Here is a 94,653-nt window from a genome sequence, read left to right as displayed (position 1 = left end):
TCGCCGGCCGCGCGGCGCTGGCGGCCACCGCCGGCGCCGGGGCCGGCGCGGCGCCATCCTTGCCATTGTCCGGGCGCTGCAGTTCCGCCAGGTTGGCGTCGGTGTACGGTTTCTTCTCGCCTTTCGGGCCGGTTTTCTTCACCACCGGCGCCGGCGGCGGCGTCTTGTCGGACGGCGGCATGACGATGGCGGCGGTTTCCACGCCCGCGCTATTGGGCGCGCTGTCCGGCGGCAGCACGCGCAGCACCTGGTCGACCTTGATGTCGTTCGGGTTGGACAGGTTGTTCCACACCACCAGATCGCGGTAGTTCTGGCCGAATTCCAGCGCGATGCGGATCAGCGTGTCGCCTTTTTTGACGGTGTACAGGCCGCGCTCCTCGCGGGCGATCTGCGCCGTTTCGCTCGGCGTGGCGGGTTTGACTGCGGGCGTAATCGGACGGTCGATGACCGGAGCCTGGTGGGGGGTGGTCTGGCAGGCGCTCAATACAAGGAGCGCCAAGCCCATGGCGAGCACATTGCTTTTATTCGTCATTCTCATCTTCGTTTTAGTGGGGTGGACGCTACCTAGATAACGCCCGGACGCAAGGGCACGAAGTGGCAATCTTCCAGCGTTTCGCTGGTCCACTCCTGTCTGCCGATGCGCGTAATCAGTTCCAAATGCTGCGTGTGGACGCCGACCGGCGCGACCAGTCGGCCGCCGATGGCCAGTTGGTCCAGCAGCGCTTGCGGCACCGCCATGCCGGCCGCGGCCAGAATGATACCGTCAAATGGCGCCGCTTGCGGCAGCCCTAGCATACCATCTCCGTAGTGCAGGCGCAGATTCGGCACACGCAAGGGGCGCAAATTGGCCTTCGCCAGCTCGTGCAAAGGCTTGATGCGCTCGATCGAATACACCTCCTGCGCCACGCGCGCCAGCACCGCCGCCTGGTAGCCGCAGCCGGTGCCGATCTCCAGCACGCGTTGCAGCGCGCCGCCGTTGCGCATCACCTCGATCATGCGGGCGACGATGTAGGGCTGGGAAATCGTCTGCTGGTGGCCGATCGGCAGCGAGGCGTCGATATACGCTTGCGGCGCCAGGCCCTCGTCCATGAACCGGTGGCGCGGCACGCTGTCCATCGCCGCCAGCACGAGCTGGTCCTGGACGCCCTGCTTGGCGATCCGCTGCACCATGGCGCGGCGCACGCCGTCCGACACCAGCGCGCTCTGGCGCGGCGCCGTCTGCGGCGCGGCCTGTGCCCGCTCCAGCGCCGAACTGTGCGACTTGGACGGCGCGGCGACCGGACGCGGCGCGGAATACGCCGGCGGCGCATAACGCGCCGCGTTCTGGGTGGCGGTTTGCGGTGTCGCCACCGGCTTGAATACCGTTGCCTTCCTGGCCCCCTGATCGACTACCGAGGACAGCGGCAAAGGAAAGGTACGGTTTTTTTCGGTCATGCCAAGGCCCTTGCCAATGCATTCAGTTGGGTGGTGTGGGTCAGATCGATCTGCAGCGGCGTGATCGACGTTTGGCCCTGCGCGCAGGCGTGAAAGTCGGTACCGTCGCCGGCGTCCTTGCAGGCGCCCGGCGGGCCGATCCAGTAAATCTCCTTGCCGCGCGGGTCGCTGGCCTTGATCACCGGCTCGGAATGGTGGCGCCGGCCCAGCCGGGTGGCCACCACGGTATTAAGCTGGTCATAAGGACGGTTGGGTATATTCACGTTCAGCAGGTAGGGGCGCGGCAACGTTTGATAATAGCGCTGCACGATGTCACGCGCATGACGCGCGGCGTCGTCGATGTGCTCCCAGCCATAGGCGCCCTGCGAAAAAGCGATGGCCGGAATGCCAAACAGATAACCCTCGGTCGCGGCCGCCACTGTGCCGGAGTACAGCGTGTCGTCGCCCATATTCGGGCCGTTGTTGATGCCGGACACCACCAGGTCGGGCCGCTCATCGAGCAGCGCAGTCAGCGCCACGTGCACGCAATCGCTCGGAGTGCCGTTGACAAAATAAAAACCATTGCTCGCCCGCTGCACCGACAAGGGCCGGTCCAGCGACAGGGAGTTCGACGCGCCCGAGCGGTTGCTGTCCGGCGCCACCACGACGATCTCGGCGATCGGGGCGAGCGCATCGGCCAGCGCATTGATGCCGGGCGCCAGGTAGCCGTCGTCATTGCTTATCAGGATTCTCATTCAGATGATTTTACCCGAAGCAATGGCCGGACTGCGCATGCCTGCCACCCGATGACGTATTAATTTTTGTCAACGCGGTGGGTTGCGGGGGGCGGACGGATGACCATCGAGCGCCAGCAAATCATCGGTCTTGCGCGACCACGGACTGTTGGCCGACGCGCCATGGCGGCGGGACGACCGCGGCAGCGCGTCGCCGTAGTCGTCCATGGCCGCGTCCTGATGCAGTTCCGGCACCAGCGGCGCCTCGTCGGCCGGCACGCCCAGCTGCAACTGGACGTCGATCAGTTGTTCGCGCGCCTCGCGGGTGTGCGCGTGATCCGGCCCCAGCCGGCGCAGATTGGCTTTCAGCACCGCGTCCAGCAGATTGCGGGCCAAGCCCAATTCTTGCATTTGAAGCAAGGTATGCGCCAGCGCCGTCTTGGCGTGTAGCGTATCGACGTGCTCCGCGCCCAGCAGCCGCTTGCGCGCGGCCAGCACCTGCTCCTGCGCGGCGCGGGCCAGCTCGGCCTCGCGGCGTTGCAGCAGCAGGTGGGCGCGCGCCGCCCTGGCCGACAGCGTCAGCGGATGGTCCGCCCCCAGCACGCGCAAACAGGTATCCAGCACGCTGTCCTGCAGCGGCAGCGCCTCCGACAGCCGGCCCTGCAAGCCCAGCGTCGCGGCCAGGTCGGCGCGGGCGCGCAGCGTGTCGATATGTTCGGCGCCCAGCATGCGCTGGCGGGCCTCGACGATGGCTTCGTCAAGGAACTGGGCCTCGTCCAGCCGCCCCTGCCAGCGTAACGTGTCGGCCAGATTGATTTTGCTGACCAGCGTATCCGGATGATCCTCGCCAAGGCCGCGCTGACGCAGCGACAGGCTTTCCTCGAAACAGGTCAGCGCCTGCCGCAGCCGCCCCTCGCCACGGTACAACGCGCCCAGCGCGTTGAGGTCGCGCGCCAGCGGCGGCGAGACGGCGCGCGCCGCCGCCCCGCCCTCTTCCAGCGCCCGACGCGCCTTGCCGATCGACGCCTGCAGCCGGATTTCACCGAGCGATTGCCATGGGAAATAGCCGGGTGCGAGCCACGCCAGCAGGGCCTCGAAGGTGCGGGTCAGCGAGAAACGGTCGCCATCGCCTTGATCCTGCCGCACCGCCACCTGTTCGCCGTAGGCCAACGCGCGGGTTTGCTGCAGTTGCACCTCGTCGAAATAGCTTTCCAGCGAAATCTGCTGCATGCCATAGCTTTCACGCAGCACGTCCTCGAAGCCGGACTGGTAGCCGGCGATCTGCTGCGCCGGGTCGCCGCGGCGCCACTGCGCGCGCTGAACGCTGTCATCCATCTCCATGCGCGAGGGCAAGGGATAGACCATCAGCGGACGCTGCTCGTCCTCATGACTGCGGCGATAGGTGGTGGCGCGCTGGATCACGGCCTGCACTCCTTCCAGGCTCTGCCGATTGGGCGTGAACACCAGCACCAGCTTGCGCGGCAACAAGGTGGTGCAGATGCCGGCAACGTCGGTGCGGCCGGTGCGCGAATCGACCAGCACATAGCGGAAGTGGCGCGCCATGCGTTCGGCGAAGCAGCGGAACAGCGCCGGGCAACTGTGGAACAGCGATTCCCACTGCAGCGCCGCCAGCCGCTCGGGGAAGGTCTCGTCCAGCCGGCCGGCGCGCATCAGGTACAGCTGGCTGGCCTCGTCGACGCGGCTGACATACTGCTCCCAGCCGACCGCCGCCAGCACCTCGTGCGCCAGCGCCTCGTCGTCCAGCGCCACGGCGCCGTCGCGGCGCCGGCGCAACTGCTCGTGGCAGGCCTCGAAAAACTCCAGCACCCCCGGCTGGTGCTCATGCGCATGGTCGAAGTAATGATGCAGCCCCGGCGCCTCCAGATCCCAATCTATCATCAGCACCGGGACCGAGGCATTCTGCTGGCGCGCCAACAACACCGCGATATTCGACAGCGCCATGGTGCGACCGCTGCCGCCCTTGTAAGAATAGAAAGTGATGACCTCGCCGCCGCTGCTCAGCGGCGGTAGTGGCAGGGAAGTAAGTTCCATGACTAACCTTTAGCGTGGGAAATGTGGAGGAGGAATGGCGCGCCACTCGGGCGGGATGTCCGGCAAGACGAAACGACTGCAGTCGTGCTCCGGCGGCGTGCTCTGTTTTAGACAGTGGTAATGCTCGGCAATGCGGTGGACGATTTTTTCAATGTCCGGGATGAAATCGGGATTGGCCTTGAGGTCGCCGCTGGCCAGCGTGTAGCGGGAAAAGTCGACGTACATGCCGGGACCGGCGATTTGCGGCGGCAGGCTGACCGGGTGGCGCGTCATGATGACCGGGATGATCAGGTGGCTGGGCAGCGTGTACCACTGTTGGCGCTCGGCCTCGATAAGTTGCATTGCTGCAAACTCGCGCCGGGTGTAGCCGTGCGCCTCGTATTTGGGGGTATAGATGACAATCATGCAAACGCTCTCGCACAGCGCGCGTGCGATTTTGCTGTCGAGGTCGTCTCCGCCCCCGAGTTGTTCACTATCAACAAAGAGTTCGTTCTCGTTGTCGAAGTGAGGTTCCAGATAGCATTTCAAGGCGTCGACCAGGTCGTTCTTGAATTTGCTCATGTACGCATGCTGGCCATGTGCATAACTGAAAAAGCAGCCGTGACGGATAGTCATGATATCCCCCTTCGTTTAACCAACTCTAACAATCATTTATACAAACACTTTGCGCCAGCACAAACGCGCGGCAGTCCGAACCTTGCGCAAACGGGTGGCGTTTTCCGGTAAGATAAAAAATATAACGAGCGTTCTTTTTTATAACCAAGGAGACCAGAATGAAAGCAATCGTATGTGACGCATGGGGCCCGCCGGGCATGCTGAAACTCCTGGAATTGCCGGATCTCGTCCCCGGTCCGGGGCAGGTGGTGATCGACGTGCACGCCGCCGGCGTCAACTTTCCGGACGTGCTGATCGTGCAAGGAAAATACCAATTCAAGCCCGAACTGCCGTTCGTTCCGGGCAGCGAAGTGGCCGGTGTGATCCGCGCGGTGGCGGCCGACGTCAACACTTTCCGGACCGGCGACCGGGTCATCGCCTTCGTCCCGACCGGTGGCTTTGGACAACAATTATTAGCGACAGCACAATCGCTGATCCCCATGCCGCCCGATATGGATTTCGACACCGCCGCCGCCATCACGCTCACCTACGGCACCTCGTATCACGCGATTGTCGACCGCGCCAAGCTGGAAGCTGGCGAGAACATGCTAATTCTTGGCGCGGCCGGTGGTGTCGGGCTGGCGGCGATCGAGATCGGCAAAGCGCTGGGAGCCCGCATTATTGCTTGTGCATCGACCGATGAGAAGCTGGCGGCATGCCGCCAGCACGGCGCCGACGTGCTGATCAATTACAACAAGGAAGATTTACGCGCCGCGATCAAAGCAGCGACCGACGGCAAGGGGCCGGACGTGATTTACGACCCGGTGGGCGGCGACTATACGGAAGCGGCGTTCCGCTCGATCGCCTGGGGCGGCCGCCATCTGGTGGTGGGATTCGCCAACGGCGCCATCCCCCAACTCCCGCTCAACCTGGCGCTGCTGAAAGGCGCCTCGCTGGTCGGCGTGTTCTGGGGAGCGTTCACCAAACGCGATCCCCAAGGCAACATGGCCAATATGCGCCAGCTGCTGCGATGGCTACAGGAAGGCAAGATTCGGCCCCACATCTCAAAACGCTACCGACTGGACGAAGCGGCGCAGGCGCTGAACGACATGGCCGCCCGCAAGGTCACCGGCAAGATCGTGGTGCTGCCACAATAAACTCCGGTGTCAGGTCTGACATTCGCACACGGGCTCAACTGCTACGCAGTTGAGCCCGTGTGCGAATGTCAGACCTGACACCGGTTTTGATACTAAAAGTTACTGATCGGAATTCTTGTTTCGGAAGAATTCGAGCACGACGTCCAGCTCGCGGGTGCGTTTGAAGGATGGCAGGCTTTGCCAGATGCGCTTGCCGTAAGGCTTGGAAATCACCCGCGGATCACACAGCATCAGCACGCCACGGTCGTTTTCGTCGCGGATCAGCCGGCCCGCGCCCTGCTTCAGGTTGATGATGGCTTCGGGCAAAGTGTGGTGCATGAAGCCGTTTTTGCCCTGCTTTTCCATCACTTCGATGCGGGCCGCCAGCACCGGGTCGTCCGGCGGCGCGAACGGCAGTTTGTCGATGATCACCAGCGACAGCGCGTCGCCGCGCACGTCGACCCCTTCCCAGAAACTCTGCGATCCGATCAGCACGCCATTGCCGGCCTTGCGGAACTGGTCCAGCAGCTCGGTCCGGCCTTTGTCGCCCTGGACGAACAGGGGGAACGGCAGGCCGCGCTGTTCGAATTCGTCGCGCAGACGCTCGGCGGCGCGTTTCACCGCCCGTAAAGTCGTGCATAACAGGAAAGTTTTACCGCCGGCCGCTTCGATCACCGGCAGCGCCAGGTCCAGCACGGCGTCGGTGTAGCCGAAGGAATTCGGGTCCGGCAGGCCGGTCGGCACATACAAAATGCCCTGCTCTTCGTAGTTGAACGGACTCGGCCAGGACATCGAGGGCTCGTCCGTCAGCCCCATCTGTTCGGAGAAATGGCTGAAGTCTTTTTTCACCGCCAGCGTCGCCGAGGTGAAAATCCAGCTGCGCGGCACGCCTTCGCGCTGGCCGGTGAAGATCGGCGCGATCGACAGCGGCGTCTTGTGCAGCTGCAGCGACGAAGCGTAGGCTTCGACCCAGAATACCGCCTCCTCGCCCTTGGCGACCTTGGCTTTCGGGTCAAATTTCCAGGCGGCCAGGCGGGCGGCCAGGTCGAGGCCGCGCTGGCGGCACTGTTCCAGCGTTTCGGCACGCTCGGCCTGGGTTTCCAGCACCGCGATCATGCCGTCCAGCTGGTCCTTGAGGGTGGCCAGCGCCGGGAAGAAGTCGCTCGACGGGGCGATCTGCGGCAGCGACAGGCGCACGATGTCCTGCGGGAACGTCAAGCGCAGATCGCGCGCGGCCTTTTCCACCACCGTGACCACTTTGCCCCAGTCGGCGCCGTCGCGCGCGTTCGACAAGCCTTCGGCCAGCACATCGCGGCACAGCTCCAGCACTTGCGAGGTCGAGAACGTGTCGCCAAAGAACAGCGTGGCGGTGTCGGGCAGCTGGTGCGCCTCGTCAAAGATGATCGTGTTGGCCGACGGCAGCAGCTCGGCCACGCCAGAATCCTTCAGCGCGACGTCGGCGAAGAACAGGTGGTGGTTGACCACCACCACATCGGCCTGCTGCGCCTCCTTGCGCGCCTTCATGATGAAGCAGTCCTGGTAATACTGGCATTCGGCGCCCATGCAGTTGTCGCGGGTCGAGGTCACCAGGTTCCAGATCAGCGCGTTTTCCGGCACCCGCGCCAGCTCGGCCTTGTCGCCGGTCTTGGTCATTTTCAGGAAGCGCGAGATTTCGCGCAGGTGACCGACGTCGTCGCGCGAGGTCATGCGGCCGTTCTGCAGCGTGCGCTCCAGATGGTAGTGGCACAGATAGTTGGAACGCCCCTTCAGCAGCGCCACCGAGACCGGCGCCTGCAACGCCGCGCGCACGGTCGGGATGTCGCGCAGGAACAGCTGGTCCTGCAGGTTCTTGGTACCGGTCGAGACGATGGTCTTGCCGCCCCACAGCAGCGCCGGCACCAGATAGGCGAAGGTCTTGCCCGTGCCCGTCCCGGCCTCGGCGATCAGCGTGGTCTGGCCGGCGATGGCCGACGCCACCGCCTTGGCCATTTCGGTTTGCGAACGGCGTGGGCGGAAGTCGCCGACGGCCGGCCCCAGCGGGCCGCCGGCGCCGAACAGGCGTTCGACCTCGGAGTCGTACTTGCCGGGAGGCTGTTCAGGCGTGGCGCCGATGACGGCGGGCGTGGCGTCGGTGGACGGTGGCAGGGGTTCGGTCAAAATAAACTTCGTTGTGGCGTTTCGGCTCAGGCCGGCACGTCCGGCACCAATTGCATTTTCAGCAGAGTGATATGGTCCTTCAGTTGCAGTTTGCGCTTTTTGAGGCGGCGCAATTGCAGTTGATCGTGGTGTCCGTCCAGCGTCAGCATGGTGATGACCGCGTCCAGATCGCGGTGCTCGACGTCGAGTTCAATCAAACGACGCTGGATATCTTGCACATCAGTCATATTTCTCAACCAAATAGTTTCAGCGGAACAACAGGTAGTTGCATACAAACTGCGACACGGTGCGTAGTTTAATCTACCCCGCGCCGGACGCCAACCAGTCATCCGCCGACGCCGCCCTGGCGGCGCGGATTACTGGGCCGGCGCCTGCTGCTTCGCCGCCGCTTTTTTGGCGGCGGCCGCTTCTTTCTCGGCGGCCAGGCGGGCTTTCTCCGCGTTCTCAGCCTTCTTGCGGGCGACGATTTCCTGACGGCGCCGCGACTCTTCCTGCTTGCGCGCAAACGCCTCGACGTTGGCGGCGCGCTGGGCGGCGCCGGCGGCATCCTGTTGCGCCTGGCGTGACTGCTTGGCGGCGAACTCGGCTTCGCGGTCGGCCACGCGCGGGCCGGTCGGCGGCTTCGGCGCCGCGTGCTCTTCCTTCGGCGCGCGCGGCGCCTGGGCGGCGCGCGTCGCGGCGTCCTCCTGCTCCTTGCGCGCGCGCTCGGCCAAGTCGGCATCGCGCTTGGCGACCGAGGCCACCCGCTTGAAGTGCTCGGCGTCGACTTCGCGCGCACGAATGGCGGCCAGCGCCACGCGGCGTTTTTCCTTGGCCTTGTCCAGGCAGTTGTTGACGAAGAATTTGTTATTGCACACGCGCTCGCTTTCAGCGAACGCCGCGTTCACGGCCTCACGGTCCTGGGCCACCTTGACCAGGGCGGCGTCGGCCTGCTCGACCGAAGTGACCTGCTGGGCTTGCGCCGCTGCGCTCAGCACAGCCAGCGCGATCATGACTAAACGGGCTTTCATACGCTTTCCTTCACGACAGCGAGGCGGCGGCGCCCCGCTGCTGGCGGTTCATATATTCCTGCGACTGCATCTCGACGATGCGCGACACGGTCCGGTGGAATTCGTTGGCCATGGCGCCGGTCGTGTACAGCTCCTCCGGCTCGACCTCCGCCGACATCAGCAGCTTGACGCCCTGGTCGTAGAACACGTCGATCAGCCAAGTGAAGCGGCGCGCCTCGGACGACATCGACGCCGACATCGCCGGCACCCCGGACAATATCACGGTATGGAAACGGCTGGCGATTTCCAGATAATCGTTCTGCGAGCGCGGCCCGCCGCACAGCGTGTTGAAGTCGAACCAGATGATGGTGCCGGCGCGGCGCAGCGCGCGAATCTCGCGCGCCTCGATGCGGATCATCGGGTCTTCGTCGGCGGTCTCGGCAATGCTGGCGTAGGCCTCGCGCAGCGCCTCGTCGGTCTTGGCGTTGAGCGGCGTGTAGTAGGCCTCGACCTGCTCCAGCGCGCGGCCGCGGTAGTCGATGCCGGCGTCGATGTTCATCACGTCGAGCTTTTCGTACAGCAGCGCGATGGTCGGCAGGATGCGGTCGCGGTGCAGACCGTCCGGGTACAGCAGATTCGGATCGTAGTTCGAGGTCATGATGAAGGACACGCCGTTGTCAAACAGCGCCTTCAGCAGGTTGTACATGATCATGGCGTCGGCCACGTCCGAGATGTGGAACTCGTCGAAGCAGATCAGCCGGTATTTTTTGGCGACGCGCTTGGCCACCTCGTCCAGCGGGTCGGCCACGCCGCGCAGCTCGTCGAGTTGACGGTGCACGTCGCGCATGAATTCATGGAAGTGCAGGCGCGTCTTGCGCACCAGCGGCACCACCGAGAAGAAACTGTCCATCAGGAAGGACTTGCCACGGCCCACGCCGCCCCACATGTACACGCCTTTCGGCACGGACGGGCGATTGATCAGGCGCCGGAAGGTGCTGGAGCGCTGCGACTTGTAGTCGACCCATTCGTCATAGCATTGCTGCAAACGGGTGATCGCGCGCTGCTGCGCCTCATCGGCCTTGTAGCCGCGCTGCGCCAGCGCGTTGTGGTAGTACTCTTGGACGTTCATAGCTTCAATCTGCACAAACAAAAACGGCGGGCCATGACGGCCCGCCCTATAACAGCGACTACATCAACTTAGAAGTTGAGGGTACGCTTGTCGATGGCCAACGCGGCCTCCTTGGTCGCTTCCGACAGCGACGGGTGGGCGTGGCAGATACGCGCGATGTCTTCGGCCGAAGCCTTGAACTCCATCGCCACCACCGCTTCGGAAATCAGCTCCGACGCCATTGGGCCGATGATGTGCACGCCCAGGATTTCGTCGGTGGTCGCGTCCGCCAGGAACTTGACCATGCCCGAGGTGTCGCCCAGCGCGCGCGCGCGGCCGTTGGCCAGGAACGGGAAGGTGCCGGCCTTGTAAGCGACGCCGTCGGCCTTCAGTTGCTGCTCGGTGCGGCCGACCCACGCGATTTCCGGCGAGGTGTAGATCACCCAAGGAATGGTGGCGAAGTTGGTGTGGCCGTGCTGGCCGGCGATACGCTCGGCCACCGCGACACCCTCTTCTTCCGCCTTGTGCGCCAGCATCGGGCCGCGCACCACGTCGCCGATCGCCCAGACGCCTGGCAGATTGGTTTTGCAGTCGTCGTCGACCGCCACGAAACCGCGCTCGTCCAGCGACAGGCCGACCTTGTCAGCGGCCAGACCGTTGGTGTTCGGGGTACGGCCGATCGAGACGATCAGCTTGTCGAACACGGCGGTGTTGGCTTCGCCCTTGGCGTTGTCGTATTCCACGGTGACGTTGTTGGCGCCCTTGGTGATCTTGCCGATCTTGCAGCCGAGGTTGATGTTCAGGCCTTGCTTGGTGAACAGCTTGTTGGCTTCCTTGGCGATCTGCTCGTCGACGGCGCCGAGGAAGGTCGGCAGACCTTCCAGCACGGTCACTTCCGAACCCAGACGACGCCATACCGAACCCATTTCCAGGCCGATCACGCCGGCGCCGATCACGCCCAGCCTCTTCGGCACGTCGCCGATGGCCAGCGCGCCGGTGTTCGACAGGATCAGTTGCTCGTCGAACTCCGCGCCTGGCAGCGCGCGCGCGTTCGAGCCGGTGGCGATGATCACTTGCTTGCCGACGATGGTTTCGTTGGCCGGCGCCGACACGGTCAGCGGGTAGCCTTCAGCGGTGGCGGCGCCGGCGAAGGCGGCGCGACCGTGGAAGAAGGTCACCTTGTTTTTCTTGAACAGGAACAGGATGCCGTCGTTGTTTTGCTTCACAACGGTGTCCTTGCGCTTGATCATTTGCGGCAGGTTCAGCGACAGGCCGGCGACGTCGATGCCGTGTTCCTTGAACGCGTGACCGGCGTGCTCGTAGTGTTCCGACGATTGCAGCAGCGCCTTCGACGGGATGCAGCCGACGTTGGTGCAGGTGCCGCCCGGTGCCGGGCCGCCTTTTTCGTTTTCCCACGCGTCCACGCAGGCCACCGAGAAGCCCAGCTGTGCGGCGCGGATGGCGGCGATGTAACCGCCGGGACCGGCGCCGATAACTACTACGTCAAATTGTTTACTCATTTTTAATGTCCAATCAGTTCGTCTTCAGGCACGAAGATCCATAACAGAATGTAGATGGCGAGACCGAAACCGAAGGTGCACACAAACAGCACGAACAGCAGCCGCCAGATCCACGACTCGACTCCGCTGATGCGCCCCAGTCCGCCACACACGCCGCCCAGCCAGCGGTCGCCGCGCGAACGGCGCAGGGTGCTGAAGTCGCCGCCGGCGCCGCTGTTCTGGCGGTCCAGCAAACGGGCTTTGGCGGCGGCGAACTCGTCGTCCGACAGCGCACCGGCCTGATGCAGTTCGTGCAAACGCTTGATTTCTTCAGCAACGCTCATCATTCATGACCTTCCCGAGAATCCCCCGGCGCCACGCGGCGCCGGGGTCACGCGATGAATTACAGGTCCAGCAGCAGACGGGCTGGATCTTCCAGCGCTTCCTTCATGGCCACCAGGCCCAGCACGGCTTCGCGGCCGTCGATGATGCGGTGGTCGTAGGACATCGCCAGGTAGTTCATCGGACGCACAACGATCTGGCCATTTTCCACCACGGCGCGGTCCTTGGTCGCGTGCACGCCCAGGATCGCCGATTGTGGCGGGTTGATGATCGGGGTCGACAGCATCGAGCCGAAGGTGCCGCCGTTCGAGATCGAGAAGGTGCCGCCGGTAAGGTCGTCCAGGGTCAGCTTGCCTTCTTTGGCTTTCTGGCCGAATTCACCGATTTTCTTCTCGATTTCAGCGATCGACATCTGGTCGGCGTTGCGCAGGATCGGCACCACCAGGCCGCGTGGCGAACCAACCGCGATACCGATGTCGAAGTAGCCGTGGTACAGGATGTCGTTGCCGTCCACCGACGCGTTCAGGATCGGGTATTTCTTCAGCGCGGCGACAGCGGCTTTGACGAAGAACGACATGAAGCCCAGCTTGACGCCGTGTTCTTTCTCGAACTTGTCCTTGTACTTGGCGCGCAGGTCCATCACTGGCGCCATGTTCACTTCATTGAAGGTGGTCAGGATGGCGTTGGTCGATTGCGATTGCAGCAGACGCTCGGCGATACGGGCGCGCAGACGGCTCATCGGCACGCGCTCTTCCGGACGGTCGCCCAGGTTGGCGGCGGCCGGCGCGGCCACTTGTGCCAGCGCTGGTTTCGCGGCTGGCGCGGCCAGTGGCGCGACAGCCGGGGTCGACGATGCCGAAGCGGCCAGGGCGTCGCCCTTGGTCACGCGGCCATCTTTGCCCGAACCGGCGACGTCGCCAGCCGACAAGCCTTTTTCCGACAGAATCTTGGCGGCGGCCGGCATGGCCACGTCGCCTTTCGCGCCACCGGTGGCGGCGGCTGGAGCGGCGGCTGGCGCTGCGGCGGCTGGCGCTGGCGCGGCGGCGGCGGCGGCTGGCGCGGCAACGGCGCCGGCATCGGTGTCGATGATGGCGATGACTTCGTCGGCCACCACGGTGCTGCCGTCGCCCTTGATGATTTTCACCAGGACGCCAGCTGCCGGTGCTGGCAGTTCCAGAACCACTTTATCGGTCTCGATGTCGATCAGGTTTTCGTCGCGAGCAACGGCTTCGCCGACTTTTTTATGCCAGGTCAGCATGGTCGCTTCTGCGACGGATTCCGACAGTTGAGGAACTTTGACTTCGATTTGTGCCATTGTAAAACTCCGTATATTTTGTTGTTGCGGCGCCCCGCCGCGTCGCAGCGAGGCGCTCCGTTCATAAAGTGGTGCGGCTTATTTGGTCAGGATGAAACCCTTGAGCTTCGAGAATGCGGTTTCCAGCAGCTCTTTTTGCTGAGCGTAGTGCTTGTCGTAGTAACCGACCGCTGGCGACGCCGACGCTGGGCGACCGGCGTAAGCCAGACGCTGGCCCGATTCCAGGCTCTCGAAGATGTTGTGCTGAATCTGGAACCATGGGCCCTGATTCTGTGGCTCATCCTGTGCCCACACCACTTCGGTCGCGGCCGGGAACTTTTTCAGTTCGGCAGCGAAGGCCTTGTGCGGGAACGGATACAGCTGCTCGATACGCACGATGGCGGTATCGGTCTGGCCGCGCGTTTTGCGTGCGTTGACCAGGTCGTAGTAGACCTTGCCCGAGCAGGCGATCACGCGTTTGACTTTCTTGGCGTCGATGCTCTCGTCCACTTCACCGATCACGGTCTGGAACGCGCCCTTGGCCAGTTCGCTCAGCGGCGAACCCGCGTCCTTGTTACGCAACAGCGATTTCGGGGTCATGATGACCAGCGGCTTGCGGAACTGACGCACCATCTGGCGACGCAGCACGTGGAAGATCTGCGAGGCGGTGGTTGGCTGCACCACTTGCATATTGTTGTCCGCGCACAGCTGCAGGAAGCGTTCAGGGCGCGCCGACGAGTGCTCCGGACCCTGGCCTTCGTAGCCGTGTGGCAGCATCATCACCAGGCCGGACGCGCGGCCCCACTTCACTTCGCCGGAGCTGATGAACTGGTCGATAACCACCTGGGCGCCATTGACGAAGTCGCCGAACTGGGCTTCCCAGATGGTCAGCGTGTTCGGCTCGGCGGTCGAGTAACCGTATTCGAAGCCCAGCACCGCCTCTTCCGACAGCACCGAGTCGATCACGGTGAACGGCGCCTGGCCGTCGGCGACGTTTTGCAGCGGCACGTAGGTGCCGGCGTCCCAACGCTCGCGGTTCTGATCGTGCAGCACGGCGTGACGGTGCACGAAGGTGCCGCGGCCGGCGTCCTGGCCGGTCAGGCGGATCGCGTAGCCCGACGACACCAGCGACGCGAAGCCCAGGTGTTCGCCCATGCCCCAGTCCAGGTTGATTTCACCACGGCCCATGGCGGCGCGGTCAGCCAGCACTTTTTCCACCAGCGAGTGGACTTTGAAACCTTCCGGCACGGTGGTGATGCGCGCGGCCAGACGTTTCAGTTCGGTCAGCGGCACGGCGGTGTCGGCGGCGTCGGTCCACTTCTTGTTCAGGAACGGCAGCCAGTCGACCGCGAACTTGTTCTTGAAGTTGGAGATGACCGGATCGACGGTGTGCTTGCCGGCGTCCATGGCGTCGCGGAAGGCGGCTTGCAGCTGCTCGCCGCCGTCGGCCGGGATCACGTTCTGGGTCGCCAGTTTGTCCGCGTACAGCTTGCGGGTGCCTGGGTGCTTGCCGATTTTCTTGTACATCAGCGGCTGGGTCAGCGCTGGCGTGTCTTGCTCGTTGTGGCCCAGTTTGCGGTAGCAGATGATGTCGACCACGATGTCCTTGCCGAACTCGGCGCGGTAGTCCATGGCGATCTGCGAGGCCAGCACGGTCGCTTCCGGATCATCGGCGTTGACGTGCAGCACGGGCGCTTCGATCATCTTGACCACGTCCGAGCAGTAGATGGTCGAACGGGCGTCGCGCGGGTCGGAGGTGGTGAAACCGATCTGGTTGTTGATGACGATGTGCACGGTGCCGCCGGTGCCGTAGCCACGGGTTTGCGCCAGATTCAGCGTTTCCATGACGACGCCCTGGCCGGCGAACGCGGCGTCGCCGTGCACCAGGATCGGCAGCACTTGCTTGCCGCCGTGGTCGCCGCGGCGATCCATACGGGCCTTGACCGAACCTTCCACCACCGGGTTGACGATTTCCAGGTGCGATGGGTTGAACGCCAGCGACAGGTGGACCGGACCACCAGCGGTCGAGATGTCCGACGAGAAGCCTTGGTGGTATTTAACGTCGCCGGCCGGCAGGTCGTCGCCGTGCTTGCCTTCGAATTCTTCGAACAGGTCTTTAGGCGCCTTGCCCAGGGTGTTGACCAGCACGTTCAGACGGCCGCGGTGGGCCATGCCGATCACGATCTCTTGCACGCCTTTTTCACCGGCGCGCTGGATGATCTCGTCGATCGAGGCGATGAAGGTCTCGCCGCCTTCCAGCGAGAAGCGTTTTTGCCCCACATACTTGGTGTGCAGGTAGCGTTCCAGGCCTTCGGCGGCGGTCAGACGCTCCAGAATGTGCTTTTTCTTTTCCGGCGTGAAGTTCGGGGTCGAGCGGATCGACTCCAGGCGCTCTTGCAGCCAGCGCTTCTCGGTCGGATCGGAGATGTACATGTATTCCGCGCCGATCGAGCGGGTGTAGGTGTCGCGCAGGAAGTTCAGCAGATCGCGCAGGGTCGCGGTCTCGCCACCGAAATAGGTGTTGCTGATGTTGAATACGGTGTCCAGGTCGGCATCGGTGAAGCCGTAGAAGCTCGGTTCCAGCTCAGGAATGTTGGGACGTTCCTGGCGTTGCAGCGGGTCCAGATTGGCCCAGCGAGAGCCCAGATAACGGTAGGCTGCGATCAGCTGGGTAACGGCGACGCGCTTGCGGCCCATTTCAGCGTCGGCGGAGGCGACCACGGTGCGGATCGGGCCGGATTTGGCGCGTTCGGCAAACGAGGCGATCACGGAGGCGTGGGCGACGTCCGGTTTGTTGGAGCCATCGACCGCCGGTACGTGTTGCATGGCGTCGAAGTAGGCACGCCAGTTGTCTGGAACGGAACCTGGGTTGTTCAGATACGCTTCGTACAGTTCTTCAACGTACGGAGCATTCCCACCAAACAGGTAGGAGTTGGACGTATATTGTTGCATCATTCTTGCTCACCTTTCTTCGCGCTTCGCGAGGAATTAGCGGGTTGGTCTAACCTTCCGCGACACGGCCTGACCGGTTAGCGGATTGCACATCAAGTTGTGGGGGAAGGGCTATTGTGTTCGGGTGTTACCTAAAACGGGCCTTCAGCATAGCACCGGTATTGTATCCCAACAATCATTTGTGCGGAAAAATACCAAGCGGTCCTATCCCGTTAATTCTAACTTAAGCCGCGCCGATGCTGGCTTTCGAACCACGTTAGCAATAAGTCCAGCATGGCGCGCAAGGCCGGCGGCATCTGCTGGCGCGAGCTGTAAATGCCGTAAATTCCCATACTTAAGGGAGTGTAGCCAGGAAGCAACGCCACCAGCTTGCCCTCCCGAATCAGCGGCGCGGCGCTGTACAGCGGTTGCAGCGCGATGCCGGCGCCCTGCTCCACCGCTTTCAGCAGAATGAAGTCTTCGTTGGCCGACAGGTTGCCGCTGACCGGCACCGACTGTTTTTCGCCGCTGGCGTCGGTGAACTGCCACAGGCTTTTGCCGAAGTAGGTGTAGGTCAGGCAGTTATGGCCGGCCAGGTCCTGCGGCAGCGTCGGCGTGCCTTGCCGCGCCAAATACGATGGTGCGGCGCACACCACCGACGCGCAGACGCCCAGCTGGCGGGCGATCAGGTTCGGCTCCAGCGTGTTGGTGACGCGCAGCGCGAGGTCGATGCGCTCCTCGATCAGGTTGACGGCGCGGTTGCTCATCTGCAGGTCGACCGAGGTGCGCGGGTAGCGCTGCAGGAACGCGCCGACGGCGCCCAGCAGCTCCGCCTGCGCCAGCGCTTGCGAGCAGGTGATGCGCAGCAGGCCGTGCGGCGTGTCGGCGTCGGCGCCGGCCGCCACCGCCATGTCGTCGGCCACTTCCAGCATGCGGCGGCAACGCGCCAGCGTAACGTCACCGGCATCGGTCAGGCTTAAACGGCGGGTGCTGCGATGCAGCAGGCGGGCCCCGGCCCACGCCTCCATTGCGGCCAGATAGCGCGTGACCATGGCGCGCGACATGTCCAGCGCGTCGGCGGCGGCGATCATGCTGCCGCGTTCGGCAATGCTGACAAACACCCGCGCGGCGGTGATGCGATCCATATATTCATCCGATTCATGCAATTAACAACGCCAGATTAGCGTATTTTTCTATCGGATTGAGCAATTTAAGATGACGTCATTCTTACTTATCTGGAGTGATCATGTTGAAACAAGCCCTGCTGACCACCACCCTCGCCACCGCCGTTGCCGCCCAAGCCGCACCGTTGCAGCTGGAGGTGTTCAATCCCGGCGAGGCCGCCATCTTCCCGGTGGCCTCGGTCATCGTCAGCGGCGACAAGGACGCCGTGCTGATCGACGCCCAGTTCTCGCGCGGCGAGGCGGTGAAGCTGGCCGAGCGCATCCGCGCCAGCGGTAAACACCTGACCACCATCTACATCAGCCACGACGACCCGGACTACTATTTCGGCCTGGACGTGATTCACGCCGCCTTCCCGGAGGCGAAGATCGTCGCCACGCCGGCCGTGATCGCCGGCATCGAGAAGAAGAAGGCCGCCAAGGTTGCCTACTGGGGCCCGATTCTGAAGGAGAACGCGCCACATGAAGTGATCGTGCCGCAACCGCTACAGGGCGACCGCATCACGCTCGAAGGCAAGGCGCTGGACATCAAGGCCGCGCCGCGTGGCTACGTGTGGATTCCGTCGATCAAGGCGGTGGTGGGCGGCGTCACCGTCTTCAACCAGTTGCATGTGTGGACTGCCGACACGCAAACGCCGGCATCGCGCAAGCAGTGGCTGGCCACGCTGGACGGCATCGCGGCGCTGAAGCCTGCCACCGTCGTGCCGGGCCACTTCAAGCCCGGCGCGCCGCTGACGCCGGAAGTGGTCGGCTACACCCGCGACTATCTGGTCAAGTTTGACGCCGAAGCCGCCAAAGCAGCCGACGCGGCCGCGCTGATCAATCGCATGAAACAGCTGTACCCGAACGCCGGCCTGGAAAGCGCGCTGGATATCAGCGCCAAGGTCGCCAAGGGGGAAATGAAGTGGTGAAGTGGTGAAGTGGTAAGGTGAGCCCGGCGGCGCGGTGAAGTGATACACTGCGCCGTCGTTTTCAACCGTCATCTCACATGCATACCCTGGAGCAGTTGCGCGGCGGCGCGCTGGCGGGCATTCAACGCCTGACCTTGCGCTGCGGCCTCACCGAATTCCCGCGCGAAATCTACACGCTGGCCGACAGCCTGGAAATCCTCGATCTGAGCGGCAATGCGCTGTCCTCGCTGCCGGACGATCTGCACCGGCTGCACCAGCTCCGCATCATTTTTTGCTCGGACAATCAGTTTACCGAACTGCCGGCGGTGCTGGGCGCCTGCCCGGCGCTGACCATGATCGGCTTTAAAGCCAACCAGATCCGCCACGTCCCGGCGGCCGCGCTGCCGGCGCAACTGCGCTGGCTGGTGCTGACCGACAACGGGATTGAAGACCTGCCGCCGGCGCTGGGCGAACGCCCACAGCTGCAAAAGCTGATGCTGGCCGGGAACCGTCTGCGCGCCCTGCCCGCTTCGATGGCCGGCCTGCACAAGCTGGAACTGCTGCGCATCGCCAGCAACCAGCTCACCGCGCTGCCGGACTGGCTGCTGTCGCTGCCGCGCCTGACGTGGCTGGCCTACGCCGGCAATCCGTTCTGCGACCAGCGCGAAGACGCCCTCGCCCACACGCCATCGGCCGCCATCCGCTGGACCGCGCTGACGCTGCGCGAAAAACTCGGCGAAGGCGCCTCCGGCGTCATCCACCGCGCCGACTGGCATGCGGAGGCGGGCCTCGCCGCGCCCGGCGCCGGCCAGCCGGTCGCCGTCAAGCTGTTCAAGGGCGCGATGACCAGCGACGGCTCGCCGCTGAGCGAAATGGCCGCCTGCCTCGGCGCCGGCGCGCATCCCAACCTGATCCCGATCCTGGGCCACATCGAAGGGCATCCGGACGACGCCCACGGCTTGGTCATGGCGCTGATCGCGCCCGAATTCGGCAATCTGGCCGGCCCGCCGAGCCTGGAAAGCTGCACCCGCGACATCTACGCCGACGCCAAGCGCTTCTCCCTGGCCGCCGCCTTGAAAATCGCCGGCGGCATCGCCGCCGCCGCCGCGCAACTGCACGCCAACGGCATCCTGCACGGCGACCTCTACGGCCACAACATCCTGTACGACGAGCACGGCCACACGCTGCTGGGCGACTTCGGCGCGGCCTCCTTCTACGACCCGGCCGGTCCGCAAGCCGACGCCTTGCAAACGCTGGAAGTCCGCGCCTTCGGCAACCTGCTGGAAGAACTGCTCGACCGCAGCGACCGGGCGCCGCAAGCATTGCGCGCGCTGCAGGCCGCCTGCCAGCAAGGCGCGCCACGCTTCACCGTCATCAAAGAACAGCTAGACAAGCCATTCTAGATATTTTATTCTACATTCATGAGCACCAAGAACCTGCCCAAACCGACCGCCGCCGAACTGGAGATGCTGCGCCTGCTGTTCGCGCTTGGCCCCGCCACGGCGCGCCAGGCCCACGAAGCCGCGCTGGAAACGCGTCCGGACACCAACTACGCCACCGTCCTGCGCGTACTGCAGATCATGCACACCAAGGGTCTGCTCAACCGCGACGAAAGCCAGCGCGCCCACATCTACTCGCCGGCGCAGGAACAAGGCTCGGTGCAAACCAATCTGCTGAAAGACCTGATCCAGAAAGCCTTCGCCGGCTCCGGCAAGGCGCTGGTCCTGGCCGCGCTGCGCGGCGGCCACGTCAGCAAAAAAGAACGCGAGGAAATCCAGGCCCTGCTCGACCAGGAAAAATAATCAGGCCTGGTCAACGTCGTCGGCGCGTCGGTGGAAATCCCGATTGAAAGGCGCGAGCTGGACAACACGCCGGTCTTTAAAACCGGCAAGCGATACCTCCCCTTGTCCAGGCCTGAGCTTTCCTGCTATTAACACTTTTCCTCCTCGATCAACGCAAAATATCAAAGCCGTCGATACCAAAGGGCCGGAACAGCATGCAGCTTCGCCATGGAGGTTATCGTCCTGCGAAGAGAAAATAGCCAAGATCAATCCATGATCCGACTCGCTCATGGCACCTTTCGTTAGTTGGCGTCAGTCGCGCGCACTCCTGCCTGAGCAAGCGCGCCACCTTCTCGCGACTGATCTTGTTCAGCAAGTGGTCGATGTCGGGCAAGCGCGAAAGTTCAGGCACGTCAGCCTCGCCCAGCGCGGCACCAAAGGCCGCCGCCACACGTTCCAGCATGCGAATAAGCAAAAGTTCACTCTCGGCGGGAGTCAGGCCCGCTATGGCCGGCGCCGCACTCCAACTATCCAAGATGCCTTGAGGCGGCAGCGCCATGGTGGACGCGCTCATTTTCTTAATGACGCCGCGCGAAATGCCTCGTTATTGCATCAAATCTTCTAAAGATGCGATGTCCATGATCGCCCCCTCGCTGTTGGTGAACAAGGATTCGACCGGCACCTCAGCGGTAAGTTCCATCGACGCGTGAAAATGGCCAAGGTTACAATAGTGCCCTTTCTACTGCGTACCGAATCATGAATATCCGTTTCGACTCCTGGCCCAAGCGCGCCCATCCGGTCATCGCCGTCATGCTGGCGGTGGCGATCTGCGCGGTGCCGGTCGTGCTGCCGCACTTTAATCTGGCCAACCTGCCGGCCAATCTATTTGCCTACGTGTTCTGCTGCGTGCTGGCCTACCCGTTCGCCGCGCTGCTGCGTCACCGCATCACCAGCCTGCCGGCGGTGTGGGGCATCGCCGCGCTGCTGTTGCTGGCGGCCTGCTTCTACCACACCAACATCATCGCCGAGACCGCGAATAGCGCCTGGCTGCGGCGGCGCGACGTCACACTCGACAAATTCCTGTTCAATTTGCCGCAATTGACGGTCGGAGTGTTGTGTTGGTGGCTACTTGTGCTGCGTCCAGACCGTCGGCACCGTGGATTGTGATAACCTTTCCACAATCAAACTTCCGCTAGCCTCATGAGTCACAAAACCCGCACAGCCCGCCGCCAAACCGTCCGCCAGCCGGCCGTGCTGACCATGACCGACGAAAGCCGCCACGAAGTCCAGACAGTGGACCTGTCGCACGGCGGCATCAGCCTGCAAACCGACAGCCAGATCCGCCTGGCGCAATACTGCGCCGTTTCCTTCAAAGTCCGGTTGGGCGAGACCGACCACAATGTCCTGGCCATGGGCCAAGTCGTCTACAGCGATCCCGACGCCGAGCTGGGCTTCAAAACCGGCGTCCAGTTCATCCGCATCGACGACAGCAGCCGCGCCGTCTTCCATCAGCTACTGCAAGAAAATCCATAAGCAGCGACCGGTTGCGCAGCGAACAAATTTCCGTTATATTGAACGCAGTTTCGCTATAGCGGATTTTCGCGATAGCGTATCAGCATCAAGAGTCGGTTTAACCGACGCCAACCTGCCTACCCGGGCAAGGTGGAAGCCTTACGGCGATGCGGCCTTTTAACGGCAACGAAGCGGGGTGTGACATGGTTACTCCAAATCGGGCCAAGCTTTCCGGAGAAATCATGACCACGCCTACCTTCCCTACCCAAGACTCCTGCCCGCTGGACCGCCAGTTCCGCATGACGCACACTTTCCATCTGTTGCTGTGTGCAGATGAACCGGCCGCCGCCGAACTGGAATCAACGCTGAAAAATGCCAGCGCGCGCATCGAAAAATGGCTGATCCTGCGCTGCGGTGGCAGCTATTCGCACAGCATCACGGTCGACGGCATCGGCGAAGCGTCCGCCCGCGCCCTGCGCAAAGCGCTGGCCAACCTTGGCAACGGAGTCAGAGTCCACGTCGAACACATGCTGCACTTCGACCGGGCGGCAAAAGCCGCGTAACACCTGCTCATGCTTCACGGAGATTCAGACGCCGTAGCGAGTTCCGGTGACAGGCGAAAAAAAACGGGCCGAAGCCCGTTTTTTTGTTACTGCATGAAACTGCGGATTAACGCTTGTCCAGCGGCGGCACGTCGCGCACGGTCGAGCCGATGAACAGCTGACGTGGACGGCCGATTTTTTGTTCCGGATCGGCGATCATTTCGTTCCACTGGGCGATCCAGCCGATGGTACGCGCCATCGCGAAGATACCGGTGAACAGCGACACCGGAATGCCCAGCGCCGATTGCACGATGCCCGAGTAGAAGTCGACGTTCGGGTACAGTTTGCGCGAGACGAAGTAGTCGTCGTTCAGCGCGATCTTTTCCAGTTCCATCGCCAGCTTGAACAGCGGGTCGTCTTGCAGACCCAGCTCGTCCAGCACTTCGTAGCAGGTTTCGCGCATCAGCTTGGCGCGCGGGTCGAAGTTTTTGTAGACGCGGTGACCGAAGCCCATCAGCTTGACGCCGGAGTTCTTGTCTTTGACCTGGGCGATGAAGGCAGGAATGTTCTCGACCGAGCCGATTTCTTTCAGCATGGTCAGGGCCGCTTCGTTGGCGCCGCCGTGGGCAGGACCCCACAGGCAGGCGATACCGGCGGCGATACAGGCGAACGGGTTGGCGCCCGACGAACCGGCCAGACGCACGGTCGAGGTCGAAGCATTCTGTTCGTGGTCGGCGTGCAGGATCAGGATGCGGTCCAGCGCGCGCACCAGCACGTCGTTGACTTTGTATTCTTCGCACGGATTGCCGAACATCATGCGCATGAAGTTGGCCGAGTACGACAGGTCGTTGCGCGGGTACATGAACGGCTGGCCGATCGAGTACTTGTAGGCCATGGCGACCAGGGTCGGCATCTTGGCGATCAGGCGGATCGCCGAAATCTCACGCTGCTTGGCGTCGTTGATGTCCAGCGAATCGTGGTAGAACGAGGCCAGCGCGCCGACCGTGCCCACCAGCACCGACATCGGGTGCGCGTCGCGGCGGAAGCCGCGGAAGAAGAATTGCATCTGCTCGTGCACCATGGTGTGCTTGCTGACGGTGTCCACGAATTCTTTTTTCTGCGCCGCGTTCGGCAGTTCGCCGTTCAGCAGCAGGTAGCACGATTCCATGAAGTCGGCGTTCACCGCCAGCTGCTCGATCGGGTAGCCGCGATATTGCAGTTCGCCCTTGTCGCCGTCGATGTAGGTGATCGACGAGTTGCACGCCGCGGTCGACATGAAGCCCGGGTCGTAGGTGAACTTGCCGGTCGCGCCGTACAGTTTGCGGATATCGATCACGTCAGGACCGACGCTGCCTTTGTAGATCGGGAATTCGACCGATGCGCTGCCATCGGAGAACGATAGAGTGGCTTTGTTATCAGAGATATTCATGGACTCGTCCTTCTTGGAGAGATGATGCAAGTAAAAAGAAACTGGGTGTGCAGCTTACGCCAGACGCAACTGCTGCAACAACGCGCGAACGTGCGGCAGGTCAATTTCGCCTTCCGGCTCTTTGCGGGCCAGTACCAGATCCATCAGGGCATTGTCCGACAAGTCGAGGAGCCGCGTGAGTGCGTCCACTTCGTCGTCGGTCAATTCAGTTTCACGCGCATCCAGAAAACGGGTGAGGATGATGTCGTTTTCCAGCAGACCCCGGCGGGCGCGCCAGCGCAGGCGGGCGCGATTGGCTGGGTCGGACTGATGCGCGGCGTGATTCGTTTCAGTCATAAGTTTGTTACTTTACACTGTGCGCGCCGTTCTTGCTGGAGCGCGGATTCTAAAACGGTGAAACAAAAACGGGCGGCGCTGATGCCGCCGCCCGCGGGGTGCGCGCGTTAGATTGCGCGGCGGACCATCAACTCTTTGATTTTGCCGATCGCCTTGTTCGGGTTCAGACCTTTCGGGCAGACATCGACGCAGTTCATGATCGAGTGGCAGCGGAACAGGCGGTACGGGTCTTCCAGGTTGTCCAGACGCTGGCCGGTGGCTTCGTCGCGCGAGTCGGCGATGAAGCGGTAGGCTTGCAGCAGGCCGGCCGGGCCGACGAACTTGTCCGGGTTCCACCAGAACGACGGGCACGAGGTCGAGCAGCAGGCGCACAGGATGCACTCGTACAGGCCGTCGAGCTCTTCGCGCTGCTCCGGGGTTTGCAGGCGTTCTTTTTCAGGGCGGATCGATTCGTTGATCAGGTACGGCTTGATCGAATCGTACTGCTTGAAGAACTGGGTCATGTCGACGATCAGGTCGCGGATCACCGGCAGGCCTGGCAGCGGACGCAGCACGATCGGCTCGGTCAGCTCGTTCAGGTTGGTGGTGCAGGCCAGGCCGTTCTTGCCGTTGATGTTCATCGCGTCCGAACCGCACACGCCTTCGCGGCACGAGCGGCGCAGGGCCAGCGAGTCATCGACGTCGGACTTGATGCGTTGCAGCGCGTCCAGCAGCATCTTGTCGGTGTCTTTCAGCTCGACGGTGACGTCCTGCATGTACGGCTTGGCGTCACGGTCCGGATCGTAACGGTAGATTTTCAGTTTGAGAGTGCGTGCCATGTTGTATAGCCTTAGAAAGTACGTGGTTTCGGTTTGAAGGTATCAACCGTCAGCGGCTTGGTCACCACCGCCTTGTAATCGAGGCGGTTGCCTTCCGAGTACCACAGGGTATGCTTCATCCAGTTGTCGTCGTCGCGGTGCGGGTAGTCATCCTGCGCGTGGGCGCCGCGCGATTCCTTGCGGGCAGCGGCCGAGACGATGGTGGCTTTCGCGGTCTCGATCAGGTTGTCCAGTTCCAGCGCTTCCACGCGGGCGGTGTTGAACACCTTGGACTTGTCCTGGAACGACACGTGTTTGCGGCGCTCGTCCAGCTTCATGATCTCTTCGACGCCCTTGTTCAGCATCTCGTCGGTGCGGAACACGCCGCAGTATTTCTGCATCGCGGCGCGGATGTCGTTGGCCACGCCCTGCACTTTTTCGCCGCCGGTCGAGGTTTCCAGCTGGTTCAGGCGGTTCATCGCGAAGTCGGCCGCGTCTTTCGGCAGCGGCTTGTTTTCCTTCTGCTTCAGGTTCGACGCCACCACGTGGTTGCCGGCCGCGCGGCCGAACACCACCAGATCCAGCAGCGAGTTGGTGCCCAGGCGGTTGGCGCCGTGCACCGACACGCAGGCGCATTCGCCGATCGCGTACAGGCCGTTGACCACTTTCTGCGTGCCGTCGCCGTTCGGCGTGACAACCTGACCGTGGATGTTGGTCGGGATACCGCCCATCTGGTAGTGGATGGTTGGCACGACCGGAATCGGTTCCTTGGTGGCGTCGACGTTGGCGAACTTGTGGCCGATTTCCAGAATCGACGGCAGACGCTTCTCGATGGTGTCCTTGCCGATGTGGCGCAGGTCCAGCATGACGTGGTCCTTGTTCGGACCGCAGCCGCGGCCTTCCTTGATCTCCTGGTCCATCGAACGGGACACGAAGTCGCGCGGCGCCAGATCCTTCAGCGTCGGCGCATAGCGCTCCATGAAGCGTTCGCCTTCCGAGTTGATCAGGATACCGCCCTCGCCGCGCACCCCTTCGGTGATCAGCACGCCGGCGCCGGCCACGCCGGTCGGGTGGAACTGCCAGAACTCCATGTCCTGCAGCGGCAGGCCGGCGCGTGCCGCCATGCCCATGCCGTCGCCGGTGTTGATGAAGGCGTTTGTCGAGGCGGCGAAGATACGGCCGGCGCCACCGGTGGCGAAGATCGTGGTCTTGGCTTCCAGGATCATGGTCTCGCCGGTTTCCATTTCCAGCGCGACCACGCCGACCACGTCGCCTTCGGCGTCGCGGATCAGGTCCAGCGCCATCCACTCGACGAAGAAGTGGGTGCGGGCCTTGACGTTGCGCTGATACAGCGTGTGCAGCAGCGCGTGGCCGGTACGGTCGGCCGCGGCGCAGGCGCGCTGCACGGCTTTTTCACCGAAGTTGGCGGTGTGGCCGCCGAACGGACGCTGATAGATGGTGCCGTCCGGATTGCGGTCGAACGGCATGCCGAAGTGTTCCAGCTCGTAGACGACCTTCGGTGCTTCGCGGCACATGAATTCGATCGCATCCTGGTCGCCCAGGTAGTCGCCACCTTTGACGGTGTCGAACATGTGCCAGAACCAGTTGTCTTCGGCCATATTGCCCAGCGAAGCGCCGATGCCGCCCTGCGCGGCGACGGTGTGCGAGCGGGTTGGGAAGACTTTCGACAGCACGGCGACGTTCAGGCCGGCTTCGGCCAGTTGCAGCGATGCGCGCATGCCGGAGCCGCCGGCGCCGACGATGACCGCGTCAAAGCGGCGGGTTGGAATACCAGTTTTAATAGCTGCCACGATTACACACTCCAGATAATTTGAATCGACCACACGGCGCAGCCGATCAGCCAGGCGATGGTGGCGATTTGCAGGAACAGGCGCAGACCGACGGCGCGCACATAGTCCATCCACACGTCGCGCATGCCGACCCAGGCGTGGTAGAACAGGCCGATCAGCGTCACGGCGGTGATCAGTTTGAACCACTGCTGGGCGAACAGGCCGGCCCAGCCTTCATAGCTGAAGTTCTGGCCGGTGAGGAAGGACAGCAGCAGGATGGCGGTGTACAACACCATGATGACTGCGGTGACGCGCTGCACCAGCCAGTCCTTGACGCCATAGTGGGCGCCGACCACGCGGCGCTTAGGGCCGATACCGTTATCGTTGATGGACATCTCAGAATACTCCAAACAGTTTCAGGGCGATCAGGGCGGTCAGCACCAGGCTGATGACCAGGACAGTGATCGACGATTTACGCGCGGAATGCTTGTCCAGGCCAATGTGCAGGTCCATCACCAGGTGACGGATGCCGGCGCACATGTGGTGCAGGAAGCTCCAGGTCAGGCCGACAATGATCAGCTTGACCAGCGGGTAGGTCACGAAACCTTCGTAGTAAGCGAAAGAGATCTCGGAGCGCAGGGAATTCTGCAAGAGATACAGCACGAAGGGCAGCAGCAGGAACATGCCGACACCGGAAATACGGTGCAGAATCGACACATAAGCGGCTGGCGTCATGCGGTAGTTGGACAGTTCGGTAACATGAATGTTACGGAACTCTGGCCGTTCTTTTTTAGGGGCTTCCCTTACGGCTTCTGACATAACAAGACCTCCTCAGGCTAATACAAAATTTTGGTAAGACTGCGATTTTCGCCGATTTCCACTCTCACAACCAATATCTATTGTTACATAGAATAAAAATAGTGGTTGGCGGCACAACGGGGGTGACTACTTCTGTAGTTCAACGTATTATCAGCGCAACATTACAGGCGTATGACCGGCGCCCGCCGCGCTGTGTCTCCTTCAATTCAACTCGTTGTGATAGTGATGGCGCTCGGTCAGGTACAGGCCGCGGCGCAGCTCGACCGGCTTGTCGCCATACGTAAACGACACCCGCTCCGACGCCAGCAATGGCGTGTTCGCGGCAACTTTCAACAGCGCGGCGTCGCCCTCGGCGGCGCAGACGGCGCGGATTTTTTCGGTGGCACGGATCATGCGCGTGCCGAATTCGGATTCAAACAGGCCGTACATCGGCCCCTTATACTCTTCCAGGCGCTCCGCCGTCAGCCCCTTGAAGGCCAGACCCGGCAGCCACAGCTCCTCGACGATGGTCGGCACGCCGTCGAAATGCTGCACGCGTTTAATGAAAATGACGGCATCGCCGGACTTCAGGTCCAGCAGGCGCGCCACGTCGGCGGGCGCGCGCATGCGCTTGACTTCGATGAACTGGCTGACGCCGGGATGCGGCACGCCCTCGTCGGGCATCAGCCGCAGGAAGCGGAACTGCGCGCGCTCCTCGTGGTGGGTGGCGACGAACGTGCCCTTGCCCTGCTTGCGCATCACCAGGTTTTCGGCGGCCAGCTCGTCGATCGCCTTGCGCACGGTGCCCTGGCTGACCTTGAAGCGGTTGGCCAGTTCGACTTCGCTGGGGATCAGTTCACCCGGCTTCCATTCGCCGGACTGCAGGCTTTTGGTGATCAGCGCCTTGATTTGCTGGTACAGCGGGGAAAAAGTAGGCGACACCGCCGCAGCACTACCGCCGCTGACAGCGGTAGTATTGTGGTTCGGATTAGGTGGCGCGGAACTCATAGACCGAGATTTCACCACAAATGAACAGTGCCGTCCAGAAAAAACGGCAATAAGTTATCTGTCTTATATAAGACATAAGATAGGATTGACAGATAAGTACAGCAAGCCTACACTCGCCGCCAACGCTTATCGATACATAATATAAGCGTTGAATTTTGCAGTATGATTACGGTTTCCCGGACCAGCCAACGGTCCAGCTTCAAGAACGTTTTACTTACACACTTTGGAGATTCATCATGGCTAAAACCCCATTGCGCGTTGCTGTCACCGGTGCCGCCGGTCAAATTGGTTACGCACTGCTGTTCCGCATCGCCAACGGCGACATGCTCGGCAAGGACCAACCAGTTATTCTGCAACTGCTGGAAATTCCTGACGAGAAAGCCCAGAAGGCACTGAAGGGCGTCATGATGGAAATCGACGATTGCGCCTTCCCGCTGCTGGCCGAGATGACCGCGCACTCCGATCCGCTGACCGCGTTCAAGGATGTGGACTACGCCGTGCTGGTCGGCGCCCGTCCACGCGGCCCAGGCATGGAGCGTAAAGACTTGCTGGAAGCCAACGCGCAGATCTTCACCGCCCAAGGCAAGGCACTGGACGCCGTCGCCTCGCGCAACGTCAAAGTGCTGGTGGTCGGCAACCCGGCCAACACCAACGCCTACATCGCCATGAAATCGGCGCCGTCGCTGCCGGCCAAGAACTTCACCGCCATGCTGCGTCTGGACCACAACCGCGCGTTGTCGCAGGTCGCCGCCAAAACCGGCACCCAGGTGAAAGACATCGAGAAGCTGACCGTGTGGGGCAATCACTCGCCAACCATGTACGCCGACTACCGCTTCGCCACCGTGAACGGCAAAAACGTCAAGGACCTGATCAACGATCAGGAGTGGAACGCCAACACCTTCCTGCCAACCGTGGGCAAGCGCGGCGCCGCCATCATCGAAGCGCGTGGCCTGTCGTCGGCGGCGTCGGCCGCCAACGCCGCCATCGACCACGTGCATGACTGGCACGTCGGCACCAACGGCAAGTGGGCCACCATGGGCGTGCCATCGGATGGTTCCTACGGCATCCCGGAAGGCATCGTGTTCGGCTTCCCGGTGACCACCGAAAACGGCGAATACAAAATCGTTCAAGGCCTGGAAATCGACGCGTTCTCGCAAGAGCGCATCAACCTGACGCTGAAAGAACTGACCGAAGAGCGCGAAGGCGTCAAGCACCTGCTGCCGTAATTCACTTGCTCTCCCGTGGAACCGGTTAAACCACCGCTCCGCCGTACCCGCCGCGCCGCCGAGAGCAGCGCGGCGGTTATTCCTTCTCCCCCCCCATCACGCATGCACCCATCCGAGGTTTTATTCCAGGGTAACCGCCAGCCGCACCTGCTGCCCGCCTGCGATCACTATGCCGGCTCCGAGAAGCTGATGCGCAAGTCGATCGCCCTGCAACAAGAACTTGGTCCGCTGTTCGACATCACCCTCGATTGCGAAGACGGCGCCAGCGCCGGCAACGAAGAAGCCCACGCCCGCCTGGTGGCGCAGCTGGTCAACGCCGACGACAACCAATTCAACCGCATCGGCGCCCGCGTGCACGATGTCGCCAGCCCGTATTTCGCCCGGGATGTCGAGCTCATTTGCGCCGCCGCCCAGCGCCTGGCCTATCTGGTCATTCCCAAGGTCAACAGCGTCGACGAACTGGCGCGCGCGATCAAGCTGGTCAACACGCACGCCGTCAAGGCCGGCCGCAAGGACTTGCCGATCCACGTGCTGATCGAAACCCACGGCGCGCTGCACGACGTCTACGCCATCGCCGCCCTGCCCCAGGTGCAGTGCCTGTCGTTCGGCATCATGGACTTCGTGTCGTCGCACTACGGCGCCATTCCCGGCAGCGCGATGCGCACGCCCGGCCAGTTCACGCATCCGCTGGTGGTGCGCGCCAAGCTGGAAATCGCCGCCGCCTGCCACGCGCATGGCAAGGTGCCGTCGCACAACGTCACCACCGACATCAAGGACACGGCGGTGGCCGCCAACGATGCCCAGCGCGCCGCCGCCGAATTCGGCTACACGCGCATGTGGAGCATCCACCCGAACCAGATCAAGCCGATCATCAAGACCTTCACGCCGCGCCTGTCGGAAGTGAGCGAAGCGGCCGCCATTCTGCACGAGGCCGCGGCCGTGCAATGGGGGCCCATCTCCCAAAATGGGCGCTTGCACGACCGTGCCAGCTATAGATATTATTGGACTGTTTTGCAGCGCGCCAAAATGGCGGGCCTGAGCCTGCCGGAATCGGTGGCGCCGCTGTTCAACGGTCCCTCCACCGACCTGCCACAGGAAGCAAACTAAATGTCGATCTCCAAATTATTCATGGCCTGCAGCCTCGCGCTGGCCTCGCTGACCCTCGCCGCCGGCGCGCACGCCGATGACGCGGTGAAAAAACCGGTCAAGAAGGAAGCCGTCAAAAAGACCACCAAGGCGAAGAAGGCCGCCAAGCCGGCCGAGCCCAAGGCGCCGAACGAGGAAGAGGACGAGCCGGTCATCACCGACACCGCCGCCACCGAGTTCGACTGCGAGCTGGGCAACAAGATCACCATCTACCAGAACGCCGGCGACGACAGCCATATCGCGCTGCGCTGGAAGAAGCGCCTGCACCGCCTGACCCGCGTCGGCACCACCACCGGCGCCAACCGCTTCGAGAACAAGCTGTACGGTCTGATCTGGATCGGCATCCCGGCCAAGAGCATGCTGCTGGACTCCAAGCAGAACCGCCAGCTGGCCAACGAGTGCCGTGACGCCGAACAACTCAAGCCGACCACCGCCGCCGCCGAGACGCCGGTCAACACGCTTCAGTAAGCATCACAAACGCCGCCCCACGCTGTTAAACAAATAGACGATACCCAATACGAAGGAGAGCTCATGTCTCACAACACTCTGAACACGCTTAAGGAATTCGACATTTCGGGCAAAAAAGCGAAGTTCTATTCGCTGCCGGCCCTGGAAAAGAGCCTGGGCGCCAATATCTCCCGTCTGCCGGTGTCGATCCGCGTGGTGCTGGAGTCGGTGCTGCGTAACGTCGACGGCAAGAAAGTCACCGAGGAACACGTCAAGCAGGTCGCCAACTGGTCGGCCACCGGCGAGCGCACCGACGAGATCCCGTTCGTGGTCGCCCGCGTGGTGCTGCAAGACTTCACCGGCGTGCCACTGCTGGCCGACCTGGCCGCGATGCGCAACGTCGCCTACAAGATGGGCGTCAACGCCAAGAAAATCGAACCGCTGGTACCGGTCGACCTGGTGGTCGACCACTCGGTCACCATCGACCACTTCCGCGAGCCGAAGGCGCTGGACCTGAACATGAAACTGGAATTCCAGCGCAACAACGAGCGCTACCAGTTCATGAAATGGGGCATGCAAGCCTTCGACACCTTCGGCGTGGTGCCGCCGGGCTTCGGCATCGTCCACCAGGTCAACCTGGAATACCTGGCGCGCGGCGTGCACAAGGACAGCCACGGCGTCTACTACCCGGACTCGCTGGTCGGCACCGACTCGCACACCACCATGATCAACGGCATCGGCGTGGTCGGCTGGGGCGTGGGCGGCATCGAGGCCGAAGCCGGCATGCTGGGCCAGCCGGTCTACTTCCTGACCCCGGACGTGATCGGCGTCAACCTGACCGGCGTGCTGCGCGAAGGCTGCACCGCGACCGACCTGGTGCTGACCATCACCGAGATGCTGCGCAAGGCCAAGGTGGTCGGCAAGTTCGTTGAGTTCTTCGGCGAAGGCACCGAGACGCTGTCGGTCACCGACCGCGCCACCATCGCCAACATGGCGCCGGAATACGGCGCCACCATGGGCTTCTTCCCGGTCGACGACGCCACCATCGAATACTTCGAGGGCACCGGCCGCACCAAGGCGGAAATCGACGCCTTCGCCGCCTACTTCAAGGCGCAGGGCATGTACGGCGTGCCGAAGGCCGGCGACATCGACTACACCCGCGTGCTGGAACTGAACCTGACCGACGTGACGCCGTCGCTGGCCGGTCCGAAGCGTCCGCAGGACCGTATCGAAATCGGCAACGTGAAAAACAACTTCACCGAGCTGTTCTCGAAACCGACCTCGGAAAACGGCTTCAACAAGAAACCGGACGACCTCAACGCCACCTACACCACCAGCAACGGCGTCCACGTCAAAAACGGCGACGTGCTGATCGCCGCGATCACCTCGTGCACCAACACCTCCAACCCGAGCGTGATGCTGGCCGCCGGCCTGCTGGCCAAGAAGGCCGTGGAAGCCGGCCTGACCGTGGCGCCGCACATCAAGACCTCGCTGGCGCCCGGCTCGCGCGTGGTGACCGAGTACCTGACCGCCGCCGGCCTGCTGCCCTACCTGGAAAAGCTGGGCTTCGGCCTGACCGCCTACGGCTGCACCACCTGCATCGGCAACGCCGGCGACCTGACGGCGGAACTGAACGCCGCCATCACCGCGAACGATCTGGTCGCCTCGGCTGTGCTGTCGGGCAACCGCAACTTCGAGGCGCGCATCCACCCGAACATCCGCTCCAACTTCCTGGCCTCGCCACCGCTGGTGGTGGCTTACGCCATCGCCGGCAACATGACCGTCGACCTGATGACCCAACCGGTCGGCAAGGGCAAGAACGGCAAGGACGTGTACCTGGGCGATATCTGGCCGACCTCGCATGAAATCGCCAAGCTGATGAAGTTCGCGATGAATGCGAAAGTGTTCAAGACCAACTACGCCGACGTCAAGGGTAATCCGGGCAAGCTGTGGGAGCACGTGTCGACCACCGAGGGCCAGGTCTACAACTGGCCGGCCTCGACCTACATCGCCGAGCCGCCGTTCTTCGACGGCTTCGAGATGACGCCGAAGCAGACCGATCCCAACATCACCGGCGCGCGCGCGCTGGGCGTGTTCGGCGACTCGATCACCACCGACCACATCTCCCCCGCCGGCTCGATCAAGGAAGACGGCCCGGCCGGTAAATGGCTGAAGGAAAACGGCGTGCAGAAGGCTGACTTCAACTCCTACGGCTCGCGCCGCGGCAACCACGAGATCATGATGCGCGGTACCTTCGCCAACGTGCGCATCAAGAACAAGATGATCCCGCCGAAAGCCGACGGTTCGGCGGTCGAGGGCGGCATCACGATTCATCAGCCATCGGGCGAACAGCTGTCGATCTACGACGCGGCCATGAAGTACGTGGCGGCGGGCACCCCGACCATGGTGTTCGGCGGCGAAGAGTACGGCACCGGCTCGTCGCGCGACTGGGCGGCCAAGGGCACCCAGCTGCTGGGCGTGAAGGCGGTGATCGTGCGTTCGTTCGAGCGCATCCACCGCTCCAACCTGGTCGGCATGGGCGTGCTGCCGCTGCAGTTCATCGGCAACGATTCGGTCGAGTCGCTGGGCATCACCGGCAAGGAAACCTACGACCTGAAGGGCCTGGACGGCGACATCAAGCCGCAACAGCTGGCGACGCTGGTGATCCACCGTGAAGACGGTACCAGCCAGGACGTCAAGGTGCTGCTGCGTATCGACACCCCGATCGAAGTCGACTACTACAAGCACGGCGGCATTCTGCCGTTCGTTCTGCGTCAGCTGCTGGCCGCTTAATTTTTAAGCGCCGCACTGAACAAAGCCGGGTTCGCCCGGCTTTTTTTATGCACGTTTGCCGAATGATCTACAATACGGCTCATAGGGGTTATCATCCGCATGACTGATCCGTTTATTCACTTTTAATGAGACTCTTATTGCGCTATGCGTCGTTCATCTAAAGCTTCATCCCAAAAATTGTCTGCCGAAAGTCAGCGTCTCGCCACCTATGCCCAGGCTGTCGGGCAGGCGGCCAGCCGCATCGAAGAGCGGGCCTGGGAGCACTCTCTCGATGCACAGCTCCAGAAACTGCTGAAGACCGGTCACCAGGACACCATCGACACCACCCTCAACGCGCTGTTCAAGGAAGACCTGAACGCCTACGACGTGCTGATGGATAGCGTCGAAGCGGTCAGCGAATCGAGCCACCTCGGCATTGAGACCGCCGACGGCGTCTCCAGGCAATTCGACGTGCTGCTGGTGGCCGCGCCGATTCTGGCATGGACCCGTTTCGCCATCGCTTCCGGCGCCATCCCGGCCGACATCCTGCAGACGCTGACGGCGCACTTCGCCGCGCACCTGCTGGCCGATGGCACGCAGCTGGCCATGTCGCCGACGCTGTTCTCGATCGACCAGCTGCCGCGCAGCCACGTCGAAACCTACGGCAAGGTACAAAAGCTGGCGCAGGCCGCGCTCAAAGGCACGGTGCTGAAGGCCGACACCAAGGTGCCGGAAACCGCGCCCTTCCTGGCCGACACGCGCTATCTGCTGGTGGCCGTGGTGGCGCCGGCCGGCGCGCCGCTGTTCCGCTGGCAGATGCCGGCGTTCCAGGCCAACTTCGCCGCCGAGCGCGCCGCTGCGCTGGAAGCCTGGCGCGCGCAGGCCACGCCGACCGTGAACCGCTTGCTGCCGGGTTGCGGCGTTGAGCTGCTGCTGCCGGAGGCCTACTACATGGCCTGCCGCGAGGCGGACAAGCTGATTCGTCCGGTATCGATCCGCGCCGCCGTGCACTATCTGACGCACACGCTGGGCGTGGAGGCGTCCGACCTGCGCGCGGTGATCGCCGGCTTCGGCGAGGAAAGCGCCGACGGCCAGGTCGATGAATACCGCGTGGCCTTCACGCAGCGCTCGTCGACGGAGGTGATCTATGGCGTGGTGTGGCCGCTGTACGGCCAGGAGGATGAGGATGGCACGCCGCCGGAAGGTCCGGGCGCGCTGACGGCGCCGCAAAAGCCGCTGACGCCGGTGGACGACATCATCGCCCACCTGAACGCGGCCGGCATCACGCAGATCAAGAAGCATAACGACCGTTATGTGGTCGAGTTCTGCGACGACTGCGGCGCCCCGCTGTTCGCCGACCCGCAAGGCGAACTGGCCCACGCCGAAATGCCCGAAGACGCCCCCGCCGGCAGCGAGCACTTCCACTAAGCCAACAAGCAAGCCCCTCACGCGGCTTTTTCATGGCAGCGGCGACGCGCGCATGTCGCGGCGTGAGGTGGCATCCGCTACCAGGTGGAGAACGGCTTCTTGATCAGGTTGGAGTTCAGATAGCGCAGATCGGCGGTGACTTCCTCGCCGATCCAGTCCGGCTTGTCGAACTGCTGCGCTTCCGATTGCAATTCGATTTCCGCCACGACCAGCCCGGCATTCGCGCCAAGGAACTCATCGACTTCCCACACATTGCCGGCGAACTCGATACGGCGGCGATACTTCTCGATCAACGGCTGCTCGCACAAACCTTCCAGCAGCTCGGCCGCGTCGGCGACGGGAATCTCATACTCCCATTCGCCGCGCACGGCGCCCTGGTTGGCGCCCTTGATCGTCATCACCGCCCGCTCGCCCTCAATGCGCACCCGCACCACACGCTCCTTGTGCGACGACAGGTAGCCCTGCTTGAAGAACACCGGCTCGCCCAGCGTCATCCAGCCGTCGCCCGACAGCAGGAACTTGCGCTCGATCTCGACGCCCACGATCAGTAGTCGTCCAGCGACAGCAGAATCGGCTGCAGAATCGCCGCGCCCAGCGCCGCGCTGCGCGCGCCGTTCCAGCCGACGTGCGGATCAGGCAGATCGGCGTTGTCCTTGAACGGCATTTCCAGCGTCAGCGCCAGGCAGCCGAAGTGGTGGCCGACATACTTCGACGCCAGCGTCAGCATGTCTTCCTTGTACTTGCTGGCCGCATAGCCCACCTTGTCCTGGAAGTCCGGCGAGGCGTTCTTGTAACGATCAATGAAAGCCTGCTGCTTGGCGCGGCGCTCATCGCTGAAGTTCTCCAGCATCTCGTTACCGGCCACGAAGTTGTAAGGCAGCGCCTCGTCACCGTGGATATCGAAGAACATGTCGATGCCGGTTTCGTGCATCTTCTGCTTCACATACAGCACTTCCGGGCTGCGCTCGACGGTAGGCGTCATCCACTCGCGGTTCAAATTTGCGCCGGCGGCATTGGTGCGCAGGTTGCCGCGTACCGAGCCGTCCGGATTCATGTTGGGCACGATGTAGAACACGCAGCGCTGCAGCAGCTTGCGGGCGATCGGATTCGCATCGTCCAGCAGCGAATCGATCAGGCCTTCGATGAACCACTCGGCCATCGACTCGCCAGGGTGCTGGCGCGCGATGAACCAGATTTTCTTTTCCGCTTCCGGCTTGCCGATCACCACCAGATTCATGTCGCGGCCATCGACCGTCGAACCCAGATCCTGCACGCGCGCCAGCGGATGCTCGCCCACCTCGCCCAGCAAGCGCAAATGGCGCTCGAACGAATACGGCTCGAAGTAAGCGTAGTAGATGCTGTCGGTATCCGGCGTATGGTCGATCGTCATGACCGCGCCATCGAACCGGGTCGGCACCCGGAACCAGTTTTCGGTGTCGTAGCTGGCCACCGCCTGATAGTCCTCGTAGCCCTTGGCGTAGGTGGCCTGGCCGGCGTTCAGGAAGCGCATCGTCAGCTTCTGGCCACGCGCGCCCTGCACACGGAAGTGGAACCATTGATGAATGTCCGCGTGCGAATCCTTGCGCAGGTTCAGTTCAATGGTGGCGGCACTGTCGGCGCGCAGCACTTCAATGGCGCCGGAGTCGAAGTTCTGGCTGATTTTGATGGTCATGTCGATCCAATACTAGGTGAATGCGGATGACCGTTATTTTACCAGCATGCTCCCCTCGCGTTGATAGCGGGCGTGCCACGACAAAGCCTGCTCCAGCACATGCGGCGTCTGGCCGCCACCCAGCTTCGCCGCCTCGAAATAGGCGAGCAGCTGCGGGCGATAGTCCGGGTGCGCGCAGTGTTCGATAATCAGCGGCGCGCGCTCGCGCGGGGCCAGGCCGCGCAGGTCGGCCAGTCCCCATTCGGACACCAGCACATCGACATCATGTTCGGTATGGTCGACGTGGGCCGCGAACGGCACCACGCTGGAAATCGCGCCATCCTTGGCCACCGACTTGCTGACGAAAATCGACAGCTGGCCGTTGCGGGCAAAGTCGCCCGAGCCGCCGATACCGTTCATCATGTGCGTGCCGCCGACGTGGGTCGAATTGACGTTGCCGTAGATGTCGAACTCCAGCGCCGTGTTCAGCGCGATGATGCCGAGCCGGCGCACGATCTCCGGATGGTTGCTGATCTCCTGCGGCCGCAGCACGATGCGCTCGCGGTACCGCTCGATGTTACGGATGAATTTCTCATGCATGGTCGCCGACAGCGTGATCGACGACGCCGACGCCATCTTCAACTGGCCGGAGTCCAGCAGCTCGATGGCGCTGTCCTGCAACACCTCCGAGTACATGGTCATGTTATGGAACGGCGAATCGATCAGGCCATGCAGCACCGCGTTGGCAATGGTGCCGATACCTGCTTGCAGCGGCCGCAGCGAGGCGTCCATGCGCCCCGCCCTCACCTCACCTTCGAGGAAAGTGATGACGTGGCGGGCGATGGCGTCGGTTTCGTCGTCCGGGGGCAGCGCGTTGGACGGGCTGTCCGGACTGTCGGTGATGACGATGGCGGCGATGCGCTCGGGCGGCACGGCAATCGCCGCCGTGCCGATACGCTGCAATGGCGTCAGCAGCGGAATCGCCTCGCGGTGCGGGCGCGCGCCGGGCACGTAGATATCGTGAAAGCCTTCCAGCGCCAGCGGCGCGCTCAGATTGATCTCGACGATCACCTTGGCCGCCTGCTGCACGAAGTTGGCCGTGTTCCCGACCGACATGGTGGGGATGATGCCGCCATCGGCCGTAATCGCCACCGCCTCGATCACCGCGATATCGACCGCTTTCAGGTCGCCGGAACGCAGCTGCTCGGCGGTCTCCGACAGATGCTGGTCGATGAACATCACTTCGCCGCTGTTGATCTTGCGGCGCAACGCGGCGTCGGCCTGGAACGGCATGCGGCGCGCGACCACACCGGCGTTGGCCATCAGGCCGTCGCTGTCGTTGCCGAGCGAGGCGCCGGTCAGCAGTGTCAGGTGCAGCGGGGTCGAGCGCGCACGCTCGACCAACGCCGCGGGCAGCGCCTTGGCATCACCGGCCCGGGTAAAGCCGCTCATGCCAACTGTCATGCCGTCCTTGAATAACAGGGTGGCCTGCTCCGCGCTCATCAGCTTGTTCATCAGCGCCGGACGGCGGATGCGATCTTCATACATGATTGGGTTCTCCTCATTCTTTTGTTTCAGTATAGAATCAGAAAAACTGTAGTTTTATGACTTAAATTCCCACTTTGCATTCGTTTTATTCATGGATCTGCGCTCACTCCGCTACTTCGTCGAAACCGTCCGCCTGAGCAGCTTCACGCAGGCGGCGGAATCGCTGCACGTCACGCAATCGACCATCAGCAAGATGGTGAAACAGCTGGAACAAGAAGTCGGCGCGCAGCTGCTGATCCGCGAGGGCCGCAAGCTGACGCTGACCGACACCGGCCAGGTGGTCCACGCGCGCGGCGTGGAGATGCTGGCGACCATGCGCCAGTTGGCGGTGGAAGTGCGCGACACGCAAACGGTGGAACGCGGCCAGCTGACGGTCGGCATTCCGCCGATGATCAACCTGCTGTTCACACCCGTGCTGAAAGCCTTCCGTCAGCGCCATCCCAACATCACGCTGACGCTGCGGGAAGACGCCGGCCAGGCGATCGAACGCCAGGTGGCGCAAGGCGATCTGGAAATCGGCATGACGGTGCTGCCGGCCGCTCCCGGACTGGGACTGCGATCGGCGCCGATCGCCAGCTACCCGGTGTGGGCGCTGGCCGCGCAAGGCACCTTCCAGAAGAACCGCAGCACGATCAAACTGAAGTCGCTGGCCAACACGCCGCTGGTGTTGCTGCAAGACGATTTCGCCATGACGCGCACGCTGCGCGCCGCCTTCGCCGCCGCCGGCTTCGAACCGCGGATCGCCGCGCAAAGCGGCCAGTGGGACTGGCTGGTGGCGATGGCCTCGGCCGGCATGGGCGTGGCCCTGCTGCCCGAACCCTTCATCCACCGCCTGGCGATCGGCGCGCTGGACGCGGTGAAAGTCGTCGATCCCGAACTGCCGTGGCAACCGGCCCACGTCTGGCGCGCCAGCTACCTGTCCCACGCCGCCCGCGCATGGCTGGAGGTGTGCGATGAGGTCCTCAGTGCTCCGGCAGTTCGTGGATAGCGATGCCTTCGATCAGGTCGACCGGCTGATCCCATGGGCGTAGTTTAAGGAAGCGCTGGGTGTCGTCGTAGCCGGCCTGCCAGCGCGCGCCGATGCCGGCGGGACTGAAGTCGATGTCCTTGGTGTGGTCTTCGTTGCCGAGCCGCGGCGCGCGCAGCGACACCACATGCATGTCGGTGCCGCAGCCCCATGACGCCAGCTCGCGCACCTCCGGCAACGCCAGCGTGTCGGCGTCGAGATAATCGGTCAGCTCGCGGATCACATGGCGCAGCCGGTGCAGCTTGCGCTGCTGTTCGATGTTGCTGGCGCGGCTGGCGTACTGGATTTCCTTCTGCTTATCCAGCACATCGAGCACGCTTTCCGGCTCGCTGCCGTCCGGATTCCACACCTGCACCGAAAAGATCACCGACTTGCGGCGCGGCTCATCGTCCAGCACCGCCTCGATCGGCGTGTTGGAATAGATGCCGCCATCCCAGTAGGGCTCACCGTCAATGCGGATCGCCGGAAACGCCGGCGGCAGCGCGCCGGACGCCATCACATGCTCAACGCACAGCGGCTCGTTGCGGCTGTCGAAATAGCGCATGGCGCCGTTGCGGGCGTTGACCGCGCCGACCGTCAGCCGCATGCGTTTATCGTTCAGGACATCGAAATCGACCAGCTCTTCGAGCGTGTTGCGCAAAGGTGTGGTCAGGTAGAACGACGCGTGCTCGACGCCCACGTGCGCGTCCGGATTCCACCACGACGCCAGGTTGGGTTCGAAGAAAGCGGGAATGCCTTGCCCCAGCGTGATCGCGTTCGCCAGCACGCGCGGCATGGCGGTAAAGCCGAACGAATTGCGTTCCATGCGCTGCCAGAATTCGCGCAGTTGATCCAGCCGCCGCTCGGGCGGATTGCCGGCGATGATGGCGCCGTTGATGGCGCCGATGGACGTGCCGATCACCCAGTCCGGCTCGACGCCGGCCTCGTGCAACGCCTGGTACACGCCCAGCTGATAGGCGCCTAAAGCGCCGCCGCCCTGCAGGACCAGAACAATCTGGCCCGGCAAGGCTGGCGACGGCGGACAAGCAGGATTAATGCTCAAGCTAACCTCCACGATGCACTGCAACATGGAGATTGTAAGCCATCTTAGGCCACGCTGACGCCGCGCGCTTCCAATGCGGCGCGCACGCCGGCGCCGTAGGCTGGATCGGCCAGGTCGAAGTGCGCCAGCTGGCGGGCGATGATCTCGGCGCTCACCTGGCTCAGCGGACCGGCGATGTTGTTGAACAGGTTTTGCTGTTCGTCGGCCGGCATCAGGCGGAACAAGTCACCGGCCTGGGTGTAATCATCCTCCTTGCCGCGACCATCGTAGCGGCCGGCAGCGCCGTCCAGCGCCAGCGCTGGCTCGCCGTGTCCCATGCCGTGCGGATTGCTGCCGCCGCCCTGCACCGGATCATAGTTCAGCGCCGCGCCGCCATTGGCGCCGGCCATGGCGCCGTCGCGCTGGTGGTTGTGGAACGGGCAGCGCGGCGCGTTCACCGGCAGGTGCTGGTGGTTGGTGCCGACGCGGTACAGCTGGGCATCGTGGTAAGCGAACAGGCGCGCCTGCAGCATCTTGTCCGGCGAGTAGCCCATGCCCGGCACCACGTTCGATGGCGACAGCGCGGCCTGCTCCACTTCCGCGTGGTAGTTGACCGGGTTGCGGTTCAGCTCCAGCACGCCGACTTGCAGCAGCGGGAAGTCCGCGTGCGGCCATACCTTGGTCAGGTCGAACGGATTCCAGCCGGTGCGCGCTTCCCATGCCGCCAGTTCGGCCTCCGTGGCCACTTGCACCTTGACGTCCCAGCGCGGGAAGTCGCCGCCGGCGATGGCGTTGAACAGATCGCGCTGCGCATAATCCGGATCGGTGCCGGCGATGCGCGTGGCTTCGTCGGCGCTGAGGTTCTTGATGCCCTGCTGCGTCAGGAAGTGCCACTTGACGTAGACACGTTCGCCGGCGGCGTTAATCAGGCTGTAGGTGTGGCTGCCGAAACCGTGCATGTGGCGGTAGCCGTCCGGCGTGCCGCGGCTGGAGAACAGCGTGGTCACCTGATGCAGGCTTTCCGGCGTGCGGCTCCAGAAATCGAACATCGCGGTGGGCGATTTCAGATTGGTTTGCGGATCGCGCTTTTGCGTGTGGATGAAGTCCGGGAATTTGATGCCGTCCTTGAGGAAGAACACCGGCGTGTTGTTGCCCACCAGGTCCCAGTTGCCTTCCTCGGTGTAGAAACGCACCGCGAAGCCGCGTGGATCGCGTTCGGTGTCGGCGCTGCCCTTTTCGCCGCCCACGGTGGAGAAGCGCAGGAAGGTTTCGGTCTGCTTGCCGACTTCGGCGAACAGCTTGGCCTTGGTGTATTGGGAGATGTCGTGGGTGACGGTGAAAGTGCCATAGGCGCCAGAGCCTTTGGCATGCACCACACGCTCGGGAATGCGCTCGCGGTTGAAATGCTGAAGCTTCTCGATCAGGTGGAAGTCTTGCAGCAGGACGGGGCCACGTGGGCCGGCGGTGAGGGAATTCTGATTGTCGGCGACGGGAATGCCGGAGGCGGTGGTGATTTTCATACTATGACTCCTCGTTGTTTGATAGCGTTTGGCTATTCTAAACAACGAGAGTCATAAATAAAAACTATATATATCTATTAAGCCTATAGATATATTTAATCAAGCTTCTTGGATGCGCTTGGCGATGTGGGCCAGCGCGTCTTCCACCTGGTCGATCAAGATCAGACACAGGTCGCCGTCCCGCAGGCGCGCCATCGCGGTGTCGATGGCTTTGAACTCACCATAGATCTCTTCGATGTGCGTGGTGCGCGGCGCGCCGTTCAGGCCGGAACGCAACAGCGCCACCACTTCGCCATCGACGCGGCCACGCTGGCAGGCGTCCTCGTACAGCAGCACGTCGTCGAAGGCGCGGCCGAGAATCTCGGTCTGCTGCGTGATGTCCTGGTCGCGGCGGTCGCCGGCGCCCGAGATCACCACCACGCGGCGCTTGGCCGGCATGGTCTCCACCGCTTTCACCAGCGCCAGAATGGCGTCCGGATTGTGACCGTAGTCGGCGATCAGCGTCGCGCCCTTGTAGTCGAACACATTGAAACGGCCCGGCGCGTTGTCCGAATCGTTGGCGAAGGTTTTCAGGCCCAGACGGATCGCATCCCAGCTGATGCCCACGCCCCACGCCGCGGCCACCGACGCCATGACGTTCTCCACCTGGAAGCCGATCGCGCCGTTGCGCGTGATCGGCACCTGCGACAGCGGGACGCGATGTTGCGTGCGGCCTTCCGCCGCGACGATGTCGCCATCTTCCACGTACACGGTGCGGCTGCCCTGCGCCAGATGCGTGGCGATGACCGGATGCGTGCGGTCAGCGCCGAAGAAGATCACCTTGCCGCGGCAGTTGGCCGCCATGCCGGCGACGATAGGATCGACCGCGTTCAGCACCGCGTAACCGCTGGCCGACACGTTCTGCACGATGACGCGCTTCAGCACCGCCAGGTCTTCCACGGTGGTGATGTAGTTCAGGCCCAGATGGTCGCCCATGCCGATGTTGGTGACCACCGCCACCTGGCAGCGGTCGAAGGCCAGGCCTTCGCGCAGGATGCCGCCACGCGCGGTCTCGAACACCGCCGCGTCCACGTCCGGATGCAGCAGCACGTTGCGCGCGCTGCGTGGACCGCTGCAATCGCCGCTGTCGGTCTGGCGGCCTTCGATATAGACGCCGTCGGTATTGGTCATGCCGGTACGCAGGCCGCTGGCGGTCAGCAGGTGCGCGATCAGACGCACGGTGGTGGTCTTGCCGTTGGTGCCGGTCACCGCCACCACGGGAATCCGGCCATTCTCGCCCGGCGCGAACATGGTGTTGACGATGGCCTCGCCCACAGCGCGGCCTTTACCGAACGATGGCGCGATGTGCATGCGCAGGCCCGGCGCGGCGTTCACTTCCACCACGCCGCCGCGTTGATTCTCGATCGGCTCCAGCACGTTGTCGCACACCACGTCCACGCCGCACAGATCGAGGCCGATCATTTGCGCCGCTTCGACCGCGCGCGCCGCCACCTCGGGGTGCACGTCGTCGGTGACGTCGGTGGCGGTGCCGCCGGTCGACAGGTTAGCGTTGTTGCGCAGGATGACGCGCTGGCCCTTGGCCGGCACCGAGTCCGCGTTCAGGTCTTGCAGCGCCAGGCGCGCCAGCGCGATATCGTCGAAGCGGATCTTGGTCAGCGAGGTCGAATGACCCGAACCGCGGCGCGGATCGGCGTTGACGATCTCCACCAGCTCGCGCACCGTGTGCACGCCGTCGCCCACCACCAGCGGCGGATCGCGGCGCGCCGCCGCCACCAGCTTGTTGCCGATGACCAGCAGGCGATAGTCGTGACCCGGCAGGTAGCGTTCGACCATAACGTCGTCACGGAATTCCTTGGCGGTGCGGAAGGCGCTCTTCAGGTGTGCCTCGGTCATGATGTTGACCGTGACACCCTTGCCCTGATTGCCGTCCTTCGGTTTGACCACCACCGGCAAGCCGATCTCCTGCGCGGCTTTCCAGGCGTCTTCCTCGTCTTGAACCGAGCGGCCGATAGGCACCGGTACGCCGGCCGCGTGCAGCAGCTTCTTGGTCAGTTCCTTATCCTGCGCGATGGTCTCGCCGATGGCGCCGGTGGTATCCATTTCAGCGGCCTGGATGCGGCGCTGTTTCGAGCCCCAGCCAAACATCACCATCGAGCCTTCGGTCAGGCGACGGAATGGAATATCGCGCACCACGGCGGCGTTGACGATGGCGCCGGTGCTCGGGCCCAGGCGCACGTCTTCATCCAGATCGCGCAACTCGGTCAGCGCGGCTTCCAGGTCGAAGGCGGTATCGGCCAGCGCGGAGACGATCAGCGCCTCGGCCAGTTCCACGGCGCGGCGGCCGACCGCTTCCTCGGTGTATTCAACCACGATTTGATAGATGCCCTCTTCCAGCGTGGCGTGCGTGCGGCTGAAGGTGACCGGGCAACCGGCTTGCGCCTGCAGGCTCAGGATCACGACTTCCAGCACGTGGGCCAGCGGCACGACATCGTCCTTGCCGACGGCATGCAAAGCGCCAACGGCCGGGAAACGCGCGTGCAGCCGCTGCTCAAAGTTCGCCAGCCTGGCGATCGATTGCTCTTGCGGCGAGCACGAGACGACGACTTCCACCGCCGTGTGGTGGCTCCAAAGATTCGGGCCGCGAAGGGCGCGGGTGCGGATAACTTCCATAACTATTTTTGTTCTTTCAGTGATGTGTTTTTTTCGGCGACGCTTCCCAGGTGCGCAAGCCGGCGCCGATCAGTTCCGGCGTCAGGCCCAGCGCCCAACCGGCGGCGATCGCGGCCAGCACGGCTTCCGGCGGCACCAGCGGCGACAGCGGCAAGGTGCCCACCTCGGTCTGACCTTGCGCCATCACGATGCAATGGGAGCGCTGGAACACCACGCGCTGATCGTCCTGACGGTGGGCGGCGATGGCGGCCAGATGCTCGTCCACGCCGTAGAAAATCACTTCGCCGTCGCACAGGTCGGCCATGTCCACCACTTTCGGATCGGCGGCGTTCAGCACCGCCGCGCCGCTTGGCAGCACCACGTCGATCTGGGTGCGCAGCACGTTGTACAGGCGTTCTTCGCTATCGATGTGGAATTCGCTCACCGCTTCCAGGCCGCCGACATCGGTCACCACGCCGACGGCGCATTTGTCGTAAGCCAGGCCCTCAGCCAGGATCATGCGCGCGCTGTTCTCGAACACGCCGGCTTCGACACTTTTGTTCAGCAGCAGACGCTCGCCGGTCTCCCAGTCGGAGAAGCCGTCACGCGGCAGCAGGCGGCCGTTGACGAACAGGCCGTCGGCGCAAGTGAGGCCGGTTTTCTTGCCGCTGATCTGCAGCAGCCAGGCGACCAGGCGCGCGATCAGCGTGGTGCCGTGGGTGCCGGTGATGCCGACGATCGGCATGCGGCCGGTGGCCTCGCCAAACAGGTGCTCGACGATCGCCTCGCCGACGTTGCGCGGCTCGCCCTCGGCCGGCTTCAGGTGGGCCAGCAGGCCGGGACTGGCGTTGACTTCGATGATGGCGCCACCGGTTTCCGTCAGCGGACGGGTGATATCCGAAGTCACCAGGTCGATGCCGGCGATGTCCAGGCCGACCACGCGTGCCGCCAGCGCGGCCATCGCGGCCACTTGCGGGTGCACCTTGTCGGTGACGTCGATGGCGACATTGCCGTTCAATTGAATCAGCACTTTCTGGCCGTCGGCCGGCACCGAGGCGTGGGTCATGCCCTGGCGCTTCAGTTCCAGCACGATCTCGCCCGATTCGTGCGGTTTGACCAGGCCCAGAGGGAATTCCTCCGTCTCGCCACGGCGCGGGTCGGTATTGATTTGCGTGTTGCACAGTTCCAGCACGGTCGATTTGCCGTCGCCGGTGACCCACAGCGATTCGCCGGCGGCGGCGGCCACCACGCGGCGGCCCACCACCAGCAAGCGGTGCTCGTCGCCGACGATGAAGCGTTCGACGATCACGCTGCTGCTGTCGCCCTCCTCCGCGGCCAGCGCGTAGGCGGCGGCGACATCGGCTTCGTTGGTCAGGTTCAGCGAGACGCCGCGGCCATGGTTGCCGTCATAGGGCTTGAGCACCACCGGCAGGCCGATGTCCTGCGCCGCTTCCCAGGCCTGCGCGGCGCTGGTGACCAGTTCACCTTCCGGCACCGGCACGCCGCACGACGACACCAGCGTCTTGGTCAGGTCCTTGTCCGAGGCGATGCCTTCGGCGATGGCCGAGGTGTGTTCGGTTTCGGCGGTCCAGATACGGCGCTGCGCGGCGCCGTGGCCCAGCTGCACCAGGTTGCCGTCGGTCAGACGGATAAAGGGAATCTTGCGCACACCGGCGGCGTCGACGATGTTGCCGGTGCTCGGGCCCAGGCACAGGCTTTCGACCATGTCGGTCAGCATGGCAACGGTGGCGTCCAGATCATACGGTTGGTCTTCGATCACCGCCATCAGCAGATCGCGGCCGGCGGCCAGCGCGGCGCGGCCGACTTCTTCCTGGCGGGTGCGGAAGGCCATTTTATACAGGCCGCTGTCGGGCTGGATTTCGCGGGTTTTGCCAAAGCCGGTTTTCATGCCTGCCAGGTTTTGCAGCTCCAGCACCACATGTTCCAGGATGTGGCCGGCATACGTGCCGTCGCGCAGGCGCTCCAGGAAGCCGCCGTGCTCGCCCACGCCGCAGCGGTGCACGATCAGGCCCGGCAACAGGGTCGTCAGGCGTTCGTACAAACCGGGCAACCGATTCGATGGGAAGTTCTCCAACTCGCCGATGTCCAGCCACGCCTCGACCACCGGGCGATAGGTCCAGATATTAGGTCCGCGCAAGTAACTTACTCGGAGAACGTCAATGTCTTTCTTCTTAGTCATGGATTGATTCTTATAACTTTGTTATCGGCCTGGCAAACCCGCGCCGTATTGTAAACCCTGTATCCGTGCCATGCTGCTGTGCGGTATACTTGCCGCCAGCACAAAAGATCCGGTTTTATTGTTTTCTGACACATGTTTGATTCATGACAGAATACCGTAAATAAGCCGCAACAACAGCCCTTTTCCCCTCCGGAGCACGCCTCACGATGACGACAGAACAACTTTCCAACGTATCCAGCCAAAGCGAGCTTCCCGAACGCTGGCGTTCCGAGATACAGGCACAACTTTCCCAAGGGGAAAACGTTGTAAGTGCCCTGGAGGTTGACTTGGATCAGCAACTTCGTTTTTCGAAGGGGATCGTGCTGGTCACGCCGGGCCGGGTGCTGGCGCGCGCGCCGGGCGCGGACGCGTGGCAGGCGTGGCCGTTCGGGCCGGATATGGTGCTAAAACACCACGATCACGCCGGCGTCGGCCACCTCGAACTGGTTAACAGTCAAGGCCGGCTGGGCGCGTGGCGCTTCACGCTGGGCCAGAATCTGGCGGCGATCCGCCTGGTCGAACAGTTCGACGCGCACCGCGACAGCCACGCCAGCGGCGAGCCGGTTGTGGTTGACGACAACAACGTCTGCCCCAGCTGCAAGGCGCCAATGGAGCCGGAGCAGGAAGAATGCCCGGTGTGCACCAAGGTGGTCTACACGCCACCGTCGACGTGGACGCTGTTCCGTCTGTGGCGCTTCGCCAAGCCCTACAAATGGCAGTTGGCGCTCGGCTTCACGCTGATGCTGCTGTCGACCGGCGCCCACATGATTCCGCCGTACCTGACCATCCCGCTGATGGATAATGTGCTGATCCCCTACCAGAACGGCAAGCAGGTCGATTCCTCGCTGGTGGTGCTGTACATGTCCGGCCTGGTGGGCGCGGCGGTGCTGGCCTGGATTTTCGGCTGGGGCAAAACCTATGTGCTGGCGCTGGCCTCGGAGCGCATCGGCGCCGACCTGCGCACTTCCACCTACGAGCACCTGCTGCAGCTGTCGCTGGAATACTTCAGCGGCAAGCGCACCGGCGATCTGATGTCACGCATCGGCTCCGAGAGTGACCGCATCTGCGTGTTCCTGTCGCTGCACCTGCTGGACTTCCTGTCCGACTGCCTGATGATCATCATGACCGGCGTGATCCTGTTCAATCTCGATCCGTGGCTGGCCGTGTGCACGCTGGCGCCGCTGCCGTTCATCGCCTGGATGATCCACCTGGTGCGCGACCGCCTGCGCACCGGCTTTGAAAAAATCGACCGCGTGTGGGGCGAAGTGACCAACGTGCTGGCCGATACGATTCCCGGCATCCGCGTGGTGAAAGCCTTCGCGCAGGAGGCGCGCGAGGCAAACCGCTTCCGCACCGCCAACAAGCACAATCTGGCCGTCAACGACAAGTTGAACAAGGTGTGGTCGCTGTTCTCGCCCACCGTCTCGTTCCTGACCGAGCTGGGATTGCTGGTGATCTGGGTGTTCGGCATCTACCAGGTCTCCAAGGGCAACATCACCGTCGGCGTGCTGACCTCCTTCATCGCCTACGCCAGCCGCTTCTACGGCCGCCTGGATTCGATGAGCCGCATCGTCTCGGTGACGCAGAAATCGGCCTCCGCCGCCAAGCGCATCTTCGACATTCTGGACCACGTGTCCTCGGTGCCCGAGCCAACCAATCCGGTCAGGCTGGATAAGGTCGAGGGCAATATCTCGCTGCGCGAGGTGGGCTTCCGTTACGGCAACCGCGCCGTCAACCGCGGCATCAACCTGGATATCAAGGCAGGCCAGATGGTCGGTCTGGTGGGTCATTCGGGCTCTGGCAAATCCACGCTGGTCAACCTGATCTGCCGCTTCTACGACGTGGCCGAAGGCGCGATTCTGCTGGACGGCAAAGACATCCGCTCGTTCAGGGTGGCCGACTACCGCCGCAACATCGGCCTGGTGCTGCAGGAGCCGTTCCTGTTCTTCGGCACCATCGCCGAAAATCTGGCCTACGGTAAACCGGATGCGACGCGCGCCGAAATCATCGCCGCCGCGCGCGCCGCGCACGCGCACGAATTCATCCTGCGCCTGCCGCAGGGTTACGACTCGATGGTCGGTGAGCGCGGCCAGGGCTTGTCGGGCGGCGAGCGTCAGCGCATCTCGATCGCGCGCGCGCTGCTGATCGATCCGAAGATCCTGATCCTCGACGAAGCCACCGCCTCGGTGGACTCGGAGACCGAAAAAGAAATCCAGAAGGCGCTGGACAACCTGGTGCAAGGCCGCACCACCATCGCCATCGCCCATCGCCTGTCCACGCTGCAGAAGGCCGACCGCCTGGTGGTGCTGGATCGCGGCGTGGTGGTGGAGGACGGCCCGCACGACGAACTGATGGCGCGCGAAGGCGCGTACTACCGCCTGTATCAGGCGCAGGCCCGCAATGTGGATGTGGACCTGGACGACGCCAGCAAGGAGTAACAACATGACGACGACATTTGAACTGACCCGCAATCCCTTCGGCCGTCTGGTGCTGACCACCACGGAAGGCGTGGTGCACGAAGGCGTCTCGCCGGTGCGCGCGTTCCCGGTGCAGGCGCCGGAGGATGGCATCTCGCTGCTCAACACGGACGGCAAGGAAGTGGCGTGGATCGACATGATCAGCGATCTGCCGCCGGCCATCGGCGCGCTGGTGGCCGAGGAACTGGGCGGCCGCGAATTCATGCCCGAGATATCGCGCATCAACAGCGTGACCAGCTACGCCACGCCGTGCACCTGGTCGGTGGCGACCGATCGCGGCGACACCGAATTCGTGCTGCGCGGCGAAGAAGACATCCGCCGCCTGACGGTCGACACGCTGCTGATCTCCGACATCCACGGCATCCACTACCTGGTCCGCGACCTGCGCGAACTGGATAAACACAGCAAGAAAATCCTCGACCGCTTCCTGTAACGTATTACAGGCGCTGGCGCAGCGCGTCGATAAAGGCGTCGGGATGGTCCAGGCTCAGGTAGATCCTGGACACGGACTGCTCGCCGCCAAAGGGCGTCGCCAGCTTGCTGTTTTCACGCAGCCGGATCTCGACGTTCAGACGGCCGGACTGACGGAAGCGTAGAATGCCGCGTTGACGACGAATGCCATCTTCGCAGCGAACCACCGCCTCGATCAAGCCGTAAGCGACTTCGCGGTCTCCCGTCAGCACACCGTTGCGTATCAGCAGCGCATTGTAGTCGAGCGAGATCGGGCGCCATAGGCTGGCACGGTATTCCGCCAGCAGGTACAGCATCGACATCAGACTGAGAATATCGAGCGTCCACGCCAGCCTCGGCTTCGACAGCGCCAGATGCAGGAACATGTGCATCAGCGGCATCTCGAACAGCATCACCATGAGGAAGGCAAACTGGTTGGACACGTTGCCATCGTTCTTGTCGTAGCTGAAGTGCTGCTCGCCGCGAAAGCGCAACCGCTCGCCCCTGCGCATGAACAGGCCGTAGTACCACACCCGCATCTCAAACACCGCGAACGGCACGAAGCGGCTAGCGCCAAGCTGGCCACGAATGGTGCGTTCCATCGCTTCATCCGCATTGCCGCTCAAGCGCATCGCCGCCTGCACGCGGTGCAGCACCAGCATCAGCACATAGAGTTCCAGCGCCACCTCAAGCACCACCACCAGCAGCCAATAACCCTCGATCGCGCGCCACAACTGCTTATCCTCGGCCGGAATCAGCAGCCGCCCCACCAGCACGCCCGCCGCGGCAATCCCCAGCCAGGCCTTGAGAAACTCGCGCAGCGTGGGCCGGAACATGAAGTAGTACAGCAGTGGCAGCGATATCAGCATATCCACCAGCAAAGGCCACTCCGCCTTGTAGCTACCATAGTCGTTGGCGACGAAAGGCACCCGGAAGTAAAAATAGTGCGCCGCGATCATCAGCACCGCGATCAATCCAAAGCACTGCTTCCTGCTTAAGCCGCCAACAGTCATAAAAGCTCTCCAAAGAGAGCTTGATGGTAACTCATTTAAAGGACTTTATCAGCGCGTCAAATTTCACCTTCAGCGACTCGTCGTGCGGTGTGATCGGAGGCACCGCACGCTCGACGCCGAGCAGCTGATAAACCGCCATCTGCGCCGCCCGCACCGAATATTCAACCGTGAACACCACGTCCTCCGGCACCTCGACAAACTGGCTGACAAAGGCCAGGTTGCGCGATCCCGCCGGCACCGGCAGCGGACGGTCGCTGTGCTGGCGCGGCATGAACATGCTGGTGATGTAGGGCATGCGGCAGGGGATGCAATTCGCCTTCGCCATCACCTCGGCGTAATCGAAATTCAGATGGCCGCACAACTCGCGCAGAATCTCTTCACCGCTGCACTCGGCCATCGGCTTGGCGACGAAGTTGCCGATGCGGTCCGGATGCAGGCCGTAGCCCCAAAACACCTGCACGCCCTGCGGCTGTCCGGCAAAGTGCGGCTGATGCGCCAGCACCACCGACATGAACCAGTTGGAGTCCTGGAACGTCACCAGCCCGCCGGTGCCGGCGACGTTGCCGGTGAACTTCTCCATGCGGTCGAAGAAAACGGTATCCTTCAGCGTGACCGTGAAAGACGCCCACCACGATTCAGGAATGCTGGCGTTGAAGGCCGCCGGGTTGCCGAACTGCGGCCGCCCCGCCGCCAGTTTCTCCCACAAGACCCAGCCCTGGCTATCGCGCTTATCCAGCTTGGGCGGTGCGCTGTGCATGCCGCCATGGCTGGAGGCGTCGGTCATTGAGCCGTTCTGGAAGAACACCAGGTCCTCGGGGCGCACCGGGACAGTCTGCGTTTCGCCGTTGCGAAGGTAGCGAATAGCGGTGACCGTTGAGGCGTCGTCGGTCAGCGACAGATCCTCGACCGTGGCGCCGAACAGCACCTGCACGCCCTGCTGCCGCAACCAATGCTGCAAAGGCCGCACCAGCGAATCGTACTGGTTGTAGACGGTGCGCTTGACGCCGGCCAGCGTCTCGATGCGCGAGAACTCCTTCATGAAGCGGCGCAGGTAGCGCTTGAACTCCACCGCGCTATGCCAAGGCTGGAAGGCGAAGGTGGTCGCCCACATGTACCAGAATTTGGTCTCGAAGAACGCCGGCGACAGCCAGTCGGTAATGGCGCTGTCGCCCATGTCCTTCTCGTCGGCCTCCTCCAGCTTCACCAGTTCCAAGCGGTCCTGCATGGAGAACCCCATCGAGCTGACATCAACCTTGAAGCGGTTGCGGTCCACCAGCCGCGCACGCGAATGGGTTTTATACAGTTCGTTGAAGGCGATGGTTTCTTCATACACCGTCTGCCCCGGGTGCTCCAGTGACGGGATGCTCTTGAACAGGTCCCACACACACTCATAATTATCGGTGGTGAGCATGCGGCCGCCGCGCAGCGTGTAGCCGCCGTCCGGATCGCCGCCGCCGTCAAGACTGCCGCCTGCCAGCGGCGTTGCCTCGAAGATGGTGATATCGCCGCCGGCGATGCCGCCGTCGCGAATCATGAACGCGGCGGCGGCCAGCGAGCCAATACCGCCACCAATCAAATATGCTTTAACAGAATCACGCATGATGCCCACTCCCTCGGTTGAGATGAGCCCATTCTAGGCAGTCAAGTCAACCGGGGTCTGCGCGCCAGATTCAGAAAAGCCGTGATTAGAAGCGCTTACCTAAAAGGCGCGGCGATCGAGCAAAAAGCGCTTACTTTTCGGTGTACATATCGGCGTATTTCAGGCCGAAGTACAGAATGAACAGGTAGCACGCGGCAGGCACCAGGAACGACAGTTGCAGGCTTACGGTGTCGGCCAGATAGCCCTGCGCGAACGGCACCAGCGCGCCGCCGACAATCGCCATGCACAACACGCCCGAACCCTGGCCGGTCAGCGGTCCCAGTTTGTTCAGAGCCATCGAGAAGATGGTCGGGAACATGATGGAGTTGAACAGACCAACCGCCAGGATCGACCACATCGCCAGCGAACCGCCGCTGAAGATGGCCAGCAGCACCAGCACAATCACCGCCGCCGCGTTGAAGGCCAGCGCCTTGCCCGGACTGACGGTGCGCATCACCGCGAAGCCGATGAAGCGGCCGATCATCGCGCCGCCCCAGTAGAAGCTGACGTAGTGCGCAGCCCGTTCCGCCGTCAGTCCGGCCACATGCGGCTCGCCGAGGAAGTTGATCAGGAAGCTGCCGATCGACACCTCGCCGCCGACGTACAGGAAGATCGCCACCGCGCCCAGCGCCAGGTGACGGTGCTGCAAGGCGTCGGCAAAGCCGGCTTGCGCCCCGCCCTGCTCCGCGTCGACGATCTTCGGCAGGCGCGCCAGCGCGAATAGCACCGCCAGCACCAGCAGCGCCGCGGCCAGCGCCAGATACGGACCTTGCACGCTGGCCGCTTCCTTGGCGTGATAGGCCGCCAGCTCCGCCGCCGGCAGCTTGGCCAGATCGGCCGAACTCAGAACGCCGCCGCCCAGAATCAGCATGCCGCCCAGCGCCGGCGCCACCGTGGTGCCCAGCGAATTGAAGGCCTGCGTCAGCGTCAGACGGCTGGACGCGGTGCGCGCATCACCCAGCACCGCCACATAGGGATTGGCCGCCACCTGCAGAATGGTGATGCCGGCAGCCAGCACGAAGAAGGCGATCAGGAACAAAGTGTAGCCGCTGGTCGCCGCCGGATAGAACAGCGCGCAGCCGGCGGCCGCGATCGTCAGGCCGGCCACGGCGCCGTTCTGGTAGCCTAGTTTTTTGATCAGCATCCCCGCCGGCAGCGAGACGATGAAATAGGCGCCGAAGAAGCAGAACTGCACCAGCATCGCCTGCACATAGGTCAGCGTGTACACCGCCTTCAAATGCGGAATCAGCACGTCGTTCAAGGACGTCAGCAAACCCCACATGAAGAACAGGATGGTGACGATGACCAGTGGCCCGGTATTGCCGCCCGAGGTCTGCGACCGCCCCGGCGCCACAACAGTTTGCGAATAATGCTCCATGCTTTATTTTCCCCTTTTTATTATTTAAGATCCGCGCACGCCAACGCATCTTTGTCCTTGGCGGCGCCGCCAACGATCTGAATGTTGGCGAACGTCGCGGTGAACGGCGCATCGGCGGCTACGCTGAATGGTGTGCTGAAAGCGGCCAGCGGCAAGCCTTTGGCGGCAAAGCAGGCCAGCGGTATCTTCACCGTTTGCTTGCCCTTGCCGCTCATCTGCTTCAATACCGGGCCGGCATCCAGCTCCACCGTCTCCATGCCAATCAACACCTTGCCCTGCGGCGCGGCGGTGACAATGGCGTCAAACTGCAATGCACCGTCGGTGCCGGCAAACGCCGGCAACTTGTGCGCCTTGCTGGCCTGTGCTTCCAGTTTTGCCGGGCCGGTCCAGGTCAGACGCTTGGCGTCCTGCTGGGTGTTGATCTGCGCGGTTTCCACTTTTACAGTCGGCAGATTGAACACCGCGTTCAGGTCCGCCCCCAGCGCCACGCGCTGACCACCGCTGCTGACGTACAGGCCATACGTCGCGCGGTCGGTCGGATTGTACACCGGCACCGCCAGCGACTTGCCGCAGCCGCCTTCCGGATAGCTCGTATCCAGTTGCGGCACCGAGACTTTGCTGTGGTAATTCAGGCCGTAGCCATATTTAAACAACGGCGCGTAATCCGCATCGCCGACGTTCAACGGCGTCTGGCAGGCCGACTTCGGCCAGGAGAACGACAGCTTGCCGCGGAAGTCCGCATTGACCTTGCCGTCCGCCTTGCGGAACAAAACATCGATCACGCCCTTGCCCTCGGTGCCCGGCAGCCACGCCGCCACCACGCTGTCCGACAGATTGATGATGTCATTGGTGTACAGCGGACGGCCGGTGATCAGCACCGTCACCACCGGCTTGCCTTTGCCGGACACCGCCCGCAGCACCGCCAGGTCTTCCGGATGGCGGCCCGACAGACGCAGCGTACCGGCCGGGCCAATGTCGCCATCGCCCTCGGCGTATGGCGTCTCGCCGATGACCGCGATCACCGCGTCATACTTGCCCACGTCAACGCCAGCGGCGTTCTCGCTGTAGGTAAGGTTGTCCTTGCCGACGACTTCCTGAACACCCGCCAGGATGGTGTCGCTGAACGGATAGTCGCTGTTCTTGTTGTCGGTGCCCTGCCAGGTCAGCGACCAGCCGCCGGACTGATTGGACATATTGTCGGCGCTCTTGCCAACCACCAGAATCTTTTTGCCGCGCGCCAGCGGCAGCACGTTGCCGTTATTTTTGAGCAGCACCAGCGACTCGCGTACCGCCTTGCGTGCCAGTGCGCGGTCCTGCATGGCTTCCTGCTTGCCGGCGTAGATGTTCTGCGAAGGCTTCTTGCCGTCGAACAGGCCGGCGCGCAGCTTCACGCGCAGGATGCGGGTCACCGCGTCATCGATGCGCGACATCGGAATCTCGCCCTTCTCCACCTGCGCAATGGTGTTGGCGATGAAGCTCTTCCACTTCTCCGGCACCATGATCAGATCAACGCCGGCATTGATCGAGGCTGCGCAGCTGTCTTCCTCGCAGCCGGTTACTTCGCCGATGCCGTTCCAGTCGCTGACCACCAGACCGTCAAAGCCCATCTTCTCCTTCAACGCGACGGTCAGCAACTCGCGGCTGCCATGCAGCTTGCCGTAGTCGTTCCAGCTGTTGAAGGACGCCATCACCGTCTGCACGCCGGCGGCCAAGGCCGGGTAGTAGCCCTGGGCATGGATGTTGATCATCTCTTCAGGAGTGGATTTGTTCAGCCCCCGGTCCTTGCCCTCAAACGTGCCGCCATCGCCGACAAAGTGCTTGGCCGTGGCCACCACCGTGTTGTCGGATTTCAGATCGCCTTGCAGGCCTTTGACGTATTCGCCGGCGTACTCCTTGACGATGGCAGGGTCTTCGGAAAAGCTCTCGTAAGTGCGTCCCCAGCGGTCATCGCGCACCACCGCCAGCGTTGGCGCAAACACCCAGTCGATGCCGGTGGCGCGCACCGCGCGCGCGACCGACCTGGCCATGTCGCCCACCAGCTTCGGATCGCGCGCGGCGCCGAGGCCGATGTTATGCGGGAACAGCGTGGCGCCGTACATATTCGAGTTGCCGTGCATCGCGTCGATGCCCCAGATGACTGGAATCTGTACCTTCATGTCGGTGCGCATCGAGGCGTCGTAATAGGCGTCGGCCAGCTTGACCCAGTCGGCCGCGCTGGCGTGCTTGTTCCCGTTCGCCCAGCTGCCACCGCCGTTCAGCACGGAGCCGATGTAGTACTTGCGGATGTCGTCCGGCGTGATGTATTTGATTTCCGGCTGCGTCATCTGGCCGATTTTCTGCGCCAGCGTCATGCCGGCGACGATCTGCTTGATGCGCGCCTCCATGGCCTTGTCCTGCTTGACGGCGCTGGTGATGTGCGGCCAGTCGGTCAGCGGTTTGGCGGCGGGTGCGGCGATGACGTTGGCGCCCAGCGCCAGCGTGGCTGCAACGACGGCGCGACGCAGGATGTGGTTGTGTGAATTCATTGTGTATGTCTCCCTTATTAAAGTTTTCGCCATTCCCTAGCAGACGGAATGACGGCTTAGGCGCCGCGTAAAAAGGCGCTGTACCACTCGCCGCTTTGCTTGACGATGCGGCGCTGCGTTTCATAGTCGATATAGGTCAGGCCGAAGCGGCGCAGATAGCCCTCCGCCCACTCGAAGTTATCCAGCAAACTCCAGGCGAAATAGCCTTTGATCCTGCCGCCGCCGGCAATCGCGTCACGCACCGCCGCCAGGTGGCGGATCAGGTAATCGCGGCGCGCCGTGTCGCGCACCAAGCCATCTTCAAGATGATCGTCGTAGGAGGAGCCGTTCTCGGTCACATACAAATCACCGGTCGGATAATCGCGCGCCACGCGCTCCAGCAGCGTCACCATGCCGTCCGGCGCAACCTCCCAGCCAAAATCCGTGCGCTGGCGATCCGGCGGAAAAACGATCTGCGCACGCAGCGGATATTCGTCCGGCGCGTCCCGGACCACTTCCGGAAAGTAGTAATTCACGCCGAGGAAATCGCACGGCACGGCGATGGCTTCCAGATCGCCGGGTTCCACCACAGGAGCATCGGCGCCGACCAGCGCCAGCGCTTGCGCCGGATAGCCGCGGCCATACAGCACATCGAGGAACCAGCGATTGCGCAGCGCGTCGTGACGCGATACGGCGGCGCGATCAGTCGCGCTGTCGCTGGCCGGCATCACCGGATGCAGGCTCAAAGCGATACCGACCTTCGCATCCGGCACATTGGCGCGGATCAGCGGCACCGCGCGACCGTGCGACAGCAGCACGTTGTGGCACACCTGCAGCGCCAGCGGCAGCGACTTGTTGCCTGGCGCATGCATGCCGTCCCAGTTACCGTGCATGGCGGTGCACCAAGGCTCGTTGTGGGTGATCCAGTGCTTCACGCGGTCACCCAGATGCCTGGTCATCACATCCGCATACCGCAGATACAGATCGACGGTGGCGCGGTTGTTCCATCCGCCCTGGTCCTGGATGTACTGCGGCAGGTCCCAGTGATACAGCGTGCACCATGGCTGCAGGCCGCGCGCCAGCATGCCGTCCACCAGCCTGGAATAGAAGGCCAGACCTTTCGCATTCGGCTCGGCGTCCACACCGTTGAAGATGCGTGGCCAGGCGATCGAGAAGCGGTAGGCATTCAGCCCCATGGACTGCGCCAGATCCAGATCCTCTTCCCAGCGATGATAGTGGTCGCAGGCCACTGCGCCGGTGGAACCGTCGCGGACCTTGCCGGGCGTGGCGGCAAAGGTGTCCCAGATCGACGGCACGCGTCCATCAACAGCGGCCGCGCCTTCAATCTGGTAGGACGAGGTGGACACGCCCCATACAAAATCGCCGGCAAAGTCGGAACGTTGAATCGCCATCGGCAGATCGGTAAGCATCATGGTCATGGTTTGAATGGAGTAGGCGATGTTGGAGAATTCATCCACCTGATGGCGGATTGCTGCGGCTCATACGGCACGCTGCCAAAGCGGCGGAACAGGTTTTCGATATCGGCCAGCGAGGCCTTGTTGAAATCCAGTTTCGGAATTCTTGCGCCGGGCGCGTTGGTGACCAGGCCCCAGGTGCCCTTGCCCTGGCCGCCCTTGTTGGTCACCAGCTTGTAGGCCCACGCGGTCGAGGCCCAGCCGTTGGCGACGTAGGTGTCGTAGGTCACGCGCAGCAGTTGGCCGCCAAGTTCGGGGCCGGTGAAAGCCCATGGCTGGAACTCGCCGACAAAGAAGGCGGTATCGAGCGCCTCCAGCTTGGCCTTCCACTTGCAGACGTTATCGCCGTCACCTTCGCATCGCAGCCAGCCCCGATGCACGGCCAGTCCCGGCTTGCCCCAGCCGAAGTGGCCGGGATACGGATGCATTTCAAAGGCGACGTTGCTCATGCCATGGTCGGAAGGCTTGCCATAGGCGTCGATGCCTTTGACATGGCCGGGCAGGATGATCACGTGATTGCGGTCGATCTCGCGGATCGCCTTGTACAGCGTGCCCATGACCGCCGCCATGTTCTCCGGCGTGGTGCCCCAAGGTTCATTGAGGATGCTGTAACCGGCCACCGCGCCGCGGTCCTTGTAACGGGCGGCGATCTGCTGCCACAGCCAGATGGTGCGCGCCTGATACTCCGGCGTGTCCCAGTATTGGTTCTTCCCCGCGCAGCCGCTGTGATGCTCCCAGCCCTGGCTGCCGACGGCGCCATGCAGATCAAGGATCACGTAGATGCCGCGCTTCTCGGCCTGTTCGATGACGTTGTCCAGATACTTCCACGCGTCGGCGCGCAGGTGGCGCGGATTCTTCTCGTCCTCCACCACGCTGTAGATGAATGGCAGCCGCACCAGGTTCAGATTCAGCGTGCGCAGCATGTCCCAGTCGCGCTCCTTGATCCAGTTATCGCGGAACAGCGTGTACAAACGCTGACGCTCCTCATAGCCGAAGCGCTTATCGAGCACCGCCTCCAGCTTGCACTGGTCGTCGACGGCTTTGGTCTCCTGGCCCATCATCCAGAATTCCTGGATCAGGTAATTGCCCAGATTGACGCCGCGCAGCGCCGGCTGCGTGCCATCGGCGGCCAGCCACTTCGTCCCTTCCGTGTGCAGCATGGGCAGAGCGCCCTGCGCCTGCGCGGCGCCGGCCAGCAGCCACGCGGCCATCACTACCAGTCGTTTTATCAGCATGGCATCCTCGCTATTGGAATCGTTTCCATTATCGTCTAAAAAAAGAGCATGCGGCTGGCGCGCGCTCCCGGTCTTTACCTCTTTTTACCCGCGGCCGGCGCCAATGACGCCCGCTGCGTGACATGCAGCCGGTAATCGCGCGTCACCGGCCGCGTCAAACCGTAGCAACGGTTCAGCAGATAATTCAGGCCGCTCATCGTCATCTCGCTCCACGGGATATGCACGCTGGTCAGCTGCGGCGCGGTGAACTCCGCGCTGTGCGTATCGTCGTAGCCGAGCACCGACACCTGCCGCGGCACCTGCACGCCGGCTTTCTGAAAAGCCGACAGCGCGCCCACCGCCATTTCATCGTTGGCGCAAAACAGCGCGGTCAATTCCTCGCCCGACCGCAGCAACCGCTCGGCACAGGCACGCCCACCTTCCGGCGTGAACTCGCCATCGGCCACCCACATGGTGCGGGTGTCGATGCCGGCGGCCGCCAGCTCCGCCATGAAACCGGCGATACGCTGCTGGTTGTCGGTCGCCGCCGCGCGACCGGCGATCACCGCGATCCGACGGTGTCCCGCGTCCAGCAGGGTGCGCGCCGCCAGCCGGCCGCCAGCCTCGTGATCGACCGTGAAGCACTGCTCGGCGATGCTGGGGAAGGCCTGGTTAATCACCACCACGCGCGACTGGAATGGTCCCAGCGCCGCCACATCCTCGTCCATCAGATCACTGCTCATCACGATCAGGCCATCGCTACCTCGTTCGATCAGAAAATTCAGGCCATCGATCGCCTGATTGCGCGCGTCGCCCTCGCCGACGCCGAACGCCACCACCATGTTCAGTCCCGCCTCACGCAGCGCGGTGTATATCGACTGCAGTATCGGCGTGTAGAACGTGCCGCTCAGGCACGGGATGTACACACCGATCATCTGCGTGGTTCCCGACAACAGCGAGCGCGCCGCGTGCGACGGACGGAACTCCAGTTCCTCGATCGCCTTGAGCACTTTCTCCTGCGTGGTCTTCGATACCGCGCCCTTGCCGCTGATGACGCGGGAAGCGGTCCCTAAACCCACGCCCGCCAGCCGCGCTACGTCTTTGATGGTTGCCACGAATTCCCTTATCGGTTCTGTCTATGCGGCGGAAAGGATAACCCGGACCGCTCAATCCATCAAGGCGGCGACTATGCCCTTCTGCGCCTTTTCCACCGGCATGCGCGTATTCCAGTAAGTCGTCAGCACATCCTGCAGCGCGCCGTTCTGGTCCGGCGTCAGATACACCTCGATCATGCCGACCACGCGCGACTTGTCCTTCAGGATCGCCATGCCGGTGCGTGCGCAGGCATCCATGCCGGACGTCTCGGCATTGCTCAGTATCGGCAGCGAACCCTTGATCTTGTTGAACGCCAGCTGCACGTCCGGCGCCAGCATGGTGGTGGCCAGCAGCTTTTGCGCGCGCACCGTGTCCGGATTTTTCGTCTTCGGGAAAACGAAGGCGTCGCCCTGGATCAGGTATGGCACGTTCGGCCCCAGGCCGGCGATGCAGCCGAAGTCCTTGCCGGCGGTTTGCTTCGCGGCGGCGAATTCGCCCTTGGCCCAGTCGCCCGTGATCTGCACCCCGGCCTTGCCGCCGATGAGCATCGCGGTGGCGTCGTTCCAGTTGCGGTTGGGCGAGCCGGGGTCCACGTAACGCTGCAGGCGCTTGAAGGCCAGCAGCACGTTCTTGAACGCTTCCGAGTTGATCGCCTTCGGATCGCGGTCGCGCAGCACCCGCAGGTATAGCTCCTTGCCGCCGACGTTGGCCAGCATCGCCTGGAACAGGATGTTCTCCTGCCACGGCTGGCCGCCGTGCGCCAGGCCAATCAGACCGGCGGCTTTCAGCTTGTCCAGCGCGGCGAACAGCTGGTCCGGCGTGGCCGGCTCGGTGGCGATGCCGGCTTTTTGAAACGCCGCCTTGGAATACCAGATCCAGGTCGACATATGGATGTCCACCGGTGCCGCGTAGTAGTGGCCCTTGACCTTGATGACGTCGAGCACCGGCTGCGGCATCAGTTGATCCCAGCGGTCGCGGAGCGCGATGTCATCGACGGTGTTGAGCGAGCCGTGGTCGATCAGGTCACGGAACTGCTTGGTCGTGTTGAACTGCGCCGCGGTCGGCGCGTTGCCGCCGACGATGCGGTTGAGGGCCACCGCCTTGGCCTGGTCGGCGCCGGCGATCGCGGTGTCGGCCCAGACGCCACCGGCGGCGCGGTAGGCCTCGGCGAACTTGCGCACGGCGGCGGACTCGCTGCTGGAGGTCCACCAGTGCATCACTTCGGCCGTCGGCATGGCGGCGTGGGACTGCGTAACGGCGCCCAGCGCCAGCCCCAACAGCACCAGCGGCGCGCGCCACAGCCAGGCCAGGCGCGCCGCGCGCCGGGTGTGCTTGTCCATCCAGTCTCCGTCGTTTTTTATGGTCGGCGCGGCCCTGCCCCGACCGAAAAAAATCCGGCGCCGCCCAAGGCGCCGGCAACTTCGCACGGCGAAGAGACGAGGGTACGCGTCAATCAAGGCTGGAAACGTTCCCAACCCCGTGGTCAATATAGCATCGCTTGATTTTAAGTGTCAACGAAAAAGCGGCCGCAGCCGCTTTGTTCAGTCATCCATCGCCATCACGCGCAGCCGGTGGCCGTCACGGTCCAGCGCCACGAAGGTGTAGCCAAAGTCCATCGCGGTCGGCCGCTGGGCGATGGCCAGGCCGCGTGCCGCCCAATCGGCATACAGGTCGTTAACCACGCTGGGGTTGGCGACGGCGAAGGCCAGTTCGCTGCCACCGCCGTTGGCCAGCACCTTGGGCTCGGCCGTGTGGCGCGACCACAGGCCCAGCTTCAGGCCGGACGGCAACACGAACAAGGAAAAAGTCGGCGACGACTCCACCGGTTGCATGCTCAGCAGACTGGCGTAGAAAGCTTCGCTCGCTGGTGGGTTATCGACATACAACAGCACATAATCAGGGCTCAGGGTCAGGTTCATGGGATTCTCCGTTCAAGGTTCAGTGGGTTGGCATGCGTTCATGGTACGACCCCGCCATGACAGTTTCTGTCAGGAGCCTTGCGTCTCATCAACTTTGAATATTTCCTGCTGGATAAAATCGAACGGTATTCACCGTCAGGAGAAGCCCGTGCCCGCCATCCGCCCGCCCCTGCCGCGCCAGCGCGGCGTGATCGCCCTGCTGCTCGGCGCGACGCTGCTGGGCATGCTCGCCGTGCTGGGGCTGGCGCTGGATCTGGCGCAGTTGTACAACCGCAAGGCCGAGTTGCAGATCATGGCGGACGCGGCCGCCATCGCCGCCGCGCGCGAACTCAACGGCACCGCCAGCGGCATCGACAACGCCGTCGCGGCGGCGGCCACCGCCGCCGGCAAGTTCACCTACCGCTACAACGCGCTCGCGGTGCAGTGGTCCAACAACGCCGTGCGCTTCGCCGCCACGCCGGCCACGCCCGACGACAACTGGGCCGATGCCGCCGCCGCCCAAGGCGCGCCGACGCGCATGCTGTACGCCAAGGTCGACACGCGGCAACTGGCCAGCGATCCCGGCCTGGTGGAAACCGTCTTCATGCGCTTGGGTGGCGTGGGCGGCGGCGATGCCGAGACCGCCGCGCGCGCGGTGGCCGGACGCGCCTCCACGCTGGTGACGCCGCTGGCGATCTGCGCGCAATCGCCGACGCCGGCGGCCGCGCGCGCCAACGTCAGCGGCAACAGCGGCTATAACGAGCTGGTCGAGTTTGGTTTTCGGCGCGGCGTCGCCTACGATCTGATGCAGTTGAATCCGCATGACGTGACGCCGGCGCATTATCTGATCGACCCGCTGGCCGCGCCCGGCACGACCGGCACCGCCGGCGACTTCGCGACCGCCGTGGTCGGCCCCTTTGTCTGCACCGGTCAGCTGGCCATGCCGACCGTCAGCGGCGACAAGCTGACCGTGCAGCGTGGCTTTCCGCTGCTCGACCTGTACCGTCAATTGAACTCGCGCTTCGACGACTACACCGGCAAGCTGTGCCTGGCGGAGACGGCGCCGCCCGACAGCAACATCAAGCCCTTCGTCTACACGACCAGCTGGATGGCGCCGGCGGCCGCCACGCAAACGGCGGCGACCTGGATCAGCGGCGGCAAACTGAGGACCCGCGCCGACCCCCTGCCCGGCGACGCCAGCAACACCGCGCCGCAGTATGGACCGTTGTGGGCCGGCGCCCGCGCCGTGCCCTATTCGGCCTATGTGGCGCAGCCGGTCGAACCGGCCAGCGGTTATAGCGTGTTCGCCACCAGCGCCTGGTCCAGCCTGTACACGCCGGGGCCGCCGTCCGCCAGCGGCTACCCGACCAACAAAAGCACCGCCACCCCGTACAGCCAGACCGGCGGCGCCAGCTACTTCCAGGCGCCGTCAACACCGCACCTGCCCGGCGTCGCCAACCGCCGCGTGCTCAACGTGGCGCTGCTGGCATGCCCGGTGGCGGCCGGCGCCATCGCCAGCGCCAGCGTGCTGGGCGTGGGCCGCTTCTTCATGACCGTGCCCGCCACCAGCAGCAGCCTGAGCGCGGAGTTTGCCGGCGTCGCGCCGGCGGCATCGCTGAGCGGCGCGGTGGAGTTGCAGCGATGAGCGCCGCGCAACCACGCGGCCGGCAACGCGGCGCGGTGGCGCTGGAACTGGCGCTGTCGCTGCCGGTCATGCTGACGCTGCTGGTGGCGCTGGTGTTTTATGGCCGCGTGATGTACCACTACGAAGTGGTGCAGAAAGCCGCGTGGGCGGGCGCGCGCTACCTGTCCAGCGTGCCGGCGGTCAACATGAGAAACCAGCAGCAGGCGGCGCAGGAGATGGCGCTGGCCACGGCGCTGATCAATACCGAGCTGAGCGCGCTGAAGCCGGAACCGGGCAGCCTGTACGTCTCGGTCAACTGCGACAGCGCGCCATGCGGGCTGTACAACTATCTGCCGGCGATGATCAACGTCACCGTCATCATCGACGTGCCGGGCGACCTGTCCGGCTACGGCGAGTCCCTCACGCATGTCCGCGTGCGCGCCAACCACAATCTGCGCTATGTCGGCAACTAAAAAGCTGCGCCGGCAGCGCGGCGCCACCGTGGCCGAGTTCGCGCTGTGCGTGGTGGTCTTTCTCGGCGTGCTGTTTTTCATCCTGGAAGCGGCGCGCGCGCTGTACCTGTGGAACACCCTGCAGGAAGTCACCCGCCGCGCGGCTTACGCCGCCGCCGTCAACGACTTCAGCAATCCTGGCGTGATGCAGCAGCTGCGGCAATCGGCGATCATGCGCGACGGCCCCGGCACGCTGCTGCTGGGCGCGCCGGTGACGGACGAGCACGTGCAGATCGACTATCTGGCGGTGACGCGCAACGCCGACAACACGCTGAGCATCACGCCGATCGCCGGGGGCAGCCTGCCGGCCTGTCCGGCGCAGGCGCGGGTGAACTGCGCCGCCAATCCGTATGGCGGCAACTGCATCCGCTTCGTGCGTGCGCGCATCTGCGCGCCGAATACCCAGGACTGCGGCGCGATCGCCTACCAGCCCATCTTCCCGATGACCGGCATCCGCTTCCCGCTGCCTCAGGCCGAAACGCTGGCCCGCGCCGAGTCGCTCGGCTTCGAGCCGGGGAGCACCTTGTGTCCGTGATATGTGCCGGCATGGGTCATTGCGGCGTCTTACCTCACGCCTGGTGACTGTTAAACGCTTCCAGCACAGCCGGGGCAATCAGTCGATGCATCGGCCTGACCGGCAGCATGTAAATGCGGCCAAGGGTATTCTTGACGTGGACAATAGTGGTTACCCGCACCAGCGCCCTGTCGTTTTCACCGTCCTGGGCGCGGTGAATACTCAGGAAAACGTCCAGATGCTTGTCTTTATCACCGATCAAAGCCTCTTCGAACGAGTTCTCGAAGACCGTGAAAATGCTCACTCTTTCCCCTGCTTTGTAGTCCTCGGCCGGCTTGCTGCCCGACACCGAAGCGAGCCTCCCGAGATTCTTCAAGCCGACCAATGCGCCAGCGCGATTTCTCAGGTCCATGCACACGTCAACCCAATGCGGCGTGCATGCCGCCGCCTGGATAAATAGTCCGAGCGCCGACTGCCCTCGGGTCTGCGCCTCGACGCCCCAGGTGTCATGAAAATCAGCGCCGGCCAGGAGGCTCGTCGCTCGACTGCCTTCCGGAAGAGCCGCCTCAAATGGACGATTAGTGTTATTGGTCATGGCTCCGTCCTTCATGATTCGAATTGCGTTCACAGCGGCGACGACTCAGAGAGAACCCTGAATGGGTGGCTAGACGCTTACATCAGCACCATGTCAGCCACACGTCACTGACCTAGAAGCCGCAATCAGCAATGAGTGCGGCTTCTTTCATAGGCGCTCACTTCGCACGTCGTATCAGCGAGTAGTCCACTTGGGCTATCAATTCTGCCGGAAAGAGGTTCACTGACGCCGTGTCGTCAAAGACCCAATCAAAGTACGCCATAAGGATACGGGCCAGTCCAAACATGCTGAAGTTGTAGCCGCCCTCCCTTACGCCGTACTGGGAACCGAAAGCCCAAGTCTCATAGTCGAAAATACCTCGCTCATCGACAGTGGTAGTCGGCGTGTACAGCGTTATCTTGAAGTGCTTACTGCCGTTCGCTATGTCCTTTGCTGCATTGAGAGCAGCAGTCAGGCCCGCATGCTTCCGCTTCAGCTTCTTAAGCGATTGCTTTGGCCTTCCCCCATTCTTGGGCAACCAGTCATGCGCCAGATGCCGAGCCGTGACGATGAAATTGAACGCAGCGTAGTCTTGTCGCTTCTGGCTTTGCTCGTCCTCGCCCTCACCAGCAGCTTCAAGTGCTGCAAGGTCAGCTTTCAACTTCTCATAGACATCGAAGCAGGTAGACATGCCGAAGCTTGGGGATAGCGAAGTTGCCATGATCGGGAAAGGTCGTTGAGAGTAGCCCAGTGTACGCCGGTTCGATACCGAAGCAAAACGCGCCGTGGAGCACGTAAAGAAATTGGTGCAGGAGTGGTGCACAAAGTCAGAAAAGAAAAAAGGCTCACGATCCGAAGATTTCGTAAGCCTTTGTTCTGAAAAGGATTTTGTTGGTCGGGGCGAGAGGATTCGAACCTCCGACCCCGTGCACCCCATGCACGTACGCTACCAGGCTGCGCTACGCCCCGACTAACAGCTCATTATAGCAGCGGGTTTGAGTATTTGTCATGTTTACCGGACACGACTAAGATGCCCTCATGATCAGCAATGTCGATGGCCAGTTCCAGGTTGCCAGCTTTGATCGGCAGCGCATCCACGAATGCCATGGCGCCATCCACCACCTGCAATGCCTTGAGCCTTGCGGCGGCGATGCCGGACTGGCGGCGGACACTGGAAGCGCTCAGCGCGATCAACGCTTTACGATCAACGGTTTATACCAATTTGACCGTGATCGGCGACAGGCCGGCGACCTTCCCTTCCAGGACGTTGCCGCGCGCCACCGCACCCACGCCTTCCGGCGTGCCGCTGAAAATCAAGTCGCCCGGCGCCAGCGTGAAGTAGGTCGACAGGTTGGCGATGGTCTCGTTGATCGACCAGATCAGCTGCGCGATCGATGACGACTGTTTGGTCACGCCATCCACGTCCAGCTGGATGGCGGCGTGGTTGATGTCCCCCACTTCATCGGCGCGGTGAATCAGGCCGATCGGCGCGGAAAAATCGAACGCCTTGCCAATCTCCCACGGACGGCCGGCGTCGCGCATCTTGAATTGCAGGTCGCGGCGCGTCATGTCGAAACCGACCGCGTAGCCGAAGATGTGCGATGCCGCGTCCGCCACCGCGATGTTGGCGCCGCCCTTGCCGATGGCGACCACCAGCTCGCATTCATAATGCAGATTGTTGGTCAGCGGCGGATAGGGCAACTCCAGCACGCGGTTCGGCGCGGCCGGCACCACGGCTTGGGCGTCGCCCGGCTTGCAGAAGAAGAACGGCGGTTCACGCTCCGGGTCGGAACCCATTTCGCGCGCGTGGCCGGCGTAGTTGCGGCCGACGCAGTACACGCGGCGCACCGGGAACAAATCGGCCGTGCCGGCGACCGGCAGGCCGACGATATCGTGGGCGGGGATTACGTAGGAAGTCATGATGCTCCTTGACAGGTAAGAGACATCACGCATGGTACAACAGCGCGCGCCGCTGTGCAGCGGCGCGAAACAATACGCGACAAATCAGGTCAGCAGCAAGGCCGTCAGCGCCACCCGCCAGCCCTCCACAATGGACGTGCGGTTCAGGTCCGGACGCTGTATGCCGCGGATCGACAGGCCATGGAACATCGACACCATGGTGTCGATACGACCGTCAAGCAAGGCGTCGTCGACGGCCAGCCCGCGCCGTTCGCGCTCGCGTTTGATGATCGGACGGAAGCGGTTGCTGACCTTGTAGTCGGCGGTGCGCAAGGCCTCGGCGATCTTCGGATTGCGCGCGGCTTCGGCAAACATCTCCAGCGGCAAGTCGATTTTCTTACCGTCCAGGTGTTTGTCGACGTGCAGCGGCGCGTCGTCGATCATTGCCTGCAGCGGATCGTCGCGGCTATCCAGCTCGCCCAGCTGCATCAGCACATCCTCCGCATGCAGGTCGACGAAGGCCATGATGATGGCGTCCTTGCTGTCGAAGTAGTTGTAGATGTGACCTGCGCTCATGCCGGCCTCTTTCGAGATCTCCGACATGCTGGCGGCATGAAAGCCGCTACGGGCGAAACACACGGCGGCCGCCTGCAATACCTGATTGCGGCGGTTCTGCGCGCGTTCCGGGTCGGTGCGTCGTTTGACCGGGGCGTTCATTGCTGTCCTTGGTTATATGCCTGGGGCGAATGTCTGTAATATAGGACGGCGGGCGCGCCATGGCGCCCGCCGTGAGGGGATCAGCCTTGCGGCTGCGGTTGCGACTGTTGCTGCGGCAACTCCGGCTGCCAGCCACCGCCGAGCACCTTGTACAAGGTGACGGCGTTGCTGGTCTTGGCCAGACGCGTGGTGATCAGGCCCTGTTGCGCCGAATAGAGCGCACGTTGCGACACCAGCGCGTTCAGGTACGTATCCGCTCCCTGGCGATAGCGCGCCTCGTTGATGGTGTAGCTCTTCTGCGCCGCGTTCACCAACGCGGTCTGCGACGACAGGCGCTCGTCCAGCGTGCCGCGCGTGGCCAATGCGTCGGCCACTTCGCGGAACGCGGTCTGCACCGACTTCTCGTACTGCGCCACCGAGATGTCACGCGATGTCTTGGCGATATCCAGATTGGCGCGATTGACGCCGGCGTCGAAAATCGGCAGGTTAATCTGCGGCACGAAGCTCCAGGTCGATGAGCCGGCCTTGAACAAACCGGACAAGGTGCTGCTGGCGCTGCCGCCGGACGCGGTCAGCGAAATGCTCGGGAAGAAGGCGGCCCGCGCCACGCCGATATTGGCGTTGGCGGCGCGCAGCGCGCGCTCGGCTTCCTGCACGTCCGGACGAGCGCGCAGCAGGTCCGACGGCAGGCCGGCCGGAATCGCCGCCAGTTGCGTCACCTCTTCCAGCTCGCCGGTCGGCAGCAGCTCGGCCGGCACGGCGCTGCCCACCAGCAGCGTCAGCGCGTTCAGGTCCAGCGCCACTTGCGCGGTGTAGACGGCGGCGTCGTTGCGCGCGCTTTCCACGCTGGTTTGCGCGTCGTACATATCGGTGCCGGCCACCACGCCCGAAGCGAAGCGCTTCTGGCTCAGGTCATAGGTGGTCTGCTGCGATTTCAGCGTTTCCTGCGCCAGCTTCAGGCGCTGCTGGTCGGCGATCAGTGTCGAATACGCGTTGGCCACTTCCGCCACCAGCGTGATCTGCTGCGTGCGGCGCGCTTCCTCGGTGGCCAGATAACTTTGCAGGCCGGCCTCCGACTGGTTGCGCAGCTTGCCGAAGAAGTCCAGCTCATACGAGGACATCGCCAGGCCGCCGTTGTACTGGCGGCTGATGGCCGCCTCGCCGGTACCGGTCATGGTGGACGGCGTGCGCGAGGCGTTCTGGTTCACATTGGCCGACAGTTTCGGCAGCAGCGCCGCCGAGTCGATGTTGTACTGCGCCTTGGCCTTCTCGATATTCAGCACCGACACGCGCAGGTCGCGGTTGTTGGCCAGCGCCAGCTCGATCACCTGGCGCAGCTTGGCGTCGGCGAAATATTCGCGCCACAGGATCTGCGACACCGGCTTGGCGTCGGCCGCCGCCGCCGGCACGCCCTGGTAGGCGTCGCCGGTCGGGAAAGCCTGCGGCACCGGTTGCGCCGGACGTTCATACACCGGCGCCAGGCTGCAGCCGGCCAACAACGCCAGCGCCGCCATCGTGATTAAAGATTTTTTCATATTAATGCACCTCTACAGCGGTTGCCGGCGCGGCCGGCTTCTTCGGCGCGAAGTAGCCACGCACCAGCACAAAGAACAGCGGCACGAAGAAGATGCCCAGGAAGGTCGCGGTCAGCATCCCGCCCAGCACGCCGATACCGATGGCGTTCTGGCTGCCGGAGCCGGCGCCGCTGCTGATCGCCAGCGGCAGCACGCCGAGGCCGAAGGCGATCGAGGTCATCAGGATCGGCCGCAGACGCAGTTTGACCGCGTGCAGCGTGGCCTGCTTCAGGTCCTCGCCCTTGTCCTGCAGTTCCTTCGCGAACTCGACGATCAGAATCGCATTCTTCGCCGACAAACCGACCACGGTCAGCAGGCCGACCTGGAAGTAGACGTCGTTCGACAGCTTGAACAGCATGGTGCCCAGCACCGCGCCGATCACCCCCAGCGGCACCACCAGCAGCACCGAGAACGGCACCGACCAGCTTTCATACAGCGCGGCCAGGCACAGGAACACGATCAACAGCGAGATCGCGTACAGCACCGTGGTCTGCGAACCGGAGTCGCGCTCCTCGACCGACAAACCGGTCCACTCGTAGCCGACACCGGCCGGCAGTTTCTGCGCCAGCTTCTCGATTTCGGCCATCGCGGCGCCCGAGCTCTGGCCCGGCGCGGGCGCGCCCAGGATCTCGGTCGACGACAGGCCGTTGTAGCGTTCCAGGCGCGGCGAGGCGTAGATCCACTTGCCGCTAGAGAAGGCCGAGAATGGCACCATCTGGCCGTCGGCGTTACGCACGAACCACTTGTTCAGGTCTTCCGGCGTCATGCGGGCTTCCGCCGCGCCTTGCAGGTATACCTTCTTCACGCGGCCACGGTCGATGAAGTCGTTGACGTAGGCGCTGCCCCAGGCGGTGCTCAGCACCTTGTTCACATCGTCCACCGTCAGGCCCAACGCGATGGCCTTCTGCTGGTCGACGGTGATCTTGTACTGCGGCGTATCTTCCATGCCGTTCGGACGCACGCCAACCAGCACCTTGCTCTGCGAGGCCATGCCCAGCATCTGGTTACGCGCCGCCATCAGCGCCTCGTGACCGACGCCACCGATATCCTGCAGCTGCAAGTCGAAGCCGCTGGCGTTACCCAGTTCCAGCACCGCTGGCGGGGCGAAGGCGAACACCATCGCGTCCTTGATCTGCATCAGCGCGCCCATCGCGCGGCCGGCGATCGCGCTGACGCGATTGTCCTTGCCCGGACGCTCGGACCAATCCTTCATGCGCACGAAGGCGATGCCGCTGTTCTGGCCATTGCCCGCGAAGCTGAAACCGGCCACCGCGAACACCGAGGCGACGTTGTTCTTCTCGTTGGTCAGGAAGTGGTTCTCGACCTTCTCGATCACCTTCAGCGTGCGCTCCTGCGTCGCGCCGGTCGGCAGCTGGATCTGCGAGAACAGCACGCCCTGGTCTTCTTCCGGCAGGAAGGAGGTCGGCAGGCGCATGAAGGACACGGCCAGCACCACCAGGATGGCGGTATAGACGATCAGCGAACGGCCGCTGCGATTCAGGATCGATGCGACCACGCCCTGATAGCGGGTACTGCTGCGGTCAAAGGTGCGGTTGAACCAGCCGAAGAAACCCTTGTCGGCCATGTGATGGCCCTTCTCCACCGGCTTGAGGATGGTCGCGCACAGCGCCGGCGTGAAGATCATCGCCACCAGCACCGACAGCACCATCGCCGACACGATCGTCACCGAGAACTGGCGGTAGATCACGCCGGTCGAACCGCTGAAGAAGGCCATCGGCACGAACACCGCCGACAGCACCAGCGCGATGCCCACCAGCGCGCCACTGATCTGGCCCATCGACTTGCGGGTGGCCTCCAGCGGCGACAACCCTTCCTCGCTCATGATACGTTCAACGTTTTCCACCACCACGATCGCATCGTCGACCAGCAGGCCGATCGCCAGCACCACCGCGAACATGGTCAGCGTATTGATCGAGTATCCCAGCGCCGACAGAATGGCGAAGGTCCCCAGCAGCACCACCGGCACCGCCATGGTCGGAATCAGCGTGGCGCGGAAGTTTTGCAGGAACAGGTACATCACCAGGAACACCAGGATCACCGCCTCGACCAGGGTCTTTACCACTTCCTCGATCGACAGCTTGACGAACGGCGTGGTGTCGAACGCCACCACCGCCTTCATCCCATGCGGGAAGCGTTTTTCCAGCTCCGCCACTTTGGCCTTGACCAGGTTGGCGGTGTCCAGCGCGTTGGCGCCGGTGGCCAGTTTGATCGCCACGCCGGAGGCGGGCTTGCCGTTGTAGCGGGCGACGATGTTGTACGTCTCGCGGCCCAGCTCCAGGCGGGCGACGTCGCGCAGGTGCACGGTGGCGCCGTTGGTGGCGGTCTTGAGCAGGATGGCGCCGAATTGTTCCGGCGTCTGCAGGCGGCTTTGCGCGGTGACGGTGGCGTTGAGCTGCTGGCCGCCGACGGCTGGCAGGCCGCCCAGTTCACCGGCCGATACCTCGGCATTCTGCGCGCTGACGGCGACCGACACGTCGGCGGGCGTCAACTGGTAGCTTTGCAGCTTGGCCGCGTCCAGCCAGATGCGCATGGCGTACTGCGAACCGAAGTTGGTCACATCGCCCACGCCTTCCACGCGCGAGATCGGATCGAGCACATTGGCGGTGACGTAGTCGCCGATGTCGGCGTTGTTCATCGAACCATCTTCGGACACAAAGCCCAGCACCAGCAGGAAGTTCTTGGTGGCTTTGGCGACCACCAGGCCTTGCTGCTGTACCGCAGCAGGCAGCAGCGGCGTGGCCAGTTGCAGCTTGTTCTGCACCTGCACCTGCGCGATGTCCGGATTGGTGCCGCTCTTGAAGGTCAGCGTGATGTTGACGCCACCGGTGGAGTCCGACGACGACGACATGTAACGCAGACCGTCGATCCCCTTCATCTTTTGTTCGATGATCTGGGTGACGGCGTCTTCCACGGTTTTGGCCGAGGCGCCCGGATAGGTGCCGGTGATCGAAATCGACGGCGGCGCGATGCTTGGATACTGCGATATCGGCAGGCCGAGAATCGCCATCACGCCACCCAGCATGATGACAATCGCGACCACCCACGCAAAAATCGGGCGATCAATAAAGAAACGGGACATGAGCTATCTCCTTACTTCGCGCTCTTGGCGTTGGCCGGCGCGGCGCCGCCGGCGGCAACGGCGGCGGGAGCGGCGGCTGGTTTAGCCGGCGCGCCCGGTTTCACTTTTTGCAGGCCCTCGATGATCAGCAGGTCGCCCTCGGCCAGGCCGGATTTGACCAGCCACTTGTCGCCCAGCGTGCTACCGGTGACCAGCGTGCGCTGCTCAACCTTGCCTTCCTTGTTGATCACCATGGCGGTCGCTTCACCTTTCGGGTTGCGGGTCACGCCCTGCTGCGGCACGGCGATGGCTTTTTCATCGACGCCCGATTCCACCACCGCGCGCACGAACATGCCCGGCAGCAGATCGTGCTTGGGATTCGGGAACAGCGCGCGCAGCGTCACATTGCCGGTGCCCTGATCGACCGTGACGTCGGAGAACTGCAGCTTGCCCGCTTCGGCGTACTTGCTGCCGTCCGACAGCAGCAGCGTCACTTTGGCCTGGCCGTCTTTTTTCAGGCCGCCGCTTTCCACTTCACGCTTCAGGCGCAGCATGTCTTCGCTGCTCTGGGTGACATCGACATAAATCGGGTCCAGCTGCTGCACGGTGGTCAGCGCGGTGGCCTGATTGGCGGTGACCAGCGCGCCCGGCGTCACGCTCGAACGGCCGATGCGGCCGCTGATCGGCGCATCGACGTGGGTGTAGTTGACATTGATCTTGGCTTGTTCCAGCGCGGCGGCGGCCGATTCCACGTCGGCCTTGGCCTGCTCGTGGGCGGCGACGGCGTCGTCGTACTCCTGCTTGCTCACGCCCTCGATGGCCACCAACTCTTTGTAACGCTGCACTTTCGGCGCGGCGGTCAGCAGGTTGGCCTGGGCCTTGGCCAGCGCGGCCTTGGCGGAGTTGTAGGTCGCCTGATAGGTGGCGGGATCGATCTGGTACAAGGGCACGCCGGCTTTGACGTCGGCGCCCTCGACAAACAGGCGTTTCTGAATCAGACCGCTGACCTGCGGGCGCACTTCAGCGACTTGATAAGCGCTGGTGCGGCCCGGCAGTTCGGTCGTGATGTGCAGCGGCGCTTGCGCCACCTTGAAAACGCCCACTTCCGCCACCTGCTGTGGGTGAGGTGCTTCGGTCGTGGACTTGGAGCAGCCGGCCAGAACGGCCAGCGCGGAGACGATGGCTGCGGCGCCTGCGGTGCGCAGCAGCGGTTTGGGGCAGAAAAAGGCTTCCATTAGTGTGAGCTTTCTGAAGAAAAATTGTGCATGATCGTAGAATGAACGATCATTCTAATTAAGTCAAGCTGCTTTTTATTCCATGCGGCAACATTAAGGACGGTTTAAGCAGGAAATCCAGCAGCGCGCGCGCCACTGGCGGTTTCAGGTAGCATGGTCCAGGTCAATTTTTCGTCTGGACCATGCCCATGCAAGCACAAAACAGCCTGACGCATAACTTTCTATCGACCGGCGTGCCCGGCCTGGACGAGGTGCTGGCCGGCGGCCTGACGCGCGACCGGCTGTATCTGGTCGAGGGCGAGCCCGGCACCGGCAAGACCACGCTGGCGCTGCAGTTTCTCAACGAAGGGGTGCGTCGCGGCGAACCCGCGCTGTACGTCACGCTGGCCGAGACCGCCGTCGAGCTGCGCAGCGTGGCGCAGTCGCACGGCTGGGACATCGGCGGCATGCACATCGAAGAAATCATCCCCGACGAAAAGGCGCTCGATCCGGACCAGCAATACACCATCTTCCATCCGTCTGAAATCGAGCTGGGCATCACCACCCAGCGCATTCTGGCGGCCGTCGACCAGCACCAGCCGCGCCGGGTGGTGCTCGATTCGCTGTCGGAGCTGCAACTGCTGGCCGGCAGTCCGCTGCGCTACCGGCGCCAGGTGCTGGCGCTCAAGCAGTACCTGAGCAGCCGCCAGTGCACCACGCTGCTGCTCGACGACCGCTCCGCCCTGGCCACCGACCTGCAGGTGCGCAGCGTGGCGCACGCGGTGCTGACGCTGGAGCTGGCCGACCAGAACTACGGCGCCGAGCGGCGCCGCCTGCGCGTGGTCAAGTACCGCGGCATCGCCTTTCGCGGTGGCGCCCACGACTATACAATCGTCGAGGGCGGGCTGCGGATTTATCCGCGGCTGGTGGCGGCCGACTCGCGCGAGAGCGGCGTGCAGCGCCAGCTCTCCAGCGGCCTGCCGCAGCTGGACGCGCTGATCGGCGGCGGCCTGGAAGAAGGCATGAGCACGCTGATCACCGGCCCGTCCGGCACCGGCAAGTCGTCGCTGGCGGCGCAGTTCGTGCATGCCGCCACGCTGCGCGGCGAGCGCTGCGCCATGTTCCTGTTCGAGGAAGCGCGCAACAATATGCTTAACCGCTGCGCCAACCTGGGCATGGACCTGCGCGGCGCCATCGCGCAGCAACGGCTCTCGGTGCAGCAGGTCGATCCGGCCGAGCTGTCGCCGGGCGAATTCACCAGCGCCGTCATGCAGGCGGTGGAGCAAGGCGCGCGGGTGGTGGTCATCGACAGCCTGAACGGCTACCTGCACGCCGTGCCGGACGAGCGCTTCCTGATTATCTACCTGCACGAGCTGCTGACCTACCTCGGCCAGCGCGGCGTGGTCAGCCTGATCGTCGGGGTGCAGACCGGCATGCTGGGCGCCGGCATGGGCAACGCTGTCGACGCCAGCTACCTGGCCGACAACATCATCCTGCTGCGCTACTTCGAGGCCGCCGGCGAGGTGCGCCAGGCGATCTCGGTGATCAAAAAGCGCGGCAGCAGCCATGAGCGCACGCTGCGCCGCTTCGAGGTTGGCCCCGGCGGCCTGCGGGTTGGGCCAGTGCTCAACGATTTCCACGGTGTCCTGACCGGCGTGCCGTCCTACCACGGCGGCGGCGACATGCCGGGCCGGTGAGCGGCATGGAGACGCGCATCCTGATCTACGCCCCCACCGGCCAGGACGCTCCGCTGGCGGCCAGGGTGCTGGCCACGGCCGCCATCGACAGCCACGTCTGCGCCACGCTGCGCGAGCTGGCGCACGAACTGGCGCAAGGCGCCGGCGCCGTGCTGACAGTGGAGGAGGCGCTGGCGCCGGGCGGCTTGCAATTGCTGCGCGAGGGTGTCGCCCGCCAGCCCGACTGGTCGGACCTGCCCATCATCCTGCTGACGCGCGGCGGCGCCGATTCGCCGGTGGTGCGTCAGGCGATGACCGGCCTGGGCAACCTGAGCCTGATGGAGCGGCCGGTGCGCACGCTGCCGCTGATCACCGCGCTGCACGCCGCACTGCGCGCGCGCAACAAGCAATACCAGATGCGCGAGGCGAGCCGGCGCAAGGATGAATTTCTCGCCAGCCTCGGGCACGAGCTGCGCAATCCGCTGGCGCCGATCCGCACCGCGGTCTCGCTGCTGACGCAGCTCTATCCGGCCGCAGAGCCGGTGGCGCGCATCCGCGACATGGTCGAGCGCCAGGTGCGGCTGCTGACGCGGCTGGTCGACGACCTGCTGGACGTGGCGCGCATCACCAGCGGCAAGATCACGCTGCAACGGCAGACGGCGTCGCTGACGGCGTTGATGAACCACGTCGGCGAGCTGTGCCAGCACGCCGCCGACGCCAAGCACATCGAGATTGCCTGGCAGTTGCCGCCGCACGACCTCCCGCTGCGGGTCGACTACACGCGGGTGGTGCAGATCTGCGCCAACATCCTGTCCAACGCGGTCAAGTTCACCCCGCCAGGCGGGCATGTGGCGGTGCGCGCCGGCGTCGACGACGGCGGCCTGCTGGTGACGATCCGTGACGACGGCATCGGTCTGGACGCCGAGACCATTCCGCGCATCTTCCAGATGTTCGAGCAAAGCAAAACCGTCAAGGGCCAGTTTTCCAGCGGTCTCGGCATTGGCCTGAGCCTGGCGCGCCAGTTCGCCGAAATGCACGGCGGCACGGTGGACGCTTACAGCGAAGGCCCCGGCAAGGGCACGGAGTTCGTGATCCGCCTGCCGGTGCTGGACGAGGGCGAGGACGGCCGGCGCGACGCCGCGCCGCCGGCGTCACCGGCCGACGCGAACGGCCAGCCGCTGCAAGTGCTGGTGGTGGACGACAACCGCGACGCCGCCGATTCGCTGACCGCGCTGCTGGAACTAGACGGCTTCGACGTGCGCACCGCCTACGACGGTCTGGCCGCCATCGCCGCCGTCGAGCAGCGGGCGCCGGACATGATCATCATGGACCTCGGCATGCCAGGGATGGACGGCTACGAAACCGCGCGCGCCATCCGCCAACAAGCCGGCGCCGAGCGCATCCTGATGTTGGCCCTGACCGGCTGGGGCCAGAGCGACGCGCGCCGCCGCACGCTGGAAGCCGGCTTCGACCATCACCTGGTCAAGCCGGTGGAGCTGGAACAGATCGTCCGCCTGGCCGGCGCCCGCTAGCGGCCTATTTCCAGTCGCCGCGCAGCGCCGCCACGCGCTGTTTCAAATCTTCCGGCGTGACATCCGGCGGCGCCACCGGCACGCCCACCGCCAGCGACAGGCGCGAGCGCAGCCCGCTGCGGAAGGCACGGCCGAACACGTTCTCGTGATTGCGGCTCAGCAGATGGCCCCACAGGCCGCGCAGCGCCATCGGAATCACCGGCACCTGGGTGCGCTCGACGATCTTGGCGACGCCGCCCTTGAAGTCGTTGATGTCGCCGCTGCGCGTCAGCTGCCCTTCCGGGAAGATGCACACCAGATCGCCCTCGTGCAGCGCCTGGGCGATGTCGACGTAGGCCTTCTCCATCAGCCACGGGTCTTCCTTGGCCGGCGCGATCGGAATCGCGCGCGCGGTGCGGAAGATCCAGCCCAGCAGCGGCAGCTTGAAGATGCGGTGGTCCATGACGAAGCGGATCGGCCGCGGCGCCACCGCGCCGATGACGATGGCGTCGACATAGCTGACGTGGTTGCACACCAGCACCGCCGCGCCTTCCGCCGGAAGACGTTCGGCATCGACCGTGTCGACCCGGTGGATGGTGTGGATCAGCAGCCAGGCCAGGAAGCGCATCAGGAATTCCGGCACCAGCGAGAAGATGTAGAGCGCCACCACCGCGTTCAGCAGCGCGGTCACCAGGAACAGCTCGGGGATGGTCAGGCCCTGGCCCAGCAGCACGATCGCCAGGCCGGCCGCCGCCACCATGAACAGCGCGTTCAGGATATTCATGCCGGCGATGGTGCGCGAGATGTGGGCCGGATCGCAGCGCGTCTGGATCAGCGCGAACAGCGGCACGATGAAGAAGCCGCCGAACATGCCGATCATCAGCACATCGAACAGGATGCGCCACATGCCGTGCTGGGCCAGCAGCGCGAAGGCGTCCAGGTGGGCGCCGGCCAGCGCCGCGCCGCTGTAGGCCAGGCTGGCGAAATACAGGTCGATGCCGAAGAGGGTCAGGCCGATCGAGCCGAACGGCACCAGGCCGATCTCCACCTTGCGGCCGGACAGGCGCTCGCACAGCAGCGAGCCGCTGCCCACGCCCAGCGAAAAGATGGTCAGCAGCAGCACGAAGGCGCTGTGATCGCCGTGCAGATAGTCCTTGGCGTAGACCGGGAACTGCGCCAGGATCAGCGCGCCGTAGAACCAGAACCACGAGTTGCCCAGCATCGACAGGAACACCGTGCGGTTCTTGCGCGAGTAGTTGATGTTGCGCACCGATTCGCCGATGAAGTTCCAGCTGATCTTCAGCTCCGGCGCCGGCGCCGGCGACTGCGGAATGCGGTAGGCCGCCACCAGGCCCATGCCGGCGACCAGGATGGTGGCGGCCGCTTCCAGCCACAGGCCGTGCGGCTGCTGCACCACCAGCACCGCGCCCAGCACCTCGCCCATCAGGATGCCGACAAAGGTGCCCATCTCGGTGACGCCGTTGCCGCCGATCAGTTCTTCCGGCTTCAGCTGCTGCGGCAGGTAGGCGTATTTGACCGGACCGAACAAGGTGGAGTGGATGCCCATGCCCACCACCGCCGCGATCAGCAGCCACAGATGATGCGTAACCCAGCCGATGCCGGCGAGCGACATGATGGCCAGTTCCAGCCACTTGACGAAGCGCGTCAGGCCGGCTTTCTCGAACTTGTCGGCCAACTGGCCGGCGGTGGCGGAGAACAGCACATAGGGCAGGATGAACAGGCCGGGAATCAGGTTGGTCACCAGCGACGGCGACATCGTGGTCCAGCTCAGCGCGTCGAAGGTGATGATCACCACCAGCGCCGTCTTGAACAGATTGTCGTTGAACGCGCCGAGGAACTGGGTCCAGAAGAACGGCGCGAAACGGCGTTGCTTAAGCAGGGAAAACTGATTGGGCTGGCGCATGAGGAACGTATCCGTTCAGGAAAGATTAAACGGATTATAACCTCACGGCCAGCGCCGCCCAGCATGCAAAAAAGTAATTAAATGCGCAACATCAACTGCTCGCCGGCGCGCCGCGCAGCGACCAGACGCTGTGCGGATCGCCGTGGCGGCCACGGTGCAGCACGGCGCCGGCCATCTTCCAGAACGCGGCGGCGAACAGCAGCGCGATCACCGCCACGCCGGCGACGATGAAATCGCCCCGCAGCAGCGCCAGCAGCGGATTGAGGCCGGTGTTCCACCAGTGCGCCAATGGCACGGCCAGCGTCAGCGCCGCGCACAGCGTCAGCAGCTCGTTGGCGGCGCGCGCCGGCGGACGGGCGAATGCCCACAGCACGCAGCCGAAGAACACCGCGTAATAACTGCGCGCCTCCCACAGCGGCAACTGGCCCGGCGGCCCCAGCTTGTTCGCCAGGAACACCGCCGACACGCCGGCCACGCAGCCGAGGCAGACACCCAGCGTCGCCTGCGCCATCAGCTTGCCGCTGCGTGGCTGCGCCAGCTTCTGCCGCTTGCGCCGGGCCTCGATCCACAGCAGATTGCCGCTGTAGAACAGGAAGGCGCCGCCGATGCCGAGGATGAAATACATCCAGCGCACCGCGATCTCGCCGAAGGAGCCGAAGTGCAGTCCCTGCAAGCTGCGCAGGAAGCGCGTGCCGGGGCTGAAGTTCTCCGGCATCATCACCCGCGTCACCTTGCCGCTGCTGGCGTTCAGCACCACCGCCCCCATGTCGGCCACCGCTTTCTGCTGAACCACGCCATACACCAGCGCCTGCGCATTAGCATCGCCCGCATGGCGGTAAGCAATGGTGGCGACCTCGATGCCCGGCACCGCGCGCCGCACCTCGGCGATCAACTGCGAGGCCGGCGTCAGCGGCGCCGCCACGCCGGCCGCCTTGACCGGCGCGGCGGCGCTGATGTCCGCCCCCACCAGTTGCAGCAGCTTGCCGTCGAACACCAGGTACTGGAACGGCGCCAGCAACATCAGCCCCAGCGCCAGCACCGCGCTGCTCCACGCATACATCAGGTGGAACGGCAGCGACAGAATGCCGATGACGTTGTGCGCGTCCTGCCACATGCGCTTGATGTTCTTGCCGATGCGCAGCGCGAACAAGTCCTTGAAGAAGGTCGGCGCGTAGATGATCACGCCGCTGACCAGCGCCATCCCGTACAGCACGCACACCACGCCCAGCACGTAAATGCCCCAGCTGCGCGGCAGCCCGGCGGTGTAATGCAGGCGGTAGATGAATTCCGACAGTTGCGAGCGCTCCTGGAATTCCTCCAGCCTGCCGTGGTCGTCGAGGCGGAAATGGCGCGCATCAAACTCCAGCGCCATTTGCGGCGCGAACGCCGATGGCAGGCGCACGAAGAAATCATCCTTCGCCTGCGGATGCGCGCGCAGCACCGCGTCGATCAGCGCCTGCGGCTCCTGCGGTGGCGCCGCCACCTGCGGCAGCGGCGTCTCCCACGCGTGCAACTCCTCATGGAACAGCGTCACCGCGCCGGCATAAAAAGCGATGAACAGGCCGAAGCCCGCGATCAGCCCGACCCAGGTGTGCACCGCGATAAAGGTGCGCAAGGTGGCGGCCTTCATGCCCCCACCCTGAGCAGGCCGCTGGCCTTCAGAAAGTGCAGCGCGGTGTAGCCGGCCAGCGTCAGCCCACCCATCCACAGCCAGGCGCGGGCGCCGGTCTTGAACAGGAAGGCACACGTCATCGCCACAATCCAGACCAGAAAGAACACCAGCAGCCATGGCAGCGTGGTGGTGACCTGGTCGCGGCTCAGCAGCGCCGCCACGCCGGTGACCAGCACCGCCAGCGGCATGCCGAGGAACACGGCGGCGGTCGATTTACCCCACATGGCGCGCTCCCTTCTTGCGCCACGCGTTCAGATACGGCAGCGCCACCAGCATGGCCATGAAGCCGGTCAGCGCGATGCTGGCGCCGGCCCAGAAACCATATGCCTCGACCGCGCTGGCGACCGAACCCACCGCCAGCGGCACCGCCAGCCAGCGCAAAAAGGCCTGGCGCTTGAGCGCCGCCGGCCATAGCGACTGGTGCGGCGACGCCAGGTACAGGCACAGCGCGGCCATCGCCGCCACGCCGATGCAAATCCAGTTCATCTCATCCTCCTTACAGTGCACCCTGCAGACCGAAACCGAACTGTCGCTCATTACCCAGCGCGACCGCATAGCGGCCGGTCACGGTGTCGAGTTTATTGTTGATGATGTAGGTCCGGTTGGTCAAATTACTGCCATAGGCGAACAGCGTCACGCCGTTTCGCAGCTTGTAAGTCAGCTTGCCGCCAAGCGTCGTGTGGCCGTCGTTGCGGTCGGTGTTTTCAGGGCCGATGTAGGTGCCGGTGGCGTGCTGCAAATTCATGTTCAGCATCCAGCTGCCAGGCGTCCAGCTGAAGCCCACCGACTGCGTCTGCCGGGGGGAGCGCGCGAACTCATGGCCGCTGTAATCGCCGCTCGGCGAATCGAAGTCGATGAATTTGGTGCGCGCCAGCCCCATCGCGCCGAACAGTTCCAGGTTGCGCGCCACGCGGCCGCGCACTTCCGCCTCCAGCCCTTGCAAACGCGAGCTGCCGGCGTTGACGAACCACTGGTCCAGCAGGTTGCGGCCGATATTGACCTGCTGGTCGGTCCAGTTGACGCGATAGGCGTTGACCGACACCACCAGTCCGTTCTCCAGCGCGCCTTTCAGCGAAGCCTCGTAGTTCTTGGTGTATTCCGGGCCGTAGGCTTTGGAACCGCGCTGGTAGCTGTAATCGACGCCACCGGTGCGGTAGCCGCGCTGCGCGGTCAGGCCGGCCACCCACTCCGGCGACAAGGCATAGCGCACGCCCAGCTTGGGCAGCCACACCGCGTTGTCGGTGCCCAGGTCCTGCGTGCCATCCGGCGAGAAGGCGCCGCCGCGGATCAGCTGCGTGTAGACCTGCCGCGCCAGCGCCGAGGTGCCGTCGGTGGCCGTCGACAGGATGCGGCTCTGGCGCTCGCCGTCGTAGCGCATGCCGGCGGTCAGCGTCAGCTGGTCGATCGCATAATCGAATTCGCCGTAGACAGCGCGTGTCTTGCTCGCATTGTCCTGCACCTGGCGGCGGCTGATGAATTCCGCGCTGTAAGCGGCGTCGCACACGGCCTGCACGCGGCACTGGCCGATCATTCCCAGCACGTAGGACACCGGCACCACGAACTTGTCGTCGCCCGCATAGTACTGCCGCGAGTAGTACAGGCCCGCCACACCTTTCAGTTGATGGCCGAACAGCCGCGTGTCGAAGTTGGCGCGCGCCTCCTGCGCCCATTGACGGTCGATGTTTTCACCATTGCGCACGCCTTGGTTCAGCTCCGTGCCATCGTAGTCGGCCACGCGCGCGTAGCGGTTGTGCGAATAGGTGGTCAGCAGCGTGATGTCGGCGCCCAGCGCGCGGAAGGTCTGTTCCAGCGCGGCGGAACGGGTGCGGTTTTCCACCTCGCGCGGCTCATTGGAAAAATTCAGGCGGGCGGCGGCCGGCGTCTTCACCGCCTCCACCGTGTTGTAGCCCAACCGCTGCTTGTCGTCCACCAGCGTGATCAGCGCCTGATACCGGTCCCCCCATGGCGTGATGCGCAGCTTGCCGCGCAGCGTGTGGCCATCGTCATGATTGGCGCGCCGGTCGTCGCGGGTGACGTTGTACACGTCGCCGTCGCGGCGGCGCTGTTCCAGTGTCACACGGCCCGCCAGCACCTGCTCGACGATGGCGCCACCGCCGGCCAGCGCCACCTGATGCGCATGCTCGTTGCCGGCGCTGACGCGATAGCTGAAGTCGCGCACATCCTGCGGGTCGCGCGTGCGCAGCACCACCGCGCCGGCCAGCGAATTGCGTCCCTGATTGGTCGATTGCGGGCCGCGCAGCACTTCCACACGGTCGGCATCCCACACGCTCAAGCCGGAGATGGTCTGGCCAAAGCCGTCCTGCGGCACGCCGTCCACCACCACCGTGATGGTCTTGCCGCCGCCACCGGTCGGACCGGAGGACTGCACGCCGCGAATCGACAGGTTTTCGGCGGTGCCAACGTTGGCCATCTGCGAAATCACCTCTTCCACCGTGTTCATGCCGGATTCGTCGATCTGGCGGCGGTTGCGCGCACCGACGCTGGCGCTGCTGTCGATTTCCGCGCGTTTCAGCTTGTCGCCGCTAATGATCACCTGCTCCACCGGTTCTTCGGCGTGTACCGCCCAGCAGGCCATGACACCTGCCAGCGCCGCCGCCATCACTTTGATGCGCATCGTTCTCTTTCCCCATTTATATTTTTAAAACGCAAATAGTAAATGAGAATCGTTTACATTAAAAGGGATTTATTAAAGCGGTATCACAATGGCGATGCGCGTGCCCGCCGCCAGGCCGGTGTCGATAGCGATGCTGCCGTTGAGCGCATACACCCGCTCGCGCATGCCCACCAGCCCGATGCCGGCCGACGCCTGCGCCGGATCGAAGCCCCTGCCGTTATCGGCGATCTGCATGCGCAACGCGTCCGCCTCCCGCGCCAGCGTCACGGTCGCCTGGCTCGCGCGGGCGTGCTTGACCACGTTGGACAAGGCTTCCTGCACGATCCGATACGCGGAGATGGCAATATTTTTTTCCACCCCAGAGAAGTCACCGCGCGCCCGCAGGTCGAAGCGGCAGCCGCCGCGCGCGTTGTCATAGTGACGCGCCATCTCCTCCACCGCCCCATCCAGCCCCAGCATATCGAGCACTTCCGGCCGCAAACGGCGCACCAGCGATCGGCCGCTGTTGTACAGGCCGAGCGCCAGCCTGATGATCGATTGCGCCTTGTCGCGCGTCTCGCCCTCCGGGCTCAGATCGGCGATGCGCTGCGCTTCCAGCCGGACCGCGATCAGCGTGGCGTTGAGTTCATCGTGGATTTCCAGCGCAATGCTCTGACGCTCGTCCTCCACCGCCGTGTTGACCTTGCGGATCAGGCGGCGCTTCTCGTCGTCCGCCTCGCGCAGCGCGCGCATCGACGCCTGCAACGACGCGTCCAGCCCCTTGGCCAGTTGCCACGCCAACAGCGCACACGCCAGCAGGCCAAGGCTGCCGACCGCCAGCTCGACATAGAAGCGGCGCGTCTGCTTCAGCAGCAGCGCCGACGGCGACATCGTCACCCGCACATAGCCGACCGTTTCCACCGTGACGCCACTGGCGCCGGCCGGCCGATCCTTCTGATAGGGCTTGCCGTCCGGCGCCAGCATCGACACCCACATCAGACGCTTGCGGATCGGCGCCTCGTCGTAGCGCAGCTCGGCCGCGCTGGCGCCCGCGCGCGCGGCGGCATGCACCAGCGTGCGCCGCTGCCCATCCAGCACGTCGATGCGGTAGATGCTGGGATCGGTGCGCAGCAGGCCGTTGAGGGTCAGCCTGAGATCATCGTAACGGCGCGACACCACGCTGAATTCGCTGCTGTCGGCCAGCACCTGGGCCACCAGCGGGCCGCGCTCGGCCATCTCCTCGCGCACCTCGGCGAGGCGCGACTGATAGGCGTACCAGACAAAGGTGCAGAACAGATAAGCCAGCGGAATCGCGGTCATCGCCAGCAGCCGCGCGCGCACGCGCCACTGGCGCCAGGGCGTCCAGCGCATCAGGGCTCAATCAGGCCGTGCTTGACCGCCAGCCGCGTGATGTAGGCCGGACGATGCACGCCCAGCTTTTCCTTCACCGCCTGGCTGATGTTGCTGATGGTCTTGGTCGAGACGTCCAGCTTCTCGGCGATTTCGGCATTGGTCAGGCCCTCCGCCATCAGCGTGAAAATTTCCAGCGCGCGCTCGTCCAGCTGCGACTGCGGCGACAGGTCGCCGCGCACCGACAGGTTGGCCAGCCGCTCGGCGATGTGCGGCAGGAAGTACAGCGCACCGTCATGCGCGCGCCGCACCGCCGCCGCCAGATCGGCCGGATCGCAATCCTTGGTCATGAAGGCGCGACCGCCCAGGCGGTAGGTTTCCTTGATCAGGCTGTCCTGATCGAACTGGCTGAGAAAGACGATGGCGGCGCTCGGATGCCGGGCCAGGATCTGCTTGGCCACGTCCAGCCCGGTCAACTGCTCGCCGAAGCGGATGTCCAGCACGCACACATCCGGCTTCAGCCGCTGGTATTGCGCCAGCGCCTCCTCCGGCGTGCGCGCCTGCGCCACCACGTCCAGCCCCTGCCCTTCCAGCGACATGGCAAACCCGGTCATCACGATCGGGTGGTCGTCCGCCAGCATCACGCGTATTTTCTTCATTTTGCTACCTGTAGGCACTTGATGATGGAAGCATAACATAAAAATTGTGCTTTTATTTTGCCATTCAATCGCATATTATTATTCTAATGCATAGCAATTTAAACCACCACCAAGGAGCAAACATGAGTCCAAAGAAGAATCTGACCGGCATCACCACGGTCGTCTTGTTGCACGCCGTGCTGCTCGCGGCCTTCCTGCACGGATCGAAGCTGACGGTGTTCAAATCCGCGCCGCCGGTGGTGGACCTGATACCCAACGTCGAAGCACCGAAGCCGAAGGAGCGTGAACCGGAAGTGCAGGAACCGCCGCTGGCGCGGCCGGAAATCTACGTGCCCAAGCTGTTGACCGACATCCCGCTGGAACCGGCACCAACGGTGACGGCGCGCGTGGCGCCGGACCATCCGCCGGCGCAGCCTCCCGCCGGCGGCGTGGCCGAACCCGGCGCGAAAACACAAGTGGTGAAAGCGGCGCCGGTGATCACCGCCGCCGTGGTGGACGCCCAGGCCTGCAACAAGCCCGACTATCCGAAGAACGCGCTGCGCAACGGCGACACCGGCACCGTCATGCTGGCCTTCCTGATTGGCACGGACGGGAAAGTGGCCGACGCGCGCGTCGAAAAATCCAGCGGCTTCCGGGAACTGGACCGCGCCGCTCAGGCGGGCCTCAGCCTGTGCAAATTCAAACCGGGCACGGTGGATGGCGTGCCGCAGCCATCATGGACCAAAATGCAATACATCTGGAGCCTGGACTAATCCGAAAGCACGGTCGTTCCGGCGCAAGCCGGAACCCATGCTGACGCCGCAAAGCGGGCGCCCTATTCCAGCGTTATCAGCTCCAGCGCCGGCGCCCGATCCAGCGGCAGCTCGCTGCACAGCGCCACCGACAGTTCGGCATGCGGCAGCGACCAGCAATGCCCACCCGCCGCCACACCCAGCTTGAAGCTGGCCTCCTTCTCGCTCCACAGCCGGTAGAAGCCTTCCACCCGCTCCGGCTCCGGCAAGGTTTGCAGCCGCGCCCATTGCGCCATTTCGGCGCTGTCGAAGGCCTGCGCCGCCAGCGCATGCAAATCGCGGGACGCATCCTTCATCTCGATATCCAGCCCCAGCGCCGTCTGCGCGCTGACCGCGCACGCCACCCAGCGGCCGCTATGGGCGATGCTGAAGCCGGTCGTCTCCCCCTTGCGCACCGGCGCCACCAGACGCGGCGCCTTGCCGACCTGCTCTTCCAGACGAATCTCCTGCGGCGTCACCGCCAGCAGACGGCCCAGCGCCATGCGCAGCAGCACCCGGCCGATGATGAACTGGCGCTGGCGCTGGGCACGGACGAAGCGCTGATGACGCGCCATCTCGCCCGGCGACAGCCAGCCGCGCCAGCGTTGCAGCGCGGCCTCCGTCACCACATCGGCGTCCACCATCCACAAAGAAGCCTTCGTCATCTTTCAATATTGCCAGAATCAAAAGGCCATTATAAACGAGGGCCGCCGGCCTTGCCGGAGGCTAGAACACCCAGAGCTTCTCCTTCGGCAGCTCCAGCCAGTAACGGCCAGCATCGAGCCGGTACTTGGAGTAGGCGCGCAAGGTGGTGCCGCTGGCTTCATCCTTGAACAGGCATTCGAAGCGGTCGCCGAGGTACATGCAGGTCAGCAGCGGCAGCGCGATCGCGTTGTCCACTTGCGTGGCGCTGACCTTCACCTCTTCGACCCGGATGACGGTGGTGCCGTCGCCGCCGCCGGCGCCACGTGCGGTGGCCTGCAGTCGCGCGCCGTTGATCTCCAGCTGCACCTGGGCGCCATCGCGCTGCACCACGCGCGCCGGCAGCCGGTTGTTACTACCCATGAACTCCGCCGTGAACAGCGTGTCCGGCGTTTCGTACATGCTTTGCGGCGAACCTTGCTGTTCGATCTTGCCGTTATTGAGCAGCAGGATGCGGTCCGAGATCGCCATCGCCTCGGCCTGGTCGTGGGTGACCATCAGCGCCGACAGTCCCAGGCGCACAATCAGCTCGCGCAGGAAGGCGCGCGCTTCCTCGCGCAGCTTGGCGTCCAGGTTGGACAGCGGTTCGTCCAGCAAAATCACCGGCGGGTTGTAGACCAGCGCCCGCGCGATCGCCACGCGTTGCTGCTGGCCGCCCGACAGCTGGTGCGGATAGCGCTCGGCCAGATGGCCCAGGCCGAGGTTTTTCAACACGTCGGCGACCTTGTCCTTGATGTCGCTGGCGCTCAGCTTGCGCAGCTTGAGGCCATAGGCCACGTTCTCGAACACGGTCTTGTGCGGCCACAGCGCGTAGGACTGGAACACCAGGCCCAGGTTGCGGCTTTCGGCCGGCATCTCGAAGCCCTTGGCGCCGTCGTACACGGTGCGCGTGCCGATCGAGATGGTGCCGGCTTTCGGGCTTTCCAGCCCGGCCACCGCGCGCAGCAGCGTGGTCTTGCCGCTGCCCGACGGGCCCAGCAGCGCCACCACTTCGCCTTTTTGCAGGTGCATCGACACCCCCTTCAGAATCGGGTTGGCGCTGGCGCCGCTGCCGTAGTCCAGATGCAGCTCGTTGACAGTCAGTTCGTTGGTCATGATGTCTCGTTTCATAATAGTTTTCTTAGTTGTGCAGCTTGACGCCGAAACGCAGCGCGACCCCGAGGCCGATCGCCACCAGCGCGATGTTGATGAACGATAGCGCCGCCACCAGGTCGGTGGAGCCGCCCGCCCACAGCGACACCAGCAACGCGCCTATGACCTCGGTGCCCGGCGACAGCAGGTACACGCCGGTCGAATATTCGCGTTCAAAGATCAGGAACACCATCAGCCACGCGCCCAGCAGGCCGTATTTGATCAGCGGGACGGTGACGTCGCGCGTGACCTTGCCACGGGTGGCGCCGACCGCGCGCGCCGCCTCCTCCAGCTCCGGACCGACTTGCAGCAGCGCGGTCGAAATCAGCCGCATGCCATAGGCCAGCCACACCACCGAATACGCCAGCCACAGGGCGAAGATGGTCGAGCGCAGCGAACGCAGCACCGGTATCGCCTGTTCGCTGAGCCACAGCGCCACGCCGTTATCCATGCCCTTCAACATGCCATCGAGCCAGCTCGGGACAAACAGGAACACCCACAGGAAGGACAGGCCGGCCAGCAGGCCCGGCACGGCGCGCGGCACCAGCACGCTGTAGTCGAGGAAGCGGGTGATCATGTCCGGCTTGCGGTGCATGGCCAGCGCGATGGCGCAGTAGCAGATCACCGCGGCGGCGCCGCCGATCACACCGATCAGCACCGTGTTCAAGATGCCGCGCATCAGCGACGGCTGCTCGATGATTTCGCGGAAGTGCTGCAGCGTCAGCACGTCGGCCAGGCGCACGCCCTCGCCCCAGTACTGGACGAAGGAGCGCAGCACGATGCCCGACAGCGGCATGATGATGGTGAACATCAGCCAGCCGAAGATCAGCGCGAACGCCAGCCACTTCCAGCGGCCCAGCGGCATCGCCTTGGAACGCGCGCCCTTGCCCTTGATCGAGACGAACTTGTTGGCCGACTTGAGCAGCCAGCGCTGCACCATCACCAGCGGCATGGTCACCATCACCAGGCAGACCGCGACGGCGGCCATCAGGTGATACGACGGCGTGCCCAGCTTGTTGGTCAGCTTGTACAGATAGGTGGCCAGCACCATGTGGCCTTCCGGATCGCCCAACACCAGCACCAGGCCGAACACCTCGAAGCCGAGGAAGAACACCAGCACGCCGGCATAGGCCAGCGCCGGCGTGATCATCGGCAGCGAGACGTTGAACATCACCTGCAGCGGCGAGGCGCCGGCCACCCGCGCCGCCTCCTCCACATCCGAGCCGAGGCTCTTCAGCGCCGACGAGGCGTACAGGTAGACGTGCGGCACGTGGGTCAGACCGGCGATCACCACGATACTGGTGAAGGAATAGATATTCCACGGGATGAAGCCCAGCAGGTCTTTGGCCCACAGCGAGTAGAAGCCCACCGGTCCCATCGACACCACGTAACCGAAGCCCATCACCATCGGCGAGACGAAGATCGGCACCAGCAGCAGCGGCGCGATGAAGCCCTTGCCCGGCAGGTCGGTGCGGATCATCAGGAAGGCCAGCATGCCGCCCAGCGGCACGGCGATCAGCGCCAGGCCGGCGGCCAGCCAGAGGGCGTTCCTGAACGAGGACGCGAAGTCCGGATCTTCAAAGATGAAGCGGTAGGCGTCCAGGCCCAGCTCCCTGGCCGGCATGAAGAACGGCGCGTTCAGGAAGCTTTGATAGAAAATCAGGAACAGCGGCAGGAAGATAACGCTGGCGGCCAGCGTCACCACCACGCCGCGCGGCCAGTTGAGCCCCGGCCGGCTGGAATGAGTGAGTGTTTGCATGGTGGTGGCCTCTTACTTCTTACCTGCGGTTTCTTTCCACTGCTTGAGGAAGACCATGCGCTTGGCAGGCTCCAGGTACTGCAGCAGCACAGGATGGACCGGCACCGGCTTGACGTTGTCCTTGCCGATCAACTTGAGCAGGTCGGCCGAGGTGGTCTCGCCGCTGACGTCGGCGCGGATCGCGAACAGCTTGGAGTCGTTGGCGATGACGGTCTGGCCGCGATGCGACAGCATGTAGTCCAGCCACAGCTTGGCGGCGTTGACGTTCTTGGCGCCCTTGTTGATGAACACCACCCGCGACATCACCAGCGTGTAGTCCTTGGGCAGCACCACGCCGATCGACGGATCGGACTTGGCGCGCACCAGCGCGTAGGAGCCCATCACGTTGTAGCCGATCAGGTTCTCGCCCGACGAGATACGTTCCAGCATGGTGCCGGTGGACGACTGCACGCGCACCCTGGCCACGCCGAAGGCGTTTTCCATGTCCAGGAATTTCGGATTATGGCTCGCGTCCTGGCTCATGAACATGAAGCCGACGCCGGATTTCTCGATGTCGTAGGTGGTGACTTTGTCCTTGAACTTGGGCTGCTGTATCAGCTTGGTGAAGTCGGCGTGCGTCTGCGGCACTTCCTTGGCGTCGACCAGGCGCTTGTTGTAGACGATGGCGGCCGGCTCGAACGTGGTGCCGTAGGCCTTGTCGTCCCACACCGCCCAGCCAGGAATCTTGGCCGCTTCCGCCGATTTGTATTTCAGCGCGTAGCCGTCCGAGGCCAGGCGTATCTGCAGGTCCATGGCGGACGACCACATGACGTCGGCGGTATTGCCGCCTGCCGCCGCCTCCGAGATGAAGCGGTTATACACCTCGGTCGAATTCATGTCGTTGTATTCAACCGTGATGCCGGGATAGAGGGCGCTGAAATCCTTGATCAGCGGCTGCGTGGCCTTGCTGTCGGTGGCGCCATAGACCACCAGCTTGCCCTCTTTTTTGGCGGAGTCAATGATCTTCTGATAGTCGGCCGGATAGCCCGCGGGCACCTGCGCCAGGGCGGAACCGGCGAAAAATGCGCATGCGGCGGCCATAGTTGTCTTCAACTTCATTGTAGTCTCCATTAGATATTAGTTTTAACTCAGCGCACCAGTCCCAGGTCGGCGGCACGCCTGCCGTAGTCGTCCACGGCTTTCTTGACATAGGCCGCCAGCGCATCGCCGGTCAGCCCGAAAGGACGCAAGCCTGACGCGGCCCGCATCTGCGCAAACTGCGGGCTGGCCAGCACGCGGTCGAAGTACGAGACCCATTGCCGGTACTCCGCGTCCGATACATGAGGCCCCATCCACACGCCGCGGATGATCGGCCACACCACATCGACACCCTGCTCGCGCGCGGTCGGCACATCGGCCAGCACGCCGTCGAGGCGCTGCTCGGACAGCACCGCCAGCACGCGCGTGTTGCCGCCTCCCGAATACAGCACCGCCTCGCTGGCGTCGCCCGACACCACCTGCACATAGTTCGCGTGCATGGCGGTGAAGGCTTCTCCGCCACCTTCCAGCGCGACGAACCGCAGCGCCCGCGGATCGATGCCGGCGCTTTTCGCCAGCAACGCCATCTTGACCCAGTCCTGGCTGCCGATGGTGCCGGAGACGCCGATCAGCACCTTCTTCGGATTGGCCTGCAATGCCGCCACCAGGTCGCGCAGCGTCTTGTAGGGCGAATCGGCGCGCACCGCGATCATGCCGTAGTCAGCGCCCAGCGCCGCCACCCAGCGCACGTCCGACGATTTCACTTTACCGAACTTGCCCTCCGCCAGATTGAGCAGCGAGCCGCCGGAAAACGTCACCAGCGTATTCGGTTCGGTACGGCGCCCCGACACCAGCGAATGCCAGGCCACCGCGCCGATACCGCCCGGCAGATAGCTGATACGCATATCGGACGGCGGCGGGTTGGGCGTGTCGCGCAGGCCGTACAAGCCTTTCTGCGCCAACTTGCAAGTCAGGTCCATTGCGCCGCCCGGCTTGGACGGCACGATGCACTCCACCCCCGCCGCCTGCGCCGCCACGCCGAAGCACAGCGCGCAGAGGCATGCCAGCCAGATTGGCATCAGAAGCGGTGTTGCATGCCGACGGTGAGGCCGCGCTGACTGTTGGCGTAGCCGGCATCATCGCGCGACAGGCCGGTAAACTGGCCGTTCTTCGCTTTGGCGTAGGCCGCCGTCACGTGCAGGTCGGTGCGTTTGGACAGCGCGTAGCGGTAGCGCGCCACGTACATGGTCGGATCGGCGTCCTTGCCGGCGGCGACGTTCTTGACGTTGACGTGATAGACCGCACCGGTCAGCGTGGTGGCGCCGGTTTTGTAGGCGACGCCGGCCCAGGTGGTGGTGGCGTCGACATCGGCGGTCAGCGCCTTGCCGGCCACCAGCTTGTAGTCGCGCAGCACGGCCCACAGCTTGAACGGGCCGGTCTCGTAGTTGGCGCCGATGTGCCACACGGTGTTGCGATCACGGTTGCCGGTGGCGGCCACGGTATTGCCGTTGTTACGCTCCCAGGTCGCCATCAGGTTGGCGCCGCCGATCTTATAACCGGTGGTGAAGCCCATCTTGGCGCTGTCCTGCACCCCGGTGGTCTGCTCGCCGGCGGCGTAGTTGGCGCCGAACTTCCAGTCGCCAAAGGTGCCGGAATATTTGATGATGTTGTCGTACTGAGTGGTGAAGCCGTACTTGCTCGGGCCGGTGGCCGGGCCGGAGGTGGCCCACGAGTAGTTCGGCGCGAAGCCCATCGGATCGAAGGCGATCACCGTGTCGTAGGTGCTGGTGAAGGAGCGTCCAACTATCACACGGCCGAAGGCGCCTTCCAGGCCGACGTTGGCCTGGCGCTTGAACAGCGCGCCGTCCTGGGCGCCGGTGTCCATCAGGATGCCGCCTTCGAGGTTGAAGACCGCTTTCAGGCCGCCGCCCAGATCCTCGCTGCCGCGCAGGCCCCAGCGCGAGGTGTTCATGCCACCGGAGATCACGCGCGTCACACCGCTGCCGCCCGGCGTCTGGTTGTTGACGTTTTCCATGCCGACGTCGAGCAGGCCGTACACCTGCACATTGGATTGAGCGTAAGCGCTACCGGCGGCGGCGCACAGCGCCAGGACCGCGAGGGTCAACGGGGATTGCTTCATGAATTGTCTCCGAATTTTAATTTTCATATATCTGATCTTGGCGACCAGGCTTCCACTATAGGAGCAGCAATCTTTCAATTGCCTTTCAATGTCGCCAGATTTCCACAATCGCCGCAGGGACTTCCCTTTTAGCCGGCGGCGGCCCATGATGCTGCCCTCAACCCTGCACTTATTTGACCAAACTGGCAAGTTCTCATGCGCATACTGTTAGTTGAAGACCACACTGAGTTGCAGCACTGGCTGGCCAAGGCGCTGCGCGACGCCCATTTGACGGTGGAATGCGCCGACAACGGCGCCGACGCCGACGCCCTGCTGCACACCCAGGACTATGCGCTGGTGATACTCGATCTCACCTTGCCGCGCATGGACGGGCTGGAGGTGCTCAAGCGCCTGCGCGCGCGCGGCGGCGCGCGCGCCAAAACGCCGGTGCTGATCCTGACGGCGCGCGGCGGCCTGGAAGACCGCGTGCAGGGCCTGAACATGGGCGCCGACGATTACCTGGCCAAGCCGTTCGAGCTGGCGGAGCTGGAGGCGCGGGTCAAGGCGCTGCTGCGCCGCAGTGTCGGCAACGAGGTGCTGGTGCATCAATGCGGCGCGCTCAGTTTCGACACCATCACCCGCATGTTCAGCTACGGCGGCGCGCCGCTGGCGCTGACGCCGCGCGAACACGCGGTGCTGGAGACGCTGATCACGCGCAGCGGCCGCGCGGTGCCGAAGGAGAAGCTGTTCGACGAAGTGTTCTCGCTGGGCGACGACGCCGGCCTGGACGCCATCGACCTGTACATCCACCGCGTGCGCAAAAAGCTCGATATGCCCGGCGCCGACGCCGCCGTCATCACCACGCTGCGCGGCATCGGCTATCTGCTGCAGCCGCGCGCCGCCACCGGCGCGCCGGCCTGACCGGCATGGCGCCGTCCCTGCTCCGCTTGCGCCGCGCCGGCGACATGCAGGGCAGCCTGCGCGGCCAGTTGCTGCGCTGGCTGCTGTGCCCCTTGCTGGTGCTGGTGGCGCTGAACACCATCTCGGTCTACCGCAACGCCAGGGACGCGGCGGATGTCGCCTACGACCGCTCGCTGCTGGCGTCGACGCGCGCGCTGGCCGAGCGGGTGTCGGTGGTGGGCGGCAAAGTGGTGGCCGACGTGCCCTACGTGGCGCTCGACAGCTTCGAGACCGACACCATGGGCCGCATCTACTACAAGGTCACCGGCATCGCCGGCGAAACGGTGTCCGGCTACGCCGACCTGCCGCCGGTGCCGACCGACGTGCCGCGCTCGGACGCCTATCCGGCGCTGGTGCGCTTCTATCACGCCGACTACAACGGCCAGCCGGTCCGCATCGCCGCGCTGCTGCAGCCGGTGTACGAGGATTCGATGCGCGGCATCGCGCTGATTCAGGTCGGCGAAACGCTGGAGGCGCGGCGCCTGCTGTCGAACCAGATCCTGTTCGATACGCTGATCTGGCAAGCCTCGCTGCTGGCGGCGCTGGCGCTGCTGGTGTGGTTCGCGGTACGGCTGGTGCTGCAACCGCTGATGCGGCTCAAGAGCGTGCTGGAGACGCGCGGCCCGAACGACGCCTCGGACGTCGACCCGGCGTTGGTGCACAAGGAAGTGCGGCCGCTGGTGGCGGCGCTCAACAGCTCGCGCGCACGCATGCATCTGCTGATCAGCAGCCAGCGGCGCTTCATCGCCGACGCCTCGCACCAGTTGCGCACTCCGCTGACGGTGCTCAAGACCCAGGCCGAACTGGCGCTGCGCGAATGCGACCGGCCCGGCGCCGATCCGGAACAGAGCAAGGCGGCGCTGCGCGAGATCGTCCGCAGCATGGCCGCCACCACCGACTCCACCGTCAATCTGGCCAACCGGCTGCTGGCACTGGCGCGCATCGAGCACCG

General features: G+C 63.9%; 83 protein-coding genes, 1 tRNA gene and 1 riboswitch (1 of these 85 cut by a window edge). Of the genes, 24 read left to right on the top strand and 60 right to left on the bottom strand.

What is annotated here, in order from left to right; translation table 11 throughout:
• The 5 genes from GTP44_RS10465 to GTP44_RS10445 all read right to left on the bottom strand — a co-directional run.
• A partial coding sequence (locus GTP44_RS10465; protein WP_161019374.1) for a LysM peptidoglycan-binding domain-containing protein occupies window positions 1-532 on the bottom strand: 532 nt, incomplete at its 3' end.
• 32 nt (window positions 533-564) lie between these two features.
• Window positions 565-1,434, bottom strand: coding sequence for a protein-L-isoaspartate(D-aspartate) O-methyltransferase (locus GTP44_RS10460; RefSeq protein WP_161019373.1), 870 nt, complete (start codon window positions 1,432-1,434; stop codon window positions 565-567).
• Window positions 1,431-2,168: a 5'/3'-nucleotidase SurE gene (gene surE, locus GTP44_RS10455; protein ID WP_161019372.1), complete on the bottom strand. Its 738-nt coding sequence runs from the start codon at window positions 2,166-2,168 to the stop codon at window positions 1,431-1,433. The genes GTP44_RS10460 and surE overlap by 4 nt, the downstream gene beginning before the upstream one ends.
• A 69-nt stretch (window positions 2,169-2,237) precedes the next feature.
• A complete protein-coding gene (locus GTP44_RS10450; protein WP_161019371.1) occupies window positions 2,238-4,199 on the bottom strand; it encodes a KGGVGR-motif variant AAA ATPase in 1,962 nt (653 codons plus the stop codon).
• A gap of 9 nt (window positions 4,200-4,208) precedes the next feature.
• Window positions 4,209-4,814 carry a toll/interleukin-1 receptor domain-containing protein gene (locus GTP44_RS10445; protein ID WP_161019370.1) on the bottom strand — a complete coding sequence of 202 codons (606 nt, stop codon included), beginning with the start codon at window positions 4,812-4,814 and terminating at the stop codon, window positions 4,209-4,211.
• Window positions 4,815-4,972: 158 nt separating this feature from the next.
• Here GTP44_RS10445 and GTP44_RS10440 point away from each other — a divergent pair, with 158 nt between their 5' ends.
• On the top strand, window positions 4,973-5,950 hold the full coding sequence (locus GTP44_RS10440) for an NADPH:quinone oxidoreductase family protein (RefSeq protein ID WP_161019369.1): 978 nt from the start codon (window positions 4,973-4,975) through the stop codon (window positions 5,948-5,950).
• A 99-nt stretch (window positions 5,951-6,049) separates the two neighbouring features.
• Here GTP44_RS10440 and yoaA read toward each other — a convergent pair whose 3' ends face one another.
• The 9 genes from yoaA to GTP44_RS10395 form a co-directional block, all read right to left on the bottom strand.
• Complete coding sequence (gene yoaA, locus GTP44_RS10435) at window positions 6,050-8,086, bottom strand: DNA repair helicase YoaA (protein ID WP_202424043.1); 2,037 nt, start codon at window positions 8,084-8,086, stop codon at window positions 6,050-6,052.
• A 26-nt stretch (window positions 8,087-8,112) separates the two neighbouring features.
• The gene (locus GTP44_RS10430; RefSeq protein ID WP_160991666.1) at window positions 8,113-8,313 is read right to left on the bottom strand and encodes a YdcH family protein; all 201 of its coding nucleotides are present in this window, start codon (window positions 8,311-8,313) and stop codon (window positions 8,113-8,115) included.
• Window positions 8,314-8,442: 129 nt separating this feature from the next.
• Window positions 8,443-9,096 (bottom strand): hypothetical protein, encoded by a 654-nt coding sequence (locus GTP44_RS10425; protein ID WP_161019368.1) that lies wholly within the window; start codon window positions 9,094-9,096, stop codon window positions 8,443-8,445.
• Between the two features lie 10 nt (window positions 9,097-9,106).
• Window positions 9,107-10,204 (bottom strand): cell division protein ZapE, encoded by a 1,098-nt coding sequence (gene zapE / locus GTP44_RS10420; RefSeq protein ID WP_160991664.1) that lies wholly within the window; start codon window positions 10,202-10,204, stop codon window positions 9,107-9,109.
• A gap of 68 nt (window positions 10,205-10,272) precedes the next feature.
• Window positions 10,273-11,703 carry a dihydrolipoyl dehydrogenase gene (gene lpdA, locus GTP44_RS10415; RefSeq protein ID WP_161019367.1) on the bottom strand — a complete coding sequence of 477 codons (1,431 nt, stop codon included), beginning with the start codon at window positions 11,701-11,703 and terminating at the stop codon, window positions 10,273-10,275.
• Window positions 11,704-11,705: 2 nt separating this feature from the next.
• Window positions 11,706-12,026, bottom strand: coding sequence for a PspC domain-containing protein (locus GTP44_RS10410; protein WP_160991674.1), 321 nt, complete (start codon window positions 12,024-12,026; stop codon window positions 11,706-11,708).
• Between the two features lie 59 nt (window positions 12,027-12,085).
• On the bottom strand, window positions 12,086-13,339 hold the full coding sequence (gene odhB, locus GTP44_RS10405) for a 2-oxoglutarate dehydrogenase complex dihydrolipoyllysine-residue succinyltransferase (RefSeq protein ID WP_160991662.1): 1,254 nt from the start codon (window positions 13,337-13,339) through the stop codon (window positions 12,086-12,088).
• 78 nt (window positions 13,340-13,417) lie between these two features.
• Window positions 13,418-16,273: a 2-oxoglutarate dehydrogenase E1 component gene (locus GTP44_RS10400; protein WP_160991661.1), complete on the bottom strand. Its 2,856-nt coding sequence runs from the start codon at window positions 16,271-16,273 to the stop codon at window positions 13,418-13,420.
• Between the two features lie 215 nt (window positions 16,274-16,488).
• The gene (locus GTP44_RS10395; protein ID WP_161019366.1) at window positions 16,489-17,394 is read right to left on the bottom strand and encodes a LysR family transcriptional regulator; all 906 of its coding nucleotides are present in this window, start codon (window positions 17,392-17,394) and stop codon (window positions 16,489-16,491) included.
• Window positions 17,395-17,495: 101 nt separating this feature from the next.
• Here GTP44_RS10395 and GTP44_RS10390 point away from each other — a divergent pair, with 101 nt between their 5' ends.
• The 3 genes from GTP44_RS10390 (at window position 17,496) to GTP44_RS10380 (ending at window position 20,122) form a co-directional block, all read left to right on the top strand.
• On the top strand, window positions 17,496-18,341 hold the full coding sequence (locus GTP44_RS10390) for an MBL fold metallo-hydrolase (RefSeq protein ID WP_161019365.1): 846 nt from the start codon (window positions 17,496-17,498) through the stop codon (window positions 18,339-18,341).
• Window positions 18,342-18,418: 77 nt separating this feature from the next.
• Window positions 18,419-19,723, top strand: coding sequence for a leucine-rich repeat-containing protein kinase family protein (locus GTP44_RS10385; RefSeq protein WP_161019364.1), 1,305 nt, complete (start codon window positions 18,419-18,421; stop codon window positions 19,721-19,723).
• 18 nt (window positions 19,724-19,741) lie between these two features.
• Entirely contained in the window at window positions 19,742-20,122 is a 381-nt protein-coding gene (locus GTP44_RS10380) for a BlaI/MecI/CopY family transcriptional regulator (protein ID WP_161019363.1), read from the top strand.
• Window positions 20,123-20,336: 214 nt separating this feature from the next.
• On the opposite strand, the gene GTP44_RS10375 is transcribed toward GTP44_RS10380, so the two are convergent.
• The gene (locus GTP44_RS10375; protein ID WP_161019362.1) at window positions 20,337-20,660 is read right to left on the bottom strand and encodes a hypothetical protein; all 324 of its coding nucleotides are present in this window, start codon (window positions 20,658-20,660) and stop codon (window positions 20,337-20,339) included.
• On the opposite strand from GTP44_RS10375, the gene GTP44_RS10370 reads away from it, so the two are divergent.
• From GTP44_RS10370 to GTP44_RS10355, 4 genes are all read left to right on the top strand, one after another.
• Window positions 20,659-20,811 (top strand): hypothetical protein, encoded by a 153-nt coding sequence (locus GTP44_RS10370; protein WP_161019361.1) that lies wholly within the window; start codon window positions 20,659-20,661, stop codon window positions 20,809-20,811. The two genes, GTP44_RS10375 and GTP44_RS10370, sit on opposite strands and share 2 nt — an antisense overlap.
• 46 nt (window positions 20,812-20,857) lie before the next feature.
• Entirely contained in the window at window positions 20,858-21,268 is a 411-nt protein-coding gene (locus GTP44_RS10365; RefSeq protein WP_160991655.1) for a hypothetical protein, read from the top strand.
• Window positions 21,269-21,301: 33 nt separating this feature from the next.
• A complete protein-coding gene (locus GTP44_RS10360; RefSeq protein ID WP_160991654.1) occupies window positions 21,302-21,634 on the top strand; it encodes a PilZ domain-containing protein in 333 nt (110 codons plus the stop codon).
• A gap of 77 nt (window positions 21,635-21,711) precedes the next feature.
• Window positions 21,712-21,814, top strand: a riboswitch (SAM-I-IV-variant riboswitch).
• A gap of 41 nt (window positions 21,815-21,855) precedes the next feature.
• Window positions 21,856-22,176 (top strand): hypothetical protein, encoded by a 321-nt coding sequence (locus GTP44_RS10355; protein ID WP_161019360.1) that lies wholly within the window; start codon window positions 21,856-21,858, stop codon window positions 22,174-22,176.
• A gap of 106 nt (window positions 22,177-22,282) precedes the next feature.
• Here GTP44_RS10355 and gltA read toward each other — a convergent pair whose 3' ends face one another.
• From gltA to GTP44_RS10320, 7 genes are all read right to left on the bottom strand, one after another.
• Window positions 22,283-23,584 carry a citrate synthase gene (gltA, locus tag GTP44_RS10350; protein ID WP_161019359.1) on the bottom strand — a complete coding sequence of 434 codons (1,302 nt, stop codon included), beginning with the start codon at window positions 23,582-23,584 and terminating at the stop codon, window positions 22,283-22,285.
• A gap of 54 nt (window positions 23,585-23,638) precedes the next feature.
• Complete coding sequence (locus GTP44_RS10345) at window positions 23,639-23,920, bottom strand: FAD assembly factor SdhE (RefSeq protein ID WP_160991649.1); 282 nt, start codon at window positions 23,918-23,920, stop codon at window positions 23,639-23,641.
• Window positions 23,921-24,027: 107 nt separating this feature from the next.
• The gene (locus GTP44_RS10340; protein ID WP_160991648.1) at window positions 24,028-24,738 is read right to left on the bottom strand and encodes a succinate dehydrogenase iron-sulfur subunit; all 711 of its coding nucleotides are present in this window, start codon (window positions 24,736-24,738) and stop codon (window positions 24,028-24,030) included.
• An 11-nt stretch (window positions 24,739-24,749) separates the two neighbouring features.
• Window positions 24,750-26,528, bottom strand: coding sequence for a succinate dehydrogenase flavoprotein subunit (gene sdhA / locus GTP44_RS10335; RefSeq protein WP_160991647.1), 1,779 nt, complete (start codon window positions 26,526-26,528; stop codon window positions 24,750-24,752).
• A 2-nt stretch (window positions 26,529-26,530) separates the two neighbouring features.
• Window positions 26,531-26,902, bottom strand: coding sequence for a succinate dehydrogenase, hydrophobic membrane anchor protein (sdhD, locus tag GTP44_RS10330; RefSeq protein ID WP_161019358.1), 372 nt, complete (start codon window positions 26,900-26,902; stop codon window positions 26,531-26,533).
• A gap of 1 nt (window position 26,903) precedes the next feature.
• Complete coding sequence (gene sdhC, locus GTP44_RS10325) at window positions 26,904-27,326, bottom strand: succinate dehydrogenase, cytochrome b556 subunit (protein WP_160991645.1); 423 nt, start codon at window positions 27,324-27,326, stop codon at window positions 26,904-26,906.
• A 201-nt stretch (window positions 27,327-27,527) separates the two neighbouring features.
• On the bottom strand, window positions 27,528-28,313 hold the full coding sequence (locus tag GTP44_RS10320; RefSeq protein ID WP_161019357.1) for a GntR family transcriptional regulator: 786 nt from the start codon (window positions 28,311-28,313) through the stop codon (window positions 27,528-27,530).
• Between the two features lie 236 nt (window positions 28,314-28,549).
• Between GTP44_RS10320 and GTP44_RS10315 the strand changes: the two genes are divergently transcribed.
• From GTP44_RS10315 to GTP44_RS10295, 5 genes are all read left to right on the top strand, one after another.
• Window positions 28,550-29,539, top strand: a complete 990-nt coding sequence (locus GTP44_RS10315) for a malate dehydrogenase (RefSeq protein ID WP_160991643.1) — start codon at window positions 28,550-28,552, stop codon at window positions 29,537-29,539.
• Window positions 29,540-29,641: 102 nt separating this feature from the next.
• Window positions 29,642-30,646, top strand: a complete 1,005-nt coding sequence (locus GTP44_RS10310) for an HpcH/HpaI aldolase/citrate lyase family protein (RefSeq protein ID WP_161019356.1) — start codon at window positions 29,642-29,644, stop codon at window positions 30,644-30,646.
• Entirely contained in the window at window positions 30,647-31,153 is a 507-nt protein-coding gene (locus GTP44_RS10305) for a lysozyme inhibitor (RefSeq protein ID WP_161019355.1), read from the top strand.
• Window positions 31,154-31,216: 63 nt separating this feature from the next.
• On the top strand, window positions 31,217-33,925 hold the full coding sequence (acnA, locus tag GTP44_RS10300) for an aconitate hydratase AcnA (protein WP_160991640.1): 2,709 nt from the start codon (window positions 31,217-31,219) through the stop codon (window positions 33,923-33,925).
• 144 nt (window positions 33,926-34,069) lie between these two features.
• On the top strand, window positions 34,070-35,332 hold the full coding sequence (locus GTP44_RS10295) for a DUF2863 family protein (protein ID WP_161019354.1): 1,263 nt from the start codon (window positions 34,070-34,072) through the stop codon (window positions 35,330-35,332).
• Between the two features lie 77 nt (window positions 35,333-35,409).
• On the opposite strand, the gene GTP44_RS10290 is transcribed toward GTP44_RS10295, so the two are convergent.
• Genes GTP44_RS10290 through scpC form a run of 3 tightly spaced genes read right to left on the bottom strand, consistent with a single transcriptional unit; the run spans window position 35,410 to window position 38,531 of the window.
• Window positions 35,410-35,874, bottom strand: a complete 465-nt coding sequence (locus tag GTP44_RS10290; RefSeq protein WP_160991638.1) for a CYTH domain-containing protein — start codon at window positions 35,872-35,874, stop codon at window positions 35,410-35,412.
• A 2-nt stretch (window positions 35,875-35,876) separates the two neighbouring features.
• Entirely contained in the window at window positions 35,877-37,004 is a 1,128-nt protein-coding gene (locus tag GTP44_RS10285; protein WP_161019353.1) for a M14 family metallopeptidase, read from the bottom strand.
• Between the two features lie 33 nt (window positions 37,005-37,037).
• Window positions 37,038-38,531, bottom strand: coding sequence for a succinyl-CoA:acetate CoA-transferase ScpC (gene scpC, locus GTP44_RS10280; RefSeq protein WP_161019352.1), 1,494 nt, complete (start codon window positions 38,529-38,531; stop codon window positions 37,038-37,040).
• A gap of 91 nt (window positions 38,532-38,622) precedes the next feature.
• On the opposite strand from scpC, the gene GTP44_RS10275 reads away from it, so the two are divergent.
• Window positions 38,623-39,519, top strand: a complete 897-nt coding sequence (locus GTP44_RS10275) for a LysR substrate-binding domain-containing protein (protein ID WP_161019351.1) — start codon at window positions 38,623-38,625, stop codon at window positions 39,517-39,519.
• Here GTP44_RS10275 and GTP44_RS10270 read toward each other — a convergent pair.
• From GTP44_RS10270 to GTP44_RS10255, 4 genes are all read right to left on the bottom strand, one after another.
• The gene (locus tag GTP44_RS10270) at window positions 39,494-40,594 is read right to left on the bottom strand and encodes a patatin-like phospholipase family protein (RefSeq protein ID WP_371867196.1); all 1,101 of its coding nucleotides are present in this window, start codon (window positions 40,592-40,594) and stop codon (window positions 39,494-39,496) included. The two genes, GTP44_RS10275 and GTP44_RS10270, sit on opposite strands and share 26 nt — an antisense overlap.
• Window positions 40,595-40,644: 50 nt before the next feature.
• Window positions 40,645-42,099 carry a catalase gene (locus GTP44_RS10265; protein ID WP_161019350.1) on the bottom strand — a complete coding sequence of 485 codons (1,455 nt, stop codon included), beginning with the start codon at window positions 42,097-42,099 and terminating at the stop codon, window positions 40,645-40,647.
• A 99-nt stretch (window positions 42,100-42,198) separates the two neighbouring features.
• Window positions 42,199-44,769, bottom strand: coding sequence for a cyanophycin synthetase (cphA, locus tag GTP44_RS10260; RefSeq protein WP_161019349.1), 2,571 nt, complete (start codon window positions 44,767-44,769; stop codon window positions 42,199-42,201).
• Window positions 44,770-44,785: 16 nt separating this feature from the next.
• Entirely contained in the window at window positions 44,786-46,948 is a 2,163-nt protein-coding gene (locus GTP44_RS10255) for a cyanophycin synthetase (RefSeq protein WP_161019348.1), read from the bottom strand.
• Between the two features lie 206 nt (window positions 46,949-47,154).
• Here GTP44_RS10255 and GTP44_RS10250 point away from each other — a divergent pair, with 206 nt between their 5' ends.
• Both GTP44_RS10250 and GTP44_RS10245 read left to right on the top strand, forming a co-directional pair.
• Window positions 47,155-49,425 carry a cyanophycin metabolism-associated ABC transporter gene (locus tag GTP44_RS10250; RefSeq protein ID WP_160991630.1) on the top strand — a complete coding sequence of 757 codons (2,271 nt, stop codon included), beginning with the start codon at window positions 47,155-47,157 and terminating at the stop codon, window positions 49,423-49,425.
• Window positions 49,426-49,429: 4 nt separating this feature from the next.
• Entirely contained in the window at window positions 49,430-49,897 is a 468-nt protein-coding gene (locus GTP44_RS10245) for a cyanophycin metabolism-associated DUF1854 family protein (protein WP_161019347.1), read from the top strand.
• 4 nt (window positions 49,898-49,901) lie between these two features.
• Here the strand turns inward: GTP44_RS10245 and GTP44_RS10240 are convergent, their stop codons facing one another.
• The 9 genes from GTP44_RS10240 to GTP44_RS10200 form a co-directional block, all read right to left on the bottom strand.
• Window positions 49,902-50,927 (bottom strand): hypothetical protein, encoded by a 1,026-nt coding sequence (locus tag GTP44_RS10240; protein WP_161019346.1) that lies wholly within the window; start codon window positions 50,925-50,927, stop codon window positions 49,902-49,904.
• A gap of 31 nt (window positions 50,928-50,958) precedes the next feature.
• Entirely contained in the window at window positions 50,959-52,527 is a 1,569-nt protein-coding gene (locus GTP44_RS10235) for an oleate hydratase (RefSeq protein WP_161019345.1), read from the bottom strand.
• Between the two features lie 130 nt (window positions 52,528-52,657).
• Window positions 52,658-53,944, bottom strand: coding sequence for a sugar MFS transporter (locus GTP44_RS10230; protein WP_161019344.1), 1,287 nt, complete (start codon window positions 53,942-53,944; stop codon window positions 52,658-52,660).
• A 20-nt stretch (window positions 53,945-53,964) separates the two neighbouring features.
• On the bottom strand, window positions 53,965-56,469 hold the full coding sequence (locus tag GTP44_RS10225) for a glycoside hydrolase family 3 protein (protein WP_161019343.1): 2,505 nt from the start codon (window positions 56,467-56,469) through the stop codon (window positions 53,965-53,967).
• Between the two features lie 56 nt (window positions 56,470-56,525).
• A complete protein-coding gene (locus tag GTP44_RS10220; protein WP_161019342.1) occupies window positions 56,526-57,887 on the bottom strand; it encodes a GH1 family beta-glucosidase in 1,362 nt (453 codons plus the stop codon).
• On the bottom strand, window positions 57,884-59,158 hold the full coding sequence (locus tag GTP44_RS10215; RefSeq protein WP_160991623.1) for a glycoside hydrolase family 5 protein: 1,275 nt from the start codon (window positions 59,156-59,158) through the stop codon (window positions 57,884-57,886). Before GTP44_RS10215 ends, GTP44_RS10220 begins: the two co-directional genes overlap by 4 nt.
• Window positions 59,159-59,232: 74 nt before the next feature.
• Window positions 59,233-60,252, bottom strand: a complete 1,020-nt coding sequence (locus tag GTP44_RS10210; RefSeq protein ID WP_160991622.1) for a LacI family DNA-binding transcriptional regulator — start codon at window positions 60,250-60,252, stop codon at window positions 59,233-59,235.
• Window positions 60,253-60,303: 51 nt separating this feature from the next.
• A complete protein-coding gene (locus GTP44_RS10205) occupies window positions 60,304-61,572 on the bottom strand; it encodes an ABC transporter substrate-binding protein (RefSeq protein ID WP_160991621.1) in 1,269 nt (422 codons plus the stop codon).
• 201 nt (window positions 61,573-61,773) lie between these two features.
• Window positions 61,774-62,151 (bottom strand): VOC family protein, encoded by a 378-nt coding sequence (locus GTP44_RS10200; RefSeq protein ID WP_161019341.1) that lies wholly within the window; start codon window positions 62,149-62,151, stop codon window positions 61,774-61,776.
• A gap of 148 nt (window positions 62,152-62,299) precedes the next feature.
• Here GTP44_RS10200 and GTP44_RS10195 point away from each other — a divergent pair, with 148 nt between their 5' ends.
• From GTP44_RS10195 to GTP44_RS10185, 3 genes are read left to right on the top strand one after another with little or no spacing between them, the layout of a single operon-like run.
• Complete coding sequence (locus GTP44_RS10195) at window positions 62,300-63,775, top strand: pilus assembly protein TadG-related protein (protein ID WP_371867194.1); 1,476 nt, start codon at window positions 62,300-62,302, stop codon at window positions 63,773-63,775.
• Complete coding sequence (locus GTP44_RS10190; protein WP_160991619.1) at window positions 63,772-64,227, top strand: TadE/TadG family type IV pilus assembly protein; 456 nt, start codon at window positions 63,772-63,774, stop codon at window positions 64,225-64,227. The genes GTP44_RS10195 and GTP44_RS10190 overlap by 4 nt, the downstream gene beginning before the upstream one ends.
• Window positions 64,214-64,801: a TadE/TadG family type IV pilus assembly protein gene (locus GTP44_RS10185; protein ID WP_161019339.1), complete on the top strand. Its 588-nt coding sequence runs from the start codon at window positions 64,214-64,216 to the stop codon at window positions 64,799-64,801. The genes GTP44_RS10190 and GTP44_RS10185 overlap by 14 nt, the downstream gene beginning before the upstream one ends.
• A gap of 34 nt (window positions 64,802-64,835) precedes the next feature.
• On the opposite strand, the gene GTP44_RS10180 is transcribed toward GTP44_RS10185, so the two are convergent.
• The 9 genes from GTP44_RS10180 to GTP44_RS10140 form a co-directional block, all read right to left on the bottom strand.
• Window positions 64,836-65,375 carry a DUF2867 domain-containing protein gene (locus GTP44_RS10180; protein ID WP_161019338.1) on the bottom strand — a complete coding sequence of 180 codons (540 nt, stop codon included), beginning with the start codon at window positions 65,373-65,375 and terminating at the stop codon, window positions 64,836-64,838.
• A 157-nt stretch (window positions 65,376-65,532) separates the two neighbouring features.
• On the bottom strand, window positions 65,533-66,045 hold the full coding sequence (locus tag GTP44_RS10175) for a hypothetical protein (RefSeq protein WP_161019337.1): 513 nt from the start codon (window positions 66,043-66,045) through the stop codon (window positions 65,533-65,535).
• A gap of 201 nt (window positions 66,046-66,246) precedes the next feature.
• A tRNA-Pro gene (locus tag GTP44_RS10170) sits at window positions 66,247-66,323 on the bottom strand.
• A 12-nt stretch (window positions 66,324-66,335) separates the two neighbouring features.
• Window positions 66,336-66,548 (bottom strand): hypothetical protein, encoded by a 213-nt coding sequence (locus tag GTP44_RS28200; RefSeq protein ID WP_161019336.1) that lies wholly within the window; start codon window positions 66,546-66,548, stop codon window positions 66,336-66,338.
• 18 nt (window positions 66,549-66,566) lie between these two features.
• A complete protein-coding gene (locus tag GTP44_RS10160) occupies window positions 66,567-67,274 on the bottom strand; it encodes a fumarylacetoacetate hydrolase family protein (protein ID WP_161019335.1) in 708 nt (235 codons plus the stop codon).
• 84 nt (window positions 67,275-67,358) lie between these two features.
• Window positions 67,359-67,970, bottom strand: coding sequence for a TetR/AcrR family transcriptional regulator (locus GTP44_RS10155; protein ID WP_160991613.1), 612 nt, complete (start codon window positions 67,968-67,970; stop codon window positions 67,359-67,361).
• Window positions 67,971-68,050: 80 nt separating this feature from the next.
• On the bottom strand, window positions 68,051-69,505 hold the full coding sequence (gene adeC, locus GTP44_RS10150; protein ID WP_161019334.1) for an AdeC/AdeK/OprM family multidrug efflux complex outer membrane factor: 1,455 nt from the start codon (window positions 69,503-69,505) through the stop codon (window positions 68,051-68,053).
• 1 nt (window position 69,506) lies between these two features.
• Window positions 69,507-72,644, bottom strand: coding sequence for an efflux RND transporter permease subunit (locus GTP44_RS10145; RefSeq protein WP_161019333.1), 3,138 nt, complete (start codon window positions 72,642-72,644; stop codon window positions 69,507-69,509).
• Between the two features lie 11 nt (window positions 72,645-72,655).
• Window positions 72,656-73,858 (bottom strand): efflux RND transporter periplasmic adaptor subunit, encoded by a 1,203-nt coding sequence (locus tag GTP44_RS10140; protein ID WP_160991610.1) that lies wholly within the window; start codon window positions 73,856-73,858, stop codon window positions 72,656-72,658.
• Window positions 73,859-74,046: 188 nt separating this feature from the next.
• On the opposite strand from GTP44_RS10140, the gene GTP44_RS10135 reads away from it, so the two are divergent.
• Window positions 74,047-75,534, top strand: a complete 1,488-nt coding sequence (locus GTP44_RS10135) for an ATPase domain-containing protein (RefSeq protein WP_161019332.1) — start codon at window positions 74,047-74,049, stop codon at window positions 75,532-75,534.
• A gap of 5 nt (window positions 75,535-75,539) precedes the next feature.
• A complete protein-coding gene (locus GTP44_RS10130) occupies window positions 75,540-77,045 on the top strand; it encodes an ATP-binding protein (protein ID WP_161019331.1) in 1,506 nt (501 codons plus the stop codon).
• A gap of 4 nt (window positions 77,046-77,049) precedes the next feature.
• Here GTP44_RS10130 and GTP44_RS10125 read toward each other — a convergent pair whose 3' ends face one another.
• From GTP44_RS10125 to GTP44_RS10095, 7 genes are all read right to left on the bottom strand, one after another.
• Window positions 77,050-78,948 carry an MFS transporter gene (locus tag GTP44_RS10125; protein ID WP_161019330.1) on the bottom strand — a complete coding sequence of 633 codons (1,899 nt, stop codon included), beginning with the start codon at window positions 78,946-78,948 and terminating at the stop codon, window positions 77,050-77,052.
• A 91-nt stretch (window positions 78,949-79,039) separates the two neighbouring features.
• Window positions 79,040-80,578 (bottom strand): PepSY-associated TM helix domain-containing protein, encoded by a 1,539-nt coding sequence (locus GTP44_RS10120; RefSeq protein ID WP_161019329.1) that lies wholly within the window; start codon window positions 80,576-80,578, stop codon window positions 79,040-79,042.
• Window positions 80,575-80,844, bottom strand: a complete 270-nt coding sequence (locus GTP44_RS10115; protein WP_161019328.1) for a hypothetical protein — start codon at window positions 80,842-80,844, stop codon at window positions 80,575-80,577. Before GTP44_RS10115 ends, GTP44_RS10120 begins: the two co-directional genes overlap by 4 nt.
• Complete coding sequence (locus tag GTP44_RS10110; RefSeq protein WP_161019327.1) at window positions 80,834-81,106, bottom strand: hypothetical protein; 273 nt, start codon at window positions 81,104-81,106, stop codon at window positions 80,834-80,836. The genes GTP44_RS10115 and GTP44_RS10110 overlap by 11 nt, the downstream gene beginning before the upstream one ends.
• 10 nt (window positions 81,107-81,116) lie before the next feature.
• Window positions 81,117-83,255 (bottom strand): TonB-dependent receptor, encoded by a 2,139-nt coding sequence (locus GTP44_RS10105; protein WP_161019326.1) that lies wholly within the window; start codon window positions 83,253-83,255, stop codon window positions 81,117-81,119.
• 72 nt (window positions 83,256-83,327) lie between these two features.
• Window positions 83,328-84,605, bottom strand: coding sequence for a sensor histidine kinase (locus tag GTP44_RS10100; protein WP_161019325.1), 1,278 nt, complete (start codon window positions 84,603-84,605; stop codon window positions 83,328-83,330).
• On the bottom strand, window positions 84,605-85,243 hold the full coding sequence (locus tag GTP44_RS10095) for a response regulator transcription factor (protein ID WP_161019324.1): 639 nt from the start codon (window positions 85,241-85,243) through the stop codon (window positions 84,605-84,607). The genes GTP44_RS10100 and GTP44_RS10095 overlap by 1 nt, the downstream gene beginning before the upstream one ends.
• Window positions 85,244-85,365: 122 nt before the next feature.
• Here GTP44_RS10095 and GTP44_RS10090 point away from each other — a divergent pair, with 122 nt between their 5' ends.
• Entirely contained in the window at window positions 85,366-85,995 is a 630-nt protein-coding gene (locus GTP44_RS10090) for an energy transducer TonB (protein ID WP_161019323.1), read from the top strand.
• Between the two features lie 62 nt (window positions 85,996-86,057).
• Here GTP44_RS10090 and GTP44_RS10085 read toward each other — a convergent pair whose 3' ends face one another.
• The 6 genes from GTP44_RS10085 to GTP44_RS10060 form a co-directional block, all read right to left on the bottom strand.
• A complete protein-coding gene (locus GTP44_RS10085) occupies window positions 86,058-86,678 on the bottom strand; it encodes a 4'-phosphopantetheinyl transferase family protein (RefSeq protein ID WP_161019322.1) in 621 nt (206 codons plus the stop codon).
• Between the two features lie 61 nt (window positions 86,679-86,739).
• The gene (locus GTP44_RS10080; protein ID WP_229256862.1) at window positions 86,740-87,825 is read right to left on the bottom strand and encodes an ABC transporter ATP-binding protein; all 1,086 of its coding nucleotides are present in this window, start codon (window positions 87,823-87,825) and stop codon (window positions 86,740-86,742) included.
• Window positions 87,826-87,835: 10 nt separating this feature from the next.
• Window positions 87,836-89,605: an ABC transporter permease gene (locus tag GTP44_RS10075; RefSeq protein ID WP_161019321.1), complete on the bottom strand. Its 1,770-nt coding sequence runs from the start codon at window positions 89,603-89,605 to the stop codon at window positions 87,836-87,838.
• A gap of 12 nt (window positions 89,606-89,617) precedes the next feature.
• Window positions 89,618-90,703, bottom strand: a complete 1,086-nt coding sequence (locus GTP44_RS10070; RefSeq protein WP_161019320.1) for an ABC transporter substrate-binding protein — start codon at window positions 90,701-90,703, stop codon at window positions 89,618-89,620.
• 29 nt (window positions 90,704-90,732) lie between these two features.
• Window positions 90,733-91,701, bottom strand: a complete 969-nt coding sequence (locus tag GTP44_RS10065; RefSeq protein WP_160991596.1) for a Bug family tripartite tricarboxylate transporter substrate binding protein — start codon at window positions 91,699-91,701, stop codon at window positions 90,733-90,735.
• Entirely contained in the window at window positions 91,701-92,762 is a 1,062-nt protein-coding gene (locus GTP44_RS10060) for a porin (protein WP_161019319.1), read from the bottom strand. The genes GTP44_RS10065 and GTP44_RS10060 overlap by 1 nt, the downstream gene beginning before the upstream one ends.
• Window positions 92,763-92,957: 195 nt before the next feature.
• Between GTP44_RS10060 and GTP44_RS10055 the strand changes: the two genes are divergently transcribed.
• Both GTP44_RS10055 and GTP44_RS10050 read left to right on the top strand, forming a co-directional pair.
• Window positions 92,958-93,662, top strand: a complete 705-nt coding sequence (locus tag GTP44_RS10055; RefSeq protein ID WP_161019318.1) for a response regulator — start codon at window positions 92,958-92,960, stop codon at window positions 93,660-93,662.
• Window positions 93,663-93,667: 5 nt separating this feature from the next.
• Window positions 93,668-94,653: the 5' portion of a sensor histidine kinase gene (locus tag GTP44_RS10050; protein ID WP_161019317.1), read on the top strand. It continues 484 nt past the right edge of the window; 986 of the gene's 1,470 nt are visible here — the first part of the coding sequence; the start codon lies at window positions 93,668-93,670; its stop codon lies off the right edge, out of view.

It is taken from the genome of Duganella lactea, assembly GCF_009857505.1.
Lineage (GTDB): Bacteria > Pseudomonadota > Gammaproteobacteria > Burkholderiales > Burkholderiaceae_D > Rugamonas > Rugamonas lactea.
Note: the sequence above shows the minus strand (reverse complement) of the source record. Positions and strands in the feature narration are given on the sequence as shown.

Excerpts from the sequence above, each read along its gene's own strand:
- GTP44_RS10440 (WP_161019369.1), top strand. The coding sequence starts at position 4,973 with ATGAAAGCAATCGTATGTGACGCATGGGGCCCGCCGGGCATGCTGAAA.
- GTP44_RS10305 (WP_161019355.1), top strand. The coding sequence starts at position 30,647 with ATGTCGATCTCCAAATTATTCATGGCCTGCAGCCTCGCGCTGGCCTCG.
- GTP44_RS10345 (WP_160991649.1), bottom strand. The coding sequence starts at position 23,920 with ATGACTGAAACGAATCACGCCGCGCATCAGTCCGACCCAGCCAATCGC.
- surE (WP_161019372.1), bottom strand. The coding sequence starts at position 2,168 with ATGAGAATCCTGATAAGCAATGACGACGGCTACCTGGCGCCCGGCATC.
- GTP44_RS10275 (WP_161019351.1), top strand. The coding sequence starts at position 38,623 with ATGGATCTGCGCTCACTCCGCTACTTCGTCGAAACCGTCCGCCTGAGC.
- GTP44_RS10090 (WP_161019323.1), top strand. The coding sequence starts at position 85,366 with ATGAGTCCAAAGAAGAATCTGACCGGCATCACCACGGTCGTCTTGTTG.
- GTP44_RS10070 (WP_161019320.1), bottom strand. The coding sequence starts at position 90,703 with ATGAAGTTGAAGACAACTATGGCCGCCGCATGCGCATTTTTCGCCGGT.
- GTP44_RS10125 (WP_161019330.1), bottom strand. The coding sequence starts at position 78,948 with ATGCGCCAGCCCAATCAGTTTTCCCTGCTTAAGCAACGCCGTTTCGCG.
- GTP44_RS10135 (WP_161019332.1), top strand. The coding sequence starts at position 74,047 with ATGCAAGCACAAAACAGCCTGACGCATAACTTTCTATCGACCGGCGTG.
- GTP44_RS10115 (WP_161019328.1), bottom strand. The coding sequence starts at position 80,844 with ATGTGGGGTAAATCGACCGCCGCCGTGTTCCTCGGCATGCCGCTGGCG.
- GTP44_RS10080 (WP_229256862.1), bottom strand. The coding sequence starts at position 87,825 with ATGAAACGAGACATCATGACCAACGAACTGACTGTCAACGAGCTGCAT.
- GTP44_RS10190 (WP_160991619.1), top strand. The coding sequence starts at position 63,772 with ATGAGCGCCGCGCAACCACGCGGCCGGCAACGCGGCGCGGTGGCGCTG.
- GTP44_RS10370 (WP_161019361.1), top strand. The coding sequence starts at position 20,659 with ATGGTGGACGCGCTCATTTTCTTAATGACGCCGCGCGAAATGCCTCGT.
- GTP44_RS10220 (WP_161019342.1), bottom strand. The coding sequence starts at position 57,887 with ATGACCATGATGCTTACCGATCTGCCGATGGCGATTCAACGTTCCGAC.
- GTP44_RS10265 (WP_161019350.1), bottom strand. The coding sequence starts at position 42,099 with ATGAAAATCACCACCGCCTCCGGCATTCCCGTCGCCGACAATCAGAAT.
- GTP44_RS10175 (WP_161019337.1), bottom strand. The coding sequence starts at position 66,045 with ATGTCTACCTGCTTCGATGTCTATGAGAAGTTGAAAGCTGACCTTGCA.
- GTP44_RS10400 (WP_160991661.1), bottom strand. The coding sequence starts at position 16,273 with ATGATGCAACAATATACGTCCAACTCCTACCTGTTTGGTGGGAATGCT.
- GTP44_RS10445 (WP_161019370.1), bottom strand. The coding sequence starts at position 4,814 with ATGACTATCCGTCACGGCTGCTTTTTCAGTTATGCACATGGCCAGCAT.
- GTP44_RS10065 (WP_160991596.1), bottom strand. The coding sequence starts at position 91,701 with ATGCCAATCTGGCTGGCATGCCTCTGCGCGCTGTGCTTCGGCGTGGCG.
- GTP44_RS10450 (WP_161019371.1), bottom strand. The coding sequence starts at position 4,199 with ATGGAACTTACTTCCCTGCCACTACCGCCGCTGAGCAGCGGCGGCGAG.
- GTP44_RS10240 (WP_161019346.1), bottom strand. The coding sequence starts at position 50,927 with ATGACTGTTGGCGGCTTAAGCAGGAAGCAGTGCTTTGGATTGATCGCG.
- GTP44_RS10105 (WP_161019326.1), bottom strand. The coding sequence starts at position 83,255 with ATGCGCATCAAAGTGATGGCGGCGGCGCTGGCAGGTGTCATGGCCTGC.
- GTP44_RS10390 (WP_161019365.1), top strand. The coding sequence starts at position 17,496 with ATGTTGAAACAAGCCCTGCTGACCACCACCCTCGCCACCGCCGTTGCC.
- odhB (WP_160991662.1), bottom strand. The coding sequence starts at position 13,339 with ATGGCACAAATCGAAGTCAAAGTTCCTCAACTGTCGGAATCCGTCGCA.
- GTP44_RS10385 (WP_161019364.1), top strand. The coding sequence starts at position 18,419 with ATGCATACCCTGGAGCAGTTGCGCGGCGGCGCGCTGGCGGGCATTCAA.
- sdhC (WP_160991645.1), bottom strand. The coding sequence starts at position 27,326 with ATGTCAGAAGCCGTAAGGGAAGCCCCTAAAAAAGAACGGCCAGAGTTC.
- GTP44_RS10340 (WP_160991648.1), bottom strand. The coding sequence starts at position 24,738 with ATGGCACGCACTCTCAAACTGAAAATCTACCGTTACGATCCGGACCGT.
- lpdA (WP_161019367.1), bottom strand. The coding sequence starts at position 11,703 with ATGAGTAAACAATTTGACGTAGTAGTTATCGGCGCCGGTCCCGGCGGT.
- GTP44_RS10250 (WP_160991630.1), top strand. The coding sequence starts at position 47,155 with ATGACGACAGAACAACTTTCCAACGTATCCAGCCAAAGCGAGCTTCCC.
- GTP44_RS10355 (WP_161019360.1), top strand. The coding sequence starts at position 21,856 with ATGACCACGCCTACCTTCCCTACCCAAGACTCCTGCCCGCTGGACCGC.
- GTP44_RS10315 (WP_160991643.1), top strand. The coding sequence starts at position 28,550 with ATGGCTAAAACCCCATTGCGCGTTGCTGTCACCGGTGCCGCCGGTCAA.
- GTP44_RS10310 (WP_161019356.1), top strand. The coding sequence starts at position 29,642 with ATGCACCCATCCGAGGTTTTATTCCAGGGTAACCGCCAGCCGCACCTG.
- GTP44_RS10180 (WP_161019338.1), bottom strand. The coding sequence starts at position 65,375 with ATGACCAATAACACTAATCGTCCATTTGAGGCGGCTCTTCCGGAAGGC.
- GTP44_RS10375 (WP_161019362.1), bottom strand. The coding sequence starts at position 20,660 with ATGGCGCTGCCGCCTCAAGGCATCTTGGATAGTTGGAGTGCGGCGCCG.
- GTP44_RS10095 (WP_161019324.1), bottom strand. The coding sequence starts at position 85,243 with ATGAAGAAAATACGCGTGATGCTGGCGGACGACCACCCGATCGTGATG.
- GTP44_RS10215 (WP_160991623.1), bottom strand. The coding sequence starts at position 59,158 with ATGCTGATAAAACGACTGGTAGTGATGGCCGCGTGGCTGCTGGCCGGC.
- GTP44_RS10235 (WP_161019345.1), bottom strand. The coding sequence starts at position 52,527 with ATGCGTGATTCTGTTAAAGCATATTTGATTGGTGGCGGTATTGGCTCG.
- GTP44_RS10425 (WP_161019368.1), bottom strand. The coding sequence starts at position 9,096 with ATGAAAGCCCGTTTAGTCATGATCGCGCTGGCTGTGCTGAGCGCAGCG.
- GTP44_RS10365 (WP_160991655.1), top strand. The coding sequence starts at position 20,858 with ATGAATATCCGTTTCGACTCCTGGCCCAAGCGCGCCCATCCGGTCATC.
- GTP44_RS10245 (WP_161019347.1), top strand. The coding sequence starts at position 49,430 with ATGACGACGACATTTGAACTGACCCGCAATCCCTTCGGCCGTCTGGTG.
- GTP44_RS10285 (WP_161019353.1), bottom strand. The coding sequence starts at position 37,004 with ATGACCATCAAAATCAGCCAGAACTTCGACTCCGGCGCCATTGAAGTG.
- GTP44_RS10155 (WP_160991613.1), bottom strand. The coding sequence starts at position 67,970 with ATGAACGCCCCGGTCAAACGACGCACCGACCCGGAACGCGCGCAGAAC.
- GTP44_RS10055 (WP_161019318.1), top strand. The coding sequence starts at position 92,958 with ATGCGCATACTGTTAGTTGAAGACCACACTGAGTTGCAGCACTGGCTG.
- cphA (WP_161019349.1), bottom strand. The coding sequence starts at position 44,769 with ATGGAAGTTATCCGCACCCGCGCCCTTCGCGGCCCGAATCTTTGGAGC.
- GTP44_RS10060 (WP_161019319.1), bottom strand. The coding sequence starts at position 92,762 with ATGAAGCAATCCCCGTTGACCCTCGCGGTCCTGGCGCTGTGCGCCGCC.
- GTP44_RS10200 (WP_161019341.1), bottom strand. The coding sequence starts at position 62,151 with ATGAACCTGACCCTGAGCCCTGATTATGTGCTGTTGTATGTCGATAAC.
- GTP44_RS10255 (WP_161019348.1), bottom strand. The coding sequence starts at position 46,948 with ATGACTAAGAAGAAAGACATTGACGTTCTCCGAGTAAGTTACTTGCGC.
- GTP44_RS10225 (WP_161019343.1), bottom strand. The coding sequence starts at position 56,469 with ATGAATTCACACAACCACATCCTGCGTCGCGCCGTCGTTGCAGCCACG.
- GTP44_RS10410 (WP_160991674.1), bottom strand. The coding sequence starts at position 12,026 with ATGAGCGTTGCTGAAGAAATCAAGCGTTTGCACGAACTGCATCAGGCC.
- GTP44_RS10395 (WP_161019366.1), bottom strand. The coding sequence starts at position 17,394 with ATGGATCGCATCACCGCCGCGCGGGTGTTTGTCAGCATTGCCGAACGC.
- GTP44_RS10185 (WP_161019339.1), top strand. The coding sequence starts at position 64,214 with ATGTCGGCAACTAAAAAGCTGCGCCGGCAGCGCGGCGCCACCGTGGCC.
- GTP44_RS10085 (WP_161019322.1), bottom strand. The coding sequence starts at position 86,678 with ATGACGAAGGCTTCTTTGTGGATGGTGGACGCCGATGTGGTGACGGAG.
- GTP44_RS10320 (WP_161019357.1), bottom strand. The coding sequence starts at position 28,313 with ATGAGTTCCGCGCCACCTAATCCGAACCACAATACTACCGCTGTCAGC.
- GTP44_RS10130 (WP_161019331.1), top strand. The coding sequence starts at position 75,540 with ATGGAGACGCGCATCCTGATCTACGCCCCCACCGGCCAGGACGCTCCG.
- adeC (WP_161019334.1), bottom strand. The coding sequence starts at position 69,505 with ATGAAAAAATCTTTAATCACGATGGCGGCGCTGGCGTTGTTGGCCGGC.
- GTP44_RS10140 (WP_160991610.1), bottom strand. The coding sequence starts at position 73,858 with ATGGAAGCCTTTTTCTGCCCCAAACCGCTGCTGCGCACCGCAGGCGCC.
- zapE (WP_160991664.1), bottom strand. The coding sequence starts at position 10,204 with ATGAACGTCCAAGAGTACTACCACAACGCGCTGGCGCAGCGCGGCTAC.
- GTP44_RS10360 (WP_160991654.1), top strand. The coding sequence starts at position 21,302 with ATGAGTCACAAAACCCGCACAGCCCGCCGCCAAACCGTCCGCCAGCCG.
- GTP44_RS10120 (WP_161019329.1), bottom strand. The coding sequence starts at position 80,578 with ATGAAGGCCGCCACCTTGCGCACCTTTATCGCGGTGCACACCTGGGTC.
- GTP44_RS10460 (WP_161019373.1), bottom strand. The coding sequence starts at position 1,434 with ATGACCGAAAAAAACCGTACCTTTCCTTTGCCGCTGTCCTCGGTAGTC.
- GTP44_RS10230 (WP_161019344.1), bottom strand. The coding sequence starts at position 53,944 with ATGGAGCATTATTCGCAAACTGTTGTGGCGCCGGGGCGGTCGCAGACC.
- GTP44_RS10110 (WP_161019327.1), bottom strand. The coding sequence starts at position 81,106 with ATGAACTGGATTTGCATCGGCGTGGCGGCGATGGCCGCGCTGTGCCTG.
- scpC (WP_161019352.1), bottom strand. The coding sequence starts at position 38,531 with ATGTATGAAGATCGCATCCGCCGTCCGGCGCTGATGAACAAGCTGATG.
- GTP44_RS10380 (WP_161019363.1), top strand. The coding sequence starts at position 19,742 with ATGAGCACCAAGAACCTGCCCAAACCGACCGCCGCCGAACTGGAGATG.
- GTP44_RS10205 (WP_160991621.1), bottom strand. The coding sequence starts at position 61,572 with ATGGACAAGCACACCCGGCGCGCGGCGCGCCTGGCCTGGCTGTGGCGC.
- GTP44_RS10075 (WP_161019321.1), bottom strand. The coding sequence starts at position 89,605 with ATGCAAACACTCACTCATTCCAGCCGGCCGGGGCTCAACTGGCCGCGC.
- GTP44_RS10295 (WP_161019354.1), top strand. The coding sequence starts at position 34,070 with ATGCGTCGTTCATCTAAAGCTTCATCCCAAAAATTGTCTGCCGAAAGT.
- gltA (WP_161019359.1), bottom strand. The coding sequence starts at position 23,584 with ATGAATATCTCTGATAACAAAGCCACTCTATCGTTCTCCGATGGCAGC.
- GTP44_RS10100 (WP_161019325.1), bottom strand. The coding sequence starts at position 84,605 with ATGCGCTGGACGCCCTGGCGCCAGTGGCGCGTGCGCGCGCGGCTGCTG.
- sdhD (WP_161019358.1), bottom strand. The coding sequence starts at position 26,902 with ATGTCCATCAACGATAACGGTATCGGCCCTAAGCGCCGCGTGGTCGGC.
- acnA (WP_160991640.1), top strand. The coding sequence starts at position 31,217 with ATGTCTCACAACACTCTGAACACGCTTAAGGAATTCGACATTTCGGGC.
- GTP44_RS10160 (WP_161019335.1), bottom strand. The coding sequence starts at position 67,274 with ATGACTTCCTACGTAATCCCCGCCCACGATATCGTCGGCCTGCCGGTC.
- GTP44_RS10430 (WP_160991666.1), bottom strand. The coding sequence starts at position 8,313 with ATGACTGATGTGCAAGATATCCAGCGTCGTTTGATTGAACTCGACGTC.
- GTP44_RS10145 (WP_161019333.1), bottom strand. The coding sequence starts at position 72,644 with ATGTCCCGTTTCTTTATTGATCGCCCGATTTTTGCGTGGGTGGTCGCG.